Consider the following 115,343-nt stretch of genomic DNA (forward strand, 5'->3'; position numbering starts at 1 on the left):
AAAATCTAACTGGATTCTTTTTTTCAAACAATTCAACAACAGTATTGTCTATATTTTGGCGATAACTGCAATTGTTACCTTGTTAATGCGACACTACCCAGATTCAATTGTTATTGGGGCAGTTATTATTGCCAACGCTTTTGTAGGCTTTTTTCAAGAAGTTTCTGCAGATAATGCACTGAGCAAGATTCAAGAATTGTTGGTAGCAGAAAGTTTCGTTATTCGTGATGGACAGCGAAAGTTGATGGATGCCAAAGAAATTGTGGTTGGTGATATTGTTAGTCTTGAAGCTGGAGATTCTGTTCCGGCAGATATTCGCCTGCTGGCAGCAGATAACTTAAAAATTCAGGAATCTACATTGACCGGAGAAACTAATTCTGTTGATAAGATTGAAGAGCCGATTGCTAAGGAAAATGTCCCATTGGCAGAAAGAGCAAATATGGCTTTTGCTGCCACAGCCGTTACAAGTGGTTCTGGTATGGGAGTTGTAGTAGCAACAGGAATGCAATCGCAAATCGGTAAGATACAGTCTGATGTTATTAAAGTCAAAAACAAGTCAACACCACTGATGAAAAACTTGAATAGACTGGGAATTACATTATCATTGGCAATTGTGGCAATTGCGGTAGCTCTCTTTTTATTAGGGATGCACCTTAAAATATACAGCTTGCCTACATTAACAGTCGCAATCATTACACTGGTCGTTGGTTCAATGCCTGAAGGAATGCCTGCAAGTGTCTCTGTTGTCCTTGCAATGGGTACCAGAAAGTTGACTGGGAAAAATGCAATTGTAAAGACTTTACCAGCAGTGGAAACATTGGGAGCTGTTGATATTGTCAATACTGATAAGACGGGAACACTTACCAAAAATGAGATGACTGTAACCGATATAGTGACGCTTAATGGAGAATATACTGTATCAGGTGTTGGGTATGCTGCTGCAGGACAAATTCTTGATACTACAGGCACAGCTGTTGCATGGAAAAATGACGATAGCCTGGATAAGCTTATTAAAATTGCGGGACAAACTACGGATGCTTCATTTCATTTGGAAGATGGTGCTTGGGTGTTGACAGGTGAACCAACTGATGGAGCATTGACTGGACTTTATCATAAAATTACTGGGAAAGATCCAGAAGTATTTGAGATTGATTCGCTTCCCTTTGATTCAGCGTTTAGGTATTCTGCACGACTTGTGCAAGATACAAACCAACGTTATTTAATGGTCAAAGGGGCGCCACAAACTTTATTAAATAAAGTCAAGAAGTTTAATCCAAATTTTGAAGGTGAAAAACAGTGGCTAGATAAGGTTGTGAAACTTTCTAAGCAAGGAAAACGAGTAGTCGGGCTTGGAATGCAAAAAGTTGCTGCTGATGAAGAACTTGTGGATCCAGCGAAAATAGGTGATCTGTTTGAGTTGGTCGGAATAGTCGGAATAATTGATCCTCCAAGAGAAGAGGTTAAAGATGCTATCAAGCAGCTTAGGTATGCAGGTGTTAAAGTTAAGATGATAACTGGTGACGATCCTAATACTGCTTTAGCTATTGCAAATCAACTTGAGATGGGGGAAAACTTAAAGGCTGTTACAGGACCGGAACTTGATAAGATGTCTGAACAGGAATTGATTGACAATATTGATAAATATACCGTTTTTGCACGAACAACTCCAAGCGACAAATTAAAAATTGTGAAGGCACAGCAGCAACGTCAACACGTTGTCTCTATGACCGGTGATGGAGTCAATGATGCACCAGCTCTTAAGCAAGCTGACATTGGTGTTGCGATGGGAATCAAGGGTACAGATGTTGCTAAGGGTTCAGCCGATATGGTACTAGCAGACGATAATTTTACGACTGTTCTTTCTGCAGTTAAAGAAGGACGCTTAGTTTTTGATAATATTCGTAAGACGATACGTTTCTTATTGCCTACAAGTTTTGCAGAGGGCTTAATTGTTGTTTTCAGTATCCTGTTAGATCAGACTATGCCACTATATCCGACTCAATTACTATGGATTAACATGGTTTCAGCACTGACGATTCAATTTGCTTTTATTTTTGAACCTGCCGAAAATGGAATCATGACTAGGGGGCCTAGAAATATCAGCCAGGGGATTTTAACGAAGTTTGATATTGTTGAAATTGCCTATGTGTCAATCTTGATAGCAAGCTTAGGTATGATTGTCTATAATGGTATGACCGCCTTGGGAATGTCGCACGTAATCGGTAGTACAATGACTTTAAACATTATTATCTTCGGTAAGATATTCTACTTGTTTAATATGCGAAATAACCACCTTGTTTTTTCAAAATACTTTTTCCAAAATAAAATCGCTTTTTATATTATAGATATATTGTTGTTACTCCAAGTAGGGATTATTTATTTGCCATTTATGCAAGAAATATTTCATACTGGATCAATTAATTTTGTCTATGGTTGGATTATTCCAAGTATAACTGGATTGATTGTACTGATAGTCACAGAGTTAGTAAAAATTGCAAGATTAGCGTATTCAAAGAAAGCAAGTAAGTCAAAAATTTAATAAATAATTAGGTAGAGTGTGGCATAAGTAGGAAAATTTTGACTTATGGAACACATCGACTCGTGATAGTGTAGAGGACTGAATCAAATTTAAATTTTGATTCAGCCTCTTTTTGTTTTGAGAAAATTCAAAAAGATATCTGCTTTTAATTTTTGAAAGCAAAATAATTGATTACAATATTAACCTTTGTTAGAATTTAGATAAGGTTAAGCGTTACATATAGCTTAATACAAAGTAAATTCTTGAAGGGAGCTGGATTATATGAGTTTGAACGACAAAGTCGAAGGAACAAAGGATAAAGTTACTGGTAAAGCAAAAGAAGTTGAAGGAAAAGCAACTGGTGATAAGGCTCGCGAAGCACAAGGAAAGGCAGAAGGTCTCTTGGGCAAGGCCAAAGAAAAATTTGGCGATGCTAAGGATGCAGTTAAAGATGCTGCTGAAGATTTAAAGTCAAAGATTAATAAGTAATTTTAGAAAATATTGTTGTATTAAGGGGGAGAGGCTATGCATTGGTTATGGGTCTTGATTGTGGGTGCGATTATAGGTGCAATCGCAGGTGCAATTACTAGTAAAGGCAAATCGATGGGATGGATTAGTAATATTGTTGCAGGATTAGTGGGGTCATCAATTGGTGAGGCTGTACTTGGTTCTTGGGGACCACAGCTAGCTGGAATGGCGATTATACCGTCAATCATTGGTGCTGTAATACTCGTGTGGTTAGTTTCATTTATCTTATTTAGACATTAGATAGTTACTTTTCATTTTTAAAAATAGTTAGTGAAAATAAATGGGTCAGATCAAAAGTCAAATTTTGATTTGATCTTTTTAATTTTATATAGAGATATTTCATAGGCTAAGGTTTATCAATTTTAAGAGATATTGATTTATGGTGGATATTTTTTTACTTATTTTTTGTAAAAATACTGTTGATGGTAGTATAATTGGTATCACTAAATTATAGGAGTGAGTCAATCAATGAAAGCAATTGTAATTAAAGAGTATGGTGACATAAGTAACTTGCAGGAAGTTGAGTTAGAAATGCCAGTATTGGCAGAAGATGAAGTACTTGTTGAAAATTATGCAACGAGTATCAATCCGATTGACTGGAAAGCACGCTTAGGGTATCTAAAAGAAATGTACCCGTGGAAGTTTCCAGTGGTGCTGGGCTGGGATGTAGCAGGAGTTATTGTACAAGTGGGTAATAAAGTTACAAACTTCAAGATAGGCGACAAAGTATTTGCTAGACCAGATATCTATGCTGACGGTAGCAGGGGATCTTACGCAGAATATGTAGCCGTTAAGGAAGATAAATTAGCACTTAAACCTGATGAAATCTCTTTTGAAGATGCTGCAGCGGTTCCTTTAGCAGGATTAACAGCTTTTCAAGTTATTGTGGATCGTTTACGGGTAAAAGCAGGGGATAAAGTACTTGTTCAAGGTGGAGCAGGTGGTGTGGGATTGTTTGCTATCCAGATTGCCAAACACTTAGGTGCTTATGTTGCAACGACTGCCAGCAAACAAAATCACGAGCTTTTAAAGAGTTTAGGCGCAGACGAGGTTATAGACTATCACGAAACTAAAATTGGTGATGTCTTAAATAACTATGATGCTGTATTTGATACTGTCAATGCAATTGATGATGGATTAGCAATTCTACAAGAAAAAGGACGACTTGTAACAATTGCTGGAAAACCAAATGAAGAGCAAAAAGCGAGTTCGAAAGAGGTTTCAGACTGGTGGTTGCAACCAAATGGCAAGCAGTTGAAGGAACTAGGTAATTTGATAGTTGAAGGGAAAGTAAAAGTAGTTATAGATAGTTTGTATCCTTTGACAGAAAAAGGAGTAAGAGAGGCACATCAAAGAAGTCAAGAAGGACATGCTAGAGGGAAACTAGTAATTAAAGTGAAGTAGTTTCTAGTAAGTTGAATACAAAAAAGCATCTTAGGGATTGTTAGCAAGTTAAACCAACAATCATTAGGATGCTTTTTTATATTAATGCAGATAAATTAGTTCTGCTAAAAATCTAAAATAAGATAATTAATCCGCTGACAATGCATCAATTGGATTAAGTTTTGAAGCTTTTCTGGCAGGCAATAATGCAGCAAGTAATGAGATTAAGAGTGAAACTACAATAGCGAAAATAACGTTAGCTAGGTTGATCTGTACGATGTTAAATTTGATCAAACCATAAATAAAGTTATTCAACAAGATACTGAAGAGCCATGCGAGTAACAATCCAAGAAATGCTGAGAAAAGGCCAAGCAAGAGTGATTCTGCGGTAAATAATCGTCTAATGTCCTTACGACGCTCACCTAGGGCACGTAAGATCCCGATTTCTTTGGTTCGTTCTGCAACTGACATGTACATTGTTACGATGATCATCAATGCTGAGACAACTAGTGAAATACCTGCAATTGCCGATAATACAGTCGATGCTAAGCTTACATAATTATTAACGGTTTTAAGAATGTCGCCGACAGTCATGACAGAGAAGGCATATTTACCGTTAACTTTTTGTTTGCGAATTTGATTTGCTACATTATCGACAGTGTCAATATTCTTTGAGTTGACGATTATGAAGTTAGGATCTGTTCTAGCACCTGCAGAGGAGAGAAGTGAACGTGTTTCTGAATACGAAAGGACAGTTATTTCACTTGATACACCACTTGATGAATCTGAGATTCCTGAAACGGTCAGCGTTGTCTTCATTTGAACTGGAGAATTATTGTTCGAAAGCCAATTAATAGTAACATCGATATTTTTTCCTATGAGAGAACGATATTTCTTTGAACTTCCAGATAGGGTAATTGCTTGATTTTTTGAAATCACAATTTCTTTTCCAGTGGGCCAGCTGCCCTTGTTTAAGGAATTAGATGTATATGATTTTGTATAAGTTTGGATGCCTGAAGAAGAGACATTTTTGTCGTTGTAATTCAATGAATATGTGCCTAATTGATAACCTGGTTGAATATATGAAGTACCTGTTGTTTTTTTGATGGCATCAATCTTGGCTTGTGAGATAAAGAAGTTAGTTGGATTTTGCCTGAATTGCTGCATCTCTCTTTGTGCTTGAGTATTGTTTAATTTTTTCCCACTTGGATTAGCCATAACGGTAATTGTTTTGGGATTAACAAGCGAATTAATCTGATCATTTATATAAGTGTTAATTCCGTTACCTAGACCTGAAAATAAGAGTACAGCAAAAATTCCAATCGCAGTTCCCAAAATGATTAGCGAATTCTGCTTGATATTATATATCAGATGTCTAAATGCCGAAACGTAACTTGCACTTGCAGGTAGAGGATGTGAAGTAATTCGCTTAGAGCTGTTTTCAATCATATAAGGTTCTTTTAGATGTTCATCAGCTTCTACTTGACCATCAACCAAGCGAATGATTCTTGTGCCATGGTCAGCAACTGCTTGTGAGTGAGTGACAGCTATTACAAGTTTGCCATCTTTGGCGATTTTATTAAGTATTTCAAGCACTTCTTGTGTATTTACTGAGTCTAAAGCACCAGTTGGTTCATCGGCTAAAATGATGTCAGGATCACTAGCTAATGCACGTGCGATAGCCACTCGTTGCTTTTGCCCACCAGACAATTGGTTAGGATGTTTTTTTGTTTGGTCTGCAAGTCCCACTTGTGTTAGTAAATCCTTTGCACGTGCTATCTTTTCTGTATGTGACAATGCAGTCATTTCTAGTGAGACAAGGACATTCTCAAGGACAGTAAGATGTGTAATTAGATTGTAGGATTGGTAGATGTAACCAATTGTTCCTCGACGATAGTTATCCAGTTGTTTTTCTTTACGATGATCAAGAACCTCACCATTAAGCGCGACCTCGCCATCGAAATTGCGGTCTAATCCACCAATAATATTCATTAAAGTGGATTTCCCACCACCGGATTCCCCAAGAATTGATACAAATTCACCAGTATTAAATTCTAAATTAATACCGTTTAGAACCTTACTTTCGGTTTTGCCAAGAAAATAGGATTTGTGAATATTGGAAAGTTTTAGTAAACTCATTCGATTTTAACCCCTTTTTTTTGCAGATATTAAAAAAATTTTATCTTAGTATAATGAAAAAAAGAACTGTAAATATAGATGTTAGTTCATTTTATGAAAAAATTAGCAAACTAGTCAATAGATAAGCTGAAAAAAATGAAAATGATTATTTTACGGCTTTGGGGAAAAATGTAAAGTCAAAATAAGTTATGATAAATGATCGTTGTGATAGAGTAAATATAAAAAGGATGCGGGTGAAGAAATGAGAATAGTAAAAAATCTAATTATTCCTTTCTTAGTATTTATAGTGATTATTCTTCGAAGTAAAAAAGTAATAGCAAAATAAAAAATGGGGTGAGGCTATGCAAGGAAGAACAATGATTTATTTCAATTCAAAGTCGGGGGCTGGAGAATCACAGAAAATAGCTGATAAGGTTGAGTCAATTCTGAAAAGTCGGGGATTACTGGTGTATCAATTGAAAACAAATACAAAGGAAGAAGCATTGAAAAAAATAGCACTTGAAGCCCCCAAGGTTAATCGAATTATCTGCATTGGCGGAGATGGGACAATTAATGTTTTAGTAACAGCGTTGCTACAGAGTAAAGAAAGGGTTCCAATTGGAATAATTCCCACAGGAACAGTTAATAATTTTGCACACAAGTGGAAGTTGTCTGATAATGTTGAAGAAGCTACTGAAACAATATTAAGAGGAAAATTGCAGGCAATTGATATTGGTGAATGTAATGGACAGGCAATTATTAGTTCATTAGTTTTTGGAAGCTTGGCAGATATTTCTAATGAAGTGAGACAGACAGAAAAACAAAAATACGGTTTTGCAGCGTACGGTTTCAATGCAATTAAGCAAATTGGCAAAAATCGGTCACATGAGACCCTTCTATTTAATGAAACCTTTTCAATGAGAGCTAAAGTTTGGGTCTGCTTAATGACAACATCTAATTATATAGGTGGTAGAAAATATTTAGGTAAAACTGAAGATGGATTACATTTGACAATGCTCAATAATATGAAGATAAACAAACTTTTAAATTTGGGATATTTTGCTTTAACGGGTAATTTGAGAAAATCAACAACGCTAACAACTTTCGATATTAAGGAGATTGTTGTGCGTAATATAGAAGAAGGAATGCTAGAGACAAGGATAGATGGGGATAAAGGACCACAACTACCAGCCAAGATTAAATGGTTACCCAAAAGGCTGCAAGTTTATTTAGATTAAATATATTTTTGTAAGATGAACGTGAGCAGAATATAGAAATACTGGATACAGTATGTTGTATAATTCCTTTGAACATAAAAAGAAGTGGAGGATTGAAAATGTCAGAAAAAGTCAGGATTGGTAAGAGTGACGTTGTAGCAACTAAAGTAGGATTAGGGACAAATAAAGTTGGTGGACACAATCTTTTTAAAAACCTGGATGATCAAGATGGATATGCGGTTGTACGCACAGCACTGGATTCAGGAATTACATTACTTGATACAGCGTATATGTATGGTTTGGGACGTTCAGAAGAAATTATAGGCGAAGTGATAAAAGATTATGACCGCTCTAAAGTAATTATCGCCACAAAGGCATCACAGGATCCAGCACGAGATCACGACAATAACAATACTCCAGCTTTTTTAAAGCAATCTGTTGAAGATGCCCTCAAAAGACTCCAAACAGACTATATTGATATTTTCTATATTCATTTTCCAGATAAAGGAACGCCAAAAGATAAGGCTGTAGCAGCTTTGGCGGATTTAAAAAAAGAGGGCAAAATCAAAGCAATCGGTGTTTCTAACTTCACTCTTGATCAGATTAAGGAAGCAAATAAAAATGGTGATGTCGATATTGTTGAGGATAACTATAGTTTAGTTCATCGTGCTGCCGAAAAAGAATTATTGCCTTATCTAAGGGAAAATGAAATTTCTTTTGTTCCATATTTCCCACTTGCATCAGGATTGTTAACAGGTAAGTACAGTGCACTTGATGCTGATAAATTCAAACAATTCAATAGCGAACAATTTAGAAAAATCATTAACAACATATCACGCATCAAAGAAATTGCAGCAAAATATGATGCGACTGCTGCTCAAATTGTACTAGCTTGGTATATTGCTAATCCTGATGTGAGTGTTGTAATTCCAGGTGCTCGTAAGCTGGAACAAGTAGCAAGTAATGCTCAAGCTATGAATTTAACACTGACAAAAGATGAATATGCAGAAATTGATACTGCTTTTAAGGGATTCTAAGGAATTCAGATTGCAGATATAAAACTATATATGAAATACGTTTATACGAAATAAATAGCGAGGTTGAATCAAAAGTTAATTTTTGATTCGACCTCGCTATTTAAGTACAGATAAACTATTTATTGAGTTTCCGCTGAAATAATTTTACGATTTCAACAATTATAAGCATCAACACCCCACCAGTTACTACTATCAGCCACTGTTCCAGAGCTAATGGAGTAACTTTGAAAACATCATTGAATGCAGGAATAAAAATTGTTGCAAACAAGAGTATCCCCGAAATAATAATGGACCAGTTAAACATTTTATTTGAGAATAAGTTTTTGTTGAAGATAGAACCATGAATTGATTTAGAGTTAAAGGCATGGAACAACTGAATTAATCCTAGAGTTGCAAATGCCATGGTTAGAGCATCTGCATGGATTAATGCATAGGAGCTATGGAAAGGATAATTAATAGCTATCCAGTAAACACCAAGGGTTAATATTCCTTCTAGTAATCCCTGGTAAGTTATGCTAGATAAAACTCCATCACCAAAGAAACTTGATTTAGCGCCTCTAGGCTTTCTCTGCATAATTGTAGTTTCGGCTTTTTCGATCCCAAGAGCGATAGCAGGGAAAGTATCCGTTACTAGATTTATCCAGAGTATTTGTGCTGGAGCAAAGATATCCCAGCCAAGCATTGTCATGAAAAAGAGTGTTAGAACTTCACCAAGGTTAGCAGAGAGAAGGTATTGAATTGCTTTTTGAATATTTGCAAAAACTTTGCGACCTTCTTTTACAGCAACAATAATGGTTGCGAAGTTATCGTCTGCCAGAACAATATCACTGGCATTTTTAGAAACCTCAGTTCCGGTTATCCCCATACCAACCCCAATATCAGCGGTTTTTAGGGCGGGAGCATCATTAACACCGTCACCGGTCATTGCTACAATCTTTCCCTTATTTTGCCAAGCTTTAACGATTCTAACTTTATGTTCAGGTGCAACTCGAGCATAAACAGAATATTTGTCAACTGATGAATTTAACTCTTCAGTTGATAGTTTATCTAAATCACTACCTGTAATGACAGCATCGGTTTGCGAGCTTTCGATTATTCCTAAGCGCAATGCAATTGCCGTAGCAGTATCTTTATGGTCACCCGTTATCATTAACGGTCGAATTCCTGCTGAGCGCGCCTGTGCAACAGCATCTTTAACCTCAGGCCTTTCAGGATCAATCATCCCCACCATTCCTACAAAAATTAAGTCTTTTTCCATGATCTGTGATGAGGGCTCATCAGGAATATTATCTAATGGTCGATATGCAAAACTTAAAACGCGTAAAGCTTCGTGAGCTAAGTCATGGTTTGTTGCAAGAATTTTTTTGCGGTCACTGTCCGTTAAGTCAACTATTTTTCCATTTTTTTCAATCCGTGTAGTCCGTTGTAATAATTCATCAACAGCCCCTTTGATGAACAGAACTGGTTTATCTGCCTGTTTTATTACGACAGACATCAGTTTTCGCTCAGAGTCGAAAGGAATTGATGTAATTCTTGGGAAATCTTTCTCGACTTGAGATACATTATTTGATTTATCAAGATTATATTGAATTAACGCGGTTTCTGTGGGATCACCAATCAATCCAGCATCACTTTTTTGACTATCATTGGCTAAAATCATGGCTTTCATTAAGTTACTCATATCAATTTGAGCGTTGTTTGCATCAGTCAGTACATTATTTTGGTATACTTTTTCGACTGTCATTTTATTTTGAGTCAGCGTACCAGTTTTGTCTGACGCAATAATCTCAGTAGTTCCAAGCGTTTCAACCGCAGGTAATTTTCTAATCAATGCATTACGTTTAGCCATGGTTTGAGTACCAAGAGCAAGTGTGATTGTTACAATTGCTGGGAGGCCTTCAGGAATTGCAGCAACTGCAAGAGAAATTGATGTTAGTAGCATTTCTAGAATTGAAGCACGATCGGCTAATATTCCGATAACAAAAACTAATAATGCAATTGCCAAGACCAAAACACTCAAAATTTTACTTAGATGGACAATACTCTTTTGAAGTGGGGTAGTTGTTTGATCAACATTGTTGAGCATCGTCGCAATATGACCAACTTCAGTATTCATACCCGTTGCAACAACAACAGCCTCAGCAGTTCCATACGTAACATTAGTATTCATATAACCAAGATTCTTTCGATCGCCTAGGGAAATTTCTTTCTCGGCAATACTAGCGGTGTTTTTGTTCACAGGCACAGATTCCCCAGTCAAGGCAGCTTCTTCAACCTGAAGAGAAGAAGTATTAATGAGTCTGACATCGGCAGGAATGATATCGCCTGCTTCTAATAAAATAATGTCACCAGGAACTAAATCTACACTCTTGATGGTAGTGATTTGATTATTCCGCCGAACTCTTGAAGAGGGGGTTGTCATTTCTTTTAACGCATCGATTGCATTTTCAGCTTTTGCTTCTTGAAATACACCAAATGCGGCATTTAAAATAATTACCAAGAAAATAATCAAAGCATCTGAAACATCACCAGCAAAAGCAGCGATAAGCGCGGCAATCATCAATATGATAATCATTAGGTCTTTAAATTGGGCTACAAATTTTTGAAACAAAGAACTCTTTTTTTGTTCAGTGAGCGTATTTTGCCCATACTGATTCAATCGTTCAGTTGTTTCACTCGCAGATAGGCCTTTAGTGCTTGTCTTTAATAAATTTAGTGTCTCGTCGACAGAAATCTGATGATATTTTTGGTCCATTAAGCATGACAATCCCTTCATATTTTATAGTTTAAATGTATCATGCTTCACGATGTTAAGAAAGAAATAACAATTATAAGATAGGATAAAAGAAAAAGTTTAAATAGTTGAAAAAACCTATACATGTTGGTACATTTAAGTTAATTTCATATTAGGGGTGTTAGAATTGATTAAAGAGTTTAAAGAATTTATTTCACGTGGAAATGTGATTGACTTAGCTGTCGGTGTTATTATTGGGGGAGCTTTTACGTCAATTGTTAAATCGTTAGTTGATTACATAATTAATCCTTTTATTGGTTTATTTATTGGAGGAATTGATTTTTCAGATTTAGTGTTTAAGGTTAATGGGGCGACATTTAAGTTTGGTAGCTTTATTAATGCAGTTATTAATTTCTTAATTATTGCCTTTGTTGTGTTCTTATTGGTTAAATTTGTTAATAGGTTTTTGATTCGTAAAAAGAAGGAAGAAGTTGTAGCTGTTGCGGCTCCAGAAGTTAAACTGTTAGAAGAAATTCGCGACTTATTGAAAACACAGGAAAAATAGTGTATAGTTTTATTATTTTAAGTGATGTAATACAGTTTTGAAGTGACATTAAAAAGATATTATTTGGATATTTCATTATACAAAACCCGATGATTGTTAAACATTTATATTTAACAATCATGGGGTTTTTTGTTGTATTAATATCAATAATAATCCGAATAGCTATTAAATTTTATAGTGGAACTACTACAAATTATAAATCAGGCGATTTTTGAATAATAAAGAAGAATTTTATTTAATATGTAGAAATTAGCAATTATTTTTGTTAAAAGTATAAAAAAAGTAATAAAAAAGCCGATATAAAGGGTAGCTATATATAAGTTTTATAATAATACAAAGGCGAGTATTAGCATATTTTTTATCTCAAAAAAAAATATATTACAAGATGATAAAAACTAAATTGAAAATAAGGGTTACTTTTGTGGAATTTTCTGTTATGATTGTGTGCGTGCATGGTACTGAAATGATTAATAAGTTTACATATTTATTAGGAAAATATTTTTATTTAGAGAAAACATTTTTTTTGCCGCATAATCTTATGCTACCATTGTAAAAGTATCGTAAATTTATAGAAAAATCGTCTATAATATAACTAGTGTTTGTTTATAATATATATATTGTCCATTTAATGAACACTTGTATAATAATTAAGAAAAGAGGTTGAAAATGAAAACAGGTGAGCTTGTTAAGAAAATTAGAACTGAAAAAGGAATAAAAGCTAAGGCGGTATATGATGGCCTGTTATCACGTTCAATGTATTACAAATATGAGAGCGGTTTAGTTGAAACAACAGCAGATACTTTTCTGTACATATTAAATCGTTTAAATATTGAAGCAGATGAATTCTTACGAATGTTTAGCGTTATGGATAAAGGTAACAGTGAATATAAGAATTATCGAGATAATTTAAATAATGCATATCATCTTGAAAATCTAACCGAAGTTAAAGCATTAGAGAAAAAAATTTCTAAAGAGTATCAAGAAAGTGGCTTGGTTCGTTTTTATAACTTGATGTTGATTGCTACGGTAATGCGTAAAAAGCTTGGAAGAACTCAAGAGAGTGTCCTAAATGAGCGGAAAGAAATCTCACATTACTTAATGCGAAGCACCAAGTGGGGACATTATGAATATCGTCTGTTTATTGATGCAATTTTTATGTTTGATAGCAGTTCAATTGAAAAGGTATTTCAAGATCATGATTGGGATGATGGCCAAAAAGGTGAAGATATGAAGCTTGATAATTTAAAGGTAAAGGCTTTGTGTCAATCAATTTTGATATTTATGAAATCTAATAAGACTGATCATGTGAATTACTATTATACTTTACTTGATAAAATAGAAGTTAACTCGAATAATGTGTATGCATTGAGTAACAAGAAATTTTTTGAAGGTTTAAAAATAATTAATGATGGTGATTATGAACAGGGATTGAAAGTTATTTCTGAAATCTTTTCACTATATCAGAAAATAGGATTAGATGACTTGTATAAAGAGCATGTTGCTATTCTTCAAGAATTGTTAAGTGTTCAATTACAAAAAGCTAAGTCAAGAAAAAGGCGTAAAGCTTAATTTGGTGTGCTTGAAAAAAAATTAAAAACAGTATAAAATGAGAAGATACGTATAGAGTGAAAGGAGGAGAACCAATGTCACAAAATACTCATGTTGGGGTAGCAAATGATCGTCGCCCTGTTAATCAAAAGAATATTAAAAAACGTCGCGCACAGCATCAAGCTGTATTATCATTTTTGAAGAGTCGCGAGGAGCTAGAAAAAAACGATAAATAAATTGTGTTTTCTAGAAACTTACAATTATTTGCCAGCATGGGGCGTCAACGACGTTTTATGGTGGTTTTTTTTTGATAAAAAAGCTAATTAATTGATGTATGAATATGATATAATCACCCAATAAGAGGATGGATGAAAATAAATGAGTATTTTAGAAATAGATGGGCTTTCACATGCTTTCGCCGATAAGGAATTATACCAAGATGCTAGCTTTAGATTAAATAAAGAAGATCACATGGGAATTATTGGACAAAATGGAGCAGGGAAAAGTACCTTAATTAAAATTATTACGGGTCAGGAACTTCCAGACGAAGGAAAAATTGTATGGCAAAATAATATAAAGATTGGGTATCTTGATCAATATGCACAGACAGCACATGATCTAACAGTTTTTTCTTTCTTAAAATCGGCATTCGAAGATCTATATAATATCAGTGAATTACAGGCTAAATGCTATGAGAATTACGCGACCACATTGGACGAATCTTTGTTAGACAAAGCAGGAAGATATCAGGAGCAGCTTGAGGCTGGGGAATTTTATGAGTTAGAAACTAAAATTGAGCAAGTAATGTCAGGTTTAGGGATAGATGCAATAGGTAAAGATAGACATGTTGATCAATGTAGTGGTGGTCAGAGATCAAAGATTATTTTGGCAAAGTTGTTACTTGAAAATCCTGATGTATTATTACTAGACGAACCAACTAATTACCTTGATGTTGAGCATATTGAATGGTTAATAGGTTATTTAAATGATTTTGCTGGCTGCTTTATGGTAATTTCACATGACTTTGATTTCTTAGAAAGGGTGACAAATACAATTATTGATGTCGCTTTTGGAAAAATTACAAAGTATACGGGGAGCTTTAGTTCTGCAATTAAGCAAAAAGAAGTAAAAAAAGAAGTCCAACTTAAGGCTTACGAAAAACAACGGCGACAAATAGAAAAAGATGAAGCTTATATTAGAAAAAACAAGGCTGGAACTAGATCAACGATGGCAAAATCAAGACAAAAAAGACTTGATAAGATGGAAAGAGTTGATCCACCGAGTGATGCCTTACAATCTAGTTTTGGTTTCCCGTATGAAGAATTAATGTCATCGTCAACACTAGTGGTTGATGATCTTTCTGTGGGCTATGAAAGACCTTTGCTTGCACCAGTTACCTTTTCAATGAGCCATGGAGAAAAGGTTGTACTAAAGGGCTTTAATGGAGTTGGTAAGTCGACACTTATTAAGTCAATTTTGGGTATTATTCCAAATTTTGGTGGAAGTGCTAAATTTGTTGAGGCTGCCAAAGTGAATTATTTTACACAAGATTTGGATTGGGATAATCCTGCTCAAACACCATTACAGATAGTCCAAAATGTTTATCCAAAATTAGAACCAAAGACAATAAGACAAAGGCTTGCTCGCGCAGGACTAAGCCCTGCAAATGCTATGAAACCAATGGAGTTATTAAGTGGGGGAGAACAAACTAAAGTCAAGTTGTGTATTTTGGAGTTGAAGCCAAGTAACTTCTTAATTATGGATGAACCTACAAATCACCTTGATGATGAGACAAAGCATGCTTTGAAAAAAGCTCTTATGTCTTTTGCTGGTAATTTATTGCTAGTGTCTCATGAAAAATCCTTCTATGATGGTTGGATTGATAAGGTTTTTGATGTTGAGAGTATCCGACTTAATAAAAATTAAGGGAGTATAAAAGTGAATGAATAAACACAAATTGGTTTCTTGGATTATAGCAATTTTGCTCATTTTTCTTGCGGGCTGGAGTGTAGTGTATGTTAAACATGCAGAAAAAATAAATAGTGAGAAAATTGCAAAAGAAGAGAAAAAACAGCAGTTACAAAAAAAAGAGGATAAGAATGCTAATATGCGTTATCCCATAAAGTGGCGCAAGTCATCTCAAACAACAAAATATCCTAATGTTTTTGATGATAAAAACTTATGGATCAAGATATCGCAAAAAAAGCAGCGCCTTTATGTGATGTCAGGGAAGAAACAGCTTTATCAAATGTATGTTTCTCTAGGGACACATGCGGCAGGCTATTCAAATGAAAGCAAAAAAGTTTTTCCAACAGGAACCTTTAAAATTAGTGATAAGCGCGGCAAATTTTATTTTAATCAGGTCACTGGTAATGGGGGCAGATACTGGATTTCTTGGAAGGGCAATGGTAAATACGTGATACAAAGCGTTCCAACAAATGAACATGGAAAGTATCTGATTGCAAATGCACAAAGCCTTGGGAGTCAAGCGGATACAAATAATAGCATTTGGTTGTCCGTAAGAGATGCAAAATGGTTTTATAAAAATATTAATGGTGGAACAAAGTTGGTAATCGAGTAGTTCAAAGTTCAACTAGTAGAAGCCAGATTCATGAAGCCTTCTTATGCTAAGTGGACAATTTAAGACTAGTTCTGGAGCTGGGTCAAAAGTAAAATTTTGATTCAGTTCCTCTATTTATTCCGCATAAACGTGTTTTATAAGTCAAAATCCTCCGTCTAACTTCGAATTACTCATAGCAAAGTACTTGCTATGAGTAATTTCAAGTTAGTACTCAAATTTTCCCGACTTTGTACTGCCTTAAAAAAGTTGGACATGTTTGTTTTAATTATTAGTTAGATACTGTTTACGATATTCGACTGGAGTTAATCCGTGACGCTTAAGTGAAATTCGCTGGTTATTATACCAAGCAACATAATGTTCCACTAATGTACTTAGTTCACTGAGCGAAGTAACCTTAATGCGCCTTAAACATTCACGTTTAAGCATACTGAAAAAGCTCTCAACTGGGGCATTGTCTAAACAATTTCCCTTACGAGACATGCTTTGAATGAAATGATGATGTCTTAGTTTAGCTTGATAATTGGTCATTTGATATTGCCACCCTTGATCAGAGTGTAGAATTGGTTTAGTGGTTGCGGGAATTTTTTTAATGACTGTTTCAAGGGTTTGATCGATCAAAACACGATTGGGTGTTGAACTAACTTTAGCGGCTAAAACTTCATTACTAGCCTCATCAATAACTGTCGAAATATAACCCCATTTTCCACACGTAAGTTTAAACTGACTGACGTCAGTATGCAAAACAGTATATGGTTTATGGGCCTTGAATTGTTGCTTGAGCAAGTTAGGTACCACCTGTCCAACATGACCATGATATGAGTTGTACCGCCCAGAATGTTTTGAAAAAAGAGTAACTTTCAGACCCATAGAAAACATAATTTTACGAACAGTTTCTAGACAAAGTTTAACATGATGCTGTTTTAAAACAAATCTCATGCGACGATAACCATAAGTTTGATGAGAGCGGGCAAATTCTTGCCGAATAATTTGTTTAACCTGACGATATTTATCAGGCCGGTTTAGACAAGCTAAATGATAGTAATACGTCGAACGCGCAAGTCCCGCAACTTTTAAGAGCGTAATAAAGGGATAATCACGCCGCAATTCGTTAATTGTTTTAACTTTTAGTGCTGTTTTTTGTTTCGAATTACGGCATCCAATTTTTTTAGATAAACATTCTCAATTTTAGTATAGGAAAGTTCCTGTTCTAAATGTCTGATTTGTTTTTGTTGTCTCTCTATTAACTGTTGTTCGGTCTTTTTCTTGGATGTTTCTTTCTTTTTCTTAACCATCTTGGGTCGTCCTATCTTAGATGAAATTACGGCTTTAATTCCAAATTGCCGCATTAATTTAAGCCAATTATAAACGACTGTGTGGCTGATATTAAAGTGGATGGCTGTTTTTTGAATACTGGTAGAATGGTTCAAGTAATATGTAATAACCGCTACCTTGAAATCATTAGAATAGTGCCGGCGTTTAAGCTGTTTAAGTCCGGTAGGACCAAAAGCTTTATAACGCGACACCCAAATTACTAATGGAGTATCACTCGGCATCTTATATTTCAGACACAGTGTGTGGAGTGAATTTTCACCATTTAAATATTCTTTAACTACTTTCAACTTAAAGCTGTAGGTATAATTACGTGTCAAAAAAGCACCTCCAAAACTTGATTTACATGTCCAAGTTTTGTAAGGCACTTCACTTATGTCACACTCCCAGAACTTTTTATTTTTCAAGCCAAGTGAGATTAAGAACGATGCGTGCCTTTAGGTCAATCTAAAAAAAGAATGAGCAAAATACATTGTGTAAAATTCTTTTTGCAGTAGAATAGAAATTGAGCCCACATCCATGAGCTATTCTTATGTAGGGAGTGTTTTTTTATGGCAAATACAAAAGGAGCAGATTTATTAGTTGATGTATTAGTGGATTGGGGGATCCAAAATGTTTACGGATTGCCTGGTGATTCGATTGATACAACGATTGATGCTTTGCGTCGTCAACAAGACAAAATAAAATTTATTCAAGTACGGCATGAAGAAGTTGCTGCCTTATCCGCAGCAGCGGAAGCAAAATACACAGATAAGATCGGTGTATGCTTGTCCATTGGTGGACCAGGAGCAATTCATCTGTTAAATGGACTTTATGATGCAAAAATGGATCATGTACCTGTGTTGGCTTTATTAGGTCAAGTTACCTCAACTTCTTTAAATGAAGGATATTTCCAAGAAGTAAATACCGAAAAGCTATTTGATGATGTCGCGGTTTTTAACAGAACAATCTCCGCGGTTGATAATCTACCAGAAGTAATTGATCAGGCTATTAGAAGCGCTTATGAGAATAAGGGTGTCGCAGTTTTGACAATTCCTGATGATATTCCTAATCAAGTATTGAAGGGTGAATATAGTTCTTCTGCTCGTGCGTTTACACTTAATACACCAGAAGTCAATAAAAAACAGCTGGATGAAACAACATCATTGATAAAGGATTCAAGTAAACCAGTTGTACTTCTGGGAGTGGGTGCTAAACATGCCGGAGCAGAAATTAAGAAGTTTGTTGAGACAAACAAGATTCCTTTTATAGAGACATTGCCAGCCAAAGGAACAATTGCTGATGATCATCCTAATTCATTAGGTAATGTGGGTAAATTAGGAACTAAAGCAGCATATGAGGCAATGAAAAATGCTGATTTACTAATAATGTTTGGGACAAACTATCCATATCGTCCATACCTGCCGGAAAAGGGGCAAGCTAAGAGCATTCAAGTTGATTTGAAAGCTGAAAATTTGGGCAAACGTTATAGTGTAAATGTTGCTGTCCAAGGTGATGTTAAGAAATTTGTTGCAGCACTCAACGACTTGGGGACTATTCGGACTGAAAGTAAATTCTTAGAGGCATGCCAAAAGAGCATGAGTAATTGGAATAAATGGATGGCTGATAAACGCAAATTAAATACGAGTCCAGTTTCTCCAGAAAGTATGACCGCTTATATCGACGAGACAGCTCCATCAGACTTGATTTATTCTATTGATGTTGGAACATCAACCTCATGGAGCGCACGTTATTTACATGTTAAAGATGATCAGAAATTTGCAATTTCAGCATGGCTTGGAACAATGGGGTGCGCACTGCCAGGAGCGATTGCAGCACAAGTAGCGTATTCAGATAAAAGGGTTGTTGCATTACAAGGTGATGGAGCATTTGCAATGGTTATGCAAGATTTTGTAACAGCTGTAAAATATAAGTTACCAGTTATCTGTATAGTTGTTAATAATCAGAAACTTGCATTTATCGAATACGAGCAACAACAAGCAGGACAATTGAATTATCAGATTGATTTGGCAGATATAGATTATGCTAAGTTTGCTGAGTCGTGTGGCGGCGTAGGTCTTACGGTCAAGTCAAATGACGAATTCAAGGCAGCTTTAGATAAGGCATATACAATTACAGATAAGCCTATTTTAATAAATGCTTATGTCAAAGACAACGCGCCTCTTCCAGGCAAGATTGTTATGGATGAGGCAAAGGGATATATGAAATTTGGTCAAGAGTATTTGGAAAATTATTGGAAAATTCCAGAGTTACCACCATTGAAGGATATTTTGCGCCAATTCTTTTAAAATAGCAGACTGTACAATAGACAAATTATGAAATATGGCATGATAGTTTGATGTCATATTTCTTTTTATTAGGAGATAATTATATGAAAATTGTGTTACTTGGTGGTTCAGGTTACGTGGGAAAAGGTATTATTAAAAAATTAAGTTCCTACGACAATATAGAACTGGTTAGCATGTCGCGACATGGTGGAACAGATGCTGATAAAGAAGAATGGTCAAATGTGTCATGGCTCAGTGTCGACTTGGATAAGCCAGAAACTTGGCAAGCAGAAATGGCAACGGCAGACTGGGTCATTGATTTGATAGGAGTTTTGTTGGCTAAAAATTATAATGAGTATTATAAAAAAACTGTGAAACCAGTGTTGAACGTAATTAAATTTATTAAAGAACATACTACAAACACTAAGTTCTTATTTGTGTCTGCAAACTATGCACCAGTGGGGATGGGAGCATATATGAAAGCCAAACTTGTACTTGAAGATGAACTTATCAAGCAGTTAGGTCAACGTGCAGTATTTGTTTACCCTGGCTTAATTTATCATAAGAAACGTCCATCTGTTTATGTTGTAGCAACCGTATTAAATAATATAAAAAAGATAAAACCGTTAGAAAAGCTAATAGAGCCTTTGCGCCCAATTGCACGGGAAAAATTTGCGGTGGAAATTAAAAATATTGTACTTGGGGGAAATAGTTATTTAATGTATAGAACAAAAAATAAAGAGTAGCTGCTGAAATTCAGAATTTTTGTGGATTGCAAAACCTGATGATATTGTTAAAAAAATCATGTATAAGTTGACATTGTCCGAATTTACTTTTAATATAGGTTAGAATTTTCAACAGAATAATTATTTAATAAGTTTGGAAGTGAAACTAGGATGGAAATTAAAGTTAAGGATTTTATTGATCAGGTTGAAGCAGATGAAATTATCAAAATATCATTAGATAAGTTAGAGATCAAAGAAACTAGCGAACTAAAAGCTGATTTTATGGAACAATTATTTGCTGATTTTGAGAGTGCCTTTGCAAAAGGAAAAGTAGTGCAAGCTGTTCAACCAATTGTTATGAGTAATGAAACCGTTGAAGTTGTACTGGAAACAGGAATTATTAATTTACCCTTTGCTAATATTAATCGGGTTGATAATTTCTTGGATGTAGATGAACTGGCACCGTTATTGACTAATCTTATTGTTATATCTCCTGATTTGAATGCTTCAGGATTGTTTATCAGATCTTATTCAAATATAGATAATTTTAAGGACGATATAACAAAGATAGTTGCGGATACTTTAGTAAGTATCAAACAAATTCAAGCAAATTTAGAAAAAACTGAAGATAGTAAGCTTCAAGAATCATAGATAGTAATCCTAAAATCAGTGATATATGATGACAGCGAAAAATTATGAAACACGTTTATACGGAATAAAGAAACGGATGGGCCAAGAGTTAACTTTTGGCCCATCCCTCTATAATATTTTAGTTTAAATGGCTATTTTTAATAGTTGTGGTTAAATTAATTATCTTTTCTACCGTGTTATCAAGAAATGCTATTGTTTTTTCTAAAGGCTCATTTGATGCCATATCAACACCTGCACTTTTAGCAGCCTCTAAAGGCGTTTTTTGGTCGCCTAGTTTTAGATAGTTTAACCAATCTGAAATTACTGCTGGGTTTTCTTTTATCTTCAAGTACATTTGAGTTGCAATTGTTAGACCTGCAGAATAAGTATAAGAATAAAGCCCCATATAATAATGTGATTGACGCATCCAAGTCAGTGAAGCATCATCATCAATTTTGACAGTGTCTCCCCAAAACTTTTGAAGGACTTCCTTCTTAATAGCACATAGGCGATCAGCATCGAAACTCTCACCATTATCTATCAGTCGATAAACTTCTCTTTGATAAGCAGCCTCTAATAAGTGTGTAACGAAATTATGGTAATAGGTATTCGTCAACATTTTTGTATAGGCAAATCGTTGCATACGAGGATCATCACTTTTTTGTAATAATGAATGTGTCAATAGCAGTTCATTAAATGTAGAAGGTGATTCAACGATGTAAGTAGATGGATCGCATACAAGAATTGAATTGTTTGCAGCAGTTGATAAAGCCTGTCCAGCATGCCCTAATTCGTGAATTAAGGTATATAGATCAGCAAATTGATTTGACCATGACATTAAGATAAAAGGATGATTCCCATACGGAGTTGTTTCAAACCCCCCAGTTTCCTTCCCATCGTTTTGTGGGAAGTCAACCCATCTTTCAGGGAAAGCACGCATAATCATATCGTGATAATCTTTACCCATGATTTCAATTGCATCAGAAATATATTGTGGTGCATCTTTAAGAGCGATAGTAGGGGAATAATCTGGATCAAGGTCAATTTGCAAATCAGCAAAGGTTAATTCATCAATTCCGCGTTCTTCCTTGATTAATTGAACGTATTTTTGCATAACTGGTCCAAATTTTTCTATGATGGTATCAATTTGATGCTCATAAATAGCTCTAGGAATTTCTTGTTCAGCTAATAAGTAATCAATAACAGAACTGTAGCCGCGCAAGGTTGCAAATGTTTTTTGTTTGTAAACTTCAGTGTAGTAGATAGCTGCTAGTGTATTCTTGTATTGCTTCAGCGTCTTAGAAAAGCTCGCGAAAGCGGCACGTCTAATTTTGATATTGGCATGGTATTGGTAATAATTTTCATAGAGAACAAATGACATTGGATAATCTTTTCCGTCAATTGTGAAGCTATCAAAATGCATGTCAGAACTCCGCATTTGCGTATAGATGTTTTCAGGAGCATGAAAAATTGGCGTTAAAGCAGATAAAGCTTTTTCAATATTCGGCGCTAGTCGTTGCTTTTGGTTGTTCAAGTAATGGCGAAAAACGGCATTATATTCCGGAAGGTTTGCAGCAAGTGAATTAAGTTCCGCAGCTGAAAGATTGAGCATTTCAGAATCAAAGAAAGACAGTTTAGATTCTAGTTGTGCACTGATATTTTCAAATTTATGTAGCTGACTGTTGGCTTTTGGTGAAGACATATCAACGGCTTGGTTTAAAAATACATAATGTTCTAACCAATCTTTCTCCTTAGTGAGTTCAGCTAAGGCACTGAGACTTTTCTTTATTGTTTCAAAATTCTCCAACTTACCTTGGAACTTTGAAGTGAAATCATCCACCAACTGTACTAGATTTGCTAAATGAATATTGAATTCTTGTTCAGACTTAAAAAGAGTAGAAGTGTCCCAAGTCAGTTCTACAGGAACTGTATTTCTTTTTGGTAATGACATTTGAAGTCCTCCTTTTGATTAATTACTTTTATTATCATATTTACTTTGTAATTATACTAGAAGTTTTTGGTTTAGAGCGGTAAAATAAAAAATCGATAGATTATTTTAGTTAGGAGCAAAACAGTGGGAACCAAAACTTTAAATATCGGAATTTTAAATGTAATGCATGATAAATCTGATACTCAAAAACGTTTTGACTATGTGTTGAAGCAACAAAATATTCCAGTTAAGGTAACTTATTTTTATCCAATGATGCACTATCAAGGGCGCACGGTACCAGAAGAGGTTGCGCGCATATCGGAACCATTGAATTTTATCAAGGTGAAAAAAATGGATGCTTTTATCGTTACTGGAGCACCCTTAGAAAAAATTGACTTCTTAGAGGTTACGTATTGGGATGAGCTTCAAGAACTGTTTCAACTTTTAAAGCAACTAAATATTCCTCAACTATATATATGTTGGGGAGCAATGGCAGCTGCAAATTTTTATTATGGGATTGAAAAACAGATGCTAGCACATAAATTATTTGGAATCTATGGGCAAGAAGTACTTACAAAGTCTGAACTTCTAGAAGGATTGCCTCAAGGGTTTACAGCTCCACATGCACGTTATGCAGAGCTGAATCATAAGCAGATTAGAGAAAATAAGAATCTGCAAATCACGGCACTTTCAGAGACGAAGCATTTATTCTTAGTTGAGGCAAAAGATGCCCCCCAAGTTTTCTTATTTGCCCATCTAGAATACGGTAAAGAGGCACTTGCAAAAGAGTACCAAAGAGAGCTGAAGGCATATCCAGATCAAGCCGAGATTTTGGCAAAGCCCCAAAATTATTATGAAGATTTTGAACAGATGGAAGCTCCTATTTTTTCATGGTCCGATACACAGCGATTATTTTTCCAAAACTGGGTATTGCAAGTGAAGAAGGCGTGTGACTATAAATCAAAGAAAAATAGTGATGCAGTTTAAAGTAACAAGCGGCAGTAAATGTATACAATATAAGAAGATGGTATGGCGAATTTATTTATTATTGTCATGCCTTATTTTTATGAAGAATTAAAGAAATGAGATGATAAATATCATTAAAGAACAAAAAAATGATATGATATTCAGTAGAACAAAGAATGAAATGGGGAATGGATTTTGACAGGCGGTCAGCTGGCTTCCAATATATTGATTATAGCGATAGTTTTTTATTTTGCAGCTTTTTTTGTTGCAGCGGAATTTGCACTTGTACAGACTAGAAAAAGTGCACTTGAGAGTGCGCTTGAAGAAGGAAAAGGAAACAAACGCAAATTAACAATTGCTCTAAAAATGGTTCAAAATCTGAATGAATATCTTTCGACAACACAAGTAGGTGTAACTCTTGCAGGTATTATTTTAGGTTGGATTGGTGAAGCTACAATTGAAGCAATGATTGTTGATGTTTTACAAATTGCTCCACTTGGAACGACGGCGATGCATGCTGTAGGTGCGGTTTTAGGAATACTTTTGTTAACCTATCTGGAGGTTGTTATCACAGAAATTGTTCCTAAAAATTTAAGTATTGAGATGCCGATGAAAATGATGATGCTTGTAGTTACACCACTGCATTATTTTCATATTCTCTTCTACCCATTTGTTCAGTTATTGAACATTTCTGCGGCAGGGATAATCCGCCTGTTCGGCCTAACCCCAGCGACAGAGAGTAATGATGTGTTGACACAAGCAGAAATATTACGTTTGTCGCGTAATGCCGTAACTGGCGGGAAATTAGACAAAAATGATTTGATTTATATGCAGCGTGCATTTGATTTTAATGACAAGATTGCTAAGGACATCATGGTGGATCGAACGAGTCTTGACGTTGTGGATATCACAGATTCAGTTAAAACAGTTGTAAACAATTATCTGCGTGAGGGTTTTAGTCGTTTCCCAGTTGTTGCAAATAATGATAAAGATCGTATTTTAGGATATGTATATATATATGATTTAATAAGACAGGCGCAAGTTGATGACAGTATTTTAGTTAGCAAGTTATTACGCACTATTATTACTGTACCAGAGGTGACACCTATTCAAGGGCTGTTACAGCAAATGATTCAAAAACAAACACCGATTGTGGTTGTTTTAGATGAATACGGTGGAACTAGTGGGATTGTCACAGACAAAGATATCTATGAGGAGCTTTTCGGGGTTGTTAAAGATGAGATCGATAATGTATCCAGTGAGTACATTATCAAAACCGAAGATGGTGGATTCAAAATATCTGGCAAAACGACACTCTATGATTTTGAACGCTTTTTCAAGGTTAGAAATAAGAGTTTCGATGAATCTGAGAGTGTTACCATAGCAGGTTACTTGCTTGAAAATTATAAAGTAAAAAGAAATGATATTATAACGATTGATCAACTTGATTTAAAGATAACAGAATTTAATCGTAATTATATTGACTGGTTAGAGGTTAAACATCACCCTGAAAATAAAAGTGAAAAATCAAGTGAAGAATGATAAAATAAGTAAATTATCAAGAAGGCAGTGAAATTGTGATGCGTCGAATTGAGGCTCAACGAATCGTTGTTAAAGTGGGTACGAGTACTTTGACATATCCAAATGGAAAATTGAATTTACAGGCAATTGATCAACTGTGTTATAGTTTAAGCGGTTTGGTGAACGAGAACAAAGAAGTTGTTTTAGTGTCTTCTGGTGCGATTGGAGTGGGACTTGGACAATTAGGGATGAAAGAACGGCCCAGTGCAATTCCTGAACAGCAAGCACTTGCAGCAATCGGGCAAACACAATTGATGACGGTGTACCAACAACGTTTTGCAGTTTACGGACAAAAAATTGGGCAAATTCTATTGACGCATGATGTAATGGATTATCCCACGAGCAGAGAAAATGTTTTAAATACATTTGAGAATTTGTTAAGGTTAAAAGTCATTCCGATTGTTAATGAAAATGACACAGTTGCGGTCGATGAATTGGATCATCATACTAAATTTGGAGATAATGATCAATTATCAGCGATCGTTGCAACTTCAATTGATGCAGATTTATTAATCATGTTGTCTGACATTGATGGTTTTTACGATAAAAATCCTAGAAAGTTTGCGGATGCTAAATTATTGCATACGATTAATGAGATTAATGCTAAGACATTCGAAAAAGCTGGTGGACGTGGTACTAAGTTTGGAACGGGTGGCATGACTACAAAGCTAAAAGCCGCAAAAAGAATACTTGATGCAAATAAAGCAATGATTCTTGCTAATGGTGAAAACCCATCAATAATATTTAAGATATTGAACGGTGAACAGTTGGGAACGCTATTTATTAACAAAGATGATTAGGGATGGAGGTAAGACTTGCTTATGGAAATTAATTTAGAAAAAATTGGAAATCAAGCTAAGAATGCAGCCTATGATCTGAGCCTTGTTTCTACTGAAGATAAAAATAAAATTTTACTTGCAATGGCGAATGACCTGAGAACGAAGACTGACCAGATTCTTCTTGCAAATCAAAAGGATTTGAATGAGGCAAAAGGATTAGTTAAGAGCTTCGTTGATCGACTTACGTTGGATGAGAGCCGGATAGAGACAATTGCACAAGGGCTTGAGCAAGTTGCACAATTGCCTAATCCATTAGGTGATGTTACTAATGGCTGGGTTAATCATGCGGGTTTGCAGATTACACAAAAAAGAGTTCCCCTTGGAGTTGTTGGAATTATTTATGAGGCTCGGCCAAATGTTACTGTTGATGCAGCAGCGCTGTGTTTTAAATCAGGAAATGCTGTTATTTTAAGAGGGGGTAAAGAAGCCTTCAATACTAATCTCAAACTTGTTGAAATATTGCAAACGACATTAAAAGAAAATGGATATAGTAAAGATACTATTCAAATATTGACTGATACATCACATGAAGTTGCTAATAAATTTATGCAGCTTACAGGCTATCTTGATGTATTAATCCCTCGTGGAGGGGCTAAATTAATACAGACTGTCGTGCAAAATGCGAAGGTTCCAGTTATTGAGACAGGGATTGGAAATTGCCACATTTATGTAGATCAGACAGCTGATTTTGAGATGGCAAAAAAGATTGTAGTTAATGCTAAATGTCAAAGACCAGCCGTTTGTAATGCTGCTGAAAAACTATTGATCCATGAAGATGTTGCCAGCAAATACTTACCTGGAATTATTGCAGAACTGAAAAAGAATGATGTTGAAATTAGGGCTGATGAAGCAGCGCTAGAAATTTTACAAGACTCAGCTATTCCTGCGATTGAGGAAGACTGGAAAACAGAATATAATGATTATATTCTTGGAGTTAAGGTTGTTTCGTCTGTTGATGAGGCGATTAAACACATCAATCAGTATGGTACAAAACATTCCGAGACAATCGTTACTAATGATTATAAAAAGAGTCAACAATTTCTAGATCAGGTTGATGCAGCAGCTGTTTATGTGAATGCATCGACTCGTTTTACGGATGGTTTTGAATTTGGTTTTGGGGCAGAAATTGGAATTTCGACGCAAAAACTACATGCTCGCGGACCAATGGGGCTCGAAGCTTTAACAACAACTAAATATGTTGTTAGGGGTAACGGACAAATTAGAGAATAAATGTTGTAACAAAAGCATAGTAATGCAGAGCGTTTTTTATTATAATAAGTCAAAAGAGTAAATTGGAGGCAACCATGGGCGAGAAAAAAGAAAAAGCCACTTTAAAATTATTTGCATTGAATTCTAATCAGAAGTTGGCAGAGAAGATTGCAGCTGAGCTAGGGACACAATTATGTGAAGCATCCGTGAAACATTTCAGTGATGGTGAGATCCAGATAAACATCAATGAAAGTATTCGTGGAGATGACGTTTTTGTTATCCAGTCGATTTCGGAACCAGTTAATGAGAATTTTATGGAACTGATGATTATGGTGGATGCGCTTCGTCGCTCTAGTGCAGGAACAATAAATGTTGTCTTACCATATTATGGATACGCTCGTGCAGATCGTAAAGCGCGTCCAAGGGAACCAATTACGGCAAAGCTAATTGCTAACTTTATCCAATTAGCAGGAGCTGACCGAGTGATCACGATGGATTTACACGCTGGACAGTTGCAAGGATTCTTCAATATACCAGTTGATCATCTGCTTGCTATTTTTGTACAAGCGGAATATTTCATAAGTAAAGGAATTAGAAATGATGTAGTCATTGTAGCTCCTGATCATAATGGGGTGAAGGCAGCACGGAATTTGGCAACCTTGTTGAAGGCACCAATTGCAATTGTTGATAAACGTGACGAAACACGAGCTTCAAATATGACTGTAATTGGCGAAGTAAGTGGACGCCGGTGCATTGTTTTTGATGATTTAATTGATACTGGTGGTAAGTTGTCAGATGCGGCTGTTGCACTTAAAAATGCAGGTGCAACTGAGGTCTATGCATGTGCTACTCACCCAATTCTGTCTGGTTTAGCAGTTGAAGAATTGAAGAATTCTTATTATAAGGAAATCGTTGTAACAGATACAATTGATGTGCCTGAGGAAAAACAATTTGATAAGCTAAAAGTCTTATCTGTATCTAAAATATTTGCGAAAGCAATTGATTTGATCTTTAATAATAAGTCTGTTGATTCATTATTTAATAAAAAGCACACTGTTTAGTAGTATTCAGAACACATTTATACGAAATAATTAGCGAGGATGGGTCAAAATTTAACTTTTGGCATATCCTCGCTTTATTTTTTTTCCACTTATGTCATACATTTTTGTTTCTGTAAAGGAATTGAGTAAATTCGGCTTATAAGCATATAAATTGAATTCAGTCATAAAATGGCTAATATTATTTTTGTATACTTAAGAGAAGGGGAATAAAAAATGTTAAATTACGAACAGCAAGAAAAATGGTCTAAAATTGTTCCGAATTGGCAATCACCAATAAATATTGAGACACTAAATACAATTAATGTTGATGCAAAAAAAAAGATACTCTTATTCGATGATGAGTATCGGTTTGTTAATATTGTAAACAAGGGAAACAATTTGCAATATGACGGCAAGGGTAAAGCGGTTATCGAAGGAAGAGAGTTTGGCTTTCAACAACTTCACTTTCATTTCCCTGCAGAACACACAATAAATGGAAAAGATAATCCGATGGAATTGCATTTTGTACATCAAAATATGATTGGCCAAATTGCTGTAGTAGCCCTTTTTGTTAAGTTAGGAGAATTCAGCAAAGAGCTTGATAGTTTTTTTCAAGATTTTCCAGCAATTGAAAGTCAGAAAGATCCATTTTCAGCAACCTTAGGATTAAATAGTTTGATAGCAAGTCTTGAGTCGGGTGTATACCACTATCTAGGCTCGTTAACGACACCGCCACTGGTTAAGAATGTTGAATGGTGGGTAATTGAGAAGCCAATAACAGTAAGTGCTGAACAATTAGATAAATTGAAACAGCGATTCAATCATGGTAATGCAAGAGAAAAACAACCACTTAACGAACGTAAAGTAATTCATTATTCATTAATATAAGATGTTATTGCTTTACAAGCGACAAAATTCTGAGTGAATTCAAAATAGATATATGGAAGTTTTAACAGAACCGAACAAAATTAAATTTTTTGGGAAGGTTCTTTTTTTGTTGCAATTTATTGTTAGAGTTCAGCACCTTCGAAGCTGCAACACTTTTTTCTTTTGTGATAAAATAATTATGACTTGATTAAAGGAGGACAAAGGCATGGGCTTGAGTTTTATCTTAGGAGATGCAACAAAGGATCATCAAAATGAAGTGGTCAAACAAATTGCTAAGTTGAAAAAAGAAGAAAAAGTAAAGAGGATATATATATTAGTTCCGAATCATATTAAGTTTGCGTCAGAAATTTCAATTTTGCAGCATCTCCGAGCAACTTTTGGGCAAGAAGGACAGGTTTTTGCCCAAAGCTCGGTTCAAGTACTCTCCTTTTCAAGGCTGGCATGGTTTTTCTTAAAAGATAATGCACTTTACCAGAGAACTCGGATTTCTAATGCGGGACTAAATATGTTAGTTTTAAGTATTTTAGAAGAAAAAAAAGATAATTTGACAATTTTCAAAGGGGAACAAGCACAATCTGGTTTTGTAAGCGAGGTTGTTGCACAACTAGATGAGTTCAGCAAGGGACAGATTAATAGTCAAGATTTAGCTTTTTTTGCCGAGCAAACCAATGTGCAAAGTGATTTATATGCAAAACTAAAAGACTTACAAATAATTTATCAAGAGTATGAGAATAGATTGATAGGCAAGTATTTAGATAGCAATCAATTATTAAAAGCCCTAACAAAAAAATTAATTGAAATAAATTTAAAAGACAGTTGCTTTATAATAACCGGTTTTTCTCAATTGACAGCAAGCGAGAACAAGTTAGTTAAAACCTTAATAAAAAACGCTGGAGAAGTAGATGTGGATTTGATACTGGATAAACCGCAGCAGCAGTCTAATCTACGTAAAACTTCGCTTTATTATCGTTCTAACAAATTATATGATAATCTCAGTTCATTTGCTGGACAAAATCGGATTACTATCCAGAATATTGGAATTACTACTGAACGCGTTAAGTCACCAATTCTTTTAGATTTAGGAAAATATTGGACGGGTACAAAAGAAAAAACTGCTGAATTGAAATCAGAGTCAATTCGAACAGGATTAGATATATTTTCTGCTAATAATCGTTATCTTGAGATTGAAGAAGTTGCAACCCGAATTAGGCATTGTGTAATAGAACAGGGATATCATTACAGTGATTTCATAATATTGACTCGTCATTTGGATTTATACCGAAATATCATCGCACCGGTTTTTGGACAATATCAACTTCCATTTTTTATTGATCTTCAAAAAAAGATGACAGACCATCCTTTTGTCGAATTTATAATGGCTTTATTTGCAGTGAAGAAGCACTACTATCGTTATGATGATGTGATGCGATTACTAAAAACAGAGTTGCTGTTGCCAGAAATAAAGAGAAAAAGATTAGCAACTAAGAAGTACAGAGAATATCTTGATTTAACAGAAAATTTGGTTTTAAAGTTCGGCTTTGAAGGGAAAAGTTGGTTGCGCGAGGATGATTGGGTTTATTATCGTTTTTATGAAGAAGATATGGGAACTCAAACGGATAAAGAGGTTGAAGTTTCTAGAAAGGTAAATATCATTCGCAGGCTAATAAAAACAACTCTTCCACCGTTTTTTGAGAAAATAAATAGAGCTAAAAATGGGAAGGAAGCCGCACAAATTCTTTGCAACTTTTTAATAGAAACAGGAATTTCTAATGAATTGTTAAAATGGCGTGATAGTGCTATTGAAGAAGGAAAAATTGAAGATGCTGCTAAACCAGAAGAAACATGGAATGCATTTTGCGAATTGTTGGATGAATATGTCGAATTACTTGGAGATCATAAATTCGATGAAGAGCAGTTTGTGGAAATACTGCAAACTGGATTTCAAGGAGCTGAGTATAGTCAGGTTCCCTCTACCTTGGATCAGATAATTGTTTCTGAGAGTGGAATGGTACAAATGAATGATCGGAAGATTACTTTTTTAATCGGTGCAACAGATGCAGTTATGCCAGACAAGATTAATAATCGTAATATTATTTCTGATGAGGATCGATCATATTTAAAACCGGCCTTGAACGTAGAACAGTATCTGAATGATGATACATTAAATCAATTAGCTGCAGAACCTTTTTTAAGTTATCTGGCATTTATGAGTCCCTCAGACAAATTATACTTATCTTATCCACTATCTGATGATGGTAAGGAGAATTTAAGACCTTCTCCTTATGTAACAAGAATTGCTAATCATTATGGGATTAATGTGGCTACACAAATTCGTGAACCGCAAATGATAGATTCAACGGAACACGTTTTAAAGCATTATTTAGGCACGAAAAAAACAACAATTAAAAAACTGCTGACAATTCTCAGACAAGCAAAGAATCAACGGGAGAATATCCCGACAGTTTGGATAGAAATCCATAATTTCCTAAAAGCCGATGGTTCAGAAACGACATTTATGAATAAAATTCTGGGAAGTTTGAGTTATCAAAATATTCCTGAGAAATTAGAGCCAAAAATTGTTGATTTGTTATATGGAAAAACAATAAATACTTCAATATCTAAGTTGGAGGAATTCTATGCAAATGAATATGCTTATTTCTTAAAGTATGGATTGAAATTGCAAGAGCGCAGTATTTTTGAATTATCTGCAGCTAACACGGGTGAATTTTTTCATTTAGCAATGGATTCATTAGTAAAGATGTTAGAAAATGAAAACACTCGTCTCTCTGAATTAACGGTCGAAAAACTTATGGAGAAGATTAGAGTTATTACAGCACAAATCAGAGAACTTCCACAGTTTCAAATATTAAATAGTACGCAAAGAATGCAATTCTTAGCAAGGCAATTAGATGCAACGGTAATGCAAATAGCAAAGGTATTGCAGAAACAACAAGAAAGAAGCAGCACACAGATTATACAAACAGAAGCATTATTTGGTCATGTTGGAACAAAAAATGGAATTGCTCCCCTAGAATTTAAGCTAGGAAATGGTTATAAAGTCAATGTTCGCGGTAAGATTGATCGAATCGATCAGATTTCTGCAGGTGATACAAAATACATTGGAATCGTCGATTACAAGTCAAGTTCACATATTTTTGATTTTCGTGATGCTTATTATGGATTGGCTTTACAAATGTTGACCTATCTAGATGCACTGATGTTAAATTTTGATAGGCTCACAAAAACTAAACCAGCTAAACCAGCCGGAGCTTTGTATATGCATCTGTATAATCCAAAGTTAAAAGCCAAAGATGTGTTGAAACAGTCAAAAGAAGATGTATGGCTTAAGGCCAATAAATATGATGGCTTAATTATTTCAGATGAAGATTTATTGCAAGCGATGGATGAAAAATTGGCTGAGGAGAGTAGTGGCTTTTCCAAACTTTACCCATTTAGAAAGAACAAGGATGGAAGCTTTAAAGCTAGTGGACGGCATCAACTAGTAACTCTTGAAGAATTAAAGCTGCTATTACAGCATAATGAATATTTAATTAAAGAAGCAGCCAATAGAATATTGAGCGGTGATTTGTCATTGAATCCTGTACAGTGGCCTAATAAACGAACAGCTTTGCAATTTTCACCATATAAATCAATTTTCCAATTCGATGCAATGCTGCCAGAAAATAATTATCGTAAGTTACCTAAAATAAGTCCAGAAGAGGTAATCAGAATATTGACGGAAGGTGTAGGTGAGATTAATGACAAAATTTGAATTCACTCAGGCTCAAAGAGAAGCAATTGACAGTAGTGGACAAAATATTTTGGTTGCAGCTTCAGCCGGTTCGGGAAAGACACGGGTCTTAGTGGAACGAGTCATCTCACATATAAAACAGGGAATTGGAATCGATACCATGCTGATAGTAACTTTTACCGATGCAGCTGCTAAAGAGATGAAGGAACGTATTCAAAAAGCACTTCAACTTGAGATAAATAACGCACAGGGTAATGAACAACAATGGTATGTACAACAAATTAATCGCTTGAATATTGCAAATATCAGTACATTGCATGCTTTTTGTTTACGGTTAATAGAAAAGTATTATTACTTGATTGATTTAGATCCCGTTTTTAGAATGCTTACAGATGAAACGGAAAGAACGATGTTACGCGATGATGTGTGGAATGATTTACGTGAAGAATACTATACTCAATCCGATGAACTTTTTGAGAAATTAACACAAAACTTTTCTGACGATCGCAGTGATGAAGGTCTAGCACAACTGGTTTTTAAGACCTTTGATTTTGCTAATACTAATTCAGATTTTAAAGGCTGGCTCAAGATGATGGGGCAGAGTTACGCAGTTGACACGGACAGCTTAGTAGAAAGCCAAATTTTTATAAAACAGCTCAAACCGATAATATTGGAAAACATGGATCAAGCTAAGAATGATTTAATGCAGGCATTAGAAATAGCTGAAAGGTCAGACTTTGACCGCTGGAAAGAGTGTCTTATAAAAGATATGGAGGTTGTTTCCAAGCTTGAAAATAGTGTTGGAACAGATACTTGGAATGAAATACGTGCAGAAATAATGACTTTTAAACTAGGAACGGCACCACGAATGTTGAAGTTAGATGATATGCAAAAAGAGTCAAAAAATGAGATTCTTGAGTTACGAGCAAATGTTAAAAAAAGAATAGCAAAATTAGCTGAGGATTTATTTTTGTTTGATGAACAGCAACAACTTGAGTTAATGCAAGATAGTGAACAAATAGTCTTAAAATTAGCAGAAGTTGTGCAAAACTTTGCAGAAAAATTCGCACAGGCTAAGCGACAAAGACATGTCTTAGACTTTAGCGACCTTGAACATTTTGCACTTTCAATATTGTCAGGAAATACGGCAGATAAAAAGAAGGTGCGTAATAATCTACAAGCGAAGTTCAGTGAAATAATGATTGATGAGTACCAAGACACAAATCAATTACAGGAAACATTGCTAGGTTATGTTGCTAAGAATTCCCCGGGAAATATGTTTATGGTTGGCGACGTTAAACAATCAATTTATGGTTTTAGGTTAGCTGATCCAACGATGTTTCTAGATAAGTATCAGCACTATTCGCAAAATGGTGAAGCTGATGATAATCAGGGGAAAAAAGTTATTCTTGCAGAAAATTTTCGTTCTGTTAGAAACGTTACGGCTTTTACAAACTTAATATTCAAACAGTTGATGGACTACCGGGTTGGGGAGTTAGACTATGATGAAGATGCACAATTAAAATTTGGTGCAAAATATTATCCAGAGTTACCATCAAAAGCAGAAATTTTAATTTATGAATCTGAAGATGAAAAAGCAAGTACAAATGGTTTTGTCAATGACGATATGGATGAAGACTTCATTCCTGATAGTACAGCACAAGGACAAGTTTTAGCAGTAATTAGTAAAGTTAAAGAGTTGATAGCACAAGGGAAAAAAATATATGATCGTGCAAAAGGCGAAGTCCGAAAGTTGACGTACGGTGATATTGTTTTGTTAGCTCCAACGAGAAATAATAATTTGTTGATTATGGATGAATTTCAAAAAGCGGAAATTCCCATTTTTTTGAACGATGCGCAGAACTATTTTCAGACGACAGAGATTCAGATAATGTTGTCTTTCCTAAAAATAATAGATAATCCCTTGCAAGATATTCCGTTAGTCAGTGTTCTTAGATCTCCGATTGTGGGTTTGAAAGAAAATGCACTTGCCTACTTAAGAATTAATCAGCGTACGGGTGATTATTATCAGGCGTTGCAAAAGTTTTGGGAGAACTTTGATAATACTACAGAAAGCAAATTTGGCAGAGAAATTTATGCGAAAATTGATTGGTTCATGAACCTTTTGAATGAGCTAAGAAACACTGCAAGAAAAAATGAATTAGCGTCATTGATTTGGAAGATTTATGAAGAGACGGGGTTCTTGGATTATGTTGGTGGAATGCCTGGTGGAATACAAAGGCAAGCTAACTTGCATGCATTATATGAACGAGCAAGTGCGTATGAGAAAACGAGCTTCAAAGGACTTTTTCAGTTTGTTAGATTTGTTGACAGGATGCAAAAACAAAATCAGGATTTGACTGAAGCAATGGCAAAAAAAATAGATGATGCGATTCAGGTCATGACGATTCATGGAAGTAAAGGACTAGAATTTCCGGTGGTTTTCTTGATGGATGCAAATCATCAATTTAACGAACAAAATCTACGGCAAGATTATCTTTTAGATGTTCATAATGGTATTGGAATTTCATACCTTGATGACGAGCGGGTAAAAAAAGATACTTTGCCAAAAATAGCAATTAAAGACAGAGCACAAAAGAAAATGGCAGCTGAACAAATGAGATTGCTATATGTTGCATTAACGCGTGCAGAGCAGTTGCTATACATTGTTGGAACATATGCGAATAAGAAGACAGCAATTTCAAGTTGGAAACAGGCAGTCCAAGACCAACAAATGGTACTTAGCCCGACTATTAGACAACAAAGCAAAAATTTTATGGACTGGATAGGAATGTGTTTAGCAAGGACAAAATATTTTGCAGAAACATTTGAACTTTCAAGTACGGCGCCACAGGAAGTACAAGAAAGTACTGCAGATTTTTCAATTGAATTTTATGATAATTCGCATTTCAAGATGGAAAGTAATCAGCAAGCTGATTTGTTTAAGGTTCTGGATGAGGAACAGTCTCATTCTAGTAATTCTAATGAACTTGCAATTAGGAAGCTATTAAACTTTGAATATCCTGATTTGGATTTAACAATGACGACTGCTTATCAAGCTGTTTCGGAAGTAAAACGTGTTTTTTCTGATCCTGTAGAAACAGAATTGCCTTTTTTAGAAAAGTGGGGGAAAAATACTTTCAAGAAAAAAGCTAACTGGGTCGTGAGCAAGGAATTTAAATTACCTACTTTTTTGAAAAGTGAAAAAAAAGCTACAGCTACACAAATTGGGACAGCAACTCATTTGGTGCTGCAAAAGATAGAGTTAGAAAAAAATGTTACAATTGAAACGATCGAACAAACAATCTCTAATTTAGTAACAGATAACTTATTGGAGAAAAATATTGCAGAAGAAATTGAAATATCTGCAATTGCTAATTTTTTTGCAAGTGATATTGGTAAATTATTTTTAAAAAACTCTCAATTGGTGAAGCGGGAAGTTCCCTTTTCAATGTTGATGCCTGTTAATGAATTGTTCCCAGATATTAAAACAAGCATTGCAGCGGATGTGCTCATTCACGGTATTATTGATGCGTATGTTCAAACAGATGAAGAAGTTATCTTACTGGATTATAAAACTGATTTTGTTGAACAGGGCGATATACAAAGAAAAAATGAGTTGGTCAGCCGTTATAAAGGCCAATTGAAGCTCTATGCAGTTGCTCTAGAGAAGGAATTAGGACAAAAAGTAACGCATAAATATCTTTATTTACTGGGCATAAATGAACTAGTCGAAGTTTTTTAAACATCAAACTGTGATAAAATCCATTCAATTGCAAGATCGACCCAGGTTGCAACATGGGGGTTAATATCTGAAGCTCCCTTCTCTGGACGTGCAGTAAGTGAGTTAGCCAGAACAGTTCCATGAATACCAGATGAGAAAATGTGTGATTCAAAGGATATTTTATTTTTAGCTAATTGGTTGATATAACCCAGTGTGTTGCTGAGTGGTACAGCAGTATCTGTGTAGGAACTCCAGATAAACGTGGGTGGTGTTTTAGCATTAACTAATTTTTGAGTATTTATCAGTTCTGGTACTGCTGTTACGTGGTTAATTCCGACTGATTTATCTGTAAAAAAGCTGGTTAAGTCGGTCAAGGGATATGCTAAAATCTGTGCATTAGGTTTGATACTTTCGCTGGACAGAGCTAATTCACTAGCTAATTTAACTGTTGACCATGTGCCGGCTAGTGCAGAAACAATATGTCCACCGGCTGAAAAGCCCAGTGTAATAATTGCATTGGGATCCTGATTGAATTTTTTAGCATTGGTGCGGATAAAAGCAACAGTTGAAGCTAGTTCATGCAAGGGTTTTGGATAAAGTGATTCTGTCTCGGGTAGAAGTAACGAGTAGTTCAGTGAATAGACATTAAACCCACGAGAGTGAAAAGCAAGTGCCGCCAGTGTATTCTCTCTTTGAGAAAGATGCTTAAAGCTGCCTCCTGCACAAAGAATAATTCCAGGAAATTGCGAAGCTTGTGGAGTTGTTACGGGTAGGACATATGCGGTTGCAGTGACAAGACTTTCATTAGGTAAAGGAATAGTAAGATTTGTTATTGACATTGCATGCACCTGACTTTCATAAAAATAAGAATTTCTTGATTATTTTAGCACATCAATTTCTTTAAGCAAAATAGTTAAATTTATAAATATTAGGAGGGTGATTTATTTGTTCCCAGAACAACTAAAAGCATTACGCAGAGGAAGCGGACTAACACTTTCACAGTTGGCAAAACAGTTAAATGAGATGAATATTGATGATGAATTAAGGACTCATCCTAATTCTGGACCACAGATTGGCAGTTGGGAGCGTGGCATTAATACACCATCTTATTCAGAAGTTATGAAATTAGCGATTTTTTTTGGGGTATCACTCGATTTTATAGTTGGTAGGGTTAACCAACAAATTGATATTGAGAAGATATTTACTTTGAATAATGATTTGATATTTGATGGAAAACAACTATCTAGTAAAGAACGTGCAGAAAGTTATAGCATTTTAAAAGCGTATTTTATTGGTAAGAATTTAACAGATTCACATGGTTCCGAGAACAAAGAAAGTAGAGATTATAAGGAAATTACACTTAATTTTAACGACAAAAAGCTAACTGATTAATATTGCTGATTGAATAGTTTAATTGAATTTTGTAATATGTTAAGATTAACTTAAATTAATAAAATCGGTTACAGGAGGATTTTTTGTTGGATATTATTTCTAAACTGTATGGCCCATTTTTCGATGTTGAGAATTGGAAATTAGTAATTGAATCTGGAAGTGATTGGCTTGTAATTTTGTCACTTGCATTAATAGAATGTTTACTTTCAGTAGATAACGCAATTGTGTTGGCTGCACAAACAAAGGCCTTGCCTACAAAAAAAGAACAAGAGAAATCTCTCTTTTATGGTTTGTGGGGAGCATATGTTTTTCGTTTCCTAATTATCGGGATAGGGACATATTTAATAAATTTTTGGGAGATTAAGGTGTTGGGAGCTGGATACTTACTTTATTTAGCACTCGCTCATTTTTATCATATGTATCACCCAATTACTAAGAAGAAAAAGGACAAAGGAAAGAGATTGTTACCTTTATTTTGGTCTGTCGTTATCTCAATTGAATTGATGGATATCGTCTTTTCGATTGATTCAGTGCTAGCCTCGTTGGCGATTTCTTCAAATCCAGTAATTGTATTGATAGGTGGAATGATTGGAATTTTATGTATGCGTGGAATCGCTGAAATAATAATCAAACTCATGGAGATTATTCCTGAACTTGAGGTAATGGCGTATGCTTTAATTGGATTAATCGCAGTAAAATTATTTATTTCAATTCCTATGATTGATATTGAAATTCCTGCACCTTTATTTGCAGGTGTTGTGCTGTTAGCAATTTTGGTTACATTTGTTGTAAATCGTGTAAGAAGATAACTGAAAGAAAAGCATACTTTAAAACTCAAAAGGCTGGTGACTAGAGGAATGTATAAGTTAATTGCATGTGATTTAGACGAGACACTCTTGAATGATCAAAAGGAGATTTCATCAAGAAATGTTCAAGCAATCAAGCAAGCAGTTGCAAAAGGTGTTTTCTTTGTTCCAAATACTGGGCGTAATTTTTTGACAGTCCAGGATAATTTGCGTGAATTAGGACTGTATCAACAAGCAAATTCATATGTGATTTCATTTAACGGTGGTGCAATTGTAGAAAATCGCGGGAATCAGGTCCTAACGACTAATTTTTTACCATTTGATGTAGTTAAGCGCCTCTTTGAACTAGGTTTAAAGAATGATTACTGTATTCATGTTTATTCGCTAGATAAACTTTATATTTGGAATATTAATAATGAAGAGGTTAATTACCTTTCTGGAAGAGTTTCTGATTGGGAAGAGCTAAAAGAAGATAACATAGACGCACTGGAAAAAGTTAAGTTGATAAAGATAATTTTTAATGTGGCAAGCAAAAATGAACGCAAGGAAATGGAAAAAGTAGTTCGAAAGAATATTGATTATTCTTTGAATATTACTTTTTCATCAGATCGATACATTGAATTCAATTCCTCGGAAGCTGATAAGGGGCAGGCACTCTCGAAGTTAGGAAAAATGTTAAATATTGAAGAACATGAAATTATCGCAATTGGGGATAATGGAAATGATTTAGCAATGATAAAAACTGCGGGTCTTGGCGTGGCGGTTGCAAATGCTCATGAGTTGATAAAGGAAAATGCTAATTTTATTACTTCAAATGATAATAATAACAGTGCAGTCGCAGAAGTTATTGAGAAATTCATCTTGTGAAAATCGGAGGTGAGGGCATGGTGACTGAGATACAAAATGAGTCAGATATTCCTCTTACAGGTCTAGCACTTATTGATTTTCATGCAGATTGGTGTGGACCATGCCAGATGTTTGCGCCTGTCTTTGCAGAATTAGAGGAAAATTTTGGTGATGAGGTTTTTTTTGGTAGTGTAGATGTTCAAGAGAAGCAAAAAATGGCTCATAGCTTTGGTGTAATGAGTATTCCTTGTACACTTTTATTTGAAAATGGGATTCCAAAAGAAAAGGTACAAGGTTATAAACCATATGGCAAGTTTGAAACCTATCTTGAACAAAAAATTGAGTCATTGACGTTAACCAACAGGAATAAGTGAAAGAAAGGAATGGTGTAGATGTTTAAAGCTGATGATAAACGATATGAGTATCTACCAGTGAGACGAGTTGGGTCAACCGGATTGATATTGCCAGTTATTTCACTTGGATTGTGGCGGAACTTTGACAGTAAAAGTCCTTATTATGATCGTAAACAATTGATTCTGCACGCTTTTAACAAAGGACTGTTTAGTTTTGACTGTGCTGACCGGTACGGAAGTCCTGAAGTTGGATCAGCAGAATCTTTACTAGGTAATATTCTAAAAAATGAACTGCAACCATATCGTGATGAGCTCGTAATAACGACAAAAGTTGGCTATGAGACTGGACCAGGACCATATGGACAGATGCTATCAAGAAAATCAATATTGCAGTCAATTGATCATAGCTTGAAACGTCTTCAGACTGACTATGTGGATATTTATTATGCCCATCGTTTTGATCCAGAGACAGATCTTTTCGAATCTGTACAAGCGTTGGATCAAGTTGTTAGGCAGGGTAAGGCACTTTATATTGGGATTTCGAATTTTGATAATGAGCAAACTAAAGATGCAATTAAACTTTTTAAAGAGCTTGGAACACCTTTTACCGTTAACCAAGTTTCATATAATATGTTGAATACAACAATAGAAAATGACGGGTTATTGGATACGCTTAGAAAAGAACAAAAAGGATTGGTTGCATATGGTCCCTTAGCAGAAGGCTTACTAAGTTCTCGTTATTTGAAAGAAATACCTGCGGACTTTCCTATCCATCGTACAAGTGAACAAATTTTTGATGAGGGCACAAAAAATCTTTTGAGTAAACTAAATGCATTAAATGAATTTGCACAAAAAAGGAATCAAACACTAGCGCAATTAGCTTTATCATGGTTACTTGCTGATCAAGTGGTCTCAAGTGTGATAATTGGAACAACTAGTGAAGCTCACTTGGATGATAATCTAGAAGCAGCTAAGAAATTAGCATTTACAGATGATGAAAAAAATGAAATTAAGAAAATATTGGGTAAATAGTTAGTAATATCGATATATAGAATTGCTAAACGATGAAGAGGTGTGGAAATTAGTCTATTAGACTGTTAAGCACTCTCTTTTTATTTGTATAATTTTTTGTTATAATCATAAACAGTGTCAATGGTGGTTCGCGAAAATCCCACCAGAATAAAAAACTAGAAAGAGGTATTATAGATGCAAAATTCACACGAAAAAACAGTGGGGATTATTAAGGCCGGATTGATTGCTGCGATGTATGTCGTGTTGACTTTATCCGCTTCCGGGTTAGCGTACGGACCAATCCAGTTTAGGTTGTCGGAAACTCTAAATAATCTTGCGGTTTTTAATAAACGTTATATTTGGGCAGTTACAATTGGTTGTGTAATTGCAAATATATGGTCTAGTCTTGGAGTGGCAGATGTTATTTTTGGATCACTAGGTTCGCTCATGATGACATCACTTAGCTATTGGTTGAGTAAATACGCAAAGACTACAACAGGCAAATTAATGATTAGTGTGGCTGTATGTACAGTTTCTATGTGGAGCGTTGCACTGGAACTTTATTTAATTAGTCGTGCTCCCTTTTGGGAAACGTATTTAACAGTTGCTGCCGGAGAATTTGCAGTGTCAGTTTTAGGGGCAGCTATTATCAAGGTAGTTAGTTTAAGGGTAGATTTTAAGAAATAATACAGAAAAAAATGATTTTAATACTTTTCATATATATAAAAAGAAGTGTTAAGTCGGAAAATTTTGAATTATGGAACAATATTTATACGAAAGAAATAGAGAGATTGAACCAAAAGTTAACTTTTGACCCAACCTCTTTTTTGTAATTTCTATATTAGGTTAATACTAGACACAGGTTTCATAAAGTAGAGAGCACCTTTTACTAAGTATAAGTGACCAATTAATGTTTATAAAAGGCGATTTCAATTATATTTTCATCATAATCTTTTACGCTAATCACAGTCATTTTGCCAGCAGCTCCACTTTTTTCAATAGGCCCAGTGAGTACAGGAACGTAATAGCTAGCAAGGTGATTAAGCACGTCTTCTAGAGGTGTGCTCGCTACGAGACAGAAGGTAATATTTTGACTGCTTTTTGCCGAAGAAACTAATTGTAGTTCTAATAGTTGGTGACCACAGCGCATAATGGCTTTCTCATTATCTTCAGAAATAATTGGCATATCAAAGACTTCATGATAGAAGCGGACAGCGCGTGCAATATTAGTAACAGGTAAAACAAGATGATCAATTCGTTTGATATTCATTAAGTAACACTCCTTACGGATAGATTATATCATGCAAGATCCTGCGTAAGTATGTTTCGTAGAAAAAGAATGCTAAAAATTGTAACACTCAATTCAGTAAAAGGAACACTCAGCCAAACACCAGTTATGCCGAACAAATAGCCAAAAAGGATAATAGTAGGTAGTAAGATCAGGTAACCTCGAAGGAGTGATATGAAAAAAGAAAGCCGAGGTTGATTGATAGAAACAGAAAAAATCATGATATTTATGTTGATTCCTGAAAAAAAGAGACTTAAAAAGTAAAGTGGAATTCCATAACTTGCATACGTTATCAGCAAGTTACTATGGTCATTGTTAAAAATATTAATAACTGGATATTTGAAAATTACTAAAAATAAATAACAAAATAAGGCAATGACCAAACAGGTTACTAAACTTGCATTAAGTAGTTTGCGAACATTTTTCCAATGGCTTTTACCATATTCACGGGCGACAAGTGGTTGCATTCCGAATGAAATTCCATTAAAAAAAGCCAGCGCAATAATTGCAATATTAGCAATGACTCCATAGGCCGCAACTTCATAGTTACCACCTAATCTCAATAAAACAATATTAAAAAAGAAGATACTAACTCCTGTGCTCAACTCTGTCAGTAAAGAAGGAAATCCAAGCCTAATGACAGACTTTATTAGAGTTAGATTTGGCAGTTTCAATTTTAATTTAAGCTTCCTATTAGGAAAAAAACGGTGATTGGTAAGAATTATAAGACTTGTCAAAGGTGCGAAGAGTGTCGCAAAGGCGGCTCCGTTCATACCAAGCTTAAGTACAAAAACAAATAGATAGTCAATTAGGACTACTACACCAGTTTCAGATAATGTAGCCAGCATTGTTAATTTAGGATTACCATCGTTTCTAATAAAATTAACGGAAACATAATTTATAATGAACAGAGGCGCTGAAAGTGAAATAATTCTGAGATAAGGTGCTGCAGTTGTAATTGTCTGTGAATTAGCACCCATTAAGTATAAAAGTTGATTGGTAAATATATTCGCAATAATTATGAAGAAAATACCTACAGAAACTCCCAAAACAAGTAGTTGACCATACAGTGAATGAGTGTCATTACCATCGCTTCCTTTGTTCATGGAATAAATAGTTGCTCCACCAATCCCAAGCATTAATCCAACTGAGTTGAATAAATTAAAAATTGGCAAGACGATATTTAAGGAAGCTAAGCCAATTGCTCCAGCGGCGATTGCAATGAATAAGGTGTCAACAATCACATATAATGAAAGCCCGAGGGATGCAAAAATATTTTTAACTGTATAGTTTGCAAATTCTTGAATAATTGTTTTTTTTGATTCCAATGGATAAATCTCCTGACATCTGGTTATTTCAAATTCAGTATATCAGAGGATTAAATGATATTCTATCTTTCTGAGAAGTTGCCCATAATTAGTGATAATGGTGGAATACATCCCTTTTAATTGTCTGAAATGAAATTGGAATGATAGTAATTAAGAAGGTTTAGATACTAAAAAAGACTGCCATAAGATTTTTTGGCAGTCTTTTAACTTGTTCATAAAATATGGGTTAGTTTTTTGATTTTGGAAAAGTGTGATTTTCGACATCAATGAGAAACTGCTCCAAATGTTTGAAGTAGACTGGTGCATTATCAATCATATGATGATGACCACCATTTGGAGTTGTTTCCAGTCTAGCATTTGGAATAGTTGCAGCCATCCGTTTCGCCGTTGTAAGTGGCATTGTTTCATGTTCACCGTAAGTAATCAATGTTGGCATCTGCAACTTGTGGATATCGTTTCTACGATCCCAGCCCTTCATTTTTCCTGTGACAACAAATTCATTATCTCCTTGGAAATAATTATAGACAGGTGTAGCCATCGTCTCTGTTAGGTGTGAGATTGCAGGTGGCTGTTTACGGTCAACATAGCCTTGATTTAATTTATCAATTAAAGATTGATAGCGTTTATTAACATAATCATTTTCAGATTCACATTTTTTCATGAAAGTAAGATCATCATCTGAAAATTCCTTTTCACGAATCTTGTTAATGTTAGTTACATATTCATCGATGTTATCAGTCATACTAGAGATAATGATACCTTTTAGATGTTCAGGGTACTTGAGAGCATATTCTTGTGTTAAAATGCCACCCCATGATTGACCAATCAAGTAGAAGTTTTCTAGGCCAAGCTTGGTTCTAACTTCCTCTACTTCGTCTATAAAGTAGTCCATGTTTAGGAATTTATCAATATTTTCCTGAAGGCTAAAATCTGGTTGGTCAGAATACCAAGATCCAAGCTGATCATACATGGTTACCTGAACACCAATGTTTGCTAACTTGCTGGCAAAATTTTCATAATATTCATGGTTACCACCAGGGCCACCGTGGAGACATAGTAATTTAATGTTTCCTTGGCCTTCTGTATGAGTCCAAAGATGATAGCCGTTCTCTAAAGTAAGAATAGTAGTTCCTTGTTTCATTAAATATCCACCTGATTTCTTTAGCAATAATTCAATCATACCACCATGATTAGCAAGTAGAGCATCATAATTTTATAAATTTTGACTATTGATTTGAAATGCTATTTTTATTATGCAATAAAGAGCTAGAACAAATCAAAATTTACTTTTTTGATCCAGCTTTTTTAGTAAGATGCAAAGCTAATTTACTTTCTGCCAGTTGAATTGAGTACGATTGTTCTTCGTTACCGCGGACTGTCATACGCATATCTGTAGCATAAATTATTAGACCTAATTGATGATCCTTAGGGATTTTGTAGAAAGTCGGTTGTAATTTGACCGAGACTGGATAAAAAGTGTTTGGTAGCAGTTCATCATTTTTCCATAATGAAGTCCGGTTTTGAAGATTAATATGACCCACAGAAATCATCTTCCAAGGTGTTTCTTTATCCAGTGTGAATTCTGTCAAATCATCTTCTCTCCAATGATACCCTAGATTGAGAGCTTTTCGCGCAAGTGTAGTAGGGACAGGCTTGAATCTTTTTTTGTTTCCATAATCTACGAGCATAAAACTGAGTAATCCATGATCTTTGTTCGTTGAAACATTTACAGTAACTTCAGGAGCACCTTGTAAGAGCATTTCTTCTTCAAAAAGTGCAGATTTAAAGATTAGTCGATTATTTTTTAGTGGTGAGTTCTCGACTTGCAAGAGATGTTCTTTCCAGAGAGCATGGTTTGTGGAGTATAATGAAAAATCTTCTTCATTTAAATGGTCTTGAAAGTTAGCTGCACCTTCTTGTAGCTCACTGTTTTCAGGAACAAGTTCATGTTGTTGCAGTAATAAGTTTTGTGCGGGCTCGTTTGAATCCCAATCTTTGTAGCTGTGCCATGTTTCGACTTGTAAATTATCTTGTACAAGTATATCTGGCAAAACTTCAGCTGCATTGTTTGGAACATCATACAACTTATATGATAACCAGAGGTTCATCATGTCAGTGAAGTCGAGTGAACGAAAATTATTGACATAAATATGTTGTCCTTGATGTAAGATTAATTTTTGCTTAATGGGTAATTCCTTTAATGAGTTCCATAGTTGGTAGACATTGCGTGGTTTGACATTCCAGTCATTCAATCCATGGACCATTACAATATCGGCCTTAATTCCTTTAATATTTTTCAAGTAATTTCGGGCATCCCAAAAAGAATTATAATTCCCTGTTGTTCGATCCTGTTCTGCGGTAATTTTCTGCAACTGCTTGCTAAAAAATTCTTTAACTGACAGATAGTCACCGGCCTGTTTTTTTCGACTGAAGCATTCAAGGGCTAACACATCAGCATCTTCTCCAGGAAAACCACATGGTGCTACTACTAAACCGCCATCGCGATAGTAGTCATACCAACTAGAGATTGCAGCTTCGGAAATAATTGTTTTTAGTCCAGCAACACCTGTTGTTGCAGCAGCTGTTGCAAGTGTTCCTAGATAGGATCTACCGGTCATTGCAATAGCATTATTACACCACCAAGCCTCAATTTGAATATTATCAGTTTTATTTGTAAAAGCTCTGCGTTGCCCATTTAACCATTCGATAATAGCAACAGTTGAGGCAGTTTCATCTTCGGATCCACAAGTTCGAACGCCACCTGAGTCCATTGTACCAATTCCAGCAGCATAGACAGCAGCAAATCCTCTTGCAAGAAAATAATCATTGAGGGTATATGAGAACTCTCTACTAAATGTTTCAGAAGCTTCTTTGGTAATCCCAGCAGGTACTCGTGGATTAGGCAATGGAGACGGTGAAGAATGGTAGGCAATCTCATCATAAGTAGTATTATTGGGAATCTTGTGGGATAAGGGAACATTCATTGGATGCATGAGCTTATCACCATCCTCATCATTTGTTCCTTGATTATATGGACTTGCAGTGTATAGTGCTGGAACCTTTAGACCAGTGTTTGTTTCAGATGGTCGAATTATTTCCACTTTGAGTAAGTCAAGTTTTCCATCTTTATCAGTATCCAGTGTAGATTCAACATAAACAACTTCTCTAATCAACTTATCTGTATTAAATACTGGCAAAGCTTTCCCATTGAAAAAAAGTGGTTGTGTGACCTTTCCATAAAATTTCACGAAGAAACCATTTGCGGCTAAAACATCAATCAATAGTTGACCATTTTTGGTATGAGTACACAACAAGTCATACCATGCAGATAATAGAGTATCGGTAGTAGAGATATTAGTTATATATGGCAAATTAATTTTTTCCATTGCCTCTATTGGATTTGAGAAGTTGAAGTCAATCTCTGGGAGAAATTCCAGTAGCTGCAATGCAACATTATAAAATGCAGTTACGGAAAAGTTCCCTTGATTGATGTATGTAAGTAAATCAGTATTCGCATCTGCCAAAAGTGAGGCTAATTTTTCAGTTTGTGAACTGATTGTTAGTGCCTGTGGGAACGCACGAATGACTAGTTCACGCCAGGTTTTTGCAAGTGTCTTCTTTGCAAGTATTTCTGGAGTCAGGTAACCAATACTTCTGAGCTCAGTGATTTTTTGTGAACCTGAAATGGTAATATGAGCAAATTGATTATTTTTCAAGATAAAACCTCCTGGATTTAATTCTCTAATTGCTTGATTATACAATATAATTAGGCAAATTAAAAAAGATGAAGGACTGGTTCAAAAGTTGCTTGATCCAGTCCCTCTATTTATCATGACTAAACATATTTATAAGCCGAAATTCTTCGACTAACTTCGAATTACTTAAAGCAAAAATCTCGTTACATCCGTAATTTCAAGTTAGTGCTCTAACTTTTCTAACTGTCATCTTCGCTATCCTCATGTTGACTAATATAGAGAATTAATCAGCTAATTTGCTGTGTTTGATACCATATGTGAAATACAGAATCATTCCTATAATGAACCAGATGATTGAAGCAATCCATGTTTCTGCCGATAAGCGAGTCATCATAATGATACACAAAATTCCAGAGATAACGGGTAAAACAGGATAGAATGGAACTTTAAACCCATCATGGGAAATATCGTCTCTTTTACGTAATGGAATTACTCCAAAAGAAACGAAGGTAAATGCAATTAAGGTTCCAATATTTACTAAATTTGCAAGTTGGTTAAGTGAAACCAGACCACCCATGGTAGCAATGATTATTGTGACGACAAGCATACTATTATTAGGAGTATGACTTTTAGCATTGATTTTTCCAAGAAAAGCAGGTAAAAGTCCATCTCGACCTATTGAATAAATTAAGCGTGAACTACTATAAATCATGGTAACCATCATTGTAAACATTCCAGCTAATGCACCAATTGAAATAATACCGGCTACCCAATTTTGATTGACAGCCTGAAGTGCGAAAGAAACCGGATCGGCTACATTTAACTTAGTATAAGAAACCATCCCGGTTAAGACAACGGAAACTAAGATATAAAGAACGGTACAAATTACGAGTGTTCCAAGAATACCTAAAGGCATGTTTCTACGAGGGTTTTTGACCTCAGCAGCTGAAGCAGAAACTACATCAAAACCCAGATAGGCGAAGAATACGGAAGATGCACCAACAAAGACTCCATTTACACCGAAGGGCATGAATGGGTGCCAGTTAGCAGGTTTTACATAGAAAGCACCAATAATTAAAAAAAGCGCAATAATAGCTATTTTTATCAACACGATAATGTTATTAATCCTAATTGAAGACTTGACACCTTTTGAGAGCATAAAAGAAATTAGGACAATAATTAAGACGGCAGCAAGATTAATATATGTTCCGTGTGCTGGATCAAAGTTACCACTGAGTGCTTTAGGTATATGAATACCAAATCCTAGTAAGAAGGATTTTAAATAGGCAGCCCATCCCGTAGACACAGCTGCAACAGCGAGCATATACTCAAGAATCAAGGCCCAACCAAGAAACCAGCCAATAATTTCACCAAAGACAACTGTTCCAAATGAATAAGCACTACCAGCGATAGGCAATGCAGCCGAAAACTCAGCATAACAGAGGGCTGCTGTAGAGCAAACTACCGCAGCTAGAATAAAGGACAACACAATACTTGGGCCAGTGTGCATAGCAGCCACAGTTCCTGGAAGTATGAAGATTCCAGCGCCAATGACGGCCCCCACACCAAGTGCAATAAGATCACCAGCGCTTAATGTTTTCAAAAAACGGTTGTCTTTTGTGATATAACGAGATAGACTTTCTTTACGTAAAATGCGTTCCTTTAAATTCAAAAGAAATACCTCACCTTTTCTTTATTAAATATTATGGTTTAAATCATAAACGCATTTGAAGCATTCTGTCAATTCATATTATGAAAATAAAATTAGTCAATGAATAGAACTATGAGAATATTATGTGCAAAATGTATGAAAAAAACTTGAAACAATATTTTTTTATTGGCTTTTTCGTAGTAATGAAGTGGTAGAGTTATTATAATTGCTATATGAATGATTGTTACTTATATTGTGAGGAGTATCTCAGATTAATTATGCAGTTTGAAATGGATGGAAAATGATGAAAACACTGATAGTCATATGTGGTGCACCGGGCTCAGGTAAGACAACGATACAGAATTATTTGTCTGAAAAGTATGGATTTCAACGAGTAATTACTCATACCACAAGGCCACCTAGAATAAAAGAAAAAAATAAAGTTGATTACTATTTTGAGTCAAAAAACAGTTTTTTTGAGAATCACTTTATTGAATACGTAGAATATGCAGGTTATTTGTATGGATCTTCTTACGAGGGATTAGAGTTGGCTTTGCGAAAGACAGATACGGCAACCATAGTGTTGGAAACTGAGGGGGTCCTTAGTTATAAAAAGGCAATCAAAGACATGCAGGTATTATTTTGGTATGTTAAGGTTCCAGACATAAAACAACTCGCAGTACGTATTTTGAAACGCGGAGAGTCGGAAAAAGAAGCTGCCAAAAGGTTAGCAAGTGCGGAAGCAAAGAGAGATATGAGAATCTCAACAAGACTAGAACCATTTTGTGAAATAATTGAAAATGGAAATTGGCAAGAGACAACGAAGATTGTGGATAGGGTTCTAAAAGATGCAGGAGTCAAGAAAGTTTAGCATAAGATAGCTCAATTTTTTATGACTTATATCAAATTTATTATATAATGAAGTGTGTGTCTCCAATCACTATCAATTGTGGAGGTGAAGAAATGATTGATGTTGCAGTAAAAATATTACAAAAAAATAAGTATAAGATAACAAAACAAAGGATAAGTATGTTAGAGTACCTTAGTCATTTTCAAGAACAATACATCAATGTTGCAGCTGTTGATAAGTATATGCATGAAATTTATCCTGGAATGAGTCACAATACAATTTATAGAAATATCAAGGAATTTCAAGAAGTTGGGATAATTGAACAGCGAACACGTGATGGGATTGCTTGTGTTAAGTATCAGTGTGACTTTGTACATCAGCATCACCACCACTTTATTTGTAAAAAATGTGGAAAAGTTCAGGAAGTACAGATGTGTCCATTAGACTTTTTCGAAGAACAGCTTCCTGGATGTGAGATTGATGATCACCATTTTGAATTATACGGAATTTGTGCCGATTGTATAAGATTAGGCAAAGACTGATTGTAAGAGGTACTAAGTATTCTATATATATTTTAAAATAGCAATATAAATATTATTTAGAAATGGAGCGATTAAAATGGCATATCGAACGCCACCGTTCATTACGCCGTTTGCGGTAATGTCAGTAGTCTTAGCACTTGGGGCTACAAATGTTGCGGTAAATACTGTGACAAACACAAATGAAGGTAAAACTGTAACACAAACATCTTCGACCAGTTCGAGTTCAAGTGAGAAAGTAAGCTCAGAAAGTTCAGTATCCTCTAGTGAACCTTCTTCAAGCAGTATTTCTTCAAGCAGCTCATCTGAATCTTTGTCGTCTTCAGAAAGAACGAGTAGTTCGGAAGAAGAAAATGCAACATCAAGCAGTAGTAGTACTCGTTCAAGCAGCAGTTCATCATCGACGGAAGATGAACAAACAAGTGCAAGCCAGAGTTCTAGTACTACAGCTTCAAGCAGTTCGACGCAGACAAATCAGACTGATAGTGCGAGTTCAAGCGCACAGACAACCAAGACGGAATAGGGGGTGTTTCTTTGTTTAGCATAATTGGAATTATCAACAGTTATTTAGGATATATTAATATTAATGTAAAGATTAAAAATAGAGTTTACACCGTCCTAGGAACTGTAGGAAATTTTTATCTATTGTATGTGGCATACCAATTTTTTAAGAATGGATTTATAGCAAGAGGGGCACTCTTTATTCTAGCTTTCATTGCATTGGCATATTTTTCATATTTAAATGTTATCCATTATTTTACGAATAAAAAGTCACGCATTGATTTTTCTCCTTGGATTGAAAAGAAGCTACACCTGAAACCAAAGGAAGAAGAAGTGGGAAAAGCCTCCGGAATCTCTAAGGCAGGTTATGTCCAGACTAATGGAATATTTGCTAACGAGAAGATGTTGCCAGCTTCAATTAAGATGAATCAGGAGAATCGCCTTAACCTTAAAAAAATTGTTGCTACACTTGAGCAGCAAGGGTATCTTAAGTTGAACTTTGGAGGTTTGTCAGAAGATCAGCAGTTTAAGATGGCTCGAACCAATACTAATGGGATTGATGCTTTGTTGGAACCAGTCGCACTCCCATACTTCGAGTTAGAGAAACGTGGAAGTAAGTTCGTTATTCTTGGAGGAGTGAACCCATTGGAACGAGAAGAATTAGGGCAGATAATCCGAGTTGGATTAACACCAGTGGAAGATCTAGGAGACAAGTATGAGATATTTCTTGCTGCAGTAGTAATCCAAGGCGGTCCGCATAAATTTGCAGGTAGATCTTCTCTTGTTTCAGAGGAACAGCCTTTTAATTTGGGAATTCAAGTGGCATATAAGAGTAAACAAGAGGGTTAAATTATTGGCTTGATTGGAAAGTATATAAAGTGTGATATAGAGCGGAAAAGTTTCGATTTATAAAGTACGTTTAGTCATAATAAATAGTGAAGGCTGAATCAAAATTTAATTTTTTGATCCAGTCTTTTTTTTGACGATTTACAATGATCTGAAACAAGAAATTAACTTTCTACCGAGTGTTTCTAGTGAGACTATGAATGAAAAATAAGTAGCTTTTATCAATGTAGTATATTTCTATACTTTGAGATACCATGGAATACAAAAATTGAATAAATACTGCCATAATCCCTTAGAGACAAGGCTTAATAGAGATAATTAGTTTGAGTATAAAAAGATATTCCTTGCATAAAAAGGAAAATTTAATTAGAATGCTTATTAGCGTATGTTAATTTAACCGGAAGGGGAACAAAAAATGCCAGTTATTGAATTTAAAAAAGTTGAAAAATATTATGGAAAATTTCATGCCCTCAAAAATATTAATTTACAGGTTGAAAAAGGTGAAGTTGTAGTTGTAATTGGCCCATCAGGATCAGGTAAAAGTACATTAATCCGCACAATTAATGGTTTAGAAGAGATTGAGGAGGGGCAATTATTAGTCAACGGATATGATTTGGCTGATAAGAAAACAGATTTGAATCAGATTCGTAAAGATGTTGGGATGGTTTTTCAGCATTTTAACTTATATGATAATAAAACTGTCCTTGAAAATATAATGTTAGCACCAAAACTTGTTTTGAAAAGAAATGAAAACGAGAATAAGGAAACGGCATTGAAGCTATTAAAATCAGTAGGTGTTTCGGACAAGACTGCATCTTATCCAAAACAATTATCTGGTGGACAAAAGCAACGTGTTGCAATTGCTAGAAGTTTGGCTATGAAACCTAAAGCATTATTATTTGATGAACCGACATCTGCGCTTGATCCAGAAATGATTGATGATGTATTGAATGTTATGAAAGAAATTGCAAGAGAGGGAATGACGATGGTTGTTGTAACACATGAGATGGGTTTTGCTCGTGAAGTTGCTGATCGGGTTGTATTTATGGACAAAGGTGAAATCTTAGAAGATGCGCATGCTGATGAATTTTTTGAGGCACCTAAAGAAGAACGTGCAAAGCAATTTCTAAGTAAAATTATCAAGCATTAGAGGAGGAGAGTTGATGAAAAGACTAAGAAAAGTGCTGCTTGCACTAGGCATTTTCATTCTTGGAGGCCTCCTTGGTGCTTGCTCATCTTCAAAAACACAGAACACGTGGAGTGAAGATAAAGCTGATAATACTATTACATGGGGAGTTAAGGCTGATACTAGACTTTTTGGATTGATGGATGTTAAGACTGGTCAAATTAAGGGTTTTGATATCGATGTTGCCAAAGCAGTTACAAAAAAGATATTGGGTCCAAATGGCAAAGCAAAGTTCGTTCAAGTTACGAGTAAAACAAGAATACCGTTACTGAAAAATGGAAATATTAATGCAATTATTGCAACGATGACAATTACGCCGGACCGTGAAAAAATTGTTGATTTTTCAAAAGTATATTTTGCAGCGGGACAATCTTTATTAGTAAAAAAGGGCAGCAGTATTAAAAATGTTAAAGATTTGAATAAAACGGGGACTACGGTATTAGCAGTCAAAGGATCAACATCTGCTGTTAATATTAAGAAATCAGCACCAAAAGCTAAGGTATTGGAGCTTGAAGATTATGCACAAGCATTTACTGCTTTGAAGTCAGGACAGGGACAGGCACTTACAACTGATAATGGTATCTTGTTTGGAATCGCCTCAGAGAATCCAGGGTATCACGTTGTAGGGGGAACATTCACTAATGAACCTTACGGAATAGCTGTGGACCAAGGCCAAACAGAGTTGAAAAATAAAATTAATACGGCTTTGAGTGAGATGAGAAAAGACGGAACGTATCAGAAACTGTTGCAAAAATGGTTTGGAAATGTAGCTGGATTTAATTTGAAGGAGGCGAGCCAACAATGATTAGCGTTTTTCAACAACATGGTCAAGAATTATTGACAGGACTAGGCAATACAATTTTATGTAGCGTTATTGCCCTATTCTTTAGTCTCATAATTGGCTCAACATTCGCAATCTTTGAGGTTCTACCATCGAAGTTCTTACGCGTCATTGGTAGAATTTATATTGAAGTGTTTCGCAATATTCCGCTGCTTGTGATCGGTATGTTCTTTTATGTAGTTGTTCCGCAATATATTTTACCTATGGATGGATTTACCGCGGGAACAATTGGATTAACATTATACACTTCTTCATTTATTGCTGAGACGGTTCGAGCAGGAATTCAGGCGGTCGATAGCGGGCAAATGGAAGGTGCACGTGCAAATGGACTGAGTTTTATGCAAGCAATGTGGCATATTGTTTTACCACAAGCATTTAAGTATGTTATTCCTCCATTGGGTAATCAGTTTATTAATTTGGTCAAAAATTCATCGGTCTTAGCCTTTGTAGCTGGGTTTGATCTAATGTATCAAGGAGACATGATTGCTTCTGCGACTTTTGATACTTTTAACACATACATTGCTGTAGGTTTCTTGTATTTAATAATTACACTACCATTGAGTTATTATATGCGATATCTTGAGAAAAAATTAGCCTAGGGGGACGGATAAATGAATAGTTTTGCTGAAGCATATACTTGGATAAACTTTCGCTTCTTACTAGAAGGATTGTGGGTCACGGTTGAAGTATCTGTCATCTCAATAATTTTGAGTTCAATAATCGGGCTATTTTTAGGAATTGTTAGATATATTCGATATCCTGTGGTCTCAAGTATTGTTGGAGTGATTGTTGATTTGATTAGAAATCTGCCATTACTGTTATTGATTTTTTTCACGTATTTTGGATTACCAAAAATTGGAATTAGAATGGAACCACTAGCTGCGGCAATTGCGGCCATGACAGTTTTTGAATCTGCTATGATTGCTGAAATCGTAAGAAGTGGAATTCAAGCAGTTGATACTGGACAAATGGAAGGTGCACGTGCAAATGGACTAACTTATTGGCAGGGATTGCGTTACATTGTTTTACCGCAGGCATTGAAGAAAATGATTCCGCCTTTGGTGAGTCAATTTATCTCACTAATAAAGGATACATCCCTGGCTACAATTATTGTTTTACCAGAACTAATGTATCGAGCACAGATTATTTATGGACAAAACACGAGATATATGATTCCGATGTTCATCGCGTTGGCTGTTTTATATTTTGTTGTTTGTTACGCACTATCGTTGGTCGCTTCAAGACTAGAAAAACGAATTGGTTAAGTTACTAGAACACGATAATAAAGAATCAAGTAAAAATAAACATAATAAAAAGAGAATCAAACCGCTGAATTTTGACTTATGAAACATGCTTCCAAAATTCGTTATAGCTAGGTTTGATTCTCTTTTTGTATACAGATCTTTGTAAAAAAACAACTTAGTTAGAATAGATAAATTTAGAAAAATATTGTGCTTGGACAGGTGAAACTTCAGCTGTTACGAGACTGCCAGTAACGGTGTATTCGGTATCAAGTACATTTGCTTGCGAATTAAGCCGTTCAAGGTATTTACCAGAGGCAAAAGGAATTAGAAACTTCATTTTCTGATAGCCTGGGAAAAGCAGTTTCTTTATTAAATCGGCAAGTTTTTCAAGAGAGGCCGTATTTTGTGCACTATAAGTAAGATTCATACCCTCAATCGTTGGATAATTTAGCTCAGCTTTATCGGCTTTATTGTAGGCGTAAATCATTTTTTTGTTGTTAACACCTAATTCCTCAAGAGTCTGATTCGTTGTTGCAATCATTTCCTTGGCGTGCGGGTCAGAAACGTCGATTACTTGAATTAACAGATCAGCTTCTTTAACTTCAGCAAGAGTTGATTTGAAAGCTTCAACCAAGTTGTGAGGCAGTTTACTTATGAATCCAACTGTGTCACTCAAAAGAAATTGTTTATTATCTGGAAAACTTAGATTTCTTACAGAGGTATCTAAAGTTGCAAAGAGCATATCTTTTTCAAAAACTTGTTTAGTTTCTTCTTCAGAAAATAGTGAAAGTAGGCCATTCATTGTGGTTGATTTACCAGCATTTGTATAACCTATGAGAGCTACACTTGGCAGATTTGATTTACGTCGTGATTTACTTTTGATTTCAAATTCTTTATCAATTTGTTTTAGCTCTCGTGACAAAAATGAAATTCTGTTCTGAAGTGTTCGTCTATTTAATTCTAGTTTAGTTTCACCTGCACCACGGTTTGCTAAAGCACCGCTTGCACTTTGCTGATCTAACTTAATATCTGGTGCAACCCTCAGGCGGGGCATCTTATATTTAAGACGAGCAATTTCAACTTGAATCTGTGCTTCCTTTGAACGAGCACGATTTGAAAAGATTTCTAAAATAAGTTCAGTACGATCCAAAACGGCAATGTCTGTGTCTTTTTCAAGATTTCTAATTTGTGTCGGAGATAGTTCATCGTTGAGAACTAGAAATTGTGCACCGGTCTCACGTGCAATCTCTGCAATCTCGGTAACCTTTCCTTTTCCAAGGTAAGTTGCGGACACTGGTTTTTGCAGGCGCTGACGGACATCAGCAACAACATTCATATTATTAGCTTTTACTAATTCAGCTAATTCATCCATTAAATAATCAAAATTTTCTTGCTGTGCTTCTATACCTGCAGTAATAACTGGAATCATTATAAATTCCCCCTTTACTAATGTTGAGTATAACATTTATCGCAAATATCTGCTGGTGTTGGAGAAAAGATGTTAAAGATGAAAAGAAATTCTAAAGTTTAGCATTTTTTAATCGAGTCAAAGAAAAATATTAAAAATGTATAGAATCGAGAATAATGTAAGTTCATTATTTATTTTTTAAAGTTAAACATACACTTTACTTTGAATAAAAAGGCTGATCCCACCTTTTTTTTTACAAAATTCAAAAAAAGAGCATAAAATAAAGAAAAATGTGGAAGAAATATGAATAAAGTAAGAATTTATACTTGTATTTAATTTAATTATCATATAAGATTTAATCACTGAAAAAAATAGTTTCTTTTAGAAACAAACAAGGGGAGTAATAGTGCGATGAAAATAAATAAATTCGCAAAGCTTGGGACTGTCGTAGCTTTGTCTTCATTATTCTTAGTAGCTTGTGGCTCTAAGAGCAGCTCTACAGCATCAAAGCAAGTGCTTAATTGGAATGAATCGGCAGAATTGCCAACAATGGATCTATCAACGGCAACTGATGTTGTGAGTTTTGATACATTAAATAATACAAATGAAGGTTTGTATCGCTTAGGCAAGGATAGCAAAATTGAACCTGGTATTGCTACTAAGACACAAGTGTCTAATAATGGCAAGACATATACGTTTACATTGCGTAAAGATTCTAAATGGAGTAACGGACAAAAAGTTACAGCTAAAGATTTTGTCTATAGCTGGCAAAGAACCGTTAATCCTAAGACTGCTTCACAGTATGCCTACTTATTCAGTGGTATTGAAAATGCCGATGACATTATGAATGGTAAGAAGGCTGTTTCTACATTAGGAATTAAAGCTGAAGGAAACTATAAATTAGTTGTAACATTAGACAAGAAGCTTCCATACTTCAAGTTATTAATGGGATTCCCTGTATTCTTCCCACAAAATGAGAAAGCAGTTAAAGAATATGGTAGCAAGTATGGGACAGCTTCTAAGTACATGGTATATAACGGACCATTTACTCTTACAAAATGGACTGGATCAAACTTAAGCTGGACATTGAAGAAGAACAATAATTATTGGGATAAGAAGAACGTTAAACTCTCAGCAATTAATTACAAAGTTAATAAGAGTACAACAACTTCATACAATTTGTATCAATCTGGTAAGTTAGATGAAACAACGTTGAGTGCTGAACAAGCAAAACAGTTGGCTAACTCTAAAGAACTTGTGATTCGTAAGGGAGCTTCAACATTCTATCTGCAATATAACCAAACGAAGAAAGAATACCAAAATGCTAATATCCGTAAAGCTATCTCATTGGTTATCGATCGCAAGCAATTTGTAAACAAAGTTCTTGGCGATGGTTCAACAGTGGCCAAAGGTTTAGCAGCAAGCGGTTTAGCTAAATTGAATGGTAAAGATTTTGCTGATGCAGCTTCAGTTGACAGTGCTGTAGCAACAAATCGTGCCGAAGCTAAGAAGTTATGGGCAAAAGGCTTGAAAGAACTTGGTGTAACATCATTGGATATTCAATTACTTAGTGATGATACAGATAAGGCTAAGGACTCTACAACATTCTTACAAAGCCAAATCGAAGAAAACTTATCAGGTGCTAAGGTTTCTGTTTCAAATGTTCCATTCAAGACACGTTTAGCTCGTTCAGTTAGTGGTGACTTTGGAATTGTAGTTTCTGGTTGGGGCGCTGACTTCTCAGATCCAATTAGTTTCTTAGATCTCTTTACATCAGATAACTCACAGAACAATGGTAAGTGGAAAAATGCTGAATATGACAAGTTAATTGAAGCTTCTAAGACAACGGATGCTGCTAATACAACAAAACGTTGGAATGACTTAGTTAAAGCTCAAAAGATTTTATTGAACGATCAAGGGATTTCTCCATTGTATCAACAAGCAACCGCAACTTTAGTTAAATCAAAAGTTAAGGGTGTTATCTACAATGCAGCTGGAGTTAACTACAACTTTAAAGACGCATACATTGCAAAATAATTAGTTGAGTTAAAATAATATTAAAAAGCTAATTGGGGGATTAACTGAATATAGTTATCCCCCAATTGGTGTATGGTACAAAGTTAGATTATAATGTAAAATAAGTACTATCTGTCATAACTTTAGAGTAAGAATTAGAATGTGAGGAAAAAATATGCGTAAATATCTTTTAAAGCGTGTCTTCTATATGGTATTGACGTTATTCTTGGTTGCTACAATTACTTTCTTTTTAATGAAATTAATGCCAGGAACACCGTACTCTAATCAAGAAAAGATGACACCGCAACAGATTCAAATTATGAATGAGCAATACGGACTGAACAAACCAGTATGGTTGCAATATCTTATTTATTTAGGTGGGATGTTGCATGGAGACTTAGGAACTTCATTCCAATATAGTAATCAGCCAGTTTCATATTTGATTTCAAGTAGAATTGGTGCTTCGGCTCAATTAGGACTTCAAGCAATGATTTTTGGTGTTTTTGTTGGAATTATTATCGGTTCTTTTGCAGCTATTAATAGAAACACTTGGATTGATACTTTATGTACAATTCTTTCCATCATTGGTAAATCAGTACCTAACTTTGTTTTAGCTGTACTACTACAATTTTATATTGCTCTTAAATTGGGTTGGTTCCCAATTGCTGACTGGGGCGGCTTTAGCTACACAGTTCTGCCAACAATTGCTTTAGGGGTTGGACCACTCGCAGAAACGGCTCGTTTCATTCGAACTGGGATGGTAGATGTTTTGAACTCTGACTATATCGAACTTGCTAGGGCTAAGGGGCTAACAAAATTTGGAATAGTTTATCATCACGCATTGAGAAATAGTTTAATACCTTTAGTAACATTGATTGGGCCTTATACAGTTGCCCTTATGACAGGATCAATGGTTATTGAAAATATATTCTCTATTCCTGGAATTGGTGAGCAGTTTGTTAAGTCGATTACAACAAATGATTACCCTACGATTATGGGTGTAACAATGTTGTTTTCTGCTGGACTAGTTGTTGTTATCTTACTGACAGATATTGTTTATGGAATTATTGATCCAAGGATCAGACTAAGCGGAAATGGAGATTAAGCAGATGGAAGAAAAAATTAAGTTAAGTCCAGATAGCTTTGAGGCTTTGCCAAAAGCTCAAGAGTTAGACAATGAAAAAATTGCTGCTCCATCACTAACCTTTGTTCAAGATGCTTGGCGCCGTTTAAAAATGAATAAAGGCGCATTTATCTCACTTTGGATTATTGTTTTGATGATGCTTGTGGCTTTTGGTTCATCATTCTTTATTGATCATGACTCATTAGTAAAGTCATCACCCAATTATGCTAACTTACCGGCTAAAATCCCTGGTGTTCCAATTAATGGGTTAAACGGAAAATTAAAGGTCTCAGGTGAATGGGTGGATGAATATAAACAAAATAATATTCCTACAAATAAGTACTTCGTTTTAGGAACGGATTACTTAGGACGTTCACTTGCTGAAAGAATTATCTATGGTACAAAGGTTTCATTAATCGTAGCGCTTGTAGCCACTTTCTTTGATTTAACCATTGGGGTTACATATGGGATTGTATCCGGTTGGAAGGGAGGACGAGTTGATAATGTGATGCAACGTATTATTGAAGTCATCTCGTCCGTTCCAAGTTTGGTTATTGTTGTTTTGATGTTATTGGTTTTAAAACCAGGGATGACATCGATTATCGCGGCAATTGCGATTTCAAGTTGGACAACAATGGCTCGAATGATTCGTGCGGAAACCTTACAGCTTAAATCTCAAGAGTATGTGTTGGCTGCTCGTTCATTGGGCGAATCGGCACCTAAAATAGCTTGGAAACATTTAGTACCAAACCTTTCAAGCATCATTATTATTCAGACAATGTATACTATCCCAACGGCAATCTTCTTTGAAGCCTTCTTGAGCTTCATTGGAATTGGTATTAGTGCACCTGAGACTTCTCTTGGTGTGTTGCTTAATGATGGTCAGAAGAATTTCCAATTTTTACCATATCAGATGTGGTATCCAGCAATTGTATTGTGTGTATTGATGATTGCCTTTAACTTGTTAGGTGATGGTTTACGTGATGCATTTGATCCAAAGACTAGAAGGTAGGTGGCAAAATGGCTGAGAGAATTTTAGATGTGAAGAACTTGGAAATCAATTTCCACACTTATGCTGGCGATGTCAAAGCCATCCGTGATGTTAGTTTTCATTTAGATAAAGGTGAAACACTTGCGATAGTTGGCGAATCAGGTTCAGGTAAGTCAGTTACAACGAAAAGTTTAATGGGATTACTTGCAAATAATGCTGAAGTTGTTGGCGGGTCAATCATGTATCATGATCAGGATATTTTGAAGAAGTCTGAAAAGGAAATGCAAAATATTCGTGGTAAGGATATTGCAATGATTTTCCAAGATCCAATGACTTCGTTGGATCCCACAATGAAAATTGGGCAGCAGATTGCTGAACCATTAATGAAGCACAAAAAATTGGATAAAAAGAAAGCATGGGCGCAAGCATTAGACATTCTTAAATTGGTGGGAATTGTTAATCCTGAAAAGAGAATTAACGAGTATCCTCATCAGTTCTCAGGTGGTATGCGACAGCGTATCGTGATTGCAATTGCACTAGTTTGTTATCCAGAAGTACTGATTGCAGATGAACCAACAACTGCGCTCGATGTGACAATTCAAGCCCAGATTCTTGATTTAATGAAAGAACTTCAATCAAAGATTGAAACTTCGATTATTTTCATCACGCATGATTTGGGTGTAGTTGCAGGGATGGCTGATCGAGTTGCCGTAATGTATGCAGGTAAGATTGTCGAATATGGAACGGTTGATGAAATCTTTTATAACCCACAACATCCTTATACATGGGGATTACTGAATTCTATGCCAACTCTTTCAAGTACATTGTTAGAGGCCATTCCAGGAACTCCTCCTGACTTATTGGATCCACCAAAGGGAGATGCTTTTGCTGCGCGTAGTGCTTATGCAATGAAGATTGATATTGAGAAGGAACCTCCTTTCTTCAAAGTTTCAGATACACACTACGCTGCTACTTGGTTGTTGCATCCAGATGCTCCAAAAGTAACTCCCCCAACCGAGATTGTGCGTCGTCAGAAGCTATTTGCTGAGATGAGCACCAATAAGTCAGTTAAGGCCTAGGAAGGAAGAAGACCCATGTCAGAAAAGAAGAAAAAGCTATTAGAAGTTAAGCATCTTAAACAATATTTTAATGTGGGGAAATCTGATTTGGTCAAAGCTGTCGACGATGTAAGTTTCGATATCTATGAAGGCGAAACTTTTGGGCTTGTAGGTGAATCTGGTTCCGGTAAAACAACAACTGGTAGAAGTATTATTCATTTATATGAGCCAACCGATGGTGAGATTATTTTTGATGGACGAGACATTAATAAATTAAAAACGAAACAAGAAAAACATGCATTCAGAAGAGAAATGCAGATGATTTTCCAGGATCCATACGCTTCATTAAATCCAAGAATGAAAATCAAGGATATTGTTGCTGAGGGGATTGATATTCATCATTTAGCTAAGAATGATGCAGAGCGCAGCAAGATGGTTGAGGATCTTCTAGAAATAGTTGGTCTGAACAAGGACCATTCTAGCCGTTATCCACATGAATTTTCTGGTGGACAACGTCAAAGAATCGGGATTGCACGTGCCTTGGCTGTACAACCTAAATTCATTATTGCTGATGAACCAATCTCTGCTTTGGATGTTTCAATTCAAGCACAAGTTGTTAATTTGTTGAAAGACTTGCAAAAAGAACAAGGGTTAACATATCTGTTCATTGCTCATGACCTTTCAATGGTTAAGTATATCTCTGATCGAATCGGTGTGATGCATTATGGTAAGCTTTTAGAAGTTGGAACTTCTGATGATGTTTATACCAAACCATTGCATGATTACACAGCAAGTTTGATTTCAGCTGTTCCAGTCCCTGATCCAGAGTTTGAACGTAATCGTAAACAAATTGTTTATGATCCAGCACAAGAGACGGATGATGCAAATAAGCCACGTAAGATGCATGAGATTACTCCGGGACACTTTGTTCGTTGTTCAGAGGACGAAATTGCAAAGTATAAGAAGCGTGCTGCCAGTTACGGAGAATAATAGATACGAATGAGTGAAGATAAATCAAGCGGTGACAAGCAACCAGTAGAGTAAGTTGTCGTTGATTACAATAAAAAATAATAGGATTTAGATCAAACTTGCATTTGACCTGAATCCTATTATTTTTAGTTAAAAACAAAAAACATTAATAGCTTTGTTCGTCTTTATAATGATTAAAGTACTCAACTGAAACAGAGTCATCGGAAACAATCATTTTTGTCACAGAGCCATTTTGTGGGCTAAGGGAGACGATATCAATATCGGGAGCAAAGCGATGAACAATGCTGCGAATTGTTGTTCCATGACTGACTACTAGTACTTCATCGCCATCTTTTTGATGATTACGGATATAGTCAAAGCCAGAATTAACACGTTTCCAAAATTCGTCATTACTTTCGGCATCTTGGAAAGGATCAATTTCTTTCATGAAATCACGTGAATCTTCAATTGAATAATTTGAGATTATTTCTGAAAATGAACGACAATTACGGCTTGCTCCGACCATTAGCCAAGTTTGACTTGAATCATTTCCCTCAAAGTAACCATAACCTTGTTCTCTGAATTGAGGAAGAATCGTTGGCTCTGAAAGAGAGTTTGAGTTGTTGTTCTCATCCATAATAATATGACAGGTATTCTTAGCACGTGAAGTGTCACTATGATACACATTAGTAAAATGTTTTGCTGCTAGCCTTTTTCCAGCCTTATGAGCATCAGATATTCCTTTTTCAGTGAGCGGTGAATCACACCAACCCTGCATGCGATTATAATGATTGAAAATTGTTTGTCCGTGGCGAACAAAATAAATTGTGAAAACCATTTTTCTCCTCCTAATTTACAACTAGTTTGGCACACATGAATAGTATACAGATAATTATGAAACTATGAAAGTGCTTAACAAATTTTTTCATGTTGCATTAAACAAACTTGAAATATGAATAATCTTTTGTTAATGGTGAACCTGAATTTATAGGAAATAATTGCAAACTATAAAAGCAGCTGGAGCAAAAATTAATTTTGCCTCAGCCGCTCTAATTAGTTCAGATAAATGTGTTCGTGTTCTATAAGCCAAAATGCTACATAGGGTCACATAGGAATGATATAAATTTTGAAATCAAACTATTTTTAAATAACTTGTTTACTTCTTATGAGACGATAAAGTGAAACAATTGCTCCAGGTATAATTGATATTAGTCCAAAGGCTACTAGGATAACAGAGAAGTTGTTTTGAACAAAATTCAATTGTCCAAAGAAGTAACCTAGAGAAGACCCTAGAAAGACCCAGATTAGTACGCCAAGGAGATTATAGATACAAAAACGTCTGTAATCCATGCGAGCACTCCCTGAAATTAATGGGATAAAGGTTCTTATCAGTGGAATGAATCTTCCAAACATAACAGTTCTACCACCATGTTTTGCAAAATATGCCTGTGCTTTTGCAAGTTTATCCCCAGAGATAAATTTTTTAAAGAACGGTAACTTATGCAGATTGCAGCCAATCTCATAATTGACAGTGTCGCCAATCAGAGCGGCAAAGAAGAATACTGGAACAAGAATCTTGATGTCAAGTGAAGAACCCGTAATTGCTGCTAGGGTGCTTGCAAAGAAAACTAGTGACTCCCCAGGAAGAAAGGCGAACACTACAAGTCCAGTTTCCATAAAAATGATAGCGAAGAGTGCAATATATACCCAACCGCCTAATGTCTCAACTAGCGGCAGCAAATAAAGCTGAAGGTGAGATAAAAAATAGATTACATTACTAATCAAGACATCACTTCCTTTAAGTTAATTTGTAGATAATTTTAACGAAATTCAAATTCAAAAGCTAGTATTTTACTCAAGATTTAGCTTTTTTTAAAAATTGCTAGACATCCTTAATTGTGAGGAAAGGATAAAGGTGTTAAAATTGTATGACAAGAATTTAGGCAACTGGGGGGAAATTAATGAATTCTGATATTAAGGCTAAAGAACAAAAACGAATGGATGATGTGGTTAGCAAGATTAAAATTGCTCAGAAAAAACATCATAAAGAGATTGCAAGTGCAAAAAAAGATTCGCAAGCTATTAAAAAAGACTTTTCTAATAATCTGCGAATTAAGACGGAATCTTATTCAGGGATGTTCGAAACTGCAATGACAGTCAGACAACAACAGCAACTTTTGCAAGAGCGCGAAAATAACTGGAAGTTAGCAGCAAGAAGACTGGACATCTTAGCGAAACTAGAAAAGAAACCATATTTTGCAAGAATTGACCTTAAAGAAAAGGGTGAATCAAAAAAAGAGTCCATCTATATTGGCCTAGGATCATTTAGTGACCGTCCAGACAACTTCTTAATCTATGATTGGCGTGCTCCTATCTCCAGTGTTTATTACGATGGGGGAATCGGTGAAGTTTCTTATGAGACACCCGACGGGACACAGAACGTCGATGTGAAGTTAAAGCGGCAATTTTTAGTTGAAGATGCTACAATTCAAACCGTTTTTGATACGGATGAAGCAGTCGGTGATCAGATGCTTTTGGATGTGCTGGATGATTCTTCTGATACAAAGATGAAGAGTATTGTAACAACAATCCAGAAAGAACAGAATCAAATTATTCGTGAGACTAAGGCTCAATTGTTGTTTGTACAAGGAGCGGCTGGTTCGGGGAAAACTTCGGCAGTCTTGCAACGAATTGCATATTTGCTGTATCGTTTCAGGGGTAATCTAACTTCAAGTCAAGTAATTCTTTTCTCGCCTAATCAATTGTTTAATGATTATGTTGACCAAGTATTACCTGATTTGGGTGAACAAAATATGATTCAAATGACATATTATCAATATGCGCAACGAAGACTTCCTAAGCTTAAAGTTGAGACACTGCAACAGCGTTTTGAACGAAGCAAGACACCTGAAGGAAAAAAAGTTCAAGAATTGAAAGACAGTCTACAATTCTTCAATGCAACAACCACATATGGAAATTTCCTTGAAAAAAAGGGAATGCGGTTTAAAGATATTCGTTTCAGAGGAGAAGTTTTCTTCGATAAAGATCATATTGAGAAAATCTATTATAGTTTCAATGAAAATTACCACTTGAGAAATCGGCTTGAGGCTACAAGGGAACGTTTATTGAAACAACTTGGCAGACGAGTTGATAAGACCGCCAAGGAAGAATGGGTTGAAAAGGCAGTTCAGGAATCTAGCCCAGAAGAGTTGGCACAACTTTATGGAAATCATGCACGCGATTTTGAAGATGGTGATGCTGAATTACGTTTTTTGACGAGACGCTATGTCACAGCGCAATACAGACAAATTCAAAGAGATATTCAACGTAACCGTTTCTTAAATATCAATGCACAGTATATTCACTTCTTAAGAAGTATTCCTGATTTATTGGACATGAAACAAGCAGGGATCGCTGAGGAGCAGTGGAAGAAAGAAATAGGGCGTGTGGTTACAGCAGTTAAAGAGAAAAAAATGCTGATGGAAGATGTTAGCCCATATTTGTATCTATATGACCTAATTACTGGTAAACGAGGAGAATTAGAGATTCGGCATGTTTTTATTGATGAAATTCAAGATTACACACCTTATCAGTTGGCGTGCCTAAAAACAAGCTTTCCGCGGGCTCGTTTTACCGTACTAGGAGATTTGAATCAGGCTATTTTTACGAAAAAGGAAAGCTATACCTTATTAGAAGAAATGAGTAAACTCTTCCCTAAAGATGGAATCAAAGTTGTTCAGCTTACAAAATCATACCGTTCAACCAAGCAAATCACCGAATTTACAAAACAAGTTTTGCTTAGTGGAGCATCTGTTGAATCATTCGAACGCAAGGGAGATTTGCCAGAATTGCAAGTGTTTAGTGATGAGAAACGAATGATTGAAAAAGTAGTAGCGCAATTGCAACATAACGATGAAGATAAGAAGACAACAGCAATCATTGGTAAGACTTTAGCACAATGCCAGAAGCTTACAGCTGAATTACAGGCAAGAGGTATCAAGATAACATTAATTAAGACTGAAAATCAGCGCTTGGCTACTGGTAACATCATAGTTCCTGCTTTCTTGGCAAAGGGTCTGGAATTTGATGCAGTAATAATGTGGGATGCTAATGAACGAAATTATCACGATGAAGACGAACGTCAGCTGGTGTATACGATTTGTTCAAGAGCGATGCACAGATTGAATATTGTTGCATTAAATGAGTTGTCACACTTGTTTGAGCGAGTTTCTACCGATTCTTATAAATTAATTGAGGATTAAACATTAAGATATTAAAGAGAGTGTGACGTAAGTCGGGAAAATTTGAAGTGAGATGGAGAATTTTGACTTATAGAACACATTTATACGGGATAATTAGCGAGGATGGGTCAAAATTTAATTTTTGGCACATCCTCCTTTTTTAGTGTTTAGTTAATGTCCATAGCCAAAGCCAGGCTATATTCGTAATTCTTCGCTAGTACTCGAAACTTCCCGACTTGAATCACACTCTTAAATGTGTTCCTCAAGTCAGTTTTCTCCGTCTAGCTTTGAATTACTTATAGCTAAAGCCAGGCTATATTCGTAATTCTTCGCTAGTACTCGAAACTTCCCGACTTTGTACTGCCTTAAAAAAGTTGGACATGTTTGTTTTAATTATTAGTTAGATACTGTTTACGATATTCGACTGGAGTTAATCCGTGACGCTTAAGTGAAATTCGCTGGTTATTATACCAAGCAACATAATGTTCCACTAATGTACTTAGTTCACTGAGCGAAGTAACCTTAATGCGCCTTAAACATTCACGTTTAAGCATACTGAAAAAGCTCTCAACTGGGGCATTGTCTAAACAATTTCCCTTACGAGACATGCTTTGAATGAAATGATGATGTCTTAGTTTAGCTTGATAATTGGTCATTTGATATTGCCATCCTTGATCAGAGTGTAGAATTGGTTTAGTTGTTGCGGGAATCTTTTTAATGACTGTCTCAAGGGTTTGATCGATTAAAACACGATTGGGTGTTGAACTAACTTTAGCGGCTAAAACTTCATTACTAGCCTCATCAATAACTGTCGAAATATAACCCCATTTTCCACACGTAAGTTTAAACTGACTGACGTCAGTATGCAAAACAGTATATGGTTTATGGGCCTTGAATTGTTGCTTGAGCAAGTTAGGTACCACCTGTCCAACATGACCATGATATGAGTTGTACCGCCCAGAATGTTTTGAAAAAAGAGTAACTTTCAGACCCATAGAAAACATAATTTTACGAACAGTTTCTAGACAAAGTTTAACATGATGCTGTTTTAAAACAAATCTCATGCGACGATAACCATAAGTTTGATGAGAGCGGGCAAATTCTTGCCGAATAATTTGTTTAACCTGACGATATTTATCAGGCCGGTTTAGACAAGCTAAATGATAGTAATACGTCGAACGCGCAAGTCCCGCAACTTTTAAGAGCGTAATAAAGGGATAATCACGCCGCAATTCGTTAATTGTTTTAACTTTTAGTGCTGTTTTTTGTTTCGAATTACGGCATCCAATTTTTTTAGATAAACATTCTCAATTTTAGTATAGGAAAGTTCCTGTTCTAAATGTCTGATTTGTTTTTGTTGTCTCTCTATTAACTGTTGTTCGGTCTTTTTCTTGGATGTTTCTTTCTTTTTCTTAACCATCTTGGGTCGTCCTATCTTAGATGAAATTACGGCTTTAATTCCAAATTGCCGCATTAATTTAAGCCAATTATAAACGACTGTGTGGCTGATATCAAAGTGGATGGCTGTTTTTTGAATACTGGTAGAATGGTTCAAGTAATAGGTAATAACCGCTACCTTGAAATCATTAGAATAGTGTCGGCGTTTAAGCTGTTTAAGACCGGTAGGGCCAAAAGCTTTATAACGCGACACCCAAATTACTAACGGAGTATCACTCGGCATCTTATATTTCAGACACAGTGTGTGGAGTGAATTTTCACCATTTAAATATTCTTTAACTACTTTCAACTTAAAGCTGTAGGTATAATTACGTGTCAAAAAAGCACCTCCAAAACTTGATTTACATGTCCAAGTTTTGTAAGGCACTTCACTTGAATCACACTCTTAAACGTGTTCATCAAGTCAGTTTCCTCCGTCTTGCTTTGAACTACTTATAGCCAAAGTCAGGCTATATTCGTAATTTTTCGCTAGTACTCGAAATCTCTCAACTTGAATCACACTCTTATAAATAAAGTCTGATATTAAACCAGTAAAATGCTATAATAACCTTAATTTAATGACGATGTAGGGAGTAGTAATGTATAATCAGATGAATTATTACAAGATTCCGCGTGATGAATGGCGGAACTTGTACCAAAAATATCAGGTTTCCTTATCTGCAAAGGAATTATCACGGATTAAATCTGTCAATGACCGTATCTCATTAGCTGATGTGCAAGATATTTATCAGCCGTTGGTGCATTTGTTAGGAATCCATATGAAATCACGACAAGAGTTAATGAAGCAGCAAGCAGAGTTTTTAGGAATTGAAGCACACAAAGTCCCCTTTATTCTAGGGATTGCGGGAAGTGTTGCAGTGGGTAAGAGCACAACGGCTAGATTGTTGCAGACTCTGTTGAGTGCAACATATCCTGAGAAAAAGGTGCAGTTAATTACGACTGATGGTTTCTTGTATCCGAATAAGGAGTTGAAGAGACGCCAAATAATGCAACGCAAAGGTTTTCCTGAAAGTTATGATATGGGACGGTTGCTGACATTTACCAATGATGTGAAAAATGGTTTACCTGCTAAGGCACCAAGGTATTCGCACAAGGTCTATGATATAGTTCCTGATGAATTTGATGTTGTGGACAATCCGGATATTTTGATTGTTGAAGGAATTAACGTGTTACAGTTACCAAGTAATCAGCAACTATATGTCAGTGACTTCTTTGACTTTTCTATCTACGTAGATGCGCATGAAGATCTGATTCAAGGCTGGTATCTTGAGCGGTTTGAGACATTGTTAGATACGGCATTTCAGGATCCTTCTAATTATTATTATCCATATGCGATTGGAGATCGAACTAAGGCGACTAGGATGGCTAGACGAGTTTGGCTTACAATAAATAGACCAAATTTACGTGAATATATCTTACCAACAAGGAATCGCGCAGATTTAATCTTACACAAAACACAAAATCATCTAGTAAACGAACTTTTTTTGCGTAAATATTAGAAAACACTAAAAATTGTCCGGAATTTACTAGAAATTGATTGAAATTAATTTGACCCTTAAAGCTCTAATCGGTAGAATAAAAGTAGTAAACGTTCCAAAATTTGAAGACGAGGTGAACCTTCTTGACTAATGTTGACATGCAGGCTTTTGACAAGATTATTGTGCTTGACTTTGGGAGCCAGTATAATCAATTGATTACCCGCCGAATTCGTGAGTTCGGTATCTATTCAGAATTGCTATCACATAATTTGACAGCTGCTGAGATTAAGAAAATGGCACCTAAGGGAATTATTTTCTCTGGTGGGCCTAATAGTGTTTATGATGAGAATGCTTTCCATGTGGATCCTGAGATTTTTGAACTCGGAATCCCTGTTTTAGGAATTTGTTATGGGATGCAGTTAATGGCAAATGAGCTTAATGGTAAGGTGGAAAGTGCTAATAACAAGGAATATGGCAAGGCTGATATTCATGTAGCATCCGCTGACGAACCAATGTTCAAGGGATTACCAGCTACGCAGACGGTATGGATGAGTCATGGTGACCTAGTAACAAGTGTCCCTGAAGGATTCAGGATTGCTGCGACAAGTGCTAATTGCCCAATCTCTGCAATGTCAAATGATGAGAAGAAGTTCTACGGTTTACAGTTCCATCCAGAAGTCCGTAACACAGAACACGGTAATGATATCTTGCGTCATTTTGCCTTTGATATCTGTAAGGCACGTGACAACTGGTCAATGGATGATTTCATTGATATGCAGATTGATAAAATTCGTGAAACTGTTGGTGATAAGAAGGTTCTGCTTGGTTTGTCAGGTGGTGTTGATTCATCAGTTGTGGGTGTCTTGTTGCATAAAGCAATTGGAACACAGCTGACAAGTATCTTCGTAGATCACGGACTGTTGCGTAAGGGTGAAGTTGAACAGGTTATGGCAAGCCTTGAAGGTAAATTCGGGCTGAACATTATTCAAGTAGATGCTAAAAAGCGCTTCATGGATAAGTTAGCTGGTGTTTCTGATCCTGAAAAGAAACGTAAGATCATTGGTAACGAATTTATTCGTGTCTTTGATGATGAAGCTGCTAAGTTAGATGGAATTGATTATTTAGCACAAGGAACACTTTATACCGATGTAATTGAATCGGGAACAGATACAGCACAAACAATCAAGTCACATCACAATGTTGGTGGCCTGCCAGAAGATGTTCAATTCCAGTTAATTGAACCCTTAAGGACATTATTCAAGGATGAAGTTCGTGAATTAGGTGAAAGACTTGGAATGTCGTCTGATCTTGTCTGGCGTCAACCATTCCCAGGACCTGGTCTTGGAATTCGCGTGATTGGTGAAATTACAGAAGAAAAACTTAAAATTGTTCGTGATAGTGACTTGATTCTACGTGAAGAAATCGCTAATCATGGTCTTGATAGAGAAATCTGGCAGTACTTCACGGTACTTCCTGGTATCCGCAGTGTTGGTGTCATGGGTGATGGTCGGACTTACGATTATACGGTTGGAATTCGTGCAGTTACTTCGATTGATGGGATGACTGCTGATTTTGCTAAGATTCCATGGGATGTCTTACAAGCAATCTCAGTTCGAATCGTTAACGAGGTCGATCACGTTAACCGCATAGTGTACGATATTACGTCGAAGCCACCGGCAACGATTGAGTGGGAATAGTAAATAGCTTAGCTTAGTTAGCTTATATAAGGCTTTCTAAGCTATTTTTGAAGTCAGAGCTAACAAAGAGCTAACAATAATTTTAAGATTTTTAAATAATAGTAAAGAGGTGTTAAGTGTGGAATATCAAGTTAGAATTTCTTACGAAACTGCTGAAATTTTAGAAAATTTAAAAGATATTTATGAAACAAAAGAAGGTATTCATTTTTCAAAAAGTGATGTTTTAATGAAAGCCATAAGTGACAATAGGGCATTATGGAATGATGTATCTTGGAAAGATATTATTGTAAAACGGAATAAGAAAAATATTGTTTCAAGCTCATTAAGACCAAAGTTTGATGTTTCTAAAGATACAAGTAATGATATAGAGTATTTAAAAAAGATTTTACCAAAATGTTTAGATTCTCGTTCAGTGACTTATGGAGTTGTTATTAAATATATTTTAAAGATAGCACTATTTGAATTGCAAAAAAAAGAACCAAAAACAATTAGAGAAATGATTGAATTTTTTGAAGAAAAACATTTAAGTAAAGCTAATACCGATGAAGAGAAAGAGAACATTAAATCTTTTGCAGGAAATATAATAAATAGCCTAGATAAGATTTCATATGAGAAATAAATGATTTGAATTTATTTTAATAAGTCTTAAAGGCTTATTTTTTTTAAAATTTTAATTGACAAAAAAAGGAGGAAACATATTGACTGATATAGTCCAACGTGCTAATATACAAAAAGAGGAGGAAAAATAGTGACTAAAAGAGGCTAGGAGGCGATTTGATGTTTTTAGAAGAATTAGAAGAAATTGAAAGAGAGGAAGGGAAAGAAGCAGTTTGGCAGGCAATTGAGGATTCAAAGGAATGGGAAGAAATTAACCGTGAAAATTGGGAATTTTAAATTGGAGGAATGAATCATGGATAATTTAGAGTTTAAAAATAATGTTTTGGAGCCTTTACGTCAAGTAAGGTTAGGAATTTGTGAAAAGAAATTAATTGCGAAAAAGTATGATTCTGTGAGTGCAGAAGATAAGCAAAATTTTTATTCTGCTATAGGTGAATATAAAGGGATTGTGCAAGGTGTTTTTATTGATAGATTATACGATATTTTTGTTTATTCTTTAAATTCTGAAGATGAAGACGGGGAAAAACTAATAGATTATTTGAAAGATAAGAAAGGATTTAAAGAAAAACGAATCAGTTCATTTTCAATTAAAACTGAGGAAGAAAAACATAAAGGAGAAGAAGAATGATGAAATATTTAAATTCATATTTTGCTAGTGCTTATATTTCACTAGCAGTTATCATGAGTATTCTTTTTGGCTTCACAATAGATTGGCATTGGCATACTTTTCAAGCTTTTTATTCTTTAAAACTTTTTGCAGGGGTTATTTTAATCACGTTGCTAATAAGTATTCCTGCTTTGATAGAACAATTTTTTGAAAACAAAAGAAATCAATAGGAGGTAAATAGGATGTTAGAAAATCAATGTTTATGTTGGTTTAAAGATACGTTATTTACAAGCTTTTACAATGATGAATTGGTGTATTTATCTAAGAAGATGTCAAAGAAAAAGTTGCAAGTACTTGATAGAATAACGGAAATGAATGAAGGAGGTTTCGATTTTTTTTACTTTGATAACGTTCCTTTTACAGATGAAAATTTATTGGTAGTTCCTAATCCACATAATACTCTGCAATTTTTTATCTTTAATTATGTTAAAAAGAATGACTTACTTTTTGTCAAAACGCTTGATATTAAGGATTATTTGGGAGTTCTGGAACATCTAGAAGAATTTAAAAATAAGCTTGATTTAATTATTGTAAAAGAGGGGTATTAAAAATATGCATACTTCAAATAAATTTAAGGAAAATATTCTACTGATAATAGGCTTGATTTTGTTTATTTTAGCTGGATTATTAAGAACTTATGAAATTGTCGCTTTATTTATAGCTCTTTTTGGACTGCTGGCGTTATTTATTAGCTCTTGGTACACGATAAAACGGAGGTTCTCAAATTTAATAGCCTATGTTAAGTCTTGGTTCAATTAGAGGGGGGAAAATTATGTGGCAACTTTTAAGAGAACGACGTGCTCGAGTACGTGGAGAACCTATTGTAGTTTCTCCTTTACTACCTAACGCATTCGTTGATTATATAGATATCTTAAAATTTAATCAGCGTATTTTGAGCTTTTTTCTAACATTTTGGATAGCTGTTGGATTCATTTCAGGAAATTGGCTTGCGGAAATTGTTGTATCTGTAACAGGGATTCCTATTTTATTTAAACAGTATAAATATTTTAAAAATCTACGCCATTTCTTCAGATATGAATATGAGACTGATTACAAACTTTTAAATTTTATTCAAGAAGCGGACTTAGATGAAAGCACTGTTGTTGTTTATGAAGAAAATTCTAGTGAGTTGCTAGTTAGGTTTTTGAAGAGTAATAACCCTACGTTAATCAATCAGTTAGAAAACTTAGAAAAATCTTTAGCAAGTTTATTTGGTATTTTGCCCGAAAAAAGAATTGATACACAAAGCGTTGATTATGTTTTTACTCTTGTCAAACCTGAAAGACTGGTTGTAACTGCTACGGAAGAACCTGAATTTACTGATGATATGAACATTGATTTGGGTTATGGCGTTGTCTATAACCCTATCAAGACACCGCATGTATTAATAGGTGGTGGAACTGGTTCAGGTAAAACAATTTATATAAGTTTCTTTCTGATTGAGCTCATGAGAAGGCATTCAATCATATATATTGCAGACCCCAAGAACTCGGACCTTGGTAATCTGTCACATTACCTTGATGACCATGTGGCTGTAACACCAAATAATATTGCTAGAATTACTAGACTTGCGGTTGAAGAAATGGAAGAGAGGTATTCAATTATGAACGACCCTCTGAATTTTAAATATGGTTCAAATTTTGTTGACCATGGTTTTAACCCTTTATGGTTAATTTTTGATGAAATGGGAGCTTTCCAAGCTAGTGCTACAGACAAAGAGGGGAAAAAGATTGTAGATGAAGTTATGTCAAATATTAAACAGATTATTTTATTAGGACGACAAGCCGGGTGTTTCATTTTAGTTGCAGCTCAGCAAATGCGTGCGGAAACCTTGAATTCTGATTTGCGTGATAATCTCGGTTTGAGAATAGCACTTGGAAACAACAGTCCAGATGGATTAAGGATGATTTTTAATGCACACATGCCAGCTTCGTTACCTGATGTAAGTGTAAAAGGTTCTGGTTTAATCTATGTTGAATCGACTGAAAAAAAGGGAGCAGAATATTGGGAAAGTCCTTTCGTTGATACCACAAAGTTTAACTTCATTGATGAGCTGTTAAAGTATAAAACAGCAGACAAATATTTTTCAGAATAAACGGTTTTGGAAGTAAGATTGTTCTTTAATCTTACTTTCTAAAACTGTTGCAAATCAGCGGATTTTGCTGATTATTAAAACAAAAATTAAATTGAAAGAGGTAATTTAAAGTATGAAAAAATTCGAAGTAGATAGTTTCTTAGAACCCAAATTATTGGGAGATGCATTCCTTGCCGTACAAGCAGAAGAAATTTTTGATTTTGAGGATAAAGAAAAAAAGGTTGGGTATTCTTTCTTTATAAATATTCAAGACCCTAAGTCTGAATTCTATTATAGCTCTTTCGCAGTAAAGATTAAGACATTAACTCCGTCTTTGAAGATTGAAGAATTGAGTAAAGGTCCTAAACCTGTAACTTTTAAAAATTTTTCAATGGGTCAATATAAAGGACGACTTTGGTTCTCGGCTGATGATATTATAGCCAAATAGATTGATTCAAACTACTTAGCATGGAAAATTTTTGAAAGGGGTGCGCTGTCGGGACGACAAAGCGCAAGTGGAACGTCCCTAAAAAAATTTCCATGCTTTAGTAGTTAGAAGAAAAATTTATTTTTCTTCTATGTTTATTTATTATATAAACCAACTTAATGAGAAAAATCAAATTGCAAACATTAATTTTTAAATATATTGTGGGGTGATTCCTTGTATAACGAGAAGATAAAATTCTCGGATACCTTCACAGAGATTTGGACATATTCTAAGCCAATTGGTCAGGGACGAAAAGAGCAAGATAGAGATGATGTAAAGAAGCGTCGTTCTTTTGAAGAATTGTCTAAAGAAGAACAGAAAGAAAAATTAATTCGTTTGCAACGTCATAGGCAAGAATGTAAATGGGAATTGATGAGATTAATTGAAACAAATTGGGATTCAAGAACCTCATTTATAACGTTAACGACGAAAGAAAAATTTGAACGTGATAAATTTACCGAACAATTTATGAAATTTATTAAGAGGCTTAATTATCAAGTGTTTGGGACTAAAAAGGCGACACTAAAGTATGTTGCTACTTTGGAAACTCAGAAAAGAGGGGCATACCATGCACACTGTTTATTTTTTTCAGTTCCCTTTATTGAGCATAAAAAACTTTTGAAGATTTGGGGTCTTGGGGGAGTGAGAATTAATAAATTGAATAAGCTAGATGATGTAAGCAATTGTGGCCGATATTGCGTCAAGTACATGGAGAAGTCTCTCGGTCAGGAGCTATTATATTCTGTTGGTAAAAAAGCGTATCTACGTTCAAGAAATTTAAAAATACCGGAAGAAGTAAAAATATTTTCTGTTAAACCACTTGAATTTGATAAAGAATTGATTGTTTATGAAAGTGATTATTTTTCTAAAGTTTACGTTGAAGGAAAATTAGTAAATAACCCTGTTCATTATCGAAAAATACGAAATAAGGGGAAATGCAGTGATGATAACTAGGTCAAGATTTAAACAGAACGAAAAAGTAGCTGTTATAAATGAATTTTCTGAATTGATAACAGGAATTATTAGGAATATTGATTCCTATGGTGGAAATACTTTTTATGATGTTAAGCATAATGATGGTTATATAAAACATATTCCTGAAAGTTCAATTTATTCAATGCCAAAACAAAAAAGCTTATCTAGAAAAGCTATGGATTTTTCTATCGAATATCACGAAGATTCTATAAATGAACTGATTATTGTCGCAAATTATGTATCTTGTGTTTCAGAACTTGAAGAATTATCTGCTGTGGTATATCTACAGGATATTTTAACAAAAGGTTGTTCCCTAGAAAAATTAGAAATTGAATTTTCAAAAGAAATTGTAGCAGCCGTCGTTGCTCTTACAAAAAAGAAAGAAGAAACGGATAGAGTTTATTTAAGAAGATTGAAGGTTAATGATTGGGCGCGAGTAATAAAAATTGGTGATTTTATTTATAAACAATCTTTGTTACAGATAAATGATTCTGCTAAAGAGAAGTATTGGAAAGATGTTTACTTTTTAGAAAATAAGAAGGTGATTTAATTGAATAATGAAGAAAGTTTTTCAGAAAAAGCTTTGAGAGTTGCTAGTAAATATTATGAGGGGGAGATGTTTGTTGGAAAGCTCACATTTATTGAATATCTTAGTAATGTAGTTGAATTGGTAAAAGAAGATATTCATTCAAACATTGATGAAGACAAACTAATTGCCGTAGCGTACTTGCATGGTGTTTTGGAAGATACAGATTGCACAAAGGAAGACTTGAAAAGTCTATTCCCAGAGGAAATTGTTGAGGGTGTTGTTAAGTCAACATACGGAGAATATCAGGCTGAATGTCGAAGTGAATGCCGAATTGAATCTGGCTTTGATGATTTTCTCGAATGGTTGAAAACAAATGAATTTGCAAGAATAGTTAAAATTGCAAGGCTAAAATTTATTTTTAAAGAAGAAATAAATATCTTAATGCTATAAATTTTTTACAACAATAAAGGGGAATATAAAAAGTAATGGAACTTGGTGCAAATTGTTATGTTGTTGGAGATGTTGTTGAATTTAAAACAAGTAATCAATTGTTGATAGGAACTATTGTTGTTAGTGATTATGGTGTACTAGGGTACTCTTCAAACAGATATGATATTTTTGCACAAAAAATGTTATATAAGCATGTTGAAGAAAAGTTCATTGTGAGAATGGTAGAAAAAACAGATAGACTTGTTTATTGGAAAAGACGTATTGAAACTTTTCTTGACGCATTGGGGGGGTTAGAAAAAGAGAGAATTAAAAGAATAAAAAGAGGTCAAAACCTATTTGAATTGAACAAACAAATAAAATCAGGAAAGTATTTAGTAAGCACAGAGTCGGGAAGTAAATATTTAATTCAATTTGATAAAGAAGAAATTTTTATGATTAGAAAAAATGAGCAAAATAACTTACGTAAAGATTCTCAAAGTATAAGAGTGTTATTTTTGGACGTAAGAATAGGATTGCCAGCATTTTTCATTTTAGAACCTTTAGGAAATAGTGATTTTACAATTCGTCAAACAACGAGAGTTACAGAAATAAAAGAATTTGATAGTTGAAAGTGGGTGTAATAGTAGATGTTGACACTAACAAAAAAAGAATTAATTGCTATTGGATTTGGACCAAGTCAATCAGCGGACATTATAAGGCGTTCTAAGCGATTAATGGTTTCTAAGGGCTTTGGATACTATACAAGTAAAAGGCTCGGTAGAGTTCCTGTTAAGGCTGTAGAAGAGGTATTAGGCATATGCATAGCAGATGAAAAAGGAGAGTTAGTTGATGCCACGAGTAAGTAATGTTTATTTGAATAAGAAAACAGGAAAATTTTATTTTGTCGCGAACCTTGGTTTTGACGAAAATGGAAAAAGAGTTCAACACTTTAAGCGAGGGTTTAGTACACAAAAAGAAGCAAAACAAGCCTATGATGAATTTATGAACAATCGTTCTGAAAGTGGAATAAATAAAAATAGTTCAATGAGTTTTGAAGTATTTTATGAAGACTATTTTTTGTCTGATTATAAGCGTTCGGTTAGAAAAAGTACTTTTGATAATAGAAAATTAATAATGGATAAACAGTTTAGATACTTTAACAATAGAAAATTAAAAGATATTTCTTTGGCTTATTTGAAAAAATGGCAGAATAATCTTTCAGAGCAAGGATTTAGCAATGGATATATAAGGTTGATTTTTGGTTTGTTAGAACAGGTTTTAGATTTGGCAAAAAAACTTGGTATGCTGCAAAAGAATCCAGCAAGGCAAGTAGGAAATGTGAAAAAGATAAAAAGGAAAGTAGATTTTTGGACTATTGAGGAATTTAGAAAGGTCTTTGCTACTTTTGACGATAATCAATATTATGATTTTTTTTCAAAAGTATTGATAGATTTTCTCTATATGACTGGTTTAAGATTTGGAGAGGCTCAAGCTTTAACGTGGCAAGACATAGATATACAAAATTGTATTGTTCACGTTAATAAGTCAATGTATTATAAAAATGCTGATGAATATTATATTGGAGAACCAAAAACAAGTGCAAGTATTCGTACAATAGCTATTGACCATGATACTGCTAAAATGTTGGCAGATTGGAAAGTAGTTCAAGAAAAGAATATTGGTAGTACTGATTTTGTATTAAGCTATAATGGAAGTCCAACTAATCGGAGTACAGCAAGGCATATGATAGAACATCATGCCGAAATGGCTGGTGTACATCGAATTAAGGTTCATGCTTTGAGACATTCACACGCTTCAATGTTGATTGCTATGGGCGAAAATGCTTTGGTTGTTCAAAGTAGGCTCGGACATTCTGATATCAAGACCACTTTGGGGGTGTACAGTCACCTATATCCTAATGTAAATCGTGAAGTCGCTGATAGAATTGTTGGAATACTTGATGGTGTAAAGTTTAATAAGAATGCAAAAAGAAAAACATTTAACGGAAATGAATATCTAAAAGGAAGTGATTTGTGATGAAATATTTTATTGCGGATATGCATTTTTGTCATGCGGATATCATTTCATTTAGTAATCGTCCATTTAAGAATGTTTTAGAAATGAATGATGAGATGGTTAAACTTTGGAATGAACGGGTGCAATCTTCAGAAGATGAAGTCTATATATTGGGAGATTTTATGTATCGAGGTTCTGCAGAAAAAGCAAATGAAATATTGAAAAAGTTAAGAGGAAAAAAATATTTAATTAAGGGAAATCATGAGCAATATTTAAATGATTCTGCATTTAATTTAAATAATTTTGAATGGATTAAAGATTACTATAGCTTTTATTACAAAAGAAAGGAAATAGTGTTGTTTCATTATCCAATTCTTGAGTGGGCTCAATATTATAACAATTCTATTCTGCTTTATGGGCATGTTCATGATAAAAGAATAGAATACTTCGATAGTACTTTGGGGCCAAGGGCATTGAATGTTGGTGTAGATAGAATTGGATTTGCTCCTTTAAGTATTGATAAAGTATTGGAAAAAATTGAAGAACAGGAAATATTATTTTACTAAATAGAAGAGCTAACAATTTGCAAACAATCCTTATTAAACAAGATATATTTTAGTTTACTGTTAGGGACTAAAATGTTGTTATATCAGTATTTCAATTGTAATTAATTTCTTAAATGATTGAGTGGGAATAAAACTAGTATAAATCAACAAATTAAATAATTCTGAAAAGCGCTAAGTTGCTCTGAACAATCAAATACGAGTCTCACTTGTTCCGACTTAAATCGGGATTGTGAGTACCAAAAAAAGTACTAATATCATTTTCAAATGATTTTTGGTACTTTTTTTATGAAACAAGTAATTTAAATTTCATGACTGAAAGCTATGTAACTGTAAGCATACTCCATATGTTATGGTAAGTTTTTTGGTGATGTTGGTGTATTTGATTTTGAAACCCACCCAAAAGGATTTGATACATTCCTTAGCTCAATTTGCTATTGATTATTTGAATAAAAGAATAAAGCCGGTCATAATGACTAGCTTTATTATTATTTTTACCATCCACCATCCATACTACGTCCAGCTGTCGTATTTGTACCTGTAATATTACCACTTTGAATTGATGCTGATGATGTTTGTGGAACTGTATTATTATGATAGCTACTTGCTGTTGGTGTCTTTGCTTGAGTTGAACTTTTTGCTGGTGCATGATAAGTTGAACTTGCAGCCGCATGATAAGATGCTGCTGCACTTCTTGCAGGTGTTGCTGATGCCTGTGTTGCGTGACTCGTTGTCGATTGTGTTGTATTTGTATTTGTTGATGCTCTTGTAGTTGATGTTGCTTGTGTTGCCGAAGTTGCTTGGGAAGCGGATGATGATCGTGTTTCTTCAGAAGACATTTTTGCCATATTTGAGGATTCAGCTGCACTTGCCGATGATGAACTTGCAGCAGCTGCCGCAGCTTTTGCTTGTGCAACTTTTAATTTCTTTTCCGATAATGGTTTTGTCATATCTAACACTTGTGACTCAGCATAATTTGTATGAGTAACAACTAAAACAACCATCGATTGTTCATATTCTTTTTCCATATGAGTTGCTAATTTTGAATTCTTTAAGTCTGCTATATGCGAACGAACTGTTTGCATATTAATTAAACTACTATCTTTTACTACATTAACAACATCTGTATATGCTCTACGAATATCTTTAGTATTCGTATCATTGCCTTTGATTTCAGCAATTGCCGTTGCTGCTTTATCTTCGGCCTTACTAACGATAGGCGCAACATAATTATCAGGTCGTCTATTAACAACATTGGGGTCAGTTTTGGCATCTTTTTGTTCAGCTTTATCATTAGCATTAAAGACATTCTTTACTGCCGTATCAGCTTTTTTTACTTGCTCAGCTTTTGACTTTGATAAATTTTGATATGGACTGTTATTTTGATTGTTTGTACTTGTCGCATAATTTTTGCTACTATCTTGTTTAGCTTGTCCCTTACCACATCCTATGAGTAACAAATTCATCATGACAACTAAACAAATTATCAATTTCTTTTTCATGCCTATCCTCTTATTAATGCCGAACAAGATAATGATGAAGACCATGATAGTTTGAAAATTACCGAATTAGTTGATGATGTAGTTAATCTCGTAAGATACCAAGCTAAAAAAGATTTATTAAGTGGCTCTATCAGTTACCAGCGTTTAATTACGCACGTTAAGTTCTTCGCTAACCGGCTTTTTACGGATAGGCAACTAGATGGCAGTGATGATATTATGACCATGCATCTACAAAACAAATATCCTGTAGCAACACGTGTTGCTAATCAGATTTGTGCCTTTATCCAACGTAAATATGGGTTGCAAGTAAGCAATGAAGAGTTTACTTTTTTGGTTATACATGTGGAACGTAACATTAAATGAAATAGTATATTTACAGAAAACATTATGGTAATTATCTACAACGAAGACTGTATTTGGAGAAATTATTTTAGTGAGTTTTTGGATAAGTATAGATTGTCTCCATGACAATAATTTTGACTTTTTCTTAGCATCGGCTTCAATTCTTATATGATTGCTTTCTATATAACTAGCTATAAAGACATTTTCTTTCCTTTCTAAAATAGTCGTGATGGATATTTTAGATGAGTAGGGAATGTCTATTTTTTTGTGTTTCTTTTGTTTTCAGTTCATATCTGAATTGTTTATTATTTTCAATAACCGCATTTTCTGGTTTCATACGCTCCATTCTTATGACATATGTTTCATCAGTAATCATACTAAGTCTTCTTTTCTATCAACATGTTATTCGGTTTATTTAAAACAGTAAAAAGTATGGCACAGTCCCGATATATGGAATAGAACGTTTTTGAATACTCTAAAAGTATAGAGGTGGAATTTTTAAAACATAAAAGAAAACAATTGACAGCAATAATTCCCATTCTTCTTTGAATAAAGTAAGTATTTACTTTAGAATAGAAAGTGTGAACCTAGGTAGAGAGGGGTAAGGTAGAATGAATGATCCAAAATTTAAATATCCAGATAAAGCATCTTATAAATTTGTAACAGATTATTTTTCATCTAAAGGAGTAGAAGCGGAAGGTATTGCATCTATTACTTACAATATTCAGCGCAACTACATTTTCGACCTAACACTCGAAGAAGTTCAAAAGGCTGTGGTTGATGTTTTGCATAAAAGAGAAGTACTAAATAATGCTATGGTTGGTATCGTACTGGACCAGTTTGCTTCTAAAAACCAATTACCCGAGCCATTGCAAAGTATTATTGAAAAAGATAGCGGAGTTTTTGGTGTCGATGAATTGATAGCTGAAGGTGGAATTTCGGGCATTTATGGCAAAATTGCTACGACTAATTTCGGGTATCTGGACAAAGAAAAACATGGAATTCTCAAAAAATTGGATACACCGACAGCTGGAAGTGTTAATACATTTTTAGATGATATTATTGCCGCAGTGGCTGCGGCAGCTGGAGCAAAAATTGCTCATGCACACGCGTGATTTTATACAGGCTCGTATCAGATCAGTAATGTGAGGGAGCTATCTTTTCAAGTTAATCTTGATGGAATTTTTATGAGAATTAGAAAATAAGGAATATTATTAGGCAAGATTGTTTTTTGATTGATAAATGTAAGTATCGCAAGCTGGATGTCTGGTAGAACTGTTAGTTTTTCAGACATATTGAAATCTTGCTAACTCTATGTTTTTTAAAGCAAAGTGGTGTTGTAAAACGATTTGAAGTCAGATCAAAAGTTACTTTTTGGTCTGGCTTCTTCATTTATTCTGAAAAATGGGTGATATAAGGCAACACTTTTAGCCTAATTTTGGAGTATTTATAGCAAATTATGTGTGTTATACACACAATTTCATGTTAGTATTCAAATTTATACCACATCCTCAATTCATTAACGGTAATGGAATAGAGAGGTTGAGGTTTATACAAATTCTAGAAATCTATGATTCCAGATATTTTCATAAAATGAATTAGTTGTTTCTGCATCCATATAGTTATTATCAAGGGTAGCTGCAGCACCATGAATCATTTGTAATTTGTATCCCAAGCCATGAGCCATTTTGATAGTGGTATCAACACAGAATTCAGTTTGAGCACCGCAAATTTCTATTGAAGTAACATTATTTTCATCTAAAATAATTTTTAGATTTGTCTTGAAAAAAGAATTAGCATGCGTTTTTTGGACGTAATAGTCATTATCTTTGGTATTTATTTCATCTATAATTGACCAGTTCCATTGCCCTTTCACTAGCTCATCATCATTATGCTGAATAAAGATAATTGGTTTTTCAGATTGTCGATACAGTTCAATTCGCTTGTTAATTCTGTGTATATAGTCAGTCAGATTATTAACAGGCGTGGCCCCCTTGCAGACACCATTTTGAAAATCAATGATTAGTAGAACATCAGCTAGTACCATTTTATCTCCCCTTTTGCATATGTCATTGTAATCTATTATAGCTAAGATAGTACCATAATTTAAATAGTATCAATTTTCTTTTTGAAATAATTAGTTACGCAATGAATGCAAATAACAATGGAAGAAAGGACAGAGTATAAAATATTTTTTCCGTATTTCACATTTTTGCATTATAATTATCACGGCAGTATTAAGTTGTGTGCGTTTAATTTTCAATTTAATGCAATATAAATTACTAGAAGGAGATTTGGGATGCAAGTACCAGCAGTAAAACAAGAAAATCCGATGCTTGTTGTTGCGATTGTTGCACTAATGTCATTCATGGGAGTATTGACGGAAACCTCAATGAATGTTACATTTCCAGCTTTAATGCGTGAATTTAATGAACCTTTGGGGACTGTCCAATGGGTAACGTCAGGCTACCTATTAATGGCGGCGTTAGTCATGTTAACCTCAGCATACATGAAAAGAAGATTTACGAATCGGCAGTTATTTATCATTGCAGTTATTCTTTTTAGCTTAGGTGATATTATTTGCGGCAGTGCGTTTAATTTTTGGATGTTATTAATTGGTCGCTTAATTCAAGCTGGCTGTGTTGGAATTTGTACACCATTAATGGTCAATATTATTCTTGATGTTGTATCACCGATAAAACTTGGAACATATATTGGCTTGGCAAATTTGATTATCCTAGTTGCTCCGGCTCTGGGTCCAACATTTGGTGGGGCGGTTGTGGCTTTTGCAAGTTGGCGTGTGATATTTTGGGCAACTTTACCATTAGCGCTTATCCTATTGGCAATGGGTGCTAAACGGATTAGGCAGTATGCACCAATCAAGGGAAAATATGTATTTGACTGGACAAGATTTTTGGTTCTGGGACTTGCCTTGGTCTGTCTAATTATGGGATTAAATGATCTTGGTCAGCATTCTTATATCACTTTTGCTATTTTATTGAGTATGAGCATAGTTTTAACTGGTTTCTTTGTAAAACTTTCAAAGACGACAAGTAAAGCTCTATTTTCATTATCAGTTTTTAAAGAAAAAGCCTTTTTATTTAGTTTTTTGCCATATATTATGTTGCAATTTTCAAATGTTGGAATTAATTTTTTATTACCTAATTATGTTCAAGAAGTCTTTCAAGCGACTTCACTGGTCGGAGGACTAATTCTTTTGCCAGGCAGTATCTTGAATTGCTTTGGGCAACCAATCTATGGATGGATGCTTGATCATTTTGATGGCAAAATTCCATTGTATATAGGTGATATCTTATTCACACTTTCGCTTGTTGGACTCACAATTGGTGGGCCACAATTAGGAGTCTGGGGAATTACCTTCGCTTATTTGGTTTTTGCAGTTGGTCGATCAATGGCATTTGGAAATTCGGTCGCTTATGGACTAGAACATATTAACAAGGAATTTCGTAGTGATGCAAATGCACTCTATAATACTGGGCAACAGGTTACAGGAGCAATTGGGACAACGGCTTTAGCATTGATAATGGATTCAGTTAATCGAACAGGCTATACCCATGCTCAAAATATCAGTGCAGGTAGCACATTAGCATTTATTTTATTAGTAGTGTTTGGAATAATTATCTTTTACTTATTTCATCATCTTTTGAACTTAAAGGTGGAAGTAGATAAGTAACTAAGGTATTTTTTTAAGAATGGAGGACTAAGATGGAGAATGATGAACAAAAATTGTTATTAAAGCCGGCATTAGAGCTTGCCAAATTAGTTCGAGAAAGAAAAGTTAGTTCTCTTGAATTAATTGAAATAGCATTAAATAAGATAGAAAGGGATAATGCACAACTAAATGCTGTAATTTCAACTAGAAGAATGAAAGCCCTAGCAGAAGCTGAACAGTTAGAAGACAGGGGACAACCATTTTTAGGAGTACCGATTTTACTTAAAGGATTGGGACAGTCACTTAAAGATGAGTCTGAAACTTATGGAAATAAGATGTTCAAAGATGCCAAAGCTCAATTGACGAATAATTATGTTAAAGCACTGCAACATGAAGGGTTCATTGTCATTGGACAAACTAATTTTCCAGAGTTTGGTTTGAAAAATATTACTGATTCTAAGCTTAATGGACAAACCTCTAATCCATGGAATTTAAATTATTATGCGGGAGGTTCTTCTGGTGGTGCAGGTGCAGCTGTAGCAGATGGAATGTTGCCACTTACAGGAGGAAATGATGGCGGCGGCTCAATTAGGATACCAGCTTCTTGGTCTGGAACGATTGGCCTAAAGCCAACGCGTGGAAGAGTTCCAGTTGGACCAATTGATTGGCGTTCATGGCAGGGCGCCTCTATTAATTTTGCCTTAACTAGAAGTGTTGATGATACAGCTGCGTTGCTTGACTCGTTACAAGTTATTCAAGCAGCAGGTGTTTTTCAGGTACCACTAAATAATTCTGGTTTTTTGAATAATATTAATGCGAAAATTAGAAATATCACAATTGGTTATACTACCAAATCACCAGTTGGAACACCTGTTGATGCAGAAGCAATAAAAGCAGTGGAAAATGCTGTTTCTTTTTTAAATGAGCAAGGAATAAACACGAAAGAAATGGTGCTGCCAACTGATGGAATTCAACTAATGCATTCATACTATACGATGAATGAAGGAGAAATGGCAGCAACGTTTGATGATATCCAACAGTCTATGAAACAAAAATTAACTTTAGATGATATGGAGCCGCTCACATGGGCATTATATCAAACAGGCAAGAATCTTTCAGCTGCTGAATACAGTAAGGCTCTGAATAGTTGGGACCATGCGGCTTATCAAATGGCTGTATTACATCAAAAATATCCAGTGATTCTAACCCCAACGACGGCTTCTGCGGCACCTCGAATAACAGATATATTAGTTAGCAATGAAAATTTGCTCAAAATGAAGAATATAACAGAGTTAAGTCCCAAAGAACAAAAACAACTGATTTGGGATCAATGGTTGCCAGCACTAAGTTGTTCTCCATTCACGCAACAAGCAAATTTGACTGGCAATCCAGCGATAAGTTTACCTACACATGTTACAGCAAAAGGGTTACCTCTTGGTATTCAATTCGAATCTGGGAAGGGGCAAGAGCAAATATTATTACAAATTGCAAAATTATTTGAAAAAAATGGAAAATTCAAATTTTTACACGCTACAAATTTTAAAAAATGAAAATTAGATAACATAATATGAGCTGTTTTGAGAAAAAAGAATTAAAAACTTATAACCTAAATCTCCATGAAAGGTTGCGCTTGTTGTCCAAATTATCTATAATTATTCATGTTGGAAAGCTAGAATAGGATAAATATTAGTTATAAAGACAGAATTAAAATTTATTAATTCAGTTTTCATTTTATAATGTGAAAAGGTTGTACCATTGTAAATATTCTTGGTACAACTTTTTGGAGGGAAAAAAATGAAACAAGAATCAAATGATGCACCTGATTTAAAACGCTCCATGACTGCTGGACAAATGGAAATGATTTCACTTGGAGGGGCTATCGGAGTTGGGTTGTTCATGGGTGCAACATCGACGATTAAGTGGACCGGACCATCAGTCTTATTAGCGTATATGTTTGTAGGCTTGATTTTATACATAGTAATGCGTGCTTTAGGTGAGATGATTTACATTAATCCAGGAACTGGCTCATTTGCGGACTATGCAACTGAATATGTACACCCATTAGCTGGTTACCTTGCTAAGTGGGCAAACGTTTTTGAATACGTAGTTGTCGGGATGTCAGAAGTTGTTGCAGCTACTGAGTACTTAAAATATTGGTGGCCGAATATTAATCCATTTTTCTCAGGAATTATTATTATTGTCTTTTTAGTATTAGCTAATCTTGCTAGTGCCAAAGCCTATGGATCATTAGAATTTTGGTTTGCGATGATTAAGGTGATTACAATTATTATGATGATTATTTTGGGATTTATGGTAATTTTCTTTGGCTTTGGTAATCATGGACATCCAATTGGACTTAGTAATTTATGGAGTCATGGTGGCTTCTTTACCGGTGGCTTTACAGGCTTTTTCTTCTCAATGTCAATTATTGTTGGTTCGTATCAAGGAATTGAATTATTAGGAATTTCTGCTGGTGAAGTAGCAAATCCTCAAAAAGCAATTGTTAAATCAGTTAAATCTGTTTTATTTAGAATCTTGATTTTTTATGTAGGCGCAATTTTTGTAATTGTGACAATTTATCCATGGAACCAACTAAGTTCAGTAGGTTCTCCTTTTGTTTCAACCTTCGCCAAGGTAGGGATTACAGCTGCAGCTTCAATCATTAATTTTGTAGTACTAACTGCAGCATTGTCAGGCGCAAATTCAGGAATTTATTCCTCAAGCCGGATGCTTTTCAAATTAGCACATGAAGGAGATGCACCTAAGATATTTGGGCGGCTATCTAAAAGAATTGTACCAAATATGGCTATTCTTGGAATTTCTGGTGGAATTTTAATTGGTTTTGTTGTCGACATTATTGCAAGTGCATATAGCAAGTCAACCTCTGATATGTTTGTGATTGTGTTTAGTTCATCGGTCCTTCCTGGAATGATACCATGGTTTGTGATTCTATTAGCTGAACTTCGTTTTCGTAAGAACAATCCTCAGCTTATGTCGGAACATCCTTTTAAACTTCCGCTGTATCCCTTCTCAAATTATTTTGCGCTAGCAATGCTTGTTGTGATTGTTTTCTTTATGTTTATTAATCCAGATACACGTGTTTCAGTAATTGTTGGTTCAGCAGTGCTAGTTGTGGCGACAATCGTATATAGTGTACGACACAGAAATAAATCAATTTAGGAAGACTGTAAGTTTGTAGAAGTTACAAATGAAATGTCTAAAAAGCCAGCTTTGAATATTGAAGTGACCCTCAAAAGAATCTAACCTTTTGGGGGTCACTTCATACTACATATTTGAGTGGGCTTTTATTTTATTGAATTAAAGCTGTTTTTGCTGCAAGACTATAGCACAGAGAGAGTTATTTTCCAATTGTTAGAAATGATTCGACGAGGTCATTTTCATAAGAATCAAGGGTTTTCGTAAGATTCATGGCAATAAAATAGTTTAAACTTATCAGGTTACTTGATAATGGATAGAGATTGTATGCTCCGGGAGTCAATTTATTAATGATACTCGTGGGAACAATTGTTAGCCCCAGTCCATGAGTGGCCAACTCGACTGCAGTTATAATATTTTGACTCTCAAGAATTATTTGTGGTTTGATTTTATATTTGTTAAAAAGAGAATCAACTTGATTGCGAATAGCAGATCCAGGTGAACTTAGAACTAATGGCGAACTTAGCAGAGCTTTGATTGGAATTGATCCAATCGAAAGTTGCTGCTTTTTTTTCTCAAAAAAAGGTGAGGTGGCAGGAATTATTGCGTAATAACTTTCAGTTTTTGCTGTTTCTAGTCGTAGTGAAGGTGAGATGGTTTCAGGGTTTTGACCAATGAAGAAGTCGATTTCACCATTGATAGCCAATTTTTCACTAACTGTTGGAATGTTTTCAACTAGGATGAGATTAACAGCAGGATGTTCTTGTAAGTATTTAGGTAAAAAGAGCGGAAGTAAAAAACTTCCAAGACTCTGTAGCACACCTAACTTGATTGTAGTTTTATCAGGGTGGGTGTATTGTGATAATTCTTGGGTTAACATGGCATTTGCGGTATTTTGTTTTTCAAGATAGTGATAGTATATTTTTCCAGCTTCACTGAGTTTAAGCCGCTGACTTTGGCGATCGATAATAGGAACACCTAATTCTTGTTCGATTTGTTTAATAACTTGAGTTAGATAAGGCTGCGATATATATAGATCTTTGGCAGCTTTAGTAAAATTACTATGTTTTAGGAGAACATCTAAATATTGCAGCATTAGTGACGGATTTTTTGAAAACAAGGTAATTCCTTCTTTCAATAACAAATTTGTTATTATTTGATAATTAAATAAAAACTTCACAAATAATCCTAACGTTATTATACTTAATTATAGTTCTTAAGTATACTTTTTTCCTTATAAATAAGTATAAATTACAATGCTTATTTAGAATGCAATTGTCGTGTATTAAATATAACAAAATTATTGAGAATAAAATCACATGATAGAAGGAGCTATTTAATATGATAAATCTAATTGGAATTGTTGGTACAGGAGCAGCTGAATCGACAAACCGAAAACTTCTTCAGTACATGAAGAAACATTTTTCAACACAAGCAACGATTGAAATTTTCGAATTAACCAATCTACCTTTTTTTGATAAACCCACTTCTAAATTAGCACCCGAAATAATTAATCAAATTTCACAAAAAATAATTGATGCGGATGGTGTGATTATCAGTACTCCTGAGTACGACCATACAATTCCGGCTGCATTGACAAGTTTGTTGGAATGGTTTGCGTATACCACACAACCACTCAGGGATAAACCTACGATGATCACAGGTGCCTCTTATGGTGTATTGGGAACTTCGCGGGCACAGGCACATTTACGGCAAATATTGAATGCACCTGAATTGAGCGGATTATTAATGCCAGGGAGAGAATACTTGTTGGGTGGATCATTACAAGCATTTGCCGATGAAGGCGAATTAGCAGATGTTGCAAAAAAAGAAGAATTAGACAGATATTTTGGTGATTTCATGCGATTTGTTGCTAAGAATCGATAATAAAGACTGCAGGAGGAATTTATAATGAAATTAGTTGGAATTAGTGGAACAAATGTTGATAATTCAGCGACAGCATTATTATTGAACTTTGTTAAAAAAGAATTTAGTGATCTAGCTGAAATCGAAATTATTGATGTTCGGCAATTACCATTATTTAATGAATCAATTGAAATCGGAACAAGTCAACAGGTGCAAGATATCAGTCAAAAAATAACTGAAGCAGATGGTGTGATTATTTCAACTTCAGAGCATAATCGTTCAATTCCCTCTGCATTGAATAGTTTTATTGAGTGGATGTCTTTCAAAGAGCATCCATTTAATAATAAACCCGTTATGATAATTGGAACTTCAATTAGAGTACAAGGGTCTTCAAGTGCGCAGTTACACTTACGACAAATATTAGATGCACCTGGAGTTGATGCGTTAGTATTGCCTGGCAATGAATTCTTACTTGGCAGTTCTGTTGCAGCATTTGATGAACAAAATAATTTAAAAGATGCATCAACAGTCAAGTTCTTACAGTCATGTTTTAAAAACTTTCTGCATTTTATTCAGGCTGCCGAGTTCTTAAATGCTTCTGAAGAAGTTCATTTTGAACCAGGAGAGTATCAAGTTAGTGCAATCGGTCATAATGGTAAGTTACCGATGACAATTACTGTATCAGAAAAAAGAATAGAGAAGATTGAAATTGATACAAAGAATGAAACAAAAGGGATTGCGGATACTGTATTTAAAAGAATTCCAGAACAGATTGTTAGTTCACAAACCTTGAATATTGATGTTGTATCAGGTGCATCGGTTACAAGTCATGGTGTAATCGATGGGGTGGCAGAAGCTATTGATTTAGCAGGTGGGGATTCAGCTGTTTTGAAAAGACGACCAAAACCTCAAAAAATGGTGGAGCAAGAACCACTTGAATTAAAGACTGATGTCATCGTAGTTGGTGGAGGCGGTGCAGGACTAAGCGCCGCGGCATGTGTCTTAAAATCCAAGAGACAAGTGGTAGTTGTAGAGAAGTTCCCTTCAATTGGTGGAAATACTATTCGTACTGGTGGACCAATGAATGCGGCAGATCCAGATTGGCAAGGAAAATTTGATGCACTTCCTGGTGAGGCAGCAACTTTGGAAGAAGTCTTGTCCCAAGATGAGAATCAAATTGATGAAGAGTACAGAAGTGACTTTGAAAAGCTAAAAGAACAAATTAAAGACTATCTAAAAAATGGTGATAATAAGTTATTTGATAGTATTTTGTGGCATCGAATTCAGACGTATCTTGGTGGAAAACGGACTGATTTAAATGGTACTGAAATTCATGGGCAATACGAATTGGTAAAAATACTAACTAATAAAGCGTTAGAATCAGTCAAGTGGCTTGAGGATATTGGGGTTGAATTTGATCCTAACGAAGTTTCAATGCCTGTTGGGGCAAAATGGCGTCGAGGGCATAAACCATTGAAGAATCAAGGATATGCTTATATTTCTGCTTTGCAAAACTTTATTAATAATCAGGGTGGCAAAATTCTGACAGATACCCCAGTGCAAGAGTTGTTGATAGAAGAAGGGACAATCAAAGGCGTGATTGGGCGTAATTCTGAAGGACGACGGGTAGTCATTCATGCTAAAAGTGTAGTATTGGCTTCTGGTGGTTTTGGCGCAAATACAAAAATGATTCAAAAGTATAACACTTATTGGACAAAAATTGACGATGCGATTGCTACTTCCAATTCACCAGCAATTACAGGTGATGGGATTAAACTGGGGGAAAGTGTTAATGCAGCATTAGTTGGAATGGGCTTTACGCAGATGATGCCTGTTTCAGATCCCGTAACAGGTGAATTATTTACTGGGCTGCAGGTTCCACCAGCTAACTATGTAATGGTTAATAAAGAAGGCAAACGCTTTGTTGATGAATACGAGAGCCGAGATGTCTTAACGCAGGCGGCTATTGACAACGGAAGCTTGTTTTATTTAATTGCGGATGACAAGATTAAAGAGACGGCATACAATACAAGCCAGCAAAAGATCGATGAACAAGTCGCTGCAGGTACATTATATAGAGCAGATTCATTAGTCGAATTAGCACAGCAAATTGGAGTTGATCCAGATACTCTTGTTGATACAATTGCTAAGTATAATTCGTATGCAGATGCGGGACATGATCCAGAATTCGGTAAGGAAGTCTTTGATTTGAAAGTTCAAGTTGCTCCTTTTTATGCAACGCCACGAAAACCAGCAATGCACCATACAATGGGTGGTTTGAAAATTGATAGTAATACTCATGTGCTGGACAAAGATGGTATCGTAATTGACAACTTGTATGCTGCCGGAGAAGTTGCAGGCGGAATTCATGCCGGAAATCGACTAGGAGGAAACTCTCTAACTGATATCTTTACATTTGGTCGAATTGCGGGAACAATGGCAGTGAAAAACATTGATGATAAGTAGAAAAGAACGCGACATAAGTCGGGAAAAGTTGAGTAATTAGAAGATAGACGGAGCATTTTTGACTTATGAAACACGTTTATTTGTGATAAGTAAAGGGGCTGTGCCATAAGTCCCTAAGTGAAAGAGCTTCACCAGAGAAAGTAATGATTTTTCTGGTGAAGCTCTTTTGGTATAATTAAAAATAAAAAAGCACTGGTTGGAGCCAGTACTTTCAAAAACAATACCCCTATAGAAAGGATAATCAAAATGTACAATAATTATAACATAAATCAGACTGTACTTAGTATTAAAACTGACTGGGAGCCAAAAGAAAATCATCCTGCACGGATGATTAATCAAATAGTTGAAGACCTTAAAATTAATGATCCTTACATCTTTGGACGACCGCGTAAGTATGATCTGCGTGTACTTTTAAAATTAATTTTGTTTGCGTACACAAAAGGTATCTTTAGTAGTCGCCGTATTAATACCTTGGCAGAGGAGAATTTGGCAGCCCGTTGGCTGACACAAGAACAGGTTCCAGCCTACCGAACAATTTGTCGTTTTAGAATTTCAGATGAAGTTGAGAGCTTGATTAATCAATGTATTCTAAAACTAACCAAATATCTGAAACAAAACAATTTTATTGATGAAGTTACTTTTATTGACGGGACTAAAATTTTAGCTGATGCCAATAAATATAGTTTTGTTTGGCGTAAGAATACGATTCGTTTTGACAAGCTTAATCGCTCTGCGATTATAACCCTTCTGGAAGAATTAAATGACGCTAAGTTTAAGTGTCAGCTCCCAGCAGAGACAGATCTTACTTTAGAAATGCTTGATGAAATTACCTTGCGGTTAGAAAATGACTTGAAAGATTTGAATAAAAAGATTGAAAAAGAACATATCTCTCCAAACCCAGACAAGTCAAGGCGTCGAAAACTAAAATCTTTAAAACGAAAACTTAAGTTACGGCAAACTAAATTATTAGCTCATAAAATACAAACCAGAATTTATGGTAAAAGAAATAGTTATTCAAAAACAGATCATGATGCAACTTTCATGCGTGTTAAGGAAGATCCAATGCTCAACGGACAGCTAAAACCGGCTTATAATCTACAAATCGCCACAAGTAAACAATTTGTAACTGCCTTCGGCATTTTTCAAAATCCAGGAGATACCAAAACATTAATTCCTTTTTTACAGCAACAAAAAGCAGCTGGAACTTTAGGTAAGTATATTGTGGCTGATGCAGGATACGGTTCAGAATCAAATTATCGATATCTCGAAGATGAATTACCTGAACATACAGCGTTAATTCCATATGGGACAATGTTAAAAGAAAATAGTCGCAAATGGAAAAGTGATGACCGTAAGGTCATGAATTGGGCGTATCATCCTAAAGACGATTATTTTATTGATCTGCAGGGAGTTAGATTTAGTTTTTATGCTTACCGTAAGCGCAAAGATAAGTACGGATTTGTACGTGAATTTAAAGAGTATCAGGCAAACAAATACGATAACGATTTTAAAATTGATCACCGAGCATTCACTAAAAACGGAAATCCTCGTAAAATAAGTATTAATAGCGCATGGGAGTATTTCAAAGCTAAGGAACGCAAGTTGCTTTCAAATCACCAAACTGGTTCAATTTACGGACAACGTAAAATAGATGTTGAATCAGTTTTTGGTGGATTGAAGGCTTGTTTGGGTTTTAAAAAATTTTCGGTTAGAGGTCTTGAGAAGGTAAAAAGGGAAGCTGGAATTGCCTTGATGGCAATGAATATTAGAAAATTGGTGGCGAAAGGCACCAATTATAACTGTTTTATAAACCAAAAGAAGAGATTAGTGAAAATCAAAGAACGATTTTCACTAATCTCTTCTATTTTGAAGGACTTATGGCACAGCCCCTTTTTTGGTGTGCAAAAATGATAAATTTTTTGTTAATCTTTAGCATTTCGCGCTAACGACTCTAGAATAAAAATTACTGGTATTTGTGTAGTGATGTTTAAGGTTTCCTTAATAATTTCAGGCTTGATATTATATGAAAAGTTGAGTTCAGAAACTTTGGCTAACGTTGAGTAATTGTTATTGGTAATAGAAATAACATGAAAACCTTCAGCTTTTAAACTGATTGCTCGATTAACGATTTCAGGAGTTTCACCGCTGACTGAAAGCATAATAGCTATTTGATTAGTGTCATTATGAATTTTTTGCGGCAAAGGATAAAAAGGGTCAATGTTATAGACCGAATTAACTCCAAAGTTAGAGAACTGGCGAGCACCGTATTGAGCGAGAATTCCAGATGTGCCAATTCCAAAAAATAAAACGTTCTCTGCATTGGAAATCAATTTTTTGAAGGCAGTTAGTTCACTTGAGTATTGCTGTAAAAGTGGACGATTAAAGAAATTGCTTGCTAAGTCAATAACTTCAGTATCATAATTGGATTCTAATTTTTTTGTTTGTAGGGCAAGTTGTTGCTGCTTCAAATTAAACTTAAATTCATAAAAGCTATCATAGCCCATTTTTTTAATACACCGAATAATCGAAGCGGATGAAACATGGATGGCACTGCCCAGTTGACGAATACTCAAGGTAAGTGCTTCATCGGGATGATCAATTAAATAATTGTAGATTAGAATTTCTGTTGGGGTAAATCCCTTTAAATCAATCATTGTATAATCCAACCTTTTCTTCAAAGATCACGTTTATTGGATTATACAATAACATTTCTAAAATTACAAAGGTAGAAAAATGTTACATTATCTGAATAATGTAACCGCTTTCTAAAATATGTAGTAAATGCTTATATTTTTAGGTAAACTAGAGTTAATAAATAAAGTTAGTAAAGGTAGGTGTAATAAAATGTAAAAAAGGTGTTGAGTATTCTTATAGAGTTGATAAGTTGGGAGTGATTTCAATGTAAATAAGGAATTTCTTATTGTTTTACAGCAGATATCTGGTATCAGAAAGAGAACGATGTTTAGCCGAAGAATTAATTAGTGCAGATCACAAATCTGATTACACAAAATTAAAAAATTCATGAAAAGAGGCGTTGATCTAATGAAAATTTCTGATTCTTTTAAAGAAAGTATGACCGAGAAAGTTGGTAAATTTGCTGGTTCACGTTTTGTCCGAGCAATTATGGATGCTGGTTATAGTGTTATTGCTTTTTCAATTATTGGTGCCGTGTTTTTAATTTTACAAATTTTGCCACAAGCATTTCAGATACCTGGATTTGCTGAACTTTATGCTAATACAGTTGGCCATTTTACGAACCTTTTCCAAGTTATTTATAATTCAACGATGGGAATCTTAGCACTCGTTTTTGCAGGAACCTTCACTTATAGCTATACCAAGATTTATCAAGAAGAAGAACATCTTAATTTAAATCCACTTAGCAGTTTGTTCATGTTCATGATGGCGATGTTTATTACTGTACCACAGTTAGTATGGAAAAACGGTTCTGTTGAATTTGTGCAATCGCTCAGTAAAACCAATATTATTGGTGGTGGATATGCAGTTTCAACTTCTGGAGTTACCAGAATAGCCGCTGTCGGAATTTTTACAGGTTTAGTTGTTGGTTGGCTTACAGTACAGATTTATCGTTTTACTATAAAGCATAATTGGGCAATCAAGATGCCTGCCGCGGTCCCAGCTGGAGTGGCTAATTCTTTCAGTTCCTTGATTCCAGGATTCTGTGTTGCAATTGTTGTTTCCCTACTCAATATGTTGCTTATCTTTGTAGGAACAGACATTTTCAAAGTTCTCTACATTCCATTCTCATTTATTAGTAATATTGCAGATACATGGTGGGGATTCTTGGTAATCATTTTCTTGATTCATTTTCTGTGGTGGTTTGGAATCCATGGTGCTACAATTATCAGTTCGTTTTATACTCCGATTGTTCTAGCTAATATGGCATCTAATAAATTAGGAGCAGATCATTTCTTTGCCGGTGATCCAATGAATGCTTTTGTTATTATCGGTGGTTCTGGTGCAACTTTAGGAATGACAATCTGGTTAGTTTCTAGAGCAAAGTCAATTCAATTACGAGAAATTGGAAAGGCGGAAATTGTACCTGCGTTCTTTAATATTAATGAGCCAATACTTTTTGGATTACCAATCGTCTACAACGTCCAATTATTTATTCCGTTCGTCCTAGCACCAATAGCTTCTGGAATAGTTGGATACTTTGCAGTTACCACACATCTGGTAGACAAGATTATTGCACAACAGCCTTGGCCAACTCCAATTGGATTGGGAGGGTTTATGGCAACAGCAAGCTGGAAAGGCGGGATATTAGCAATTATTTGTGCAACTGTCGCATTTGTTGTATGGTATCCATTCATTAGACATTATGATCGTGTCTTATTAAAACAAGAACAAGAGCAAGAACAGAAAAAATATTAGTATTTAATATTCATTTAAATAAAAGATGTTAATGAGCCACAAAAATAAATTATGGTTCTTCAAGGTTAATGGGAAGTATATTGGTGAACCATAAAAGGCTCTCTTCAAGAGGGCCTTTTATTTTGAAGATAAATGAGATTAAGAAAATTTGATGGATTGTAAGAAAGTTATGAAGGGTATATATAAGAAATGTAAGGAGGAATATCGATTGAATAGAGAAAATGTTTATAAATTACCACAGGATTTCTTATGGGGTGGAGCTGTAGCTGCACATCAGTTGGAAGGAGGCTGGCGAGAAGGAAATAAAGGAATTAGTGTTGCTGATGTAATGACTAATGGTGCTAATGGTGTTGAGCGAAAAATTACAGAAGGAGTGGTTGCTGGAGAGTATTATCCTAATCACGATGCAATTGATTTTTACCACCAGTATAAAGCCGATATTAAGCTTTTTACAGAAATGGGATTTAAATGTTTTAGAACATCAATTGCTTGGACAAGAATTTTTCCAAAAGGTGATGAGAAAGAACCAAATGAAGAAGGTTTAAAATTTTATGATGACTTATTTGATGAATGTCTGAAATACGGAATTGAACCTGTAATCACACTTTCTCATTTTGAGATGCCATACCACTTAGTCACAGAATATGGTGGGTGGCGTAATCGTAAATTAATTGACTATTTTGTAAATTTTGCAACCACTGTTTTTGAACGTTATAAAGATAAAGTAAAATATTGGATGACATTCAATGAAATTAATAATCAAACGGATTACAAGCGGGGATTTTCAATCTTTACTAATTCCGGAATTATTCCAAAAGATGGAGAAAATGTAGAAGAAACAATGTTCCAAGCTGCTCATTATGAGGCTATTGCAAGTGCTTTAGCAGTTCAGATAGGTCACAAAATTAACCCTGAGTTTAAGATTGGGGCTATGATTGCGATGGTACCACTTTATCCAGCGACTTCTGATCCTAAGGATATTTTAAAAGCTCAGCGCGCTATGCAATGGCGTTATTGGCTGGGAGATTTACAGGTACTTGGAAAGTATCCAGAGTGGTTATTAAGATATCAGGCGGAACATCATTTAGAAATCGATCGTACGTTAGAAGACCTTGATGTACTTCAAGCAGGCACAGTTGATTACTTAGGATTTAGTTACTACATGTCATTCACAGTTTCGGCTCATGGTGCTGCTGAAACGGTTTTCGCTTATGATGAGATGGAAGATTTGGTGCGTAATGAGTATCTGCCGGCTTCAGATTGGGGATGGCAGATTGATCCAGAAGGTTTACGCTATGCTATGAATTGGATGAATGATCGTTATCACATACCTCAATTCATTGTTGAAAATGGTTTAGGTGCAATTGACAAAGTCGAAGAAGATGGCTCGATTCACGACGAGTACCGCATTGATTATTTAAAGAAACACATTGAGCAGATGAAGTTAGCTGTGGAAAAAGATGGAATTGAGTTAATGGGTTACACACCTTGGGGATGTATTGATCTAGTTTCGGCTGGAAGCGGACAGATGGACAAACGCTATGGGTTTATTTACGTTGATAAGAACGATAAAGCTGAAGGAACACTAAAAAGAAGTCGAAAAGATTCTTTTTATTGGTATAAGAAAGTGATTGAATCACAAGGCACACAATTATAATTGGAGATGATTTAAATGGATGAAAAACAACAAGAGATAATTATGGGATTAATTATAAATGGAGGGAATGCTAAAGGTGAGGCCTTTGAAGCTATTAAAGCAGCAAAAGAAGGTGATTTTGAGACAGCAGATGAAAAGTTAAAGAGTGCAGATGAATTCATGGCTCAAGCACACAATGCGCAAACTGGAATGTTAACTGCTGAGGCCAATGGTGATCATGCAGAAGTTAATTTGTTAATGGTTCATGCACAAGATCATATTATGAATGCAATTACCTTTAGGGATTTGGCCGGAGAGCTGGTTGATTTGTATCGAAAGCTTGCTACAAAACAATAGATAAGTTTCTTGTTGATTTTTGAAGTGAAGTTTATAATCACTTTTGAGGTGAGTAATGGTGAACTATGTGTTGCGTGTAAAAAATCCCCAAAAGATTTTATTTGATGTTGCAAAATTCAATGTACGTGCGCAAAAGTTGTATCAAAAGATTGGTTTCGAAGTTGTGAATTATCATGAACAAGAAACAAATGGAGGAAGTTATCCGTTTGTTTTGATGGTTAAATCAGTCTGATAATTATCTGTTAGAAAAAGTTATGACAATTGTCATCCCCAGTCAATTACAATCCTGACTGGGGATTTTTATTGCCCTGACTTAAGATAAGTTACATGGGGGTGCATGATGGAGCAGATAATAAGTATAGAAAACTTGAGTTTTAGTTATGGTAAAAATGAAATTATAAAAGGTTTGAATTTGAGTGTTAATAAGGGTGAAATTATTGGCTTAATTGGTGAAAATGGAGCGGGAAAAACAACTTTATTGAATATCTTACTAGGATTGTTACCAAGTAAGAAGAACGTTCAGGTGTTTGGTGGTCATCCAGGCTCATTGCTTGCAAAACAAAAGATTGGGTCAATGCTACAAGGAGATTTAAGATTATCTAATGTCAGAGTTGAAGAATTTTTGGAAGAAGTTGCGATGCAATATAACAATGCTAATCCACTGGAATCAATACTAATAAAGCTGAATTTAGTACCACATCGGCGCAAGTTCTTGAAGGAATTATCAGGTGGACTGATGCGTAGAGTTACATTTGCACAGGCGCTGTTGAGCAATCCTGATTTACTTTTTTTGGATGAACCGACTGTTGGAATGGATGCACAAGCAAGGCACATTTTCTGGGAGTCGATTGAAGAACTTCGTGAACAAGGTAAGACAATGATTATTACAAGCCATTATCTGGAAGAGATTCAACAGGTTGCTAGTCGGCTAATTGTTTTACAAGCAGGAAAGTTCACATTCGAAGGAACTTTAAAAGAACTGCAAGCACTGCATAAACAAACCACAATTAGTATTACTAGTGAATCTGAACAACATAATTTTGCAGAGTTAGTTGGAGTAGTTAACGTTGAAGAAAGTGGCAGTCAAGTTGTAATCAAATCAGTTGATGGAGACAGAACACTTAAAGAATTATTATTGAAATATCCGAGAGTTTCAAATATTACGGTTGAACATGAGACATTAGAAAAAATATTTTTACAGATGACAACAGATAGGGGGAACAGTAAAAATGACTAAAATTATAAGACAGCTAAAGTTTGATGCACTAAGAATAATGATTCGTAATAAATCGTTTTTATTTTTCACGTTATTAATGCCTGCGGGATTTTATTTATTATTTACAAAGATAATGATTGTGGGGAGCGGCCCAGAGATGCATCAATTTTATATGACCTATATGGGCAGTATGATAATCTATAGTGGAGTAATCGGTGCCGTTTTTGGGGTGGCAACAATTTTAAAAAGTGATCGTGATAAGGGGTTGGTTTTATTTCTGCAAATGACACCGACTGGCAGTAAAAATTATTATATTTCCGTATATACAATTACTGTATTGCTAAATCTTTGTGCTGTGATTGTTTTGGGAATACTTGCTCGTTTCGTTAATAATGTTAATTTTAGTTTAGAACAATTTGCTGTGATTTTACTGATTGTATTAATTGGGCAGATTCCAATGATCTTGTTAGGAACACTGATGTCTTATTTTAAAACGCAAGAAACTTTGAGTGTTGCCAGTAACTTGATTGCCTTTCCGTTAGCAATAGTCAGCGGGCTGTGGTGGCCAATCAATACCATGCCAGATTGGTTGCAAGGGATTGGCAAAGTAATGCCAACTTATTTTGCGAATAATTTGTTAGAAAAAACAATGCTTCATGGTGAACTAGATTTAGGAGACATTTATGGTATTATTACGTGGATAGCGATTATGTTTAGCATAACAATTTTAGTTGTAAAGATACAGCAAAAGAAGGGACTAAGAATTAGTGAAGCTTAAAGGCTTTAGTAAACTCAAAAAAATAGATTGGGTATCATATGTCTGGCTGATATATTTACCTTACACGTTGATACAGTTTATCCCGATTAAAAGTAATGAAGATGTCTATTGGTTTTTATTAGCGGGATTATTTCTGATTCTCTATATTATTGTTAATGAGATTAGAGAATACCGTTATCTCACAATTCCACTGGAATTATTAGTAACAGGGATATTTGCAATTTTTGATTTTAATCTGTATCTGATTATTTTCCCTGCTTGGCAAGTACCTTGGATATTAGTGCATTATCCAAGAAAGTATCAAAAATATTTTCTTATGGCTTATTACCTAATAATCGGAATTACTTTGGTAAGAATTCAATTGAGGTATCCTGAATTTTGGAGAGATAGTTCCTCAATGGGAATTATTTTCCCATTAGTTTCACCAATCTGTTCTAGTATATTGTCAATTTCGTCATTTAGACAGCATCAGTTAAATCAGACTAATCGTAGACTTGAAACGATTATCCAGCGTGGTGAACGGGAACGCATTGCACGTGATCTACATGATACACTGGGGCAAAGCTTTTCGATGATTACGATAAAAACAGAACTAGCAAAGAAGCTCTTAATTAAGAATCCAGATAAAGTAGCTGCAGAATTAAATGATATTGAACAGACTAGTCGACAGAATCTACAATTAGTACGTTCAATTGTTAATAATCTACATCAAAAGTCTCTCAATGAAATTCTCTTGGAACAGGGCAAGAATCTTGCAACGGCAAATATTTTATTACTTACTAAAGGTGAGGAGCAGGCAGTCAAATGGCCAACACAAACGCAAGCAGTTTTTGGGAAGTCTTTGACTGAGGCAATTAGCAACATCTTGCATCACGCAAATGCACATCAAGTTCAGTTGCTTTTTTATTCAGATGAGGATATTTATAGAGTTGAAGTAATTGATGATGGAGTTGGCAAAAGATTTGTAAGAGCAGGTGGCAATGGAATCAGAGGAATGCGTGAACGAATGACTCAAGCAAATGGAAAATTTGAAATCTATCATGATTATCGTGGAACACATGTGGTATTGACTCAAATGAAAGTGACTGAGGATAATGATTAAAATATATATAGCAGAAGATCAGAGTTTATTAAATAGTGCGTTGACACAGTTATTAAATCTGGAAGATGATTTTCAGGTTGTAGGTAATGCTGTTGATGGAGCAAAAGCTTGGCAAGACTTGCAAGTCTTGAAACCAGATGTTGTGATTTTAGATATTGAAATGCCTAAGATGACAGGCTTAGAGGTTGCGTTGCAGGTAAATAAAAAGAACTTGCAGGAGAAAGTTATTATTCTGACGACATTTGCGCAAAAAGCTTATTTTGAACAAGCCGTGCTAGCGAATGTTTCGGGTTATTTGTTAAAAGATAGTCCTAGTGAAGAGCTTATAGCTGCAATTAGAGATGTATCTGCCGGTAAAACGATTTTTGCGCCAGAATTGGTAGTTGACATGATTTCCGCAGAGAACAATCCACTTAGTACAAGAGAGTTGGAAATTCTGAAGGTAGCTGAGAGTGGTATTACAACAAAGCAGATAGCACAGCAACTTTTCTTATCAGAGGGAACGGTGCGTAATTATCTGTCTGCAGTCTTCAGTAAGTTAGGGGTACATAATAGAATTGAAGCGATTAAGGTAGTTAAGAAGAATAAATGGCTCTGAAATTTAAATGAACCAGCTAATATCTTATCAAATTAAAACTTTGGGATTATACTTGTACTTAAAAGGAGATGACACAAGAAATGACTACAATATACGATTTTGAGGTATCACGTGAAGATGGAGAGAAGTACCAACTCTCAAAGTACGAAGGTAAGACAATGCTGATTGTCAATACAGCTACAAAATGCGGTTTGGCGCCACAGTTTGCAGAATTAGAAGAACTTTACGAGAAGTATAAAGATGAGGGGCTAGTTATTTTAGGATTTCCATCTAATCAGTTTAAGCAAGAGCTTGCTAATGGCCAAGATGCTGCGCAAGCATGTCGGACGACATATGGAGTGTCATTTCCAATGCATGAGTTAACCGTTGTGAACGGAAAAGAAACTGCACCATTATTTAAATATCTAAAAAAAGAGGCACCAGGTGAACTGGGCAATTCAATTAAGTGGAATTTTACTAAGTTCTTGATAGATCCAACGGGCAAAGTTCTACAGCGTTTTGCACCAAAAACAAAACCCAAGGCATTTGAGAACGATATCCAGAAAGTCTTGCCACAAATAAAATAATATGTGGAATTAAAAAAAGAGATTAGGCCAAAAGTTAACTTTTGAACCTATCTCTTTTTTATTGTGAGTAAATATGTTCCATGAGTCAAAATTATCCGTCTAACTCTAAATTCTCTCGACTTATGCCACACTTTTTGTGTTAAAAGTACCATTAAGTTATTTAAAACAATCCAATCACTGTTTTGATGCTTGCAAAGGCCATGAAGGCAACAACGAACCAACCAGAAAAAATTAACCATTTTGGATGGTGATAATCACCAACAATTTTTTTAGAAACACTAGCAATTAAAAGAATTGCCAGTGCAATAGGGAGGACAAATCCATTAGCTGCTCCCACAAAAACTAGGACCTTTGCGGGACTCCCGACAATATAGAAGATGACAGTTGAAATTACAATAAAACTAATGATTAATACTTTACGTGATTTTTGCAGGTCATTTTTTGATTTAACTGCAAAATCTAAGAAAGAAGTTGAGGTAAATGTTGAACCGAGAATGGAGGTCATCCCAGCTGCAAAGAGTAACAATCCAAAGAATTTGTAACCAAAGTTGCCTGCAGCATACTTAAAAATTGAAGCTGCGGGGTTCGTAGGATCAAGCTTGTATCCCGTTACGACAACAGAAAGCCCTGCTAGGAAAAGTAATACACGGATAAAAGAGGCAATTCCAATCCCTGTCAAGGCACCTTCGTTAACATACTTAATGTTTTGTTTACCCTTCATTCCACCTTCAATGAGTCGATGACCACCGGAAAATGAAATATAACCACCAACAGTTCCGCCAACAATTGTAACAATTGAATAGAAATCAATTTTTGTAGGTAAAAATGTATGATGAACGGCCGCCTGATAAGGCACTGCCATGATAAAGATAATGTAAAGTAAGATAGCAACCTTAACAACAGCCAGAATTTGAACAGTGCGATCCATAACAGTTAATGCATTTTTAACAACAAAGATGATAATTGCAAGCGCACCTGCAATTACGGCACCATTTTCGGGTGAGATGCCGAAAAGTACATTAAGCCCAAGGCCTGCACCACCAACATTTCCAATATTGAAGAAAAGGCCACCAACTGCAACAAGAAATGAAAGTAAATATCCAAGGCCAGGGAAAATATCATTTGCAATTACTTGTGCTTTTTTACCGCTGACAACAATAATTCGCCAAACATTCATTTGGACAATAATATCAAAAACAATACAAATTAGAATGGCAAAACCAAAATCAGCTCCCATTTGTCCGGTAAATGTAGCAGTTTGGGTTAGAAATCCTGGACCTACGGCAGCCATAGCCATTAAAAATGCAGCACCCATTGCAATACTGCGTGGAGAAGCTTTAGGGCCATTTAAATCAGGGATGTTATTAGAATCTTTTGATTTGTTCATCATAGTGAAATTCCTTCTCTCTTTATGGTTTCTTTAAAAAGCCTGAAGCTTAATTTTATTTTGCTGAAGTGTTTCACGGAGATTAGCGACAATCGCCAATGCTGCTGCATTATCACCATGGACACAGATAGAATCAGCTTGTAGTGGTACGGTTGAGCCGTCAATCGCAGTTACTGCTTGATTCTTTACCATTTCAAGTACATGTGCAGCAACTTCTGCGGGGTCAGTAATAACAGCATTTGCTTCACTTCTGGGTACTAGATTACCATCAGGCAAATAATTTCGATCACCGAACACTTCTTGTACGCAACGTATGCCAACAGTTTCTGCTGCTTGGACTGTTTTGCTACCTGCAAGAGCATAGATTGGAAGGTCTGGATCGATAGACTTAATTGCATGACAGATTGCTAATGAGAGTTCATAGTCCTTAGCTGCCATATTATAAAGTGCCCCATGAGGCTTGACATGATGGAGTTTCTTTGAAGATGTAAAAGCCTGAAGTGCTCCAACTTGATAAGTTATTAGATGTTCAACTTCTGCAGGTTGCAATAGCATATTTCGTCTACCAAACCCTTGCAAGTCAGGATAACCGGGATGTGCCCCAATCCCGACACCCGCTTCTTCAGCTAAGGCGACAGTTTTAGCCATCACGTCAGGATCACTGGCGTGGAAACCACATGCAATATTAACGGAAGTTACTAGTTGAATAATTTCCTTGTCTTTTCCTAGATTATAGCGACCAAAGCTCTCACCTAAATCACTGTTTAAATCAATTTTTGTCACTGAAATCAACTCCTATTCATATTTTAATATGGTATTTTTAACATCTGTCACCAGCATATGACCGGGAGCATGTGTAATTACGAATTCTGGTTTAACCTGCATAATTGCATTTTGTGGAGTTACACCGCATGGCCAAAATACTGGAACTTCACCGTGCTTGATTGTAACAGGATCACCATAATCAGGTTTTGAAATGTCAGTGATCCCGATTGATTCAGGACTTCCAATATGAATAGGTGCTCCATGAACCTTTGGCATCGCAGCAGTTACATTAACAGCAGTTACTACTTGGCTTTCAGGAATGGGGCGCATACTAACAACCATATTTCCATGGAATTTACCTGCAGATTCAAGAGGAATGGAGGTGTTATACATTGGGACATTAACTCCTTCTGTTATGTGGCGAATTTCAATTCCGGCTGCAATTAACTCTGCTTCAAAAGAAAAACTACATCCAATTAGGAAACTTACTAAATCATCTTGCCAGTAATCTGTGACACTAGTGACCTCATCAGTGAAGATACCGTTACGATAAATACGGTAACGCGGAAAGTCATTCGCTAAGTCAATATCTTGGGCAAATTTATGCAAACCGCGACTTCCAGCATCACTAACTTCCAAGATTGGACAGGGACGAGGATTTCTTTGAGCAAATAATAAAAAATCATATGCTAAATTCTTTGGTAAAATTACTAAATTGGCTTGAGTATATCCTGAAGCCAATCCACTCGTAGGTTTAGTGAATTTTCCTTCACGAATCAGGTGACGAACTTCGACTGGTGACAATGACGTTATATCCTTCAATAAGTCCATGAGGACACCTCCTAAATTGTGGCTGTTAACTTATCCAACCAATTAATATCAGTTTTATTTTCAATATAATCAGGTTCATTTAATAACTGAACTAGAAAATCTAGATTTGTATTTACCCCAGAGATAACTGCCTCATCAAGTGCTGTTTTCATTAGAGTAATTGCTTTTTTTCTTGAGGGGCCAAAAGTAATTATCTTGGCAACCATTGAATCATAGTTAGGAGGGATGATATATCCTTGATAGAGTCCGGTATCAACTCGAATACCATATCCACTTGGTAGGTGTAAAGCAGATATTTTACCGGCAGTTAATGCATTTATTCGACATTCAAGTGCAAAATTATTTGTTGTAATGTACTCCTGATTAAAAGGCAAGGGTTCACCTCGAGCAATTAAAAGTTGCAATTCAACAAGATCAAGTCCACTTGTCAGTTCACTAACGGGATGTTCGACTTGTATGCGAGTGTTCATCTCCATAAAGTAAAAATGTTCAGGATCGTCTAATAAGAATTCCATTGTTCCTGCACCAACATAACCGATTTCTTTTGCGGCTTTCACAGAAACAGCGAACATTCTTTGCCGAGTTTTTTCTGGTAATGCAATTGCGGGTGCTTCCTCAATTACTTTTTGGTGATGTTGTTGGATAGTACAATCCCGTTCACCAACCGCAGTTACATTGCCTTGATGATCGGCAATGATTTGAACTTCGATATGGCGCGGATGTGGTAGGTATTTTTCAAGATACATATGATTATCATTGAAAGCGTGTTGAGCCTCGCTTTGAGCTAAGCCAAATTCTTTGCTGAAGTTTTCGGCACTTTGAATGACCCGCATTCCTTTGCCACCACCACCTGCACTTGCTTTTAGCATAACTGGAAAACCAATTTTTTTAGCGAATGCTGAACCGCTAATTAAGTCGGTAAATTCAGTGTCTCCTCCTGGAACGACAGGGACTCCAGCCTTTAACATTGTCTCTCTGGCACGGGCTTTTTCACCCATTAATGCAATTACACGAGATTGTGGACCAATAAAGGTGATTTTTTCATCTTCACATTTTTTAGCAAATTCCTCATTTTCAGATAAGAATCCATATCCAGGATGAATAGCATCAGATTGAGTGATTTCTGCCGCTGCAATTATTTCACGAATATTCAAGTAACTTTTATTTGGTTCAGCTGGGCCAATGCAGATGGCCTCATCTGCAAGTTGGACGTGTAGGCTATTTTTATCAGCTACGGAGTAAACCGCTACAGCCTTCAATCCTAGGTTGTGGCAAGCACGAATAATACGAACAGCAATTTCGCCGCGATTTGCAACCAAAACTTTTTTCAAAATCAACACCTCAATTCTTGAGGACAATGAGTGGCGTATTGTACTCAACCGTACTCTCATTAGTGACCAAAATTTCGGTAATAGTACCAGTAACCTCAGATTTAACCTCAGTCATCATTTTCATTGCCTCTATGATACCGATGACCTGACCTTTTTGAATCTTGTCACCAATTTTGACGAAAGTATCTTCTTGTGGACTTGGTGAGGTATAAAAGGTTCCAACGAAAGGTGCATTTATTGTAATTTTTTTACTTTTTTCAGGTATTGTTTTTTTATCAGTCACGGATTCTTGTTCATTTGTAATTGGAGCAGCAATTTTTATTTCTTTTTTTAAAGTAATCTGATTTTCACCATTCTTAATTTCGAGGTAGGTAAGACCAGCCTCTTGAAATTTACTAATTAATTCATCTAAACTTGGTATTTCCATAACAGAAGTCTCCTTTAACTATTAGAAATTATTTCTTCGATTTTTTTACTTGTCCTTCTGATAGGACCAATTGGATATTGATACCGTTTTTGATAAATAGAAGTCGTTAAATCTTCTAAAAATTTGTATTGATTTCGTAGAGCATCGATCGCTTCCTTGAGTGAAACTTCTTCAAAGGTAAGTGGTTGACCTGCACCAAATTGAACAAATTTGCCAAGGTCTGCTCCAATTATTGTCGCAATCACTGGATAACCACCAGCGGTTTGACGGTCTGCCAATAAAACAATTGGCTGACCCGCTCTAGTTATTTGAATATTACCCAGTACGGTTCCTTCAGATAACATACTCTTTTGTGGTATTTCAAGATTTGGACCATCTAGTCTGAAACCCATTCGATCGGTTTGTGATGAAATAGTGAAAGGCTCAGCAATAAATGTTTGCTTTGCATTTTCAGAAAACAGGTTCCACTGAGGACCCTTGATAAAACGAATTGAACTGCCAGATGGTTCATGCCAAGGTAAGCTGCGGTTGGTTAGACTTGTGATTTGGTAGCAATTATTGACCGGTAAACGATCTCCGCTGGCAAGTGCTCGCCCATAATATCCTCCAAGTGTAAGACGAGTATTAGTGGATTGACTATCCAGGATAGGTGCAACTTGAAGTCCGTTGTTAGCAAAAGCGATATAACCAAAGCGCCCACTTTTCATAGGATGAAATGCTAAGACATCGCCTCTTTTTACAGCATAAGTGGTATTCAAGTTGATAGCTGAATTATTCAGCGTAGGTGCAGAAGCACCTCCAGTAATTGCAATGAAGGTTTCAACATTAAATTGGATAGTTGGTCCCAGAATACTAAACTCTAAGATTGCAGATTCTTCAGAATTATTTACTAGAACATTAGCTAGTCGGTATGAGTATTGATCAACGGCTCCCGAGACAGGGATACCTTTTGCTTGATGGCCTATTCGTCCCAGGTCCTGGACGGTTGTGGCTAAACCTGAGTTAATAATCTCAATATTTGGCATAGTCTTCTCCTTTATCCTGAAATTATTTTAAGCTGATATTCACCGTGAGCATCCAGTTCTTTTATCGCTGAGTATTCAGCACGATCGATTTGATAGAACTTAACCCAATCACCTGCTTGAAATGGTGGTAGAGGTCTGCTGGGAGTATAAAGTGTAATTGGAGTTCTACCAAGAATACGCCATCCTCCAGGTGAATCAACGGGATACATTCCAGCTTGTTTACCTGCAATTGCGACACTTCCTGGTGCAATTGAAGACCGTGGAACAGAGAGCCTAGGCATTGCAATTTGATCAGGGACATTTCCCATAAAAGTAAATCCAGGAAGAAAACCCATCATATAAATAAAATAATTGTTTTTTGAATGAAGTTTGATTAATTCTTTAACGCTTAGATTACCAAAAGCGGCAACATCTTCGAGGTCTATTCCAAATTCAGAATCATAGCAGACAGGAATTTCGAAAGTCCGTCCCTGATTATGCTTTTTATCTGAAACATAATGTGAAAGAAAATTTTTTAATTTAAGGCAGAATTCGTAATAAGTTGTTTTTCTAATATCAAAGTTGATAGTTAAGGTTCTGTATGCAGGAACAACATCTGTGATTTCGTAGTTAAATTCAGATTGTATTTGGTGTGCTAACTCTTGAATTATTTGGTTTTCTGAAATATCTATTTGTTCAGGGAAAACAATATGGATACCTTGGTCACCTGCAGGTATAAAATCGTATTTGTAATTTATCACGTATAACACCCCTAAATGAGTTGAAAATAATTTTTGGATTTTTATAATTGCATAGTTAACAAAATAACGTTTATTGAGAGATTTTTAAAGAGAATCTAACTAAAACCTAATTTAAATTATAGAAACTCGTTTTTTAATTATTTAATTAATTGGACACGATATATTTCTTTGAATAATAAAGTGTATATTTATCTATTAAATATTATTTATAACGAATTCAAAAAAAGGAAAAGATTAAAATATTTTAAACAACAAAAGAAAGTTAATCTCTGAAACATATTTAATAAGACAAAAAAGACTGGGGCAAAAGTTAATTTTTTGTCTCAGTCTCCTCAACTCATTTTGTATAAACGTGTTCTATAAGTTAAAATTCTCCGGCTAACTTTGAATTACTTGTAGCAAAGCACTTGCTATGTTCATAATTTCGAGTTGGTATTCAAATTTTCGCGACTTATGTTCCACTATTGTAGAGTACACTTTAAAGGTATTATTTAATTAATAAACACCACAAATCTTCATCCACAAACTACCGAGCCCAAGCCAGACAATAAGATAGAAAATACCTAAGATGGCATTAAGACGCCACCAGTCTTTTTGGGAGACATAGCCTGCTGAAAATAAAATAGGCGCTGGCCCGTTACTATAATGAGTAGTTGATGCAAATAAATTACCAAAGAATCCAAGTGACAATGCAGCCAACATTGGAGGAACACCAGAGGCAACCGCTACTCCTAGTAAAGCAGAGTACATTGCACTGACATGTGCTGTCGCACTCGCAAAGAGGTAATGTGAGTAGAAGTAAAATAAAATTAAAACAATCAAGACAAGAGGCCATGATAAGCCATGCACACTTGTAGAGATAGTCTTGCTTAGCCAAGGAATGAAACCAAGAACGTTCAATTCGTTAGCCATCATTACCAAGATGGAGAACCATGTTAGTGTATTCCAGGCACCTTTTTCCTGTAAAATATCACTCCAGCTAAGCACACCGGTTATCAGTAAAAGAGAAAGCGCAATGAATGCAGTCAAAGTTGCATCGACCTTCAACGTATCACCTAAAACCCAAAGAAGTAAAGCAACAATGAATATTCCTGCCATAAATTTTTCAGGTAGAGACATCTTACCCATCTCTGAAAGTTGTTCATCAGCCCAAGCCTTAGCATTAGGAGTTTCTTTGATTTCAGGTGGGTAAAGTTTATATATGATGTATGGAACAAGTACTAAACTTATAATCCCAGGTACAAGCGCAGCAATAAACCAACCCATCCAAGAAACATTAATATGTGCACTTTTGGCTAGAGATTGCGCTAATGGATTACCGGCCATTGCAGTTAAAAACATTGCAGCAGTAATCATATTTCCATGAAATTCAGCAAAAGTCAAAAATGATCCGACCTTGCGCTGAGTATTATCCTCGGGCGAAGAACCAAAGGAATGGGATAAGGAATTAATAATTGGAAACATAATCCCACCTGCACGAGCTGTATTGCTTGGTGTTGCAGGAGCAAGGATTAAGTCAACGCCAATTAATGAATATGCCAAACCTAGTGTTTTTTTACCAAAAATTCTAACAAATCCAAGAGCAATTCTACGACCTAGTCCAGTCTTAATAAATCCTCTGGAAATGAAAAATGCCATAGCAATTAACCAAATACTATTATTACCAAAACCGGCAACAGCAGTATCAATAGGAACTTCATGCGTAATAACTGTTGTAGTGAATCCTAAAATTGCAACTGCCCCAATTGGTAACGGTTGAGTGATACAGCCAATAATTGTAGCAACAAAGATTGCAAGCATATGCCACGCAACAACTGAAACACCAGCCGGGCGAAGCGGAGTCGTTAGCCATATGATTAGTGCTACAGCAATTGGAATAATAAACTTTTTATAATTTATTTTGGTAGCCAAGATACCAGATCCTCCTTAGTATTTGGGTGCCCATTTGGCATCATCTATTGCTGAAGCAACATCTGTTATTTTTTCTCTGGTTAGTCCTTGAACTTTAGCACTTTCAGCGACGGCTAAAGCAACTGTTGTTGAGAAATGATCTAATTTTGAAACAGGAGGTAAGACAGCTGCTCCAGCTTCTTTAGGGTCAACAATTCCACCTAATGAATGAGCGGCTGCTGAAATCATCTCATCATTTAAGATTGTTGCAGTTGAAGCAATCACGCCAAGTCCAAGGCCAGGATATACAAGCGCATTATTTGCTTGTCCAATATGATAAGAAACACCATTGAATTCAACATCAGGTGCAGGAATACCAGTGGCAACGAGTGCACGACCTTCAGTCCATTCAATTAAATCATGAGCTTTAGCCTCTGCTAATTTTGTTGGATTAGAGAGAGGGAAGATAACAGGTCTTTCAGTATGGGCAGCCATTTCACGAATTACTTCTTCTGTGAATGCGCCAGGTTGTGTAGATGTACCAACAAGAATTGTTGGGTGCACAGCTTTTACAACTGCCAATAGGTTAGTTAATTCAGCGGCATTAGCAAATTCACTTCTTGAACGAGCAAATGGCTTTTGTTCAGGAGTTAAAGTTGAATCATCATCAAATAACAATCCTTGTTTGTCAACCATGTAAAAATGCTTACGTGCTTCTTCTTCGCTCAAACCTTCTTGAACAAATTCATCGCAAATTCGTTTTGTAATCCCAGCACCTGCAGTACCAGCTCCAAAGCAAAGATATATCTGATCAGTCATTTTCTGTTTGGAGATATTTAATGCGCCAAGAATACCAGCAAGAGTGATAATTCCTGTACCCTGGATATCATCATTAAATGTTGTAATTTTATCTTTGTATTTGTTAAGCAAATTAGCAGCATTGTCGCGACCAAAATCTTCAAAGTGCAGATAAAGATTTGGGAATAAGCGTTCAGCAGCAGATACAAACTTATCTACAAATTCGTAATACTTGTCGCCGGTGATTCGACTATGGTGATTACCAAGATAAAGCGAATCCTGTAAGAGTTTGTCGTTATTTGTACCAGCATCTAGAACAACTGGTAATACTTGACTAGGATCAATTCCAGCTGCTGCAGTATAAACCATCAACTTACCAACAGCAATATCAACACCGTTTGTTCCCCAATCGCCAATTCCTAAGATTCCTTCAGCATCGGTAACAACAATTAACCGAATGTTACGACCGTTAGCAGCATTTTTAAGTGAGTTTTCAATTGCATCTTGATTATCGATGGATAAGAATGTCGCATTCTGTGATTGTACAAATAATTCGCTGTAATTTTCAATAGTATCTGCAATTGTTGGATCATAGACAATTGGCATAAATTCAACTACATGTTCACTAAAGAGCTTGTAGAAAAGTACATGATTTTCATTGAAGATTTGCATCAAGAATAATCGCTTTTCAAGGTCTGTTGGTTTTGTCTGGTATTGTGCATATGTTTGTGCAACCTGTTGGTCAAGTGTTTGAACATAGGGAGGCAAGAGACCTTCCAAACCAAGTTCTTTACGTTCTTCTAATGTAAAAGCAGTACCTTTATTCTTGAATGGATCATTTAAAATATTCATTCCCATGTTATTTAAACCTTCCTTTTGTTAAGATATACATAGAATAGACCCTTTGTTTTTTTATAGTCAAAAAATATTTTTTTAATAAGATATTCTTATAATGAGATTTTAAATGCCGCTATATGTGGGGAAGGATGGACTTTTTATGAATACAAGAGATCTCGAATATTTTATAAGGCTTACAGAAATAAAAAATTTCTCGAAAGTTGCACAAGAATTTGGTGTCAGTCAGCCTACAATTACTTTTGCATTAAAGAGATTGGAAGAAGAAGTGAATTCACGGTTAATTATCAGGCATCGTGCACAGGGAGGTTTGTTAATAACTGATAGTGGTGCACAGCTATTGAATCATGCTAAACGAATGTTATTACATTATAATTTGGTCCAAAAAGAAATTACAAATAGTCGTCTAAAGATGCTATCGATGGGTTTGCCTCCAATTATTGAGAATAATTATTTCCCAGAAGTTGCTAAAAACTTAAAAAAGGCAAGTTTGTTGGATAAAATTCAGACAATGGAGTACGGTTCAAGGACAACTTTGCGAGCATTACAAAATGGAGAAATCGACATGGCACTATTAGGGTCAATTGATCCTTTGAGTGATGAGTTAATCATAACTGAGGAATTCGATCGTCAACCCTTTGAGATATTTGTAGCTAAAAATCATCCACTAGCACAGAAAAAAGAAGTTTGGTTTAAGGATCTAAGAAGAGAAGATTTTGTATTGTTTAAAAATGGTTTTGTGCATAATCATGCGTTTGATTTGCTTGCTGCACGCAATCATTTTCGACCACATGTTGTCTTTAGATCAAATGGAACACATAGTTTAATGAATTTGATTGCTGATGGTGTTGGAATTGGACTTTTGACTGCGGTAGTTAACCCTATTCGTAAAGACATCGTTAAGATAAAATTATTAGATACAGATGTTCCAATGTTTGTAACGAGTATTGCATATCGAAGATCCCACGTTTTTAATAATTTGCAGCAATCAATTTTAGATAATATTAGGGGAACACTTATTAAAAATGAGTGAAGATAGGCTTAAGTTCAGGTATAGTGTGAAGGAGACATAATATTAAGGGGTAAGGGGAGATCGAATGTTAAAAATAGCTCAATTAAAGAAGAGCTTTGGTAATAAGCTTGTTCTAGAAGATATTAGTTTTTCTGCTGACTCAGGTGAGATTACTGGACTGATTGGTAAAAATGGTGCAGGAAAGACAACGATTTTTCATAGTATTTTGAATTTTGTTAAGTCGGATGGCTCAATCTTGTTTGGGGATAAACGAATCTCGGAACAGACGTATAAAAGTATTGGTTATTTGCCAGAAGAGAGAAGCTTGATGCCTAAGTTAACAGTCTTTC

The 115,343-nt window shown here is 35.3% G+C and carries 105 protein-coding genes and 1 pseudogene (2 of these 106 cut by a window edge); 76 read left to right on the forward strand and 30 right to left on the reverse strand.

All coding sequences use genetic code 11. From position 1 onward, the window contains the following. The 4 genes from G6O70_RS03395 to G6O70_RS03410 all read left to right on the forward strand — a co-directional run. Window positions 1–2,539: the 3' portion of an HAD-IC family P-type ATPase gene (locus tag G6O70_RS03395; RefSeq protein ID WP_057869739.1), read on the forward strand. The gene continues 203 nt to the left of window position 1, outside the view; 2,539 of the gene's 2,742 nt are visible here — the last part of the coding sequence; the start codon falls outside the window, past its left edge; its stop codon occupies window positions 2,537–2,539. Between the two features lie 261 nt (window positions 2,540–2,800). Beyond that, window positions 2,801–3,007, forward strand: coding sequence for a CsbD family protein (locus tag G6O70_RS03400; RefSeq protein ID WP_057869728.1), 207 nt, complete (start codon window positions 2,801–2,803; stop codon window positions 3,005–3,007). Window positions 3,008–3,043: 36 nt separating this feature from the next. Next, window positions 3,044–3,286, forward strand: a complete 243-nt coding sequence (locus G6O70_RS03405; RefSeq protein WP_057869729.1) for a GlsB/YeaQ/YmgE family stress response membrane protein — start codon at window positions 3,044–3,046, stop codon at window positions 3,284–3,286. Between the two features lie 228 nt (window positions 3,287–3,514). Beyond that, window positions 3,515–4,450, forward strand: a complete 936-nt coding sequence (locus G6O70_RS03410) for an NADP-dependent oxidoreductase (protein ID WP_057869730.1) — start codon at window positions 3,515–3,517, stop codon at window positions 4,448–4,450. 126 nt (window positions 4,451–4,576) lie between these two features. Here G6O70_RS03410 and G6O70_RS03415 read toward each other — a convergent pair whose 3' ends face one another. Continuing rightward, window positions 4,577–6,568, reverse strand: coding sequence for an ABC transporter ATP-binding protein/permease (locus tag G6O70_RS03415; RefSeq protein WP_057869731.1), 1,992 nt, complete (start codon window positions 6,566–6,568; stop codon window positions 4,577–4,579). A 341-nt stretch (window positions 6,569–6,909) separates the two neighbouring features. On the opposite strand from G6O70_RS03415, the gene G6O70_RS03420 reads away from it, so the two are divergent. Both G6O70_RS03420 and G6O70_RS03425 read left to right on the forward strand, forming a co-directional pair. Then, entirely contained in the window at window positions 6,910–7,785 is an 876-nt protein-coding gene (locus G6O70_RS03420; RefSeq protein ID WP_057869732.1) for a diacylglycerol/lipid kinase family protein, read from the forward strand. A gap of 98 nt (window positions 7,786–7,883) precedes the next feature. After that, on the forward strand, window positions 7,884–8,801 hold the full coding sequence (locus G6O70_RS03425; RefSeq protein WP_057869733.1) for an aldo/keto reductase: 918 nt from the start codon (window positions 7,884–7,886) through the stop codon (window positions 8,799–8,801). 115 nt (window positions 8,802–8,916) lie between these two features. Here the strand turns inward: G6O70_RS03425 and G6O70_RS03430 are convergent, their stop codons facing one another. Then, window positions 8,917–11,556, reverse strand: coding sequence for a cation-translocating P-type ATPase (locus G6O70_RS03430; RefSeq protein WP_057869734.1), 2,640 nt, complete (start codon window positions 11,554–11,556; stop codon window positions 8,917–8,919). 166 nt (window positions 11,557–11,722) lie between these two features. On the opposite strand from G6O70_RS03430, the gene mscL reads away from it, so the two are divergent. From mscL to G6O70_RS03455, 5 genes are all read left to right on the forward strand, one after another. Beyond that, window positions 11,723–12,100, forward strand: coding sequence for a large-conductance mechanosensitive channel protein MscL (mscL, locus tag G6O70_RS03435; RefSeq protein ID WP_057869735.1), 378 nt, complete (start codon window positions 11,723–11,725; stop codon window positions 12,098–12,100). A 666-nt stretch (window positions 12,101–12,766) separates the two neighbouring features. Beyond that, a complete protein-coding gene (locus tag G6O70_RS03440) occupies window positions 12,767–13,669 on the forward strand; it encodes a helix-turn-helix domain-containing protein (RefSeq protein ID WP_057869736.1) in 903 nt (300 codons plus the stop codon). 74 nt (window positions 13,670–13,743) lie between these two features. Then, window positions 13,744–13,884, forward strand: a complete 141-nt coding sequence (locus G6O70_RS03445; protein WP_164478089.1) for a hypothetical protein — start codon at window positions 13,744–13,746, stop codon at window positions 13,882–13,884. Window positions 13,885–14,026: 142 nt separating this feature from the next. Next, the gene (locus tag G6O70_RS03450) at window positions 14,027–15,574 is read left to right on the forward strand and encodes an ABC-F family ATP-binding cassette domain-containing protein (RefSeq protein WP_057869737.1); all 1,548 of its coding nucleotides are present in this window, start codon (window positions 14,027–14,029) and stop codon (window positions 15,572–15,574) included. A gap of 16 nt (window positions 15,575–15,590) precedes the next feature. Next, window positions 15,591–16,229: a L,D-transpeptidase gene (locus tag G6O70_RS03455; RefSeq protein ID WP_057869738.1), complete on the forward strand. Its 639-nt coding sequence runs from the start codon at window positions 15,591–15,593 to the stop codon at window positions 16,227–16,229. 261 nt (window positions 16,230–16,490) lie between these two features. Here the strand turns inward: G6O70_RS03455 and G6O70_RS03460 are convergent, their stop codons facing one another. Then, the gene (locus G6O70_RS03460; RefSeq protein ID WP_219934266.1) at window positions 16,491–17,333 is read right to left on the reverse strand and encodes an IS3 family transposase; all 843 of its coding nucleotides are present in this window, start codon (window positions 17,331–17,333) and stop codon (window positions 16,491–16,493) included. A 20-nt stretch (window positions 17,334–17,353) separates the two neighbouring features. Next, window positions 17,354–17,878, reverse strand: coding sequence for a helix-turn-helix domain-containing protein (locus G6O70_RS03465; protein ID WP_219934272.1), 525 nt, complete (start codon window positions 17,876–17,878; stop codon window positions 17,354–17,356). Between the two features lie 231 nt (window positions 17,879–18,109). Between G6O70_RS03465 and G6O70_RS03470 the strand changes: the two genes are divergently transcribed. The 3 genes from G6O70_RS03470 to G6O70_RS03480 all read left to right on the forward strand — a co-directional run bounded on the left by G6O70_RS03470 (window position 18,110) and on the right by G6O70_RS03480 (window position 21,201). Then, the gene (locus tag G6O70_RS03470) at window positions 18,110–19,846 is read left to right on the forward strand and encodes a pyruvate oxidase (protein WP_057869289.1); all 1,737 of its coding nucleotides are present in this window, start codon (window positions 18,110–18,112) and stop codon (window positions 19,844–19,846) included. 83 nt (window positions 19,847–19,929) lie between these two features. Next, a complete protein-coding gene (locus tag G6O70_RS03475; protein ID WP_057869290.1) occupies window positions 19,930–20,571 on the forward strand; it encodes an NAD-dependent epimerase/dehydratase family protein in 642 nt (213 codons plus the stop codon). Window positions 20,572–20,721: 150 nt separating this feature from the next. Then, complete coding sequence (locus G6O70_RS03480; RefSeq protein WP_057869291.1) at window positions 20,722–21,201, forward strand: hypothetical protein; 480 nt, start codon at window positions 20,722–20,724, stop codon at window positions 21,199–21,201. A 118-nt stretch (window positions 21,202–21,319) separates the two neighbouring features. On the opposite strand, the gene pepF is transcribed toward G6O70_RS03480, so the two are convergent. Next, window positions 21,320–23,131 carry an oligoendopeptidase F gene (gene pepF, locus G6O70_RS03485; RefSeq protein ID WP_057869292.1) on the reverse strand — a complete coding sequence of 604 codons (1,812 nt, stop codon included), beginning with the start codon at window positions 23,129–23,131 and terminating at the stop codon, window positions 21,320–21,322. A gap of 123 nt (window positions 23,132–23,254) precedes the next feature. On the opposite strand from pepF, the gene G6O70_RS03490 reads away from it, so the two are divergent. The 8 genes from G6O70_RS03490 to addA all read left to right on the forward strand — a co-directional run bounded on the left by G6O70_RS03490 (window position 23,255) and on the right by addA (window position 37,129). Continuing rightward, window positions 23,255–24,097: a homoserine O-acetyltransferase/O-succinyltransferase family protein gene (locus G6O70_RS03490; RefSeq protein WP_083481903.1), complete on the forward strand. Its 843-nt coding sequence runs from the start codon at window positions 23,255–23,257 to the stop codon at window positions 24,095–24,097. A gap of 174 nt (window positions 24,098–24,271) precedes the next feature. Continuing rightward, on the forward strand, window positions 24,272–25,618 hold the full coding sequence (locus G6O70_RS03495) for a hemolysin family protein (RefSeq protein ID WP_057869293.1): 1,347 nt from the start codon (window positions 24,272–24,274) through the stop codon (window positions 25,616–25,618). Window positions 25,619–25,656: 38 nt separating this feature from the next. After that, entirely contained in the window at window positions 25,657–26,457 is an 801-nt protein-coding gene (gene proB, locus G6O70_RS03500) for a glutamate 5-kinase (RefSeq protein WP_057869329.1), read from the forward strand. A 21-nt stretch (window positions 26,458–26,478) separates the two neighbouring features. After that, the gene (locus G6O70_RS03505) at window positions 26,479–27,726 is read left to right on the forward strand and encodes a glutamate-5-semialdehyde dehydrogenase (RefSeq protein ID WP_057869294.1); all 1,248 of its coding nucleotides are present in this window, start codon (window positions 26,479–26,481) and stop codon (window positions 27,724–27,726) included. A gap of 74 nt (window positions 27,727–27,800) precedes the next feature. Then, the gene (locus G6O70_RS03510) at window positions 27,801–28,766 is read left to right on the forward strand and encodes a ribose-phosphate diphosphokinase (protein ID WP_057869295.1); all 966 of its coding nucleotides are present in this window, start codon (window positions 27,801–27,803) and stop codon (window positions 28,764–28,766) included. A gap of 213 nt (window positions 28,767–28,979) precedes the next feature. Then, window positions 28,980–29,633 (forward strand): carbonic anhydrase family protein, encoded by a 654-nt coding sequence (locus G6O70_RS03515; protein ID WP_057869296.1) that lies wholly within the window; start codon window positions 28,980–28,982, stop codon window positions 29,631–29,633. Between the two features lie 205 nt (window positions 29,634–29,838). After that, window positions 29,839–33,405, forward strand: a complete 3,567-nt coding sequence (locus G6O70_RS03520; protein ID WP_057869297.1) for a PD-(D/E)XK nuclease family protein — start codon at window positions 29,839–29,841, stop codon at window positions 33,403–33,405. Next, the gene (addA, locus tag G6O70_RS03525) at window positions 33,392–37,129 is read left to right on the forward strand and encodes a helicase-exonuclease AddAB subunit AddA (RefSeq protein WP_057869298.1); all 3,738 of its coding nucleotides are present in this window, start codon (window positions 33,392–33,394) and stop codon (window positions 37,127–37,129) included. Before G6O70_RS03520 ends, addA begins: the two co-directional genes overlap by 14 nt. Here the strand turns inward: addA and G6O70_RS03530 are convergent. Beyond that, window positions 37,126–37,947 carry an alpha/beta hydrolase gene (locus tag G6O70_RS03530; protein ID WP_057869299.1) on the reverse strand — a complete coding sequence of 274 codons (822 nt, stop codon included), beginning with the start codon at window positions 37,945–37,947 and terminating at the stop codon, window positions 37,126–37,128. The genes addA and G6O70_RS03530 overlap by 4 nt on opposite strands. 97 nt (window positions 37,948–38,044) lie before the next feature. Between G6O70_RS03530 and G6O70_RS03535 the strand changes: the two genes are divergently transcribed. The 6 genes from G6O70_RS03535 (at window position 38,045) to G6O70_RS03560 (ending at window position 42,203) form a co-directional block, all read left to right on the forward strand. Continuing rightward, entirely contained in the window at window positions 38,045–38,500 is a 456-nt protein-coding gene (locus tag G6O70_RS03535) for a helix-turn-helix domain-containing protein (RefSeq protein WP_223389844.1), read from the forward strand. Between the two features lie 86 nt (window positions 38,501–38,586). Next, the gene (locus tag G6O70_RS03540) at window positions 38,587–39,309 is read left to right on the forward strand and encodes a TerC family protein (protein WP_057869301.1); all 723 of its coding nucleotides are present in this window, start codon (window positions 38,587–38,589) and stop codon (window positions 39,307–39,309) included. A gap of 48 nt (window positions 39,310–39,357) precedes the next feature. Continuing rightward, on the forward strand, window positions 39,358–40,173 hold the full coding sequence (locus tag G6O70_RS03545; RefSeq protein ID WP_057869302.1) for a Cof-type HAD-IIB family hydrolase: 816 nt from the start codon (window positions 39,358–39,360) through the stop codon (window positions 40,171–40,173). A 17-nt stretch (window positions 40,174–40,190) separates the two neighbouring features. Further along, on the forward strand, window positions 40,191–40,526 hold the full coding sequence (locus tag G6O70_RS03550) for a thioredoxin family protein (protein WP_057869303.1): 336 nt from the start codon (window positions 40,191–40,193) through the stop codon (window positions 40,524–40,526). 18 nt (window positions 40,527–40,544) lie between these two features. Beyond that, window positions 40,545–41,537 (forward strand): aldo/keto reductase, encoded by a 993-nt coding sequence (locus tag G6O70_RS03555; RefSeq protein ID WP_057869304.1) that lies wholly within the window; start codon window positions 40,545–40,547, stop codon window positions 41,535–41,537. Between the two features lie 174 nt (window positions 41,538–41,711). After that, complete coding sequence (locus tag G6O70_RS03560) at window positions 41,712–42,203, forward strand: QueT transporter family protein (protein ID WP_057869305.1); 492 nt, start codon at window positions 41,712–41,714, stop codon at window positions 42,201–42,203. A gap of 220 nt (window positions 42,204–42,423) precedes the next feature. Here the strand turns inward: G6O70_RS03560 and G6O70_RS03565 are convergent, their stop codons facing one another. The 5 genes from G6O70_RS03565 to G6O70_RS03585 all read right to left on the reverse strand — a co-directional run bounded on the left by G6O70_RS03565 (window position 42,424) and on the right by G6O70_RS03585 (window position 49,499). After that, window positions 42,424–42,786 carry a VOC family protein gene (locus tag G6O70_RS03565; protein WP_057869306.1) on the reverse strand — a complete coding sequence of 121 codons (363 nt, stop codon included), beginning with the start codon at window positions 42,784–42,786 and terminating at the stop codon, window positions 42,424–42,426. 29 nt (window positions 42,787–42,815) lie between these two features. Next, entirely contained in the window at window positions 42,816–44,132 is a 1,317-nt protein-coding gene (locus G6O70_RS03570) for an MATE family efflux transporter (RefSeq protein WP_057869307.1), read from the reverse strand. 226 nt (window positions 44,133–44,358) lie between these two features. After that, complete coding sequence (locus G6O70_RS03575; RefSeq protein ID WP_057869308.1) at window positions 44,359–45,273, reverse strand: proline iminopeptidase-family hydrolase; 915 nt, start codon at window positions 45,271–45,273, stop codon at window positions 44,359–44,361. A 142-nt stretch (window positions 45,274–45,415) separates the two neighbouring features. Further along, window positions 45,416–47,848, reverse strand: coding sequence for a Xaa-Pro dipeptidyl-peptidase (locus G6O70_RS03580; RefSeq protein ID WP_057869309.1), 2,433 nt, complete (start codon window positions 47,846–47,848; stop codon window positions 45,416–45,418). 262 nt (window positions 47,849–48,110) lie between these two features. Then, window positions 48,111–49,499 (reverse strand): amino acid permease, encoded by a 1,389-nt coding sequence (locus G6O70_RS03585; RefSeq protein ID WP_057869310.1) that lies wholly within the window; start codon window positions 49,497–49,499, stop codon window positions 48,111–48,113. A 280-nt stretch (window positions 49,500–49,779) separates the two neighbouring features. Between G6O70_RS03585 and G6O70_RS03590 the strand changes: the two genes are divergently transcribed. From G6O70_RS03590 to G6O70_RS03625, 8 genes are all read left to right on the forward strand, one after another. After that, window positions 49,780–50,349 (forward strand): guanylate kinase, encoded by a 570-nt coding sequence (locus G6O70_RS03590; RefSeq protein ID WP_258236154.1) that lies wholly within the window; start codon window positions 49,780–49,782, stop codon window positions 50,347–50,349. 92 nt (window positions 50,350–50,441) lie between these two features. Continuing rightward, entirely contained in the window at window positions 50,442–50,870 is a 429-nt protein-coding gene (locus tag G6O70_RS03595) for a Fur family transcriptional regulator (RefSeq protein WP_057869312.1), read from the forward strand. Window positions 50,871–50,946: 76 nt separating this feature from the next. Then, window positions 50,947–51,390 (forward strand): hypothetical protein, encoded by a 444-nt coding sequence (locus tag G6O70_RS03600; RefSeq protein ID WP_057869313.1) that lies wholly within the window; start codon window positions 50,947–50,949, stop codon window positions 51,388–51,390. An 11-nt stretch (window positions 51,391–51,401) separates the two neighbouring features. Continuing rightward, entirely contained in the window at window positions 51,402–52,217 is an 816-nt protein-coding gene (locus G6O70_RS03605; RefSeq protein WP_057869314.1) for a DUF6681 family protein, read from the forward strand. A 412-nt stretch (window positions 52,218–52,629) separates the two neighbouring features. Continuing rightward, on the forward strand, window positions 52,630–53,364 hold the full coding sequence (locus tag G6O70_RS03610; RefSeq protein WP_057869315.1) for an amino acid ABC transporter ATP-binding protein: 735 nt from the start codon (window positions 52,630–52,632) through the stop codon (window positions 53,362–53,364). A gap of 13 nt (window positions 53,365–53,377) precedes the next feature. Then, window positions 53,378–54,205: a transporter substrate-binding domain-containing protein gene (locus tag G6O70_RS03615; protein WP_057869316.1), complete on the forward strand. Its 828-nt coding sequence runs from the start codon at window positions 53,378–53,380 to the stop codon at window positions 54,203–54,205. Beyond that, a complete protein-coding gene (locus G6O70_RS03620; protein WP_057869317.1) occupies window positions 54,202–54,840 on the forward strand; it encodes an amino acid ABC transporter permease in 639 nt (212 codons plus the stop codon). Before G6O70_RS03615 ends, G6O70_RS03620 begins: the two co-directional genes overlap by 4 nt. A 12-nt stretch (window positions 54,841–54,852) precedes the next feature. Continuing rightward, complete coding sequence (locus G6O70_RS03625) at window positions 54,853–55,506, forward strand: amino acid ABC transporter permease (protein WP_057869318.1); 654 nt, start codon at window positions 54,853–54,855, stop codon at window positions 55,504–55,506. Window positions 55,507–55,660: 154 nt separating this feature from the next. On the opposite strand, the gene hflX is transcribed toward G6O70_RS03625, so the two are convergent. Further along, complete coding sequence (gene hflX, locus G6O70_RS03630; protein WP_057869319.1) at window positions 55,661–56,914, reverse strand: GTPase HflX; 1,254 nt, start codon at window positions 56,912–56,914, stop codon at window positions 55,661–55,663. A 390-nt stretch (window positions 56,915–57,304) separates the two neighbouring features. Here hflX and G6O70_RS03635 point away from each other — a divergent pair, with 390 nt between their 5' ends. The 5 genes from G6O70_RS03635 (at window position 57,305) to G6O70_RS03655 (ending at window position 63,071) form a co-directional block, all read left to right on the forward strand. Beyond that, entirely contained in the window at window positions 57,305–58,930 is a 1,626-nt protein-coding gene (locus G6O70_RS03635; RefSeq protein WP_057869320.1) for a peptide ABC transporter substrate-binding protein, read from the forward strand. Window positions 58,931–59,084: 154 nt separating this feature from the next. Continuing rightward, window positions 59,085–60,014 (forward strand): oligopeptide ABC transporter permease, encoded by a 930-nt coding sequence (gene opp3b / locus G6O70_RS03640; protein WP_057869321.1) that lies wholly within the window; start codon window positions 59,085–59,087, stop codon window positions 60,012–60,014. Between the two features lie 4 nt (window positions 60,015–60,018). After that, a complete protein-coding gene (locus G6O70_RS03645) occupies window positions 60,019–61,044 on the forward strand; it encodes an ABC transporter permease (protein ID WP_057869322.1) in 1,026 nt (341 codons plus the stop codon). An 8-nt stretch (window positions 61,045–61,052) separates the two neighbouring features. After that, window positions 61,053–62,102: an ABC transporter ATP-binding protein gene (locus tag G6O70_RS03650; RefSeq protein ID WP_057869323.1), complete on the forward strand. Its 1,050-nt coding sequence runs from the start codon at window positions 61,053–61,055 to the stop codon at window positions 62,100–62,102. Window positions 62,103–62,117: 15 nt separating this feature from the next. Next, entirely contained in the window at window positions 62,118–63,071 is a 954-nt protein-coding gene (locus G6O70_RS03655) for an ABC transporter ATP-binding protein (protein WP_057869324.1), read from the forward strand. Window positions 63,072–63,216: 145 nt separating this feature from the next. On the opposite strand, the gene G6O70_RS03660 is transcribed toward G6O70_RS03655, so the two are convergent. Beyond that, window positions 63,217–63,888 (reverse strand): histidine phosphatase family protein, encoded by a 672-nt coding sequence (locus G6O70_RS03660; RefSeq protein ID WP_057869325.1) that lies wholly within the window; start codon window positions 63,886–63,888, stop codon window positions 63,217–63,219. Between the two features lie 305 nt (window positions 63,889–64,193). Next, complete coding sequence (locus G6O70_RS03665; protein ID WP_057869326.1) at window positions 64,194–64,835, reverse strand: VTT domain-containing protein; 642 nt, start codon at window positions 64,833–64,835, stop codon at window positions 64,194–64,196. A gap of 176 nt (window positions 64,836–65,011) precedes the next feature. Between G6O70_RS03665 and helD the strand changes: the two genes are divergently transcribed. After that, entirely contained in the window at window positions 65,012–67,312 is a 2,301-nt protein-coding gene (gene helD, locus G6O70_RS03670; RefSeq protein ID WP_057869327.1) for an RNA polymerase recycling motor HelD, read from the forward strand. A gap of 368 nt (window positions 67,313–67,680) precedes the next feature. Here helD and G6O70_RS03675 read toward each other — a convergent pair whose 3' ends face one another. Together G6O70_RS03675 and G6O70_RS03680 are read right to left on the reverse strand one after the other, a co-directional pair. Continuing rightward, window positions 67,681–68,523 (reverse strand): IS3 family transposase, encoded by an 843-nt coding sequence (locus G6O70_RS03675; RefSeq protein WP_219934266.1) that lies wholly within the window; start codon window positions 68,521–68,523, stop codon window positions 67,681–67,683. Window positions 68,524–68,543: 20 nt separating this feature from the next. After that, complete coding sequence (locus G6O70_RS03680; protein WP_219934265.1) at window positions 68,544–69,068, reverse strand: helix-turn-helix domain-containing protein; 525 nt, start codon at window positions 69,066–69,068, stop codon at window positions 68,544–68,546. 259 nt (window positions 69,069–69,327) lie between these two features. Between G6O70_RS03680 and coaA the strand changes: the two genes are divergently transcribed. From coaA to G6O70_RS03755, 15 genes are all read left to right on the forward strand, one after another. Then, window positions 69,328–70,248 carry a type I pantothenate kinase gene (gene coaA, locus G6O70_RS03685; RefSeq protein ID WP_057870288.1) on the forward strand — a complete coding sequence of 307 codons (921 nt, stop codon included), beginning with the start codon at window positions 69,328–69,330 and terminating at the stop codon, window positions 70,246–70,248. Between the two features lie 137 nt (window positions 70,249–70,385). Then, window positions 70,386–71,924: a glutamine-hydrolyzing GMP synthase gene (gene guaA / locus G6O70_RS03690; protein ID WP_187327485.1), complete on the forward strand. Its 1,539-nt coding sequence runs from the start codon at window positions 70,386–70,388 to the stop codon at window positions 71,922–71,924. A 118-nt stretch (window positions 71,925–72,042) separates the two neighbouring features. Beyond that, window positions 72,043–72,543 carry a hypothetical protein gene (locus G6O70_RS03695; RefSeq protein WP_057870290.1) on the forward strand — a complete coding sequence of 167 codons (501 nt, stop codon included), beginning with the start codon at window positions 72,043–72,045 and terminating at the stop codon, window positions 72,541–72,543. Between the two features lie 291 nt (window positions 72,544–72,834). Further along, window positions 72,835–73,170, forward strand: a complete 336-nt coding sequence (locus G6O70_RS03700) for a hypothetical protein (RefSeq protein WP_057870291.1) — start codon at window positions 72,835–72,837, stop codon at window positions 73,168–73,170. Further along, window positions 73,167–73,379, forward strand: a complete 213-nt coding sequence (locus G6O70_RS03705) for a hypothetical protein (protein WP_057870292.1) — start codon at window positions 73,167–73,169, stop codon at window positions 73,377–73,379. The genes G6O70_RS03700 and G6O70_RS03705 overlap by 4 nt, the downstream gene beginning before the upstream one ends. A 12-nt stretch (window positions 73,380–73,391) precedes the next feature. Continuing rightward, window positions 73,392–73,757 (forward strand): hypothetical protein, encoded by a 366-nt coding sequence (locus G6O70_RS03710; RefSeq protein ID WP_057870293.1) that lies wholly within the window; start codon window positions 73,392–73,394, stop codon window positions 73,755–73,757. A 224-nt stretch (window positions 73,758–73,981) separates the two neighbouring features. Continuing rightward, on the forward strand, window positions 73,982–75,304 hold the full coding sequence (locus G6O70_RS03715) for a type IV secretory system conjugative DNA transfer family protein (RefSeq protein ID WP_083481951.1): 1,323 nt from the start codon (window positions 73,982–73,984) through the stop codon (window positions 75,302–75,304). Window positions 75,305–75,416: 112 nt separating this feature from the next. Beyond that, a complete protein-coding gene (locus G6O70_RS03720) occupies window positions 75,417–75,731 on the forward strand; it encodes a hypothetical protein (RefSeq protein WP_057870295.1) in 315 nt (104 codons plus the stop codon). A gap of 213 nt (window positions 75,732–75,944) precedes the next feature. Further along, on the forward strand, window positions 75,945–76,724 hold the full coding sequence (locus G6O70_RS03725; protein ID WP_057870296.1) for a rolling circle replication-associated protein: 780 nt from the start codon (window positions 75,945–75,947) through the stop codon (window positions 76,722–76,724). Further along, window positions 76,714–77,295, forward strand: coding sequence for a hypothetical protein (locus tag G6O70_RS03730; RefSeq protein WP_057870297.1), 582 nt, complete (start codon window positions 76,714–76,716; stop codon window positions 77,293–77,295). Before G6O70_RS03725 ends, G6O70_RS03730 begins: the two co-directional genes overlap by 11 nt. Further along, complete coding sequence (locus G6O70_RS03735) at window positions 77,296–77,724, forward strand: hypothetical protein (protein ID WP_057870298.1); 429 nt, start codon at window positions 77,296–77,298, stop codon at window positions 77,722–77,724. 35 nt (window positions 77,725–77,759) lie between these two features. Further along, a complete protein-coding gene (locus tag G6O70_RS03740) occupies window positions 77,760–78,332 on the forward strand; it encodes a hypothetical protein (RefSeq protein WP_057870299.1) in 573 nt (190 codons plus the stop codon). Window positions 78,333–78,350: 18 nt separating this feature from the next. Next, window positions 78,351–78,569: a DUF3173 domain-containing protein gene (locus G6O70_RS03745; protein ID WP_057870300.1), complete on the forward strand. Its 219-nt coding sequence runs from the start codon at window positions 78,351–78,353 to the stop codon at window positions 78,567–78,569. 7 nt (window positions 78,570–78,576) lie between these two features. Beyond that, entirely contained in the window at window positions 78,577–79,740 is a 1,164-nt protein-coding gene (locus G6O70_RS03750; RefSeq protein WP_258236155.1) for a site-specific integrase, read from the forward strand. Continuing rightward, window positions 79,740–80,285: a metallophosphoesterase gene (locus G6O70_RS03755; protein ID WP_057870302.1), complete on the forward strand. Its 546-nt coding sequence runs from the start codon at window positions 79,740–79,742 to the stop codon at window positions 80,283–80,285. Before G6O70_RS03750 ends, G6O70_RS03755 begins: the two co-directional genes overlap by 1 nt. Before the next feature lie 491 nt (window positions 80,286–80,776). Here G6O70_RS03755 and G6O70_RS03760 read toward each other — a convergent pair whose 3' ends face one another. After that, window positions 80,777–81,784 carry a hypothetical protein gene (locus G6O70_RS03760; protein ID WP_219934301.1) on the reverse strand — a complete coding sequence of 336 codons (1,008 nt, stop codon included), beginning with the start codon at window positions 81,782–81,784 and terminating at the stop codon, window positions 80,777–80,779. 51 nt (window positions 81,785–81,835) lie between these two features. Between G6O70_RS03760 and G6O70_RS03765 the strand changes: the two genes are divergently transcribed. Then, window positions 81,836–82,147, forward strand: coding sequence for a PRD domain-containing protein (locus G6O70_RS03765; RefSeq protein WP_233419190.1), 312 nt, complete (start codon window positions 81,836–81,838; stop codon window positions 82,145–82,147). A gap of 217 nt (window positions 82,148–82,364) precedes the next feature. Here G6O70_RS03765 and G6O70_RS03770 read toward each other — a convergent pair whose 3' ends face one another. Then, on the reverse strand, window positions 82,365–82,502 hold the full coding sequence (locus tag G6O70_RS03770) for a hypothetical protein (RefSeq protein WP_157047978.1): 138 nt from the start codon (window positions 82,500–82,502) through the stop codon (window positions 82,365–82,367). Between the two features lie 235 nt (window positions 82,503–82,737). On the opposite strand from G6O70_RS03770, the gene G6O70_RS03775 reads away from it, so the two are divergent. After that, window positions 82,738–83,241: a phosphatidylglycerophosphatase A gene (locus tag G6O70_RS03775; RefSeq protein WP_057870239.1), complete on the forward strand. Its 504-nt coding sequence runs from the start codon at window positions 82,738–82,740 to the stop codon at window positions 83,239–83,241. A 434-nt stretch (window positions 83,242–83,675) separates the two neighbouring features. Here G6O70_RS03775 and G6O70_RS03780 read toward each other — a convergent pair whose 3' ends face one another. Continuing rightward, window positions 83,676–84,173, reverse strand: coding sequence for a cysteine hydrolase family protein (locus G6O70_RS03780; RefSeq protein ID WP_057870240.1), 498 nt, complete (start codon window positions 84,171–84,173; stop codon window positions 83,676–83,678). 252 nt (window positions 84,174–84,425) lie between these two features. On the opposite strand from G6O70_RS03780, the gene G6O70_RS03785 reads away from it, so the two are divergent. From G6O70_RS03785 to G6O70_RS03795, 3 genes are all read left to right on the forward strand, one after another. Continuing rightward, window positions 84,426–85,820, forward strand: a complete 1,395-nt coding sequence (locus G6O70_RS03785; protein ID WP_057870241.1) for an MFS transporter — start codon at window positions 84,426–84,428, stop codon at window positions 85,818–85,820. 32 nt (window positions 85,821–85,852) lie between these two features. Next, window positions 85,853–87,349 (forward strand): amidase, encoded by a 1,497-nt coding sequence (locus tag G6O70_RS03790; RefSeq protein WP_057870242.1) that lies wholly within the window; start codon window positions 85,853–85,855, stop codon window positions 87,347–87,349. Window positions 87,350–87,593: 244 nt separating this feature from the next. Then, complete coding sequence (locus G6O70_RS03795; RefSeq protein WP_057870243.1) at window positions 87,594–88,979, forward strand: amino acid permease; 1,386 nt, start codon at window positions 87,594–87,596, stop codon at window positions 88,977–88,979. Between the two features lie 178 nt (window positions 88,980–89,157). Here G6O70_RS03795 and G6O70_RS03800 read toward each other — a convergent pair whose 3' ends face one another. Further along, window positions 89,158–90,075, reverse strand: a complete 918-nt coding sequence (locus G6O70_RS03800) for a LysR family transcriptional regulator (protein ID WP_057870244.1) — start codon at window positions 90,073–90,075, stop codon at window positions 89,158–89,160. A 221-nt stretch (window positions 90,076–90,296) separates the two neighbouring features. On the opposite strand from G6O70_RS03800, the gene G6O70_RS03805 reads away from it, so the two are divergent. The 3 genes and pseudogenes from G6O70_RS03805 to G6O70_RS03815 form a co-directional block, all read left to right on the forward strand. Next, window positions 90,297–90,842 carry an NADPH-dependent FMN reductase gene (locus tag G6O70_RS03805; RefSeq protein WP_057870245.1) on the forward strand — a complete coding sequence of 182 codons (546 nt, stop codon included), beginning with the start codon at window positions 90,297–90,299 and terminating at the stop codon, window positions 90,840–90,842. A 24-nt stretch (window positions 90,843–90,866) separates the two neighbouring features. Continuing rightward, window positions 90,867–93,287: a flavocytochrome c gene (locus G6O70_RS03810; protein ID WP_057870246.1), complete on the forward strand. Its 2,421-nt coding sequence runs from the start codon at window positions 90,867–90,869 to the stop codon at window positions 93,285–93,287. A 246-nt stretch (window positions 93,288–93,533) separates the two neighbouring features. Next, a pseudogene (locus G6O70_RS03815) lies at window positions 93,534–95,111 on the forward strand (IS1182 family transposase); the annotation flags it as partial. Between the two features lie 98 nt (window positions 95,112–95,209). Here G6O70_RS03815 and G6O70_RS03820 read toward each other — a convergent pair. Further along, window positions 95,210–95,941: a MurR/RpiR family transcriptional regulator gene (locus tag G6O70_RS03820; protein WP_083481908.1), complete on the reverse strand. Its 732-nt coding sequence runs from the start codon at window positions 95,939–95,941 to the stop codon at window positions 95,210–95,212. Between the two features lie 388 nt (window positions 95,942–96,329). On the opposite strand from G6O70_RS03820, the gene celB reads away from it, so the two are divergent. From celB to G6O70_RS03865, 9 genes are all read left to right on the forward strand, one after another. Beyond that, window positions 96,330–97,679, forward strand: coding sequence for a PTS cellobiose transporter subunit IIC (gene celB / locus G6O70_RS03825; protein ID WP_057869458.1), 1,350 nt, complete (start codon window positions 96,330–96,332; stop codon window positions 97,677–97,679). Between the two features lie 169 nt (window positions 97,680–97,848). Beyond that, window positions 97,849–99,336, forward strand: a complete 1,488-nt coding sequence (locus G6O70_RS03830; protein ID WP_201779039.1) for a 6-phospho-beta-glucosidase — start codon at window positions 97,849–97,851, stop codon at window positions 99,334–99,336. A gap of 15 nt (window positions 99,337–99,351) precedes the next feature. After that, on the forward strand, window positions 99,352–99,672 hold the full coding sequence (locus G6O70_RS03835; protein ID WP_057869456.1) for a PTS lactose/cellobiose transporter subunit IIA: 321 nt from the start codon (window positions 99,352–99,354) through the stop codon (window positions 99,670–99,672). Window positions 99,673–99,727: 55 nt separating this feature from the next. After that, window positions 99,728–99,904, forward strand: coding sequence for a GNAT family N-acetyltransferase (locus G6O70_RS03840; RefSeq protein ID WP_187327475.1), 177 nt, complete (start codon window positions 99,728–99,730; stop codon window positions 99,902–99,904). Window positions 99,905–100,012: 108 nt separating this feature from the next. Continuing rightward, window positions 100,013–100,909, forward strand: a complete 897-nt coding sequence (locus G6O70_RS03845; protein ID WP_057869455.1) for an ABC transporter ATP-binding protein — start codon at window positions 100,013–100,015, stop codon at window positions 100,907–100,909. Continuing rightward, the gene (locus tag G6O70_RS03850) at window positions 100,902–101,666 is read left to right on the forward strand and encodes an ABC transporter permease (protein WP_057869454.1); all 765 of its coding nucleotides are present in this window, start codon (window positions 100,902–100,904) and stop codon (window positions 101,664–101,666) included. Before G6O70_RS03845 ends, G6O70_RS03850 begins: the two co-directional genes overlap by 8 nt. After that, entirely contained in the window at window positions 101,656–102,768 is a 1,113-nt protein-coding gene (locus G6O70_RS03855; protein ID WP_057869453.1) for a sensor histidine kinase, read from the forward strand. Before G6O70_RS03850 ends, G6O70_RS03855 begins: the two co-directional genes overlap by 11 nt. After that, complete coding sequence (locus tag G6O70_RS03860) at window positions 102,761–103,366, forward strand: response regulator transcription factor (RefSeq protein ID WP_057869452.1); 606 nt, start codon at window positions 102,761–102,763, stop codon at window positions 103,364–103,366. The genes G6O70_RS03855 and G6O70_RS03860 overlap by 8 nt, the downstream gene beginning before the upstream one ends. 80 nt (window positions 103,367–103,446) lie before the next feature. Next, a complete protein-coding gene (locus G6O70_RS03865; RefSeq protein ID WP_057869451.1) occupies window positions 103,447–103,932 on the forward strand; it encodes a glutathione peroxidase in 486 nt (161 codons plus the stop codon). Window positions 103,933–104,092: 160 nt separating this feature from the next. Here G6O70_RS03865 and G6O70_RS03870 read toward each other — a convergent pair whose 3' ends face one another. From G6O70_RS03870 to G6O70_RS03910, 9 genes are all read right to left on the reverse strand, one after another. After that, complete coding sequence (locus G6O70_RS03870; RefSeq protein WP_057869450.1) at window positions 104,093–105,322, reverse strand: NRAMP family divalent metal transporter; 1,230 nt, start codon at window positions 105,320–105,322, stop codon at window positions 104,093–104,095. Window positions 105,323–105,352: 30 nt separating this feature from the next. Next, window positions 105,353–106,102, reverse strand: a complete 750-nt coding sequence (locus tag G6O70_RS03875; protein ID WP_057869449.1) for a LamB/YcsF family protein — start codon at window positions 106,100–106,102, stop codon at window positions 105,353–105,355. Between the two features lie 12 nt (window positions 106,103–106,114). After that, complete coding sequence (locus G6O70_RS03880) at window positions 106,115–106,915, reverse strand: putative hydro-lyase (RefSeq protein WP_057869448.1); 801 nt, start codon at window positions 106,913–106,915, stop codon at window positions 106,115–106,117. A gap of 11 nt (window positions 106,916–106,926) precedes the next feature. Continuing rightward, window positions 106,927–108,246, reverse strand: a complete 1,320-nt coding sequence (locus G6O70_RS03885; RefSeq protein WP_057869447.1) for an acetyl-CoA carboxylase biotin carboxylase subunit — start codon at window positions 108,244–108,246, stop codon at window positions 106,927–106,929. Between the two features lie 10 nt (window positions 108,247–108,256). Then, a complete protein-coding gene (locus G6O70_RS03890; protein ID WP_057869446.1) occupies window positions 108,257–108,673 on the reverse strand; it encodes an acetyl-CoA carboxylase biotin carboxyl carrier protein in 417 nt (138 codons plus the stop codon). Window positions 108,674–108,687: 14 nt separating this feature from the next. Next, on the reverse strand, window positions 108,688–109,698 hold the full coding sequence (locus G6O70_RS03895; RefSeq protein ID WP_057869445.1) for a 5-oxoprolinase subunit C family protein: 1,011 nt from the start codon (window positions 109,696–109,698) through the stop codon (window positions 108,688–108,690). Window positions 109,699–109,709: 11 nt separating this feature from the next. Then, window positions 109,710–110,438, reverse strand: coding sequence for a 5-oxoprolinase subunit PxpB (gene pxpB / locus G6O70_RS03900; RefSeq protein WP_057869444.1), 729 nt, complete (start codon window positions 110,436–110,438; stop codon window positions 109,710–109,712). A gap of 495 nt (window positions 110,439–110,933) precedes the next feature. Further along, window positions 110,934–112,352 carry an anion permease gene (locus G6O70_RS03905; RefSeq protein ID WP_219934310.1) on the reverse strand — a complete coding sequence of 473 codons (1,419 nt, stop codon included), beginning with the start codon at window positions 112,350–112,352 and terminating at the stop codon, window positions 110,934–110,936. Between the two features lie 12 nt (window positions 112,353–112,364). Continuing rightward, window positions 112,365–113,984, reverse strand: coding sequence for a malolactic enzyme (locus G6O70_RS03910; RefSeq protein ID WP_057869442.1), 1,620 nt, complete (start codon window positions 113,982–113,984; stop codon window positions 112,365–112,367). Window positions 113,985–114,123: 139 nt separating this feature from the next. Between G6O70_RS03910 and G6O70_RS03915 the strand changes: the two genes are divergently transcribed. Further along, window positions 114,124–115,014, forward strand: a complete 891-nt coding sequence (locus G6O70_RS03915) for a LysR family transcriptional regulator (protein WP_057869459.1) — start codon at window positions 114,124–114,126, stop codon at window positions 115,012–115,014. A gap of 64 nt (window positions 115,015–115,078) precedes the next feature. Next, window positions 115,079–115,343 carry the start of an ABC transporter ATP-binding protein gene (locus G6O70_RS03920; protein ID WP_057869441.1) on the forward strand. It continues 623 nt past the right edge of the window, so the window shows 265 of its 888 coding nt (coding positions 1–265); the start codon lies at window positions 115,079–115,081; its stop codon lies beyond the right edge, outside the window.

It is taken from the genome of Liquorilactobacillus hordei DSM 19519 (genome assembly GCF_019443985.1).
Taxonomy (GTDB): Bacteria; Bacillota; Bacilli; order Lactobacillales; family Lactobacillaceae; genus Liquorilactobacillus; species Liquorilactobacillus hordei.

Excerpts from the sequence above, each read along its gene's own strand:
- G6O70_RS03400 (WP_057869728.1), top strand. The coding sequence starts at position 2,801 with ATGAGTTTGAACGACAAAGTCGAAGGAACAAAGGATAAAGTTACTGGT.
- G6O70_RS03405 (WP_057869729.1), top strand. The coding sequence starts at position 3,044 with ATGCATTGGTTATGGGTCTTGATTGTGGGTGCGATTATAGGTGCAATC.
- G6O70_RS03410 (WP_057869730.1), top strand. The coding sequence starts at position 3,515 with ATGAAAGCAATTGTAATTAAAGAGTATGGTGACATAAGTAACTTGCAG.
- G6O70_RS03415 (WP_057869731.1), bottom strand. The coding sequence starts at position 6,568 with ATGAGTTTACTAAAACTTTCCAATATTCACAAATCCTATTTTCTTGGC.
- G6O70_RS03420 (WP_057869732.1), top strand. The coding sequence starts at position 6,910 with ATGCAAGGAAGAACAATGATTTATTTCAATTCAAAGTCGGGGGCTGGA.
- G6O70_RS03425 (WP_057869733.1), top strand. The coding sequence starts at position 7,884 with ATGTCAGAAAAAGTCAGGATTGGTAAGAGTGACGTTGTAGCAACTAAA.
- G6O70_RS03430 (WP_057869734.1), bottom strand. The coding sequence starts at position 11,556 with ATGGACCAAAAATATCATCAGATTTCTGTCGACGAGACACTAAATTTA.
- G6O70_RS03440 (WP_057869736.1), top strand. The coding sequence starts at position 12,767 with ATGAAAACAGGTGAGCTTGTTAAGAAAATTAGAACTGAAAAAGGAATA.
- G6O70_RS03445 (WP_164478089.1), top strand. The coding sequence starts at position 13,744 with ATGTCACAAAATACTCATGTTGGGGTAGCAAATGATCGTCGCCCTGTT.
- G6O70_RS03450 (WP_057869737.1), top strand. The coding sequence starts at position 14,027 with ATGAGTATTTTAGAAATAGATGGGCTTTCACATGCTTTCGCCGATAAG.
- G6O70_RS03455 (WP_057869738.1), top strand. The coding sequence starts at position 15,591 with ATGAATAAACACAAATTGGTTTCTTGGATTATAGCAATTTTGCTCATT.
- G6O70_RS03470 (WP_057869289.1), top strand. The coding sequence starts at position 18,110 with ATGGCAAATACAAAAGGAGCAGATTTATTAGTTGATGTATTAGTGGAT.
- G6O70_RS03475 (WP_057869290.1), top strand. The coding sequence starts at position 19,930 with ATGAAAATTGTGTTACTTGGTGGTTCAGGTTACGTGGGAAAAGGTATT.
- G6O70_RS03480 (WP_057869291.1), top strand. The coding sequence starts at position 20,722 with ATGGAAATTAAAGTTAAGGATTTTATTGATCAGGTTGAAGCAGATGAA.
- pepF (WP_057869292.1), bottom strand. The coding sequence starts at position 23,131 with ATGTCATTACCAAAAAGAAATACAGTTCCTGTAGAACTGACTTGGGAC.
- proB (WP_057869329.1), top strand. The coding sequence starts at position 25,657 with ATGCGTCGAATTGAGGCTCAACGAATCGTTGTTAAAGTGGGTACGAGT.
- G6O70_RS03505 (WP_057869294.1), top strand. The coding sequence starts at position 26,479 with ATGGAAATTAATTTAGAAAAAATTGGAAATCAAGCTAAGAATGCAGCC.
- G6O70_RS03510 (WP_057869295.1), top strand. The coding sequence starts at position 27,801 with ATGGGCGAGAAAAAAGAAAAAGCCACTTTAAAATTATTTGCATTGAAT.
- G6O70_RS03515 (WP_057869296.1), top strand. The coding sequence starts at position 28,980 with ATGTTAAATTACGAACAGCAAGAAAAATGGTCTAAAATTGTTCCGAAT.
- G6O70_RS03520 (WP_057869297.1), top strand. The coding sequence starts at position 29,839 with ATGGGCTTGAGTTTTATCTTAGGAGATGCAACAAAGGATCATCAAAAT.
- addA (WP_057869298.1), top strand. The coding sequence starts at position 33,392 with ATGACAAAATTTGAATTCACTCAGGCTCAAAGAGAAGCAATTGACAGT.
- G6O70_RS03530 (WP_057869299.1), bottom strand. The coding sequence starts at position 37,947 with ATGTCAATAACAAATCTTACTATTCCTTTACCTAATGAAAGTCTTGTC.
- G6O70_RS03545 (WP_057869302.1), top strand. The coding sequence starts at position 39,358 with ATGTATAAGTTAATTGCATGTGATTTAGACGAGACACTCTTGAATGAT.
- G6O70_RS03550 (WP_057869303.1), top strand. The coding sequence starts at position 40,191 with ATGGTGACTGAGATACAAAATGAGTCAGATATTCCTCTTACAGGTCTA.
- G6O70_RS03555 (WP_057869304.1), top strand. The coding sequence starts at position 40,545 with ATGTTTAAAGCTGATGATAAACGATATGAGTATCTACCAGTGAGACGA.
- G6O70_RS03560 (WP_057869305.1), top strand. The coding sequence starts at position 41,712 with ATGCAAAATTCACACGAAAAAACAGTGGGGATTATTAAGGCCGGATTG.
- G6O70_RS03565 (WP_057869306.1), bottom strand. The coding sequence starts at position 42,786 with ATGAATATCAAACGAATTGATCATCTTGTTTTACCTGTTACTAATATT.
- G6O70_RS03575 (WP_057869308.1), bottom strand. The coding sequence starts at position 45,273 with ATGAAACAAGGAACTACTATTCTTACTTTAGAGAACGGCTATCATCTT.
- G6O70_RS03590 (WP_258236154.1), top strand. The coding sequence starts at position 49,780 with ATGATGAAAACACTGATAGTCATATGTGGTGCACCGGGCTCAGGTAAG.
- G6O70_RS03595 (WP_057869312.1), top strand. The coding sequence starts at position 50,442 with ATGATTGATGTTGCAGTAAAAATATTACAAAAAAATAAGTATAAGATA.
- G6O70_RS03600 (WP_057869313.1), top strand. The coding sequence starts at position 50,947 with ATGGCATATCGAACGCCACCGTTCATTACGCCGTTTGCGGTAATGTCA.
- G6O70_RS03610 (WP_057869315.1), top strand. The coding sequence starts at position 52,630 with ATGCCAGTTATTGAATTTAAAAAAGTTGAAAAATATTATGGAAAATTT.
- G6O70_RS03615 (WP_057869316.1), top strand. The coding sequence starts at position 53,378 with ATGAAAAGACTAAGAAAAGTGCTGCTTGCACTAGGCATTTTCATTCTT.
- G6O70_RS03620 (WP_057869317.1), top strand. The coding sequence starts at position 54,202 with ATGATTAGCGTTTTTCAACAACATGGTCAAGAATTATTGACAGGACTA.
- G6O70_RS03625 (WP_057869318.1), top strand. The coding sequence starts at position 54,853 with ATGAATAGTTTTGCTGAAGCATATACTTGGATAAACTTTCGCTTCTTA.
- hflX (WP_057869319.1), bottom strand. The coding sequence starts at position 56,914 with ATGATTCCAGTTATTACTGCAGGTATAGAAGCACAGCAAGAAAATTTT.
- G6O70_RS03635 (WP_057869320.1), top strand. The coding sequence starts at position 57,305 with ATGAAAATAAATAAATTCGCAAAGCTTGGGACTGTCGTAGCTTTGTCT.
- opp3b (WP_057869321.1), top strand. The coding sequence starts at position 59,085 with ATGCGTAAATATCTTTTAAAGCGTGTCTTCTATATGGTATTGACGTTA.
- G6O70_RS03645 (WP_057869322.1), top strand. The coding sequence starts at position 60,019 with ATGGAAGAAAAAATTAAGTTAAGTCCAGATAGCTTTGAGGCTTTGCCA.
- G6O70_RS03650 (WP_057869323.1), top strand. The coding sequence starts at position 61,053 with ATGGCTGAGAGAATTTTAGATGTGAAGAACTTGGAAATCAATTTCCAC.
- G6O70_RS03655 (WP_057869324.1), top strand. The coding sequence starts at position 62,118 with ATGTCAGAAAAGAAGAAAAAGCTATTAGAAGTTAAGCATCTTAAACAA.
- G6O70_RS03660 (WP_057869325.1), bottom strand. The coding sequence starts at position 63,888 with ATGGTTTTCACAATTTATTTTGTTCGCCACGGACAAACAATTTTCAAT.
- helD (WP_057869327.1), top strand. The coding sequence starts at position 65,012 with ATGAATTCTGATATTAAGGCTAAAGAACAAAAACGAATGGATGATGTG.
- coaA (WP_057870288.1), top strand. The coding sequence starts at position 69,328 with ATGTATAATCAGATGAATTATTACAAGATTCCGCGTGATGAATGGCGG.
- guaA (WP_187327485.1), top strand. The coding sequence starts at position 70,386 with ATGCAGGCTTTTGACAAGATTATTGTGCTTGACTTTGGGAGCCAGTAT.
- G6O70_RS03700 (WP_057870291.1), top strand. The coding sequence starts at position 72,835 with ATGGATAATTTAGAGTTTAAAAATAATGTTTTGGAGCCTTTACGTCAA.
- G6O70_RS03705 (WP_057870292.1), top strand. The coding sequence starts at position 73,167 with ATGATGAAATATTTAAATTCATATTTTGCTAGTGCTTATATTTCACTA.
- G6O70_RS03710 (WP_057870293.1), top strand. The coding sequence starts at position 73,392 with ATGTTAGAAAATCAATGTTTATGTTGGTTTAAAGATACGTTATTTACA.
- G6O70_RS03715 (WP_083481951.1), top strand. The coding sequence starts at position 73,982 with ATGTGGCAACTTTTAAGAGAACGACGTGCTCGAGTACGTGGAGAACCT.
- G6O70_RS03720 (WP_057870295.1), top strand. The coding sequence starts at position 75,417 with ATGAAAAAATTCGAAGTAGATAGTTTCTTAGAACCCAAATTATTGGGA.
- G6O70_RS03730 (WP_057870297.1), top strand. The coding sequence starts at position 76,714 with ATGATAACTAGGTCAAGATTTAAACAGAACGAAAAAGTAGCTGTTATA.
- G6O70_RS03740 (WP_057870299.1), top strand. The coding sequence starts at position 77,760 with ATGGAACTTGGTGCAAATTGTTATGTTGTTGGAGATGTTGTTGAATTT.
- G6O70_RS03745 (WP_057870300.1), top strand. The coding sequence starts at position 78,351 with ATGTTGACACTAACAAAAAAAGAATTAATTGCTATTGGATTTGGACCA.
- G6O70_RS03755 (WP_057870302.1), top strand. The coding sequence starts at position 79,740 with ATGAAATATTTTATTGCGGATATGCATTTTTGTCATGCGGATATCATT.
- G6O70_RS03760 (WP_219934301.1), bottom strand. The coding sequence starts at position 81,784 with ATGAAAAAGAAATTGATAATTTGTTTAGTTGTCATGATGAATTTGTTA.
- G6O70_RS03770 (WP_157047978.1), bottom strand. The coding sequence starts at position 82,502 with ATGATTACTGATGAAACATATGTCATAAGAATGGAGCGTATGAAACCA.
- G6O70_RS03775 (WP_057870239.1), top strand. The coding sequence starts at position 82,738 with ATGAATGATCCAAAATTTAAATATCCAGATAAAGCATCTTATAAATTT.
- G6O70_RS03780 (WP_057870240.1), bottom strand. The coding sequence starts at position 84,173 with ATGGTACTAGCTGATGTTCTACTAATCATTGATTTTCAAAATGGTGTC.
- G6O70_RS03785 (WP_057870241.1), top strand. The coding sequence starts at position 84,426 with ATGCAAGTACCAGCAGTAAAACAAGAAAATCCGATGCTTGTTGTTGCG.
- G6O70_RS03790 (WP_057870242.1), top strand. The coding sequence starts at position 85,853 with ATGGAGAATGATGAACAAAAATTGTTATTAAAGCCGGCATTAGAGCTT.
- G6O70_RS03795 (WP_057870243.1), top strand. The coding sequence starts at position 87,594 with ATGAAACAAGAATCAAATGATGCACCTGATTTAAAACGCTCCATGACT.
- G6O70_RS03805 (WP_057870245.1), top strand. The coding sequence starts at position 90,297 with ATGATAAATCTAATTGGAATTGTTGGTACAGGAGCAGCTGAATCGACA.
- G6O70_RS03810 (WP_057870246.1), top strand. The coding sequence starts at position 90,867 with ATGAAATTAGTTGGAATTAGTGGAACAAATGTTGATAATTCAGCGACA.
- G6O70_RS03820 (WP_083481908.1), bottom strand. The coding sequence starts at position 95,941 with ATGATTGATTTAAAGGGATTTACCCCAACAGAAATTCTAATCTACAAT.
- celB (WP_057869458.1), top strand. The coding sequence starts at position 96,330 with ATGAAAATTTCTGATTCTTTTAAAGAAAGTATGACCGAGAAAGTTGGT.
- G6O70_RS03830 (WP_201779039.1), top strand. The coding sequence starts at position 97,849 with ATGAAGGGTATATATAAGAAATGTAAGGAGGAATATCGATTGAATAGA.
- G6O70_RS03835 (WP_057869456.1), top strand. The coding sequence starts at position 99,352 with ATGGATGAAAAACAACAAGAGATAATTATGGGATTAATTATAAATGGA.
- G6O70_RS03840 (WP_187327475.1), top strand. The coding sequence starts at position 99,728 with ATGGTGAACTATGTGTTGCGTGTAAAAAATCCCCAAAAGATTTTATTT.
- G6O70_RS03845 (WP_057869455.1), top strand. The coding sequence starts at position 100,013 with ATGGAGCAGATAATAAGTATAGAAAACTTGAGTTTTAGTTATGGTAAA.
- G6O70_RS03850 (WP_057869454.1), top strand. The coding sequence starts at position 100,902 with ATGACTAAAATTATAAGACAGCTAAAGTTTGATGCACTAAGAATAATG.
- G6O70_RS03860 (WP_057869452.1), top strand. The coding sequence starts at position 102,761 with ATGATTAAAATATATATAGCAGAAGATCAGAGTTTATTAAATAGTGCG.
- G6O70_RS03865 (WP_057869451.1), top strand. The coding sequence starts at position 103,447 with ATGACTACAATATACGATTTTGAGGTATCACGTGAAGATGGAGAGAAG.
- G6O70_RS03870 (WP_057869450.1), bottom strand. The coding sequence starts at position 105,322 with ATGATGAACAAATCAAAAGATTCTAATAACATCCCTGATTTAAATGGC.
- G6O70_RS03880 (WP_057869448.1), bottom strand. The coding sequence starts at position 106,915 with ATGGACTTATTGAAGGATATAACGTCATTGTCACCAGTCGAAGTTCGT.
- G6O70_RS03890 (WP_057869446.1), bottom strand. The coding sequence starts at position 108,673 with ATGGAAATACCAAGTTTAGATGAATTAATTAGTAAATTTCAAGAGGCT.
- G6O70_RS03895 (WP_057869445.1), bottom strand. The coding sequence starts at position 109,698 with ATGCCAAATATTGAGATTATTAACTCAGGTTTAGCCACAACCGTCCAG.
- G6O70_RS03910 (WP_057869442.1), bottom strand. The coding sequence starts at position 113,984 with ATGGGAATGAATATTTTAAATGATCCATTCAAGAATAAAGGTACTGCT.
- G6O70_RS03915 (WP_057869459.1), top strand. The coding sequence starts at position 114,124 with ATGAATACAAGAGATCTCGAATATTTTATAAGGCTTACAGAAATAAAA.